We start from the raw sequence: 114293 nt of genomic DNA on the forward strand, positions 1-114293 counted from the left end.
CCGGACGTGGAGGTGCGGGCGATCGGCGACCTCGTCGAGGAGCGTGCACGCGCGCAGGCCGCGGCGTACGGGGTGCCGCGAGCCGGGGGCGTCGAGGTGGTGCTCGATGATCCCGACATCGACATCGTCGTGAACCTCACGATCCCCGCCGCGCACGTCGCCGTCTCGGAGGCGATCGTCGCCGCGGGGAAGCACGTGTGGACGGAGAAGCCGCTCGGCGTGGACCGCGAGGAGGCGCGAGGCCTGCTGGAGGCGGCCGCGGCGGCCGGACTCCGCGTCGGCGTCGCGCCGGACACCGTCCTCGGTCCCGGCGTGCAGACCGCGAAGCGTGCCATCGCCCGCGGCGACATCGGCCGCCCGCTGTTCGGCCAGACGACCTTCCAGTGGCAGGGGCCGGAGATCTTCCACCCGAACCCCGCGTTCCTCTACGCGAAGGGGGCGGGGCCGCTCCTCGACATGGGGCCGTACTACGTCTCGACCCTCGTGCACGTCTTCGGGCCGGTCGCCGCGGTCGCCGCCCTCGGGCTGCAGGGATCGCCGACCCGCCGGGTACAGGTCGGCGATCGCGCCGGGGAGGAGTTCCCGGTCGAGATCCCGTCCACGCTCAGCGTCCTGATGGACTTCGAGGGTGGCGGACAGGCGCAGAGCCTCTACAGCACGGACTCGCCGCTGGTGCGGCAGGGGATCGTGGAGATCACGGGGACCGAGGGCACCCTGGTCATCCCCGACCCGAACACGTTCGGCGGGCCGATCACGATCACCCGGCCGCTGTCCCGACACTTCGTGCCGCCGGAGCCGGTGGTGCAGGAGGTCATCGACGTCGTGCCGGAAGGCGTGCTCGCGGGGCGCGGGCTCGGGCTGCTCGACATGGCGCGCGCGATCGCCGAGGGCCGACCGCACGTCGCCACCGGCGAGTTCGGGTACCACGTGCTCGACACCCTGCTCTCGATCGAGGAGGCTGCGGCGCGGCGCACCTTCGTGGAGGTCGCGAGCACGCTGGATCAGGTGGGCGCGCTGCCCGCCGACTTCGATCCCTTCGCGGCGACGTAGCGGTCGACGTTCGCGGGGGAGAGCACCTCGCGGGCGACCATGATCGCCGCCCCCAGCACCGCCGCGCGGTCACCTGCCTGCGACTGCACGATCGCAAGGTGCTGGGTGGCGAGCGGGATCGAGCGGCGGTAGACGACCTCGCGGACCCCGGCGAGCAGATGCTCGCCGGCGCGGGCGATGCTGCCGCCGAGCACGATGATCGACGGGTTCAGCAGGTTCACGACCGTCGCGAGCACCTCGCCGACGTCGCGGCCGGCCTGACGGGTGGCCTCGATGGCTGCCGCATTGCCGGCGCGGACGAGGCCGACGACGTCGGAGGCAGTGTGCACGTCATGCCCCTCGGCGCGCAGCGCGACGGCGAGGGCCGACCCGCTCGCGAGGGCTTCGAGATCCCGTTCATCGCCCGGCTGCCGCGCCGAGCCCGCGCTCATCGGCACCTGGACGTGGCCCATGTCGCCCGCCGACCCCTGGGCACCGCGCTGGAGCTGCCCGCCGGCGATGATCCCTGCGCCGATGCCCGTCGACACCTTCACGAACACGAGGTCGTCCACCCGGGGCCAGCTCGTGGCCTGCTCGCCGAGGGCGAGGATGTTCACGTCGTTGTCGACGAGGACCGGCACGTCGAACGTGCGCTGCACGTAGCCCGGGACGTCGAACCGGTCCCAGCCCGGCATGATCGGCGGGTTCGTCGGGCGCCCCGTGGAGTGCTCGACGGGGCCGGGGACGCCGATGCCCACGCCCACGAGGGGGAGGCCGCCGGCGGTCGCCTCGAGCAGGGCGCTGCCCTCCGCGAGGATCGCGTCCAGCAGGGCCTCCGGCCCATCGCCGATGTCGATCGCGCGCGTGCGTGCGTCCAGAATCACGCCGGCGAGGTCGGCCACGGCGACGGTCGCGTGGGTGGCTCCGAGGTCGACGGCCAGGACGAGCCCGGCGCGCGGGTTGAACGCCACGCGGGCGGGAGGACGACCTCCGGTCGACACCGCTTCACCGGCGGGGCGCAGGAGGTCGGCGGCCAGCAGAGCATCGACCCGGGAGGCGACGGTGGAGCGGGCCAGTCCGGTGAGGGCGGCGAGCTCCGCCTTGGTGCGGGCGTGCCCGTCGCGGAGGATCTGGAAGATCTCGCCGGTCCCGGGGGAGGGCGTCGCAAGCGGTCTCAGCACGTCAACCATGGCGTCAGTAAAGCACAGCACTTCCTCCGCTCCGTGGTGCGACTTCGAATTCGTTACACACAACTTTTGACGAAGGACTAGCAAAAGTCCTCATCGCTGTGTCAGACTCACCGGCATGACAACGGATGTCACTGACACCGGTCTCGGGACGATCCGGACCGGGATCCTCGGCGGAGGCTTCATGGCCCGCGTGCACCGCACGGCCGCCCGAGACGCAGGCGGGGCACTGCGCGCCGTCGCCACCCGGTCCGCCCAAGGCGCCAGGGATGCCGCGCACCTGCTCGGCGCCGCCCGCGCCGAGCAGGACGCGGAGGCCCTGCTCGACGCCGACGACATCGACGTCGTCCACATCTGCACCCCCAACGCCACGCACGCCGACCTCGCCCTGCGCGCGCTGCGAGCGGGCAAGCACGTCGTGTGCGAGAAGCCGCTCGCCACGAGCGCCGCCGACGCCGCCACCCTCGCCGAGGTCGCCGCCGAGACCGGACTCGTCGCCGCCGTCCCCTTCGTGTACCGCTACCACCCCATGGTGCGCGAGGCCAGGGCGCGCATCGCCCGCGGGGAGGCCGGCGAGCTGCTCACGCTGGACTGCTCGTACCTGCAGGACTGGATGCTGCGGCCCACCGACGACGACTGGCGGGTGCGCTCCTCGTCCGGCGGCGCCTCCCGCGCCTTCGCCGACATCGGCTCGCATCTGTGCGACCTCCTCGAGTTCGTCACGGGCGATCGGATCCGGACCCTCAGCGCCCGCACCCGCCGGGTGTTCGCCGAGCGGGCGGGGCAAGCCGTCGACACGGAGGACATCGTCGCCGTGCTCGTCGAGACCTCGGCGGGGGCACTCGGCACGCTGCTCATCTCGCAGATGGCGGCGGGCCGCAAGAACGCCCTCACCCTGGAGCTGCACGGGACGCGGCAGAGTCTGCGGTTCGAGCAGGAACGGCCGGAGGAGCTTTGGGTCGGCATGCGGGAGGAGTCGCGGCTGCTGCTGCGCGACCCCGCCACGGCCGACCCGGAGTCCGCCCGGCTGCAGCGCGTCCCCGCCGGGCACGCCATGGGATACCAGGACGCCTTCAACGGCTTCGTCGCGGACGTCTATGCCGCGATCGCGGGCGACGTGCCCGACGGTCTGCCGACGTTCGCCGACGGCCACCGTGCGGCAGTGCTGACCGAGGCCGTGCTCGATTCCGCCGCCCACGAGGGCCGCTGGACGGAGGTGCCGGCATGACCGCGACGACGACGCAGCCGGTGCTGCAGGTGGCCGGGATCCGCAAGGCGTTCTTCGGCGTGGAGGTGCTGAAGGGCATCGACTTCGACGTGCGACCGGGGGAGGTGCACGGCCTCGTCGGCGAGAACGGTGCAGGCAAGTCCACGCTCATGAAGATCATCGCGGGCGTGCAGCCGGCCGACGAGGGGACGATCGCCTACCGCGGCGCGGAGGTGCGCCACGCGCACCCCCGGCAGGCGATGGACGCCGGCATCGTCACGGTGTTCCAGGAGTTCACCCTGCTCCCGGAGCGCACGGTCGCGCAGAACGTCTACCTCGGCCGGGAGCCACGGCGCGCGGGACTCATCGACGTGCGGGCGATGAACGAGCGCACCGCGGAGCTGCTCAGCGACCTCGGAGTCTCCTTCATCGACCCGCAGGCCCGGGTGGGCTCGCTGACGGTGGCCGAGCAGCAGATCGTCGAGATCGTGAAGGCGCTGTCGTTCGATGCGCAGGTGATCTCGATGGACGAACCGACCGCGGCGCTCAGCGACCGCGAGGTGGAGCTGCTGTACGCGATCATCCGCCGGCTCACCTCCCGTGGTGTCGCCGTCATCTACGTCTCCCACCGGTTGAAGGAGATCTTCGACCTCTGCGACAGGATCACGATCCTCAAGGACGGCGCCCTCGTCTCCACGGACGAGACCGCGGCCCTGACCACCGACGAGCTCGTGCGCCGGATGGTGGGCCGGTCGATCCAGTCCTACTTCCCCGACCCGGTCGCCGGCACCGCGGTCGGCGCGCCCCGGCTCGAACTGGACGGCTGCGGGAACGCCTATGTGGACTCGGTGTCGCTGACGCTCCGTGCCGGGGAGATCGTCGGGGTGGCCGGGCTCCAGGGCTCCGGACGCACGGAGCTCGTGGAGGGGGTGTTCGGCATCCAGGCCTTCACCCGCGGCGCCGTGCGGATCGACGGCGAGCCGGTGCGGATCACCGGGCCGCGTGCGGCCGTGCGCGCCGGACTCGCCCTGGTCTCGGAGGACCGCAAGGCCCAGGGGCTCGCGCTGGGGCAGTCGATCCTCGACAACGCCCTGCTCGTGGTGCGGAACGTGTTCGCCGGACGCACCGCGGCGTCGCGCCGGGAGGTGCCGGGAGTGCTCCGCACGCTGGAGGTGTCCTCGCGCGGTCTCGACCAGGAGGTGCGCTTCCTGTCCGGCGGCAACCAGCAGAAGGTGGTGCTGGCCAAGTGGCTGCTCACCCAGCCGCAGATCGTGCTCTTCGACGAGCCGACACGGGGCATCGACGTGGGGGCCAAGTACGCCGTCTACCAGCTCATGCGCGAGCTGGCGGCGCAGGGGAAGGCCGTGCTCATGGTCTCGAGCGAGCTGCCGGAGGTCATCGGCATGAGCGACCGCATCCTCGTCATGCACGACGGCGAGCTCGTCGCCGAGCTGCCGGCCGGTGCGGCCGAGCACGAGATCCTCGCGGCGGCCACCGGCGCCGACCGCGGTCCTTCGACGAACGGGGGCGCGCGATGAGCCGCCGCACCGGAGCCCGTCTCCGCATCGATTCGACCGTCATCGTGCTGGGCATCCTGCTGCTGGCCCTCGTCGTCGGCGCGATCCTCGTCGCCACGGTCGGTCGCAACTTCCTCAGCCCGGGGAACATCCGCGACATCCTGACCGGGATGAGCGTGCTCGGCCTCGTGGCCATCGGGCAGACGCTCGTGGTGCTCGGCGCCTCGCTCGACCTGTCGGTCACCTACGTCATCAGCCTGTCGAGCCTGCTCGCGGCGACGATGATGGCCGGGAACGCCGGCAACATCCCGCTCGCGGTGATCGTGACGCTCCTCGTGTGCGCGGGGATCGGGCTCGTGAACGGGCTCATCGTGACGGTGCTCAAGGTCAACGGCTTCATCGCGACGCTCGGCGTCGGGCTGATCCTCCAGGGCATCCTCAACACGAACTTCGAAGGCTCGGCGGGCGAGGTCCCGTGGGCGTTCCAGCTCATCGGCGCGACCGGCGTCGGACCGATCCCGGTGTCCACGCTCATCATGATCGCGCTCGCCGTGCTGGTCTGGGTGCTGCTGAACCGCACCCGCACCGGCGCCCATCTCTACGCCGTCGGCGGGGACCCCGAGATCGCGCGGCTCAGCGGCGTGCGCACCCGCCTGCCGCTGATCTGGGCGCACGTGCTGTGCTCCGTGTTCGCGGGGCTCGCCGGACTCCTGCTCGCCAGCCGTCTCGGCGTGGGCAGCCCGACGGTCGGTCAGCAGGGCGGCTACGCACTGCTCTCCATCGCCGCGGTCGTGCTGGGCGGCACGCTGCTCCTCGGCGGGCGCGGCTCGATCTGGGGCACCATCGGCGGCGTCGCCATCCTCGCCGTCGTCGACAACGTGATGAGCGTGCTGCAGGTGAACCCCTTCCTCAAGGATGTGGTGCGCGGCATCGTCATCGTCGCCGCCGTCGCCGTCTACAGTCGGCGGGCCGTCGTGCGCCGCCGGCCGCGCTTCGGGGCCGGCGGCACGCGCACCGGGGGAGACGACGCCGCGAAGGCGGCCGAAGGGGACATGGCGGTGGCGGCCGCCGAACTCGCCGATCCGACCATCGAGGTCGCGCCGTCGACAGCGCAGGGGATACCGCCTCCGTGCGGGAAGGAGGACGCTCATGAACGCGCTGCGCACGCTCGTCAGCCCCCGCGGGGCGGTCTTCCTGCTGCTCGTGATCCTGCTCGTCGCGGTCGCCGTGCTCAACCCGAGCTTCGCCGAGCCCGGCCAGTTCATGCGATACCTGCAGCGCGTCGCGCCCATCGCGATCGTCGCGATCGGGCAGTACTTCGTGATCATCGCCGGGGAGTTCGATCTCTCCCAGGGGTCGCTCATCACGGCGCAGGTCATCATCGCCGGCAACCTCGTCGGCCAGGACGACGCGCGCACCCTCCCGGTGCTGCTGCTCATGGTGGTGTTCGGTATCGTCGTCGGGCTCGTCAACGGCGTCCTCACGACGCTGCTCAAGGTGCCGTCGTTCATCGTGACGCTGGGCATGATGCTCGCCCTGCTCGGCGGCGTGATGTGGTGGACGGGCGGCGCGGCCACGGGCAACCCGGCCGACAGCTTCCGCGAGATCGGCCGCGGAGGGATCCGCGACCTCCCCGTGCTGGAGTTCCTGCCCTGGGCCGTGCTGCTGCTCGCCGCCTGGCTCGCCCTCGGCATCGTCATCACCAAGCGCCCGCTGGGCAAGACCCTCATCGCGATCGGCGACAACGCCCGCGCCGTGGACTACGCCGGTGCCCGCCGGGCCTGGGTCACCACCCGCGCGTTCGTGCTGTCCTCCCTCTCGGCCACCCTCTCCGCCGTCCTGCTGGTCGGGTACGCGGGAGTGCACCCGTCCGTCGGCCGGGGCTACGAGTTCACCGCGATCACCGCGGTGGTGCTCGGCGGCGTCGTGCTCGGCGGAGGTCGAGGCTGGATCGTCGGCGCCGTGGCCGGAGCGTTCGCGCTGGAGGCGCTGTTCCTGCTCCTGAACATCGCGGGCGTCCCCTCCACCCTCCGTGACGCCGTGCAGGGCGTCATCATCATCGCGGCCGTCGCCTATGCGGGTGTCGCCTTCCGAGCCCGCCGCCGGCGCGGTCCCCAGCCGACGGACGTCCATACCGCGGGGACCGAGAACGCCGAGAACCGCAGCACCGCATCAAGCCCTACAACCAGAGGAGATTAGCAATGCGACGATCGATGAAGATCGCCACCGCAGGGGTGGCCCTCTTCGGCCTCATCGCGCTCGCCGGGTGCACGACCGACCCGTCCGTGGCGCCGGCGGAGTCGGAGAACCCCGAGGAGTCGGCCGAGACCACCGAGTGGTTCGACCAGGAGCTCTTCGACAAGCAGGACGAGGAGCGCGGCGTCGACCCCCAGGGCCCCGCCGACCAGCCCTACCTGCAGCACATCAACGCCGAGATGGTCGACACGTCGGAGTTCGCCAGCACCGGCGCCAAGAAGGCCTGCTTCGCGAACGCCTCGATCTCGAACCCGTGGCGGCAGACGGGCTGGATCACGATGAACGAGCAGCTGAAGGTGCTGCAGGAGTCGGGCGCGATCAGCGAGATGGAGACCCGCGACGCGCAGGACTCCGACGACACCCAGATCGCCGACATCGACTACTTCATCTCCGAAGGCGAGTGCGACGTCTTCCTCATCTCCCCGAACAGCACGGCGGCGATGACCCCCGCGGTCGAGCGGGCGTGCGAGACGGGCAAGCCGGTGGTCGTGTTCGACCGCGGCGTGAACACCGACTGCCCTGTCACGTTCATCCACCCGATCGGCGGCTTCGCCTGGGGCATCGACACCGCGGAGTTCCTCATCGACAACCTCGAAGAGGGCGACAAGGTCGTGGCTCTCCGGATCCTCCCCGGTGTCGACGTGCTGGAGCACCGCTGGGCCGGAGCCGAGAAGCTGTTCGAGGAGGCCGGGATCGAGGCCGTGGACCACTTCACCGGAGCGGACCCCGCCGAGATCAAGAGCATCATCAGCGACGAGCTCGCCAAGGGCGACGTGCAGGGCATCTGGATGGACGCCGGTGACGGCGCCGTCGCCGCCATCGAGGCCTTCGAGGATGCCGGGGCCGACTACCCGGTGATGACCGGCGAGGACGAGATGAGCTTCCTGCGCAAGTGGAAGGACACGGGCCTCACCGGCCTCGCCCCGGTGTACTCGAACTTCCAGTGGCGCACCCCTCTGCTCGCGGCGCAGATGATCTTCGCGGGCGAAGAGGTGCCGAAGGAGTGGGTGCTCCCGCAGAAGCCGATCACCGAGGCCGAGCTGGACGACTACCTCACGGCGAACGACGGCATGCCCGACGGCCACTACGCCAAGTTCGGCGGAGAGGACCTTCCCGGCTACCCGACGGTCTGGCAGGAGCGCCAGATCCCGTGACCCCGTGTGCTCCCGCCCTTCCGCTCCGCCTGAGGCGAGTGGGAGGGTGGGAGCACCCGCACGATCAGAAGGACAACGATGCCCCGCACGATCGCCGTCAACACCTGGGTCTGGACGTCTCCGCTGACGGACGACACCCTGGAGCCGCTCGCCCGCACGGCCGCCCGGATGGGCTACGACGCCCTGGAGCTGCCGCTGGAGAGCTTCGGTGACTGGGACCCGCTCCGGGCCCGGGCCGTGCTGGACGGCCTCGGCATGGGCGCGGTCGTGGTCGGGGCGATGGGACCCGGGCGCTCGCTGCTCGCGCGCGCCGGAGACGTCGCCGCCACGCAGGACTACCTCCGCGCCTGCCTGGACGCCGCGGCCGTCCTCGGGGCCGCGGTCGTCGCCGGGCCGTTCTACGCCCCGACCGGCGTCACCTGGCGCATGGACGAGACGCAGCGGGCGGAGGTCGTCGGCGAGCTCAGGGACAACCTCGCCCCCCTCGCTCGCGAGGCCGCCGCGATCGGCGTGACGCTGGCCGTCGAGCCGCTCAACCGCTACGAGACCAGCGTGCTGAACACCGTGGCGCAGAGCCTCGATGCGCTGGCGCCGCTGCTCGGTGCCGGGGTGGGGCTGGCCCTCGACACTTACCACCTCAACATCGAGGAGAAGCGTCCCGCCGACGCGGTCCGGGCGGCGGGCGCCGCCATCGCGCACGTGCAGGTGTGCGGCAGCGACCGCGGTGCCGTGGGCGACGACCACACCGACTGGCCGGAGATGTTCCGCGCGCTCGACGACGCCGGCTACCGCGGCGTGCTGGGGCTGGAGAGCTTCACGGGCGAGAACGCGACGATCGCGGTCGCGGCCTCGGTGTGGCGACCGCTCGCGGCCAGCCAGGACGATCTCGCCGCCCGCAGCATCGCCCACCTGCGCGCCCTCGGCGCCTGAACCCCCGCGATACGAGCACCCGCGATACGAAGGAGTATCCATGAGCAGTCACCCGGTCACCCTGTTCACCGGCCAGTGGGCCGACCTGCCGTTCGAGGGGGTGGCCCGCCTCGCCGCGCAGTGGGGCTACGACGGGCTGGAGATCGCCGCGTCCGGCGACCACCTCGACCTCCGCCGGGCCGATGAGGACGATGCCTACGTCGCCTCCCGCCGCGAGATCCTCGACCGGCACGGACTGCGGGTGTTCGCGATCTCCAACCACCTCGCCGGGCAGGCGGTGTGCGACGACCCGATCGACTTCCGGCACCAGGGCATCCTGCGCCCGTACGTCTGGGGCGACGGCGCGGCCGAGGGTGTGCGGCAGCGGGCGGCGGAGGACATGACGCGTGCGGCCAGGGTGGCCAGGAAGCTCGGCGTCGACACCGTCGTCGGCTTCACCGGGTCGTCGATCTGGCCCTATGTCGCGATGTTCCCGCCGGTGCCGGAGACGGTGATCGCCCAGGGGTTCCAGGACTTCGTCGACCGATGGAATCCGATCCTCGACGTGTTCGACGGCGAGGGCGTGCGCTTCGCCCACGAGGTGCATCCCGGGGAGATCGCGTACGACTACTGGTCGAGCGTGCGCGCCCTCGACGCGATCGACCACCGCGACGCGTTCGGCTTCAACTGGGACCCCTCGCACATGATGTGGCAGAACATCGATCCCGTCGGCTTCATCGTCGACTTCGCCGACCGGATCTACCACGTCGACTGCAAGGACACCCGCCTGCGACCGAGGAACGGCCGTGCCGGGGTGCTCGGCTCGCATCTGCCGTGGGGCGACCCTCGGCGCGGCTGGGACTTCGTCTCCACCGGCCACGGCGACGTGCCCTGGGAGGACGCGTTCCGCGCGCTCGATGCGATCGGGTACGACGGCCCGATCTCGATCGAGTGGGAGGACGCCGGCATGGACCGCCTGCACGGCGCCCCCGAGGCGCTCGGTTTCGTGCGCTCCCTGCTGTGGCCGCAGCCCGCGGCCGCCTTCGACGCCGCGTTCCGCCACCAGTGACGGGACGGCAGGCGACCGGCCGTGCTCAGGGCTCCCGCAGGCGGACCAGGCGCTCGTGCCCGGTCTCCTCGAGCTCGGCGATGTCGTCGCGCGACTTGAGGAAGTCGGAGAAGGACCGGTAGCCGAGGGCCTTCTCGCTGAAGGACGGGTCCATGCGGCGCATGTGCGTCTTGACCGCGGAACTGTGCAACCACTCGTCGGCATCCGCCTTGTCGTGGCCGAGGCGCAGGGCGCGCTCCAGGAGCCGCGTGGCCTCGCCCTGGTCGTCGATCTTCTCCTCGACCTTGGGCTCCTCGGCAGTGGCCTTGGCCTTGGCCTTCGCCCGGGACTTCGACGCGGTCTTGGGCTTCGGGGTACCCGCGTCCGCGGCGGCCGGGGCGGACGGCTCCGCCGGGGCCTCGACCACCGGAGCGACCGCGGGCTGCGCCGCCTTCGCCGGACGCGCCACGCCCGGAAGCGAGTCGTACGACTCGAACTCGTCGCAGGCCGCGGCGAGCGACTTCGCCGTCGACCCGGCCACGCCCACCCCGATCACGTACCGGCCGAGGCGCTTGCAGCGCTGGGCGAGCGGCACGTAGTCGCTGTCGCCGGCCACGATGACCACATGGGTCAGGTCCGGAAGACGGAACATGTCCTCGACCGCATCGACCGCCAACCGGATGTCCGCGCCGTTCTTGGCGTACGCCGCGGCGGGGAAGAGCTGGACGAGATCCACCGCGCGCGCCACGAGCTGCGACCGGTACTCGGCGTTGACCGGCGACGACCAGTCCGCGTACGCCCTGGTCAGCACGAGGGTGCCGAAGGACGCCGCGTAGTCGATGATGGCGCCGACCTCGATCATCGCCCGGCTCAGCCGCTCGGCGACCTCGGGGTCGTTCGGGTGCTCCGTGATGCGCTGGCGGTCCTTGCCGTAGGAGTTCCGGCCGTGGACCCGGTCGTACCAGGAGATGACGATGTTGTCGAAGTCCAGGTACACCGCCACGCGGGCGTCGGTCGTCTCAGCCACGGTCGTCCTCCTCGCCGGGGTAGCGCACGCCGATCTGCGCGCGGATCTCGTCCAGGGCGCCCATGATGGCGACGCTCTCCGCGATGGGGAGGACGTCGCCCTCGAGGAGACCGTCGCGGACGAGGCGCTCGGCCGCGAACGCCTGGTACTGCATGCCGCGACCCTCGACGGACGAGACGTACTCCTCCTGCACCGTGCCGTCCGGCAGCACGAGACGGAACGAGGTAGGGGCGTACCAGACCCGGTCGATGTCGATGCGGGCTTCGGTGCCGACGATGCTCGCGGCGTTGGGGCCGGCGCCGCGCGAGGAGGAGAGCGTCGTGGAGATCGCCCCGCTCTCGTGGATCATGAGGGTGGCGACCTCGGAATCGGCTCCGGTCTCGACCAGACGCCCCACCGCGCGGACGGTGGTCGGTGCGCCGAGGACATCCCAGACGAAGGAGATCGGGTAGATCCCCAGGTCGAGCAGCGCCCCGCCGCCCAGTTCGAGGGCGTTGAGACGGTGGGCGGGGTCGGTGGGCAGCTGCTGCGTGTGGTCGGCGCTCACGGTGCGGATCTCACCCAGGGCGCCGTCGGCGAGGAGCTCGCGGATGCGGACCATGTGCGGCAGGTACCGGGTCCACATCGCCTCCATGACGAGCAGCCCGCGCTCGGCGGCGAGCCGCTGGAGGTCCGCGGCCTGGGCGTGGTCGAGCGTGAACGCCTTCTCGACGAGGACGTGCTTCCCGTGCTCCAGGGCGAGCCGGGCGTTCTCGTGGTGCATCGGGTGCGGGGTGGAGACGTAGATGATGTCGACGTCGGGATCGGAGACCAGCGCCTCGTATGACGGATGCGCGTGCGCGATGTCGAAGCGCGCCGCGAAGGCATCGGCCGACTCCTGCGAGCGTGAGCCCACGGCGACGAGGTCGAGGCCGGCCGTGCGCAGATCGGATGCGAAGGCGCCGGCGATGCCGCCGGTCGCGAGGATTCCCCAACGAAGTCCAGTCATCCTCTCAGCGTAGAGGGTGGCGCGTGTGACCGTCTGTGACATCCGGTGACCTCCGGCTTCCTCCCCGTGGCCGGCGTGGAGGCGGCGCTCCTACCGTGTCGGCATGACGGAACCCCTCGTGATCGGCGCCATGGTGCGCACCCTCGGCGCCTACCCCTCCGGCTGGCGGTATCCCGGAGCCCACCGCGACCCCGCGGAGGACGCGGACATCCTGCGCCGCATCGCGCGGGAGGGGGAGGACGCGGGTCTGGACTACCTCTTCTTCGGCGACTGGCTGGCGACCGGACCCGACCTGGAGTTCCGCGACCCCTACCTGCTCGCCCGCATCGACCCGCTGAGCGCGGTGCTGTTCCTCGCCGGGGTGACCTCGCGGATCGGTCTCATCGCGACGGTCAACACCACCTATGCCGATCCGTACGCCACGGCGCGGGCGCTGGCCTCCCTCGACGTCCTCACCCACGGCCGGGCGGGGATCAACCTCGTCACCGGCGCCGAGCCGCGTGCCGCGGGCAACCACGGCCGTGACGCCCACGCCGACACCGAGACCCGCTACGACCGGGCCGAGGAGTTCGTCGTCGCTCTGCGCCGGCTCTGGGACTCGTGGGACGAGGACGCCTGGATCGCGGACGCCGAGCGCGGCGTGCTCATCGACCCCGAGGGGCTGCGCGCGGCCGAGGTCACGGGCGCACATGTGCGGGTCGCCGGTCCGCTCAATGTCGCGCGTCCGCCGCAGGGGCGCATCCCGATCGTGCACGCGGGGACCTCGCCGCGGTCGCGGGCGCTCGCCGCGACCGCCGCCGATCTCGCGCTCATCGCCGCGCCCACACTCGCCGATGCCGTGACCACGCGGCGGCTGCTGAAGGACATCGCCGCGGACGCGGGGCGCCCGGCGGAGGAGCTGAAGGTCATCGCCCCGGTGCTGCCCGTCGTCGCGGACTCGGACGCCGGGGCGCACCGGATCGTCCGGCGGCTGCTGGAGCTCGTGCCGCTCGCTGAGGGGGTGCAGCCCGATCGCGTCGCGTTCCCGCCGAACCGCACGGTGGATTCCCTCGCCGACGCACTGGAGGTGGCCGCCGACGACCCGCTGCGTGCCGCCGCCTTCGACGCCCCGGTGACGGCCGCCGAGGCGCTCCGGCTGGGGGAGCGGGGTGCCGCGCTCGTCGAGCGACTCGCGCGGATCGCCGGACTCGCGGTCGGGGCGGAGGCGGCAGTGACCTGGCGGCATCTCGTCGCCGCGCACGCCGTCCCCGCGGCCTTCGTGGTCGGCGATGCCGGCACGATCGCCGACCACTTCGAGAGCTGGCGCGACGTGGGCGCCGCCGACGGCTTCAACGTCCTCTCGGCATTCCAACCCGCGCAGTTCGAGGCCTTCACCCGCCTCGCGGCCCCCGAGCTCCGCCGCCGTGGCCTGCTCCGCGCGGCGGAGGAGGCCGGCCAGGACGGCCGGCGGGAGACGCTGCGCGACCGCCTCCGTGTGACGTCGCGTGTCGGCGCGTGACCACGGGTGTCGTCTCGCGACACCCGGAGTCCGCCGCCTCGCCCCCGTGCCCTGCCGCTTCCTACCGTGAACACCACCTGCACCCCCTCCGCACCCGAGACCCTGTCTTCCGAATCCGAGGAGTCCCCCGCATGAACCGCCGCCTCATCCGCACCGCCGCCGTCGCGGTCCCGCTCGTCCTGGCCGGCAGCCTCGCCGCCTGCGCCACCTCGCCCGCCCCGGGGAACACTCCGGCCGACGCGGGGGACCCGGTCTCCGGCGGCACCCTGACCTACCTCGAGCACCAGGCCTACACGAACCTGTACCCGCCGCAGGCCGGCTTCTACCCGAACGGCGGCATCGTCAACAACATCGCCGCCCGGCTCACCTGGCAGAATCCGGAGACGCTCGAGATCGAGCCGTGGATCGCCGCGGAGTGGACCGTGAACGACGACGCCACGGAGTACACCTTCGACCTCAACCCGGACGTGACGTTCTCGGACGGCACGCCCGTGGACGCCGCCGCCGTCGCGAAGAACTTCGACACCTACGGCCTGGGGGACGCCGAACGCGGTCTCACCGTCTCCGAGGCCATCAACAACTACGCCGGCAGCGAGGTGGTGGACGAGGACACCGTGACGTTCCGCTTCAGCGCGCCGTCGCCCGGCTTCCTGCAGGCGACGTCGACCATCAACTCGGGGCTGCTGTCCCCGGAGACGCTGGACGGCACGATCGAGGATTTCGGCGCCGGCAACGCGGAGGAGATCATCGGCTCCGGTCCCTTCACCGTCACCGACGAGAAGCTCGGCACCGAGTACACCCTCACCACCCGCGACGACTACGACTGGGGCCCGGACAGCGCCGAGAACGACGGTCGTCCCTACCTCGACGCCGTGCACGTGCTGGTGACCCCCGAGGGCTCCGTCCGCATCGGGTCGCTGCTCGCGGGCCAAGCCGACTACGTCCGCTACGTCCAGGCGTTCGACGAGGACCGCGTGGAGGGGGCCGGCTTCACGCTGTACGCGCCGCAGACCCGCGGCGTGAACAACTCGATCGCCCTCCGCCCGGAGAACCCGCTGCTGTCCGACATCCGCGTGCGTCAGGCGATCATCGCCGCGGTCGACGCGCAGGAGGTCGTCGACACCCTGTTCACCGAGAACTACCCGGTGGCCACGTCGGTGCTGTCCTCCCAGGCGGCGGGATACAAGGACGAGTCCGCGCACTACGCCCACGACCCGGAGAAGGCGGAGGCGCTGCTCGACGAGGCGGGCTGGAAGCCCGGCGTCGACGGCATTCGCGAGAAGGACGGCGAGCGGTTGTCCATCACGGTCTACGAGGCCAAGCCGCAGCCGCTGTCGAAGCAGACCCTGGAGCTCGTGGCGCAGCAACTCGCGGCGGTCGGCGTCGAGCTCACCGTCAAGCCCGGCGACGCGGGCAGCTACGCGGAGGACACGCGTGATCCCCTGAAGACGGGGTTCTACCACTCGATGGTCGGCCGTGCGGATCTCGACGTGATCAAGAGCCAGTACTTCACGAAGAACCGCGACGTGCTGATCTCGCAGGATGCGACGCTCGACGAGCTGCTCCTCGCGGTCGCGTCCGAGCCGGATGCCCAGAAGCGGGTGGCCGCCTCCCAGGCCGTGCAGGACTACATCGCGGAGCAGGCGTACGTGATCCCGCTCTTCGAGGAGCCGCAGGTCTACGGCGCGGCGACGTACGTGCACGGCGTCGCGTTCGAGTCGGTCGGCCGCCCCACGTTCTCCGGCGTGTGGCTCGCGGAGCACTGAGGACCACGGTGACCCCATGACCTTCGTCCTCCGACGGGCCGGGCAGGCCGCGATCGTGCTGATCGCGGCCTTCACGGCCACGTTCTTCCTGCTGCAGCTGCTGCCGGGAGACGCCATCCTCATCAAGTTCTCCGACCCGAGCCTGGGGCTCTCGCCGGAGCAGCTCGACGACATCCGCGCGACCTACGGCGCCGACGTGCCGTGGGGGGAGCAGTATCTGCACGCGGGGCTCGGCTTCCTCGCCGGCGACTTCGGCTACTCGACCCAGTACGGCACCCCGGTCCGGACGATGCTCGCTGAAGCACTGCCCGCCACACTGCTGCTCGCGGCGCTCGGGCTCCTGGTCGCCGTCCTGCTCGCGGTGCTGATCGCGGTGCTCTCCTCGCTCGCGCCCTTCGCCTGGCTGCGGGACGGTCTGCGGCAGGTGCCGGGACTGTTCGTGGCGGTCCCTGTGTTCTGGCTCGGGATCCTGCTCATCCAGGTGTTCTCGTTCGGGCTCGGATGGGTGCCGATCGTGGGGGCCGATCCGATCAGCGGCCTGATCCTCCCCGTCCTCACGCTCGCCGTGCCGATCTCGGCGCCCCTCGCCCAGGTCCTGGTCCGATCCATCGACCGCGTGCAGGCGCAGCCGTTCGTGACCGTGGTGCGGGCGAAGGGCGCGCCGCCGGCGTGGGTGCTCACGCGGTCGGTCGCGCGCAACGCCGCCGTCCCGACCCTCACCATCGCGGGGGTGCTGTTCGGAGAGCTCGTCGGAGGAGCGGTGGTCACCGAGACCGTCTTCGGCCGCACCGGCATCGGACGCCTCACGGAGCAGGCCGTCGCGAACCAGGACATCCCGGTGCTGCAGGGAGTGGTGCTCCTGTCGGCCCTGGGGTTCGTGGTGATCAGCTTCGCCGTCGACCTCGCCACGCCCCTGATCGACCCGCGGCAGCGGCGGGCGGCCCGCGCCGCCCGGTCGCGCCCCGTCCGTCCCGCCGCCCAGGAGGTGCCCGCATGACCGCTCCCGTCATCGTCGAGACGTCGGTCGAGACGTCGGGTGCCCCGCCCGCGCCGTCCGCCCCGGCGCCCGTCTCCGCATCCCTTCCGCGACGGCGGTCGCGCGCCTGGGGGCTGTACCTCGCGTTCGCTGTCGTCGCCGTGGCGGTGCTGTGGGCGGTGATCCCGGGGGTCTTCGCGCCGGGCGATCCGCTGACCGGCGTGCCGGCCGACAAGCTCCTGCCGCCGAGCGCCGCGCACTGGTTCGGGACCGACGCCCTCGGCCGCGACCTCTTCGGCCGGGTCGTGCATGGCGCGGTTCACTCCCTGTCGGGCGCGCTCATCGCCGTGACGGTCGGCCTCGCGCTCGGCACGCTCCTCGGAGCCGTCGCCGGCGCGACCGGCGGTGTCGTGGACGACGTGCTGATGCGGATCGTCGACGTGCTGCTGGCGATCCCCGGGCTGCTGCTGTCGCTCTCCGTCATCATCCTGCTCGGCTTCGGAACGGTGAACGCGGCGATCGCCGTGGGACTCGGCAGCGTCGCCGCCTTCGCCCGGCTCATGCGCGCCGAGGTGGCGCGGGTGCGCCGCACCGAGTACGTCGAGGCGGCGTACGGCAGCGGCGGCACCTTCGTCGCCGTGCTCCGCCGGCATGTGCTCCCTAACGCCCTCACCCCGATCATCGCGCTCGCCGCGCTGCAGTTCGGCACGGCCATCCTCGCCATCTCCACCCTCGGCTTCCTCGGCTACGGCGCCCCGCCGCCCACCCCCGAGTGGGGCCTGCTGATCGCCGAGGGCCGCAACTACATCGCGACCGCCTGGTGGCTCACGGCGCTCCCCGGCCTCGTGGTGGTCGCCGTCGTGCTCAGCGCCAACCGCATCAGCCATCGGCTCGGAAGGAGCTCGCGATGACCGCGCCCCCGTCCTCAGCAACCCCCGTCCTCGCCGCGACGGACCTGCGGGTCTCGTACGCCGGCCGCGAGGTCGTGCACGGCCTCTCCTTCGCCATCGCCGAGGGGGAGACCCTCGCCCTCGTCGGCGAGTCGGGCTCCGGCAAGTCCACCACGGCGCACGCCCTCCTCGGCCTGCTGCCGGAGGGCGGACGGGTCGAGGGCGGGCGCGTCCGGCTCGGGGACCTCGACATCTCCGGATGGTCGGACCGGGCGTTCCGCGGCATCCGCGGCTCGGAGATCGGGCTGGTCCCGCAGGATCCGACGACCTCGCTCGACCCGGTGCGCCCCGTCGGCGTGCAGGTCGCCGAGGTGCTGCGTCTGCACGGGCATCGCGACCGTCGTTCCCGGAACGCCCGCGTGCTCGAGCTGCTCGACCGCGTCGGGCTGGACGACCCCGATCTGCGTGCTCGACAGTATCCGCACGAGCTCTCCGGCGGGATGCGGCAGCGGGTGCTCATCGCGGCCGCGATCGCCCTCCGCCCTCGGCTGCTCATCGCGGACGAGCCCACCAGCGCCCTCGACGCCACGGTGCAGCGCCGCGTACTTGACCTGCTGGACGAGCTGCAGCGCGAGGACGGCACGAGCATCCTGCTCGTGACGCACGACCTCGGCGTCGCCGCGGACCGGGCGGCGCGGATCGCGGTGCTGAAAGACGGCCGGATCGTGGAGCAGGGGCCGAGTGCGCAGGTGCTCGCGGAGCCGGAAGACCCGTACACGAGGCAGCTGCTCGCCGACGCGCCCGCCTTCACGACCGGCTTCCGGCGTCCGGATGCGCCGCCGTTCCTCCGGGACGCCGCGGCAGTGGCCGCCGAGAAGCCCTACGAGATCGTGGCTGCCGGCCTCGTGAAGGAGTTCCGGGTGGCGGGTCGTGAGCGCTTCCGCGCGGTCGACGACGTCTCCTTCCGGGTGCGCCGCGGCACGACCCATGCGCTGGTCGGCGAGTCCGGATCGGGCAAGTCCACGACCGCGCGACTGGTCACGCGCTTCCTCCGTCCGGACGCCGGGACCGTGGAGCTCGCGGGGGAGGACGCGACGGCCGTCGAGGGGGCGCGACTGCGTGCGCTGCGCCGACGGATCCAGCTCGTGTACCAGAACCCCTTCGCCTCCCTGGATCCACGGCAGCAGATCGCCGACATCGTGGCCGAGCCGCTGCACAACTTCCGCATCGGCGGCCGGTCCGAGCGTCGGGAACGTGCGGTCGCGCTGCTCGAGCGTGTGGCGCTGCCGGCGGATGCGGCCCGTCGCACGCCGAGCGAGCTCTCCGGCGGGCAGCGGCAGCGGGTCGCGATCGCTCGGGCGCTCGCCGTCGACCCGGAGATCCTCGTGCTCGACGAGGCGGTGTCGGCGCTCGATGTGACGGTGCAGGCGCGCATCCTCGAACTGCTCTCCGCGCTCCAGGCCGAGCTCGGACTCACCTACCTCTTCATCTCGCACGACCTCGCGGTGGTGCGTCGCATCAGCCACACCGTCTCCGTCATGCACCGCGGGCGCGTGGTGGAGGACGGACCGACCGAAGAGCTGTTCCACGACCCGCAGCACGAGAACACCCGGGAGCTGCTGGCCGCGGTTCCCGGTCGAACGGAGATCATCGCATGAGCGCCACCGCCCCTCGCCCCACCGTCGCGTTCTTCACCCGGCTCCTCGACGACGCATCCCCGGACGACCGCTACCGCCTCGCCCTGGCGCAGATCCAGCACGCCGAACGGCACGGCGTGGGGAGGGCGTGGGTGGCGCAGCACCACTTCCGGGCGGCGGAAGGCGGGCTGCCCTCGCCGCTCGTCTTCCTCGCGCACGCGGCGGCACGCACCTCGCGGATCCGCCTCGGCACCGGGATCATCACCCTTCCCCTCGAAGACCCGGTCCGCGTGGCCGAGGACGCGGTGGTGGCCGACCTGCTCGCGGACGGGCGGATCGACCTCGGGCTCGGCAGCGGCGGCACCCCGTCGTCCTTCACGCCCTTCGGGGAGGACGTGCGCGACAAGGGGCCCACCTACGACCGCAAGCTGGGCGTGCTGCTCGACGCTCTCCAGGGCCGCGACGTCGGTGCGGGGAACACGCTGTATCCGGACGCGGGGTCGCTGGCCTCGCGGATCTGGCAGGCGACGTTCTCGGCACCCGGCGGTCATCGAGCAGGCGTCCACGGTCATGGACTGCTGCTGTCCCGCACGCAGCCCCGCCCCGGCGACCGTCTGCACGCACCGCTGTCCGCCCTGCAGGACCCGATCATCGACGCGTACCTCGACGCGCTCCCCGCCGGCGCGGCCCCGCGGATCACCGCCTCCCGCACCGTGTTCGTGGCGGACGACCGCGCCGAGGCGCTCCGGTTCGCCGAGGTCGGTCTACGGCGGGCGGCCGAGGGCTTCCGGCGGCAGGGCCAGACGATCCCCGGCGACGGCATCGACGACCTCATCGCCGCTCTCGACACGCACCTCGGCACCCCCGAGGAGGTCGCCGCCTCGCTCGCCGCCGACACCACGCTGCACCGCGCGACCGAGGTGGCGTTCCAGGTGCACTCGGTCGACGCGCCGCACGCCCACGTCCTGCGCTCGATCGAGCTGTTCGCGACGGAGGTCGCCCCGGCCCTCGGCTACGCGCTCACGCCGCCGGATCCCGAGACCACCCACACGCCCGAGAACACCCCCACCGTGAAGGAGAACGCATGACCGCCGACATCGTCGACCAGCTGACGGGGGTGACGCGGGAGCTGGATGCGCTGCGTCGTCGCCGTCCCGTGACCAGGGAGCAGCTCCAGGCGAGCTTCGACGCGCTCTTCCACCCGGTATCCGCGGAGCATGTGTCTCTCGCAGAGCGCGCGCTCATCGCGGCGTTCGCGACCGCGCTCGCTGGTGCCGACGACCCCACGGCGGTGTTCTACGCCGGGCGGGCCCGCGAGATCGACCCGGAGCGCGCCGCGATCGTCGCCCGAGAGGCTGAGGCCGCCGCGACCACGGGACCGTTCGGCGCCTACACCGAACGCGGGCTGGAGGCGGAGAGCACCGACGGCACGCGCTACCTCCCGGACGAAGCGGCATCGGCGGCCTTGGGGGAACGTCTCGCGACCGCTCTTGCGCACACGCACCTGCTGGTGTTCCGTCCCCGCGAGGCATCCGGCGCCGACCTCGGCCGCCTGCACGACGCCGGCTGGTCGACGGACGGCATCGTGACGCTGTCGCAGCTCGTGTCCTTCCTCGCCTTCCAGCAGCGGGTCGTCACCGGCCTCCGCGTGCTTCAGGAGGCCGGACTCACCGCCGCCGACACAGCGACCGCTACCGCCACCGACACCGACACCGACACCGACACCGACGAGGAGGCCGCATGACCGCCGCCGACACCGTGCTCCGGCACGACGACGCCCCCTATCCGCACGCCTTCACCCGCGCCGAGGTCGGCTGGACGCCGCACCTCGCGCCCCTGGCGGAGGAGGATCTGACCCCGCGGCACCTCGACGGCCTCGTCGACGCCGCCCGGGCGAAGAACGAGTACTTCCGGCTGCTCGCCCGCGACCCCGAGGTGCTGCGCGCGCGCACCCTCGTCGACAAGGACGTCTTCTACAACGCCGCAGAGGGCCTCCCACGGGCGGAACGGGAGCTGGCGGCCACCGCCGCCTCGCGTCGCAACGGCTGCGTGTTCTGCGCCTCCGTGCACTCCCGGTTCGCGGCGCACCACAGCAAGCGGCCGGAGGACGTCGATGCGCTGCTCGCCGAGGGCGTGGACGCAGATCTGGGGGAGCGCTGGAACGCGATCATCGCCGCCGCGGTCGCGCTGACCGACACGCCTCGCGCGTTCGGTCCCGCGCACATCGCGCGCCTCCGTGCGGCCGGACTGGACGACCTCGAGATCGCGGACGTCGTGCACGGCGCGGCCTTCTTCAATTGGGCGAACCGGCTGATGCTCTCGCTCGGCCGCCCCGTCGCTCCATTCTGACCGACAGGGAGGTCGTCGCCGGATGCGCTACCGTCGCATCATGACAAGCCGTCTGCGGCGCCGAAGCCTCCCTGTCGTCGGCTTCGTCGCTGCGGCCGCCATGCTCGTCGGGTGCGCGCCGAGCATCGAGAACCTCGTGCGGGTGAGCCTCGCGGATTCCATCGAAGACGCGCAGGACAGTATGTGGGAGCACCGCGGCAAGATCGTCACGGACCCGGAAGCGACCATCGCCGAACTCTCCCTCGCCTCCGACCTCCGGGACGGAACCGACGAGCTCGACGGCAACCCCCTCAAGCTCCTCGACCTCGACAAGAGGGACGACAGCACCACCCTGACACTCCTCGCACTCGGTGGCGCGCAGACGGGCGGTGGCTGGTGGTACGAGCAGCGCCAGGGGGCGGTGTGCTTCACCCTGACCTTTCCGCGAGGCGAAGAGATCGTGGAGACAGGCCCCGCGGACTGCCCGGACATCCCGGAACTGGACGGCATCGAGGACGTCGTCCCGCTCGAAGAACTCGATGTCAGAATCACCGCCACCAAGGCCGACTACCCTGACTCGGTGTGCCAGTGCTACAGCGGCAGTGAGTGCGACTGCCCCGGAGGCTAGGCGATCGGGTCGGAGCCCGTCGTGGCCGCAACCCCGCTCCGGTGCCACCCTGATCTCTCAGGGGACGAGGATGATCTTCCCCGTGGCCCCGCCGGTCTCCATGAGTTCATGGGCCCGTGCCGCCTCGGCGAGGGGCAGCTCCGGTGCTCCGAGCAGAAGCACTACGATCCGAATGTGACGTCTCAGAACCAGCTCGACGCCGGGGTGCCTGGTTCACCACGCCAGGTGGCCGCGGCCGAGACCGAACGGCATTGGCTCCTGTTGGCGGCGCAAGTCTTCCTCACCGGCTTGACCACGTATGTCGCGATAGCGATCTGGTCGACCACCGCGGCCGGGTACACAGAGGGCTTGCAGATCGTCGGATTCGCGGTCCTCTCCACTCCGCTTACGATCCTGGCGTTCCTGATCGGGCTGCCTCTGCGTATCGTGCCGAGGGCACGTCGGTGGTGGGTTCGATACGCGGGGTGGTTGTTCGCCTTGTTCGGAATCGCTGCGGGCGGCATGCTTCTGTCCTACGTCGTCGGCGATGCAGGACCGGTTCGCTATGCCCAGAGTGGATGGCCTGTGAGTGACGGCTATGCACCGGACGCGCGACTCTTCGTGCCATCCCTTGCTGTGCTGGCGTTCGCGACCATGCATCTTCGCCTCCCACCGCGCCGGAAGCCGAAAGCCGCCTGACCGATCAGTGTCGCCTGGCCGCGGCAGAACCCGCCGAACGCCGCGTGCGGGGTGACGCCCGACGCTGTCAGGGTTGGGGTCAGGGGACGAGGATGATCTTCCCCGAGGCGGCGCCGGTCTCCATGAGTTCATGGGCCCGTGCCGCCTCGGCGAGGGGCAGCTCCGGCCCGAGCTCGATGGTGAACTCGCCCGCGGCCAGGAGGTCCACGGTCTTCTGCAGCGCCTCGGCGCGCCACTCCAGCTCCTGCGGCGTGAGCGGCTCGGGGGACCCGCCGGAGAACGCCCGGATGCCGAAGTCGGCGGCGTCGGGACCGCGGACGATGGTCGCGATGCGGTCGCGGTCCGCGACCAGGGCGAGGGAGGTCTCGATCGCCTCGTCGGTGCCCGCACAGTCCAGGACGACGGTCACGGGGGAGGGGGCCGCCGCGCGGACGCGGTCGAGCAGGCCGTCGCCGTAGGCCACGGGGATCGCGCCGAGCTCGCGGAGCTGGTCGTGCCGGGCGGGGCTCGCGGAGGCGATCACGGTCGCGCCCCAGGCGACCGCGAACTGCACGGCGGCCTGGCCGACCGCACCCGAGCCCGCGTGCACGAGGAGCACGTCGTCGGCCGTCACGGCGAGCGAGCGGAGGGACTGATAGGCGGTGCCGGCGGGGATGCCGATCGCCGCCCCCTCGGCCGCGGTGACGGCGTCCGGGAGCTTCACGAGCTTGTCGGCGTCGACCGCGAAGGCGGAGGCGTAGGTCCCGAGCGTGTCGCGGATCGCGACGCGGTCGCCGACCTCGAACCCGTCGACGCCCTCGCCCAGCACCTCGATGACTCCCGCGCCGTCGAACCCGACCGGACGCGGCTCGGTGATCGGCGCCGAGGGGCGCTTGCCGCCGCGGAGCTTGGCGTCGATGGGGTTAGCGCCGGCCGCCTCGATGCGCACCAGCGCTTCGCCGCGGACGGGCACGGGGTCAGGCACCTCCATGAGGTGGAGGACAGCGGGGGATCCGAACTCGGTGTAGACGATCGCGCGGGCCATGCCCTCAGGCTACCCGGCGGGGGTCACTTCCCCGCGAGCGCCTTGGTGATCCGCTGCGGCGACACCGGCTGCGCGGTGCCGAGACGCTGGGCGAAGACGCTGACCCGGTACTCCTCCAGCAGCCAGCGCACCTCGACGATCGCAGCGGGAGCGTCGGGCGCGAGGGGGATCGTGCCGCCGGCGTCCGCGAACAGCACCGCCATCCGCTCGAACTCCGTCATCCGTGCGCGGTCCTTGCCCGGCTCGTTCGCCAGGGTCTTCAACCGGTCGATCATGCCGTCGAGGTACCGGGGGAAGTGGGCGAGTCGGTCGACACCCGCGGCCGCGACGAAGCCGGGGTGCAGCAGTCCGGAGAGCTGGGTGCGGATGTCGTTCAGCGGGCCGAGCAGCGCCAGCGAGTTCTGGGACTTGATGCCGCGCTCCACCTCCCGCGCCTTCGTGAGGATGCGGGCGACGAGGGAGACGCAGGCGAAGAGCTCGTCGACGAGCACGGCGGACACGGCGTCGCGGACCCGGGCGAACTCGGCCTCGGTGCGCACGACGCCACGGTCCTGGCCGTCGGCGCCGGTCGACGCGTCGATCACGCGACGGGCGACGGCGGCTCGGCAGTCCTCGATGAGCGCGGCCGCCGACGGATAGGGCGAGGCTGCGAGGGCGAGCTTCTCCTGGCTGGTGAGGTGCTGCTGCACGTACGAGGACGGCGAGGGCACCGCGAGCAGGACGAGACGGAGCACGCCGTCGCGCGTGGCGGCGGCCGCGGCGTCCGGAGTCGCCTCGACCCGCACCGACACGCTCTTGCCGGCATCGACGATCGCCGGATACCCGCGGACGACGCCGCCCGCGACCTTGGTGTCGATGACCGCCGGGAGGTCGCCGAACGTCCACGCCGTCAGCCCGGTCTGCTCGACCGGAGCCGCGGCCACGCGCTCCGCCCCGCGCGGCCCCGGTGCCTCCGCACGCCCGGGGCGGGCGATGGAGCGGGCGACGCTGCTGCGCGCGCGGTCGGAGAGCTCGGCCTGCAGCGCCCGGAGATCACGCCCTGACCCGACCACCCGTCCCCGCTCGTCCACGGCGCGGAAGTTCATGCGCAGGTGCGCCGGCACCCGCTCGTCATCGAAGTCCGCGGCCGTCACCACCTGGTTCGCGAGCGGCTGCACGAGCCGCGCGAGCGCTTCCTTGAGGGTGCGCGGGGGGAGGCCGCCGTGCACCTCCGGACCCTCGTCGGCCAGCGCCGCCCCGAACTTCTCCGCCCAGTCGGCGGCGGGGACGACGTGGCGCCGGATGGCCTTGGGCAGCGCGCGCAGCAGTCCGGTGACGAGCTCGGCGCGGAGCCCCGGCACCTGCCAGTCGAAGCCGCGATCCTCGATCTGGGCGAGCAGCGGCAGCGGCAGCACGACGCTCACGCCGTCATCGGGGGCACCCGGCTCGAACCGGTACGCGAGGCCGAGCACCTGGTCGCCCTGCGTCCACCGGGTCGGGAACTCGCGCTGGTCGGCGCGGTCCTCGTCGTCGATGAGGTCGCTCTCGCGCATCACGAGCAGCTTCGGCGTCGTCGTCAGCGCCTCGCGCCACCACTTCTCGAACGACCGCACGTCGAACACCTCGGCGGGGATGCGCTCGTCGTAGAACCGGAAGACGGCCTCGTCGCCGGCCAGGATGTCGCGGCGCCGCTCACGCTCCTCGAGCTTCTCGAGGCGGCGCCGGAGCTCGGCGTTGCTGCGCCAGAACGCGCTGACCCGCTTGTCGATCCGGGACGGGTCCCACTCGCCCTCGACGAGAGCATGACGGACGAAGAGCTCGCGCGAGGCGGCCCGGTCGATGCGGGCGAACTGCACGCGCCGGCGCGGGATGATCTCGACCCCGAACAGCGTGACCTTCTCGAACGCCACCGCGGCTCCGGCGTCCTTGGACCAGTGCGGCTCGGTGACCTGACGCTTCGCGAGGTCGCCGGCGAGGGGCTCGGCCCAGGCGGGGTCGATGGCGGCGACGGTGCGGGCGAAGGTGCGGGAGGTCTCCACGATCTCGGCCGCCATGACCGCCCGGGGACTCTTCTTGCGCAGCCCCGACCCCGGGAAGATCGAGAACCGGATACCCCGCGCGCCCCGGTACTCGGTGATCCGGCGGCGGGCGTCCTTCGCGGGAGAGTGGGCCTTCCCCGCGGGGGCGGTGCGCTCGTCGAGGACGCCGATCTGCGACAGCAGGCCGGACAGCAGCGCGCGGTGGATGGCATCCGGATCGGCCGCGCCGCCCGGCTCCGCCCCGCGGTCCGGGCTCTTGACGAGCGTGCGCAGCTGCCGATGCACGTCGAACCACTCGCGGACCCGCACGTAGTTGAGGTGCTCGCTGCGGCACAGGCGCCGGAACGCGCTGGAGCCGAGCTCCCGCTGCTGTTCGCGCAGGTGGTTCCAGAGATTCAGGAGGGTGAGGAAGTCGCTCGTCGGGTCCACGAAGCGCGCGTGCAGCCGGTCGGCCTCCTCGCGCCGGTCCTCCGGTCGCTCCCGCACGTCCTGGATGGACAGCCCCGCGACGATCGCGAGCACGTCCCGCAGCACCGCCCCCTGGGTCCCTGAGCCTGTCGAAGGGCCTGACCCCCGCTGGGTCCCTGAGCTTGTCGAAGGGCCTGACCCCCGCTGGGTCCCTGAGCCCGTCGAAGGGCCCGCCTCGATGAGCATCCGCGCGAACCGGGGGTCCATCGGCATCCGGGCGATGTCCCGCCCGATGCGGGTGAGCCGGGGGCCGTCGTCCGGTCCCTGAGCCTGTCGAAGGGCGCCGAGCTCGGTGAGCAGGTCGAACGCCGCCTTCACGCCCCGGGAGTCGGGCGGGGTGAGGAAGGGGAACGCGGTGATGTCGCCGAAGCCGAGCGCGAGCATCTGCAGGATGACGGACGCGAGCGAGGTGCGCAGGATCTCGGGTTCGGTGAATTCGGGACGCCGCGCGTAGTCCTCCTCGGAGTACAGGCGGACGGCGATGCCGTCGCTCGTGCGGCCGGCGCGACCGGAGCGCTGGTTCGCCGAGGCCTGCGAGATGGCCTCGATGGGGAGCCGCTGCACCTTCGAGCGGTTGCTGTACCGGGAGATGCGGGCCGTCCCGGTGTCGATGACGTACTTGATGCCGGGCACCGTGAGGCTCGTCTCGGCCACGTTCGTCGCGAGCACCACGCGGCGACGGACGCCGGCCACGGTGCTGCGCTCGAACACCCGGTGCTGCTCCGCGGCGGAGAGCCGGCCGAACAGGGGGAGGACCTCGGTGGGAGAACGGTCCTTGGCGTAGGCGGCGCGCACCGCGTCAGCCGCGTCCCGGATCTCCGCTTCGCCCGGCAGGAACACGAGCACGTCGCCCGGGGCCTCCCGGTCGAGCTCGCGGAGCGCCGTGATGATCGCGCTCACCTCGTCCTCCGGCTCGCCGGCGGCGTCCTGCTCCGCGTCCTCGTCGACGAGCGGGCGATAGCGGATCTCGACGGGATAGGTGCGCCCCGACACCTCGATGACCGGAGCGGGGGTGCCGTCGGCCGCGGCGAAGTGCCGCGCGAAGCTCTCTGGATCGATCGTGGCGGAGGTGATGATCACCTTCAAGTCCGGGCGCTGCGGGAGGATGCGGGCGAGGTAGCCGAGCAGGAAGTCGACGTTGAGGGACCGCTCGTGGGCCTCGTCGATGATGATCGTGTCGTAGCGCGTCAGCAGGCGGTCGCGGTGGATCTCGTTGAGGAGGATCCCGTCGGTCATCAGGGCGATGCGCGTCTCGTCGGAGACCTTGTCGGTGAAGCGCACCTTGTAGCCGACGAGCGTGCCGAGCTCGACCCGCAGTTCCTCGGCCACGCGCTCCGCGATCGTGCGGGCGGCCAGCCGCCGGGGCTGGGTGTGGGCGATGCGCTCGCGGCCCAGTTCCAGCGCGATCTTCGGCAGCTGCGTGGTCTTCCCCGATCCGGTCGCACCGGCGACGATGACGACCTGGTGGTCCCGGATGGCGTCGGCGATCTCGTCCCTGGCGGCGCTGACGGGCAGCTCCGGGGGGTAGGAGATCACGGGGGAGGACATAGCCCTCCATCGTATGCCGGGATGCACACCGGAGCCGCCGCGATCGCCGCATACGATCATCGGGTGATGACTGCTCTGCGCCCCGTGCGCTGGTTCCGCGAGTTCGGTCGGCCGCCGCGCATCCTCGGCCTCGACGTCGCACGGGGTCTGGCGATCCTGGGAATGGCCGGCGCCCACGTCGGCATGACCGACGCTTTCGACTGGGGCGACCCCACCACGTGGACGGACCTCGTGCACGGTCGTTCCTCGATCCTCTTCGCGCTGCTCGCCGGCGTCTCCATCGCGCTCATGACGGGGCGCGACGTGCTGCCGGAGCGGGAGCGTCTCCCCGGCATCCGCCTGAATCTCGTCGGCCGCGGCGCCGTGATCTTCGTGATCGGCCTGGCCCTGGAGCTCCTCAACACCCCGATCGCCGTGATCCTGACGCTCTACGGGCTGCTCTACGTCGCGGTCATCCCCGTGCTGCGGTGGCGGCCCCGGCAGCTGCTCCTCGGCGCCGCCGTCCTCGCGCTCGCCGGTCCGGCGCTGCTCGCCCTGATCAGCGCGGTGGCGCTGCAGCCGTTCGGCGCGGGCATCGGGTTCGTGCTCTACGGCACCTATCCGATCACCGTGTGGCTGGCTCTCGTGCTGGGCGGTATGGCCCTGGGCCGGCTCCGCGTGCAGGAGGTGCGCACGGCCGTCGTCGCCCTCGTCGTCGGCGTGGTCCTCGCCGCGATCGGCTACGGCCTGGGCGCCCTCGGCGCGGGCGCGGGGCTGGGCGGGACGGAATCGATCGTCTCCTCGACGAGCGAGGACTCCGGCAGCGGGAGCCTGGACAGCCTTCCCAGCGAGAGCCTGGACAGTCTTCCCGCCGAGAGTCTGTCGTCGTTCATCCCGGACGACGTGATGCCGCCGTCCGGTTGGGAGAGCTACCCCGAGGCTCTCGCCGTGAGCGATCCGCTCGGTTCCGTGGTCCGCGCCGTCTTCGCCGTCGATCCGCACAGCGGCGGCACTGCGGAGATCCTGGGCTCCGGCGGGTTCGCCCTCGCGGTGATCGCGCTGTGCCTGCTCCTGAGCCGCCCGCTGCGCTGGCTGCTGCTGCCGCTCGGCGCTCTGGGGTCCATGCCGCTCACGGCATACAGCCTGCACGTCGTCTCCGTCGTCCTCGTCGCGGGCCCTGGCGGCTTCATCGCGGACAACTCGTTCTGGGGGCTCACAGCCGTGGCACTCCTGGTGGTGACGACGCTGTGGTCGATGTTCGTCGGCCGTGGTCCTCTGGAGCGCCTCGTCGGTAAGGGGGCCGCCGCGATGGCCGCGGTCCCTCGGCGCTGACGCTTTTCGTCATCCGCACGGGCACGCCTGTCATCACAGGTCCTAGGCTGGGGGGATGACCATTCCTGCACTCGAACTGAACGACGGCAACTCCATCCCCCAGCTGGGCTACGGCGTCTTCAAGGTGCCGCCGGCAGAGACCGAGAAGGCGGTGAGCGAGGCCCTCGAGATCGGGTACCGCCACATCGACACCGCCGCGATCTACGGCAACGAGGAGGGCGTGGGCGCCGCCATCGCGTCCTCCGGCATCCCGCGCGAGGAGCTCTTCGTCACCACGAAGCTGTGGAACGACCGTCATCACGACGACGAGCCCCGCGCCGCCATCGGCGAGAGCCTCGAGAAGCTCGGCCTGGAGCAGGTCGACCTGTACCTCGTGCACTGGCCAACTCCGGCGAAGGACGACTACGTCCACGCGTTCGCGAAGCTCATCGAACTGCGCGACGCGGGCCTGACCCGCAGCATCGGCGTCTCGAACTTCCTCGTCCCGCACCTGGAGCGCACGGTGAAGGAGACCGGCGTCGTCCCGGCCGTGAACCAGATCGAGCTGCACCCGGCGTACCAGCGCCGCGAGGAGGTCGCCTGGGCCGAGGCCAACGGCGTCCGCATCGAGGCGTGGGGTCCGCTCGGCCAGGGCAAGTACGACCTCTTCGGCACTCCGGCGGTCGCCGATGCGGCCGCCGCCCACGGCGTGACGCCCGCGCAGGCCGTCCTCCGCTGGCACCTGCAGAAGGGCATCATCGTGTTCCCGAAGTCGGTGCGCCCGGAGCGCCTGCGGGAGAACCTCGACGTGTTCGGCTTCGAGCTGACCGACGCCGAGATCGCCGCGATCGACGCCCTCGACCCGCTCGACGGCTCCGGCCGCGTCGGCTCGCACCCGGACGAGGTCAACTGATCCCGCCCTCATGCCGGCCGCGGGCTCGGCACTGACGCCGTCACCGAGCCCGCACTGACCGGAGCCCTGCTCCCGAGCCCGCGGCCGGCGGCTCGTCTCCGTTCCACATGACGCCCCGTGTCGCTTCGCGCGACACGGGGCGTCCGCGTGGGTACCGTCGAGCGCATGACAGCTCCGCTCCGCGTCGTCGCCGTCTCGGGCTCCCTGCACGAGCCGAGCAAGACCACCGCCCTCCTCCGAGCGATCACCGCCGCGGTCGCCGAGCGTGCCCCCGTCGAGGCGCAGCTGATCGAGCTCACGCAGATCGGGCCGTCGCTCGCGGGTGCTCTCACCCGTGACCAGCTCCCGCCGGAGGTGGAGGTGCACCTGCAGGCGATCGAGACCGCCGACCTCCTCATCGTGGGGAGCCCGGTGTACCGCGCGTCGTTCACCGGGCTGTTCAAGCACCTGTTCGACTTCGTGGACCAGTACGCGCTCGTCGGCACGCCGGTGCTCCTCGCCGCGACCGGCGGCGGCGAGCGGCACGCCCTCATGATCGAGCACCAGCTCCGGCCGCTCTTCGCCTTCTTCCAGGCGCTCACGCTGCCCCTCGGCGTCTACGCGAGCACCACGGACTTCGACGGCTACGAGGTGGCCACCGACGTGCTGCGCGCGCGCATCGCCTTGGCCGCCGAGCGAGCCCTCCCGCTCGTCGGCTACACCGCGACCCGCCCCGCGGAGCTGCTCGTCGGCTGACCCGGAGCTGCCGGTCCCCGCGAGCCGATCGACGGCCGACCCGCAGCCTGTCTCCCCGGCGTAGCGTGGGGACATGACGAACCGTCTCGCCGACACCCTCAGCCCGTACCTTCGGGCGCACGCCGACAACCCCGTCGACTGGTACCCGTGGGGGGAAGAGGCGTTCGCCGAGGCCCGCCGCCGAGACGTGCCGATGCTGATCTCGATCGGCTACTCCACCTGTCACTGGTGTCATGTGATGGCACGCGAGTCGTTCGCTGACCCCGAGACCGCCGCCCGCATCAACGAGGGATTCGTCGCGGTGAAGGTCGATCGCGAGGAGCATCCGCACGTCGACGGGGCCTACATGGCCGCCGCGTCCGCGTTCACGCAGAACCTCGGCTGGCCGCTCACGGTGTTCACCACCCCCGCCGGTCGCGCGTTCTACGCGGGGACGTACTGGCCGCCCGAGGCGCGACCGCCGATGCCGGCGTTCCGCGATGTGCTGGCCGCCGTGCGCGAGGCCTGGACGACGCGCCGCGCGCAGGCCGAGGAGTCCGCGGACGCGGTGACCGCAGCCCTCGCAGAGGCTGCGCAGGCCACGCCCTCGACCTTCCCGGACACCGCCGCGCTCGCCGAGGCCGCCCGCGGACTCGCCGCCAGGGAGGACAGCGAGTTCGGCGGCTTCGGCGGAGCTCCCAAGTTCCCGGTGGCCACGACCCTGCGGTTCCTGCAGCAGCCCCTCGTCCGCGAGGCCGCGCCGGAGGCCACGGCAGCAGCCGAGCGCGCGCTCACGGCGATGGCGGGCTCTGCTCTGCGGGATGCCGACGGCGGGTTCTTCCGCTATGCGACCCGGCGCGACTGGACGGTGCCGCACTACGAGCGCATGCTGACCGACAACGCCCAGCTTCTCGAGGTCGCGCTCGACACCGGCGACGAGGAGACCGCCCGCGGAATCGCCCGCTTCCTGCTCGGCACGCTGCGGCGGGAGGGCGGCGGTTTCGGCGCCGCTCAGGACTCCGAGTCGTGGATCGACGGGGCCCGCAGCGAGGGCGGCTACTACCTCCGCCCGGTCCCGGAGCGCGCCACGCTGGAGCCGCCGGCGGTGGACGACAAGGTCATCACGGGATGGAACGGCCTCGCGGTCGCGGCACTCGCCAGGGCGGGTGCGACGCTCGGCGAGGACGCGTGGGTCGCCGCCGCCGCGGACGCCGCCGACGCCGTGCTCCGCACCAATCGCGGTGCCGACGGCGCTCTCGTGCGGGCGTCCTTGGACGGCCGGGCCTCCGCCGCGGTGGCCACTGCGGCCGACCTCGCCCTCCTCGCCGACGGCCTGTTCGCCCTGGCGGCGGCGACCGGCGACGTCGCTCCCGCGGTCACGGGACGGGACCTCCTCGACGAGGTGCTGGACGGAGCCGGGGGAGACGACCCGCTGCTCCGCGCGCAGGGCATCGCCGCCTCGCCCGATCACACCGACGGAGACCTCCCCTCGGACACGGCGGCGGTCGCGCAGGCCGCGCTCACCGCCTGGCGGCTCGGAGCGGGCGACCGGTACCGCGCGGCGGCGGCCGAGCGGGTGGAGGCGCTCGCCTCCCGGGCGCTCGCCCAGCCCTTCGCGCACGGCAGCCTGCTCCGGGTCGCCGCCGGACTCGCCGCAGCCCCGCGGCAGCTCGTCGTGGTCACGGAGGACCCCGGGGGAGCGCTCGCCGCCGCGGCACGCGGAGCCGATGCCGATGTCATCGTCGTCGTCAGCCCGGCGCAGGCCGCGGCGTTCGCCACCGCGGGTTTCGAACTGTTCGACGGCAAGGAGGCGACAGCCGAGCGCGCCTACGACTGCCGCGCCTTCGTGTGCCGCCTGCCGGTGAGCGATCCGGCCGCGGTGTCGCACGCACGGTGAGCGCCCTTCCCCGGAGCAGGGGTGTGCAATCTGCCTAGCGTGCGGCACCCAGGTGGCGTTCGATTGCGCGCGATGCGCAGCTTCGAGTGCACGGTTTGCCCAGCGCCTGCCATCCGTTCTAGGGTGACGCGACCCCTCTCGGATCACAGCAAGGATGCTCTGACGATGACCCTCTCCGCCCGCGCCGGCCTCGACGCCGTGCCCGCCTACCGACAGGGGTGCTCCGCCCCGGCCGGTGCCTCCAAACTCTCCTCGAACGAGTCGCCGCACCCGCCGCTGCCCTCCGTCGTGCAGGCCGTGCAGGACCGGGTCGCCGGCATCCACCGCTACCCGGACATGAGCGCCTCCGCGGTCCGGGAGGCGCTCGCCGCCCGGTACGCCGTGGACCCGGCCCAGGTGACCGTCGGCGCCGGGTCGGTGGAGATCGCCGCCCAGCTCATCCACGCGGTCGCCGGCGAGGGCGACGAGGTCGTCTTCGCATGGCGGTCCTTCGAGGCGTACCCCTCGCTCGTCCGGATCGCGGGCGCCACGCCCGTCGCCGTGCCGCTGGACGCCGACCACGGACACGACCTCGACGCGATGCGCGCTGCGATCACCCCGCGCACGCGTCTCGTGTTCGTGTGCAACCCCAACAACCCGACCGGCACCGTCGTCGACGCCGAGGCGCTGGAGCGCTTCGTCGCCGCGGTGCCGCACGACGTCCTCGTCGTCATCGACGAGGCCTATGTGCACTTCGACCGCACGGACAGCCGCGGTGTCGGGATCGAGCTGTTCCGTCGGCACCCGCACGTCGCGGTGCTGCACACGTTCTCCAAGGCGTACGGCCTGGCCGGCCTCCGCATCGGCTACGCGATCGCCCCCACCGCGATCGCCGAGGCGCAGCGCAAGGTGGCCGTGCCGTTCGGGGTCACCGACCTCGCCCAGGCCGCGGCTCTCGCCTCCCTCGCTGCGGAGGACGAGCTCGGCGCCCGCATCGACGAGGTCGTGGCGCAGCGCGATCGGCTGCACACCGTGCTCACGGCGGCCGGCTGGCCCGCCGTCCGCTCGCAGGCCAACTTCGTCTGGGTTCCCGCGGGGGACCGCACCGCCGACCTCGACGCCCTCCTGCACGCAGGGGGTGTCGTCGCCCGGGCCTTCCCCGGCGAGGGCATCCGCATCTCATCCGGCTCCGCCGCTGACATCGACCGGGTCGAAGCCGCCCTCGCCGCCGCGACCTCCGACCACGATTCCGACCTGATGGAGGTGGGCGCATGACCACGGAGGTCCCCGTCACCACGACGACCACGAAGGGCCTGCACCCGGGCCTCACCCGCCGCCAGATCTCCATGATGGGGCTCGGCGGCGCGATCGGCGCGGGGCTGTTCGTCGGCTCAGGGCAGGCGATCAGCATCGCCGGACCCGCCGTGCTGATCTCCTACCTCGTCGCGGGCGGCATCGTCGTGCTCGTGATGGCGATGCTCGCCGAGATGGTCGCGGCCCGCCCGAGCTCCGGCGCCTTCAGCTCCTACGCCCAGAAGGCCATGGGGCGCAGCGCCGGAAGCGCGGTGGGCTGGCTGTACTGGATCCAGCTGGTCGTCGTGATCGCCGCCGAGGCGACCGGCGCGGCCGGGATCGTGGCGAACTGGGTGCCCGGGATCCCCGCGTGGGTCTGGGTGCTGGTCTTCGTCGTCGCCCTCACCGCGGTGAACCTCTTCGGCGTGCGCAACTACGGCCGTTTCGAGTTCTGGTTCGCGGCGATCAAGGTCGCCGCGATCATCGCCTTCCTCATCGTCGGCGTGTGCGCGATCGTCGGACTCATCCCCGGTGTGCCGGCGACGGGGATCTCGAACCTCGTGGACGAGGGCGGCTTCGCCCCGCACGGGATCACCGGCATCGCGGCGGCGCTCCTCATCGTCGTCTTCGCGTTCGGCGGCACCGAGGTCGTGGCGATCGCCGCAGCCGAGTCCGACGACCCCGCGCGGAACATCCGCCGGATCGTGCGCGAGGTGCTCGTGCGCATCCTCATCTTCTACGTCGGCTCGATCTTCGTCATCGTCGCGGTGCTCCCGTGGGACGACCCCGCCGTGCAGGCCGGTCCGTTCTCGGCCGTGCTGGACACCCTGAACATCCCGGGCGTCGGTCTCGTGATGGACCTCATCGTGGTGATCGCGCTGCTCTCGGCCATGAACGCCAACATCTACGGCGCCTCCCGGATGGCGTACTCGCTGGGGGAGCGGGGACTGGCGCCGCTGTCCGTCACCCGGACGAGCCTCAAGGGCGTCCCGTTCGTCGCGGTGCTCGCCTCGGTGGCCTTCGGGTTCGTCACCGTCGGACTGAACTGGGCGTTCCCGGACGTCGTGCTCCCGGCGCTGCTGAACGTCGTGGGGTCGACGCTGCTGGTGATCTGGACGGCGACGGCGATCTCGCAGATCGTGCTGCGACGTCGGGCCGACCGTGCCGGCGAGGCGATGCCCATGCGGCTCTGGGGCTTCCCCTGGGTGTCGTGGCTGTGCCTGGTGCTGCTGGCCGCCGTGATCGCGCTCGCGATGATCGACCCGGCCGCGCGCATCCAGCTGCTGCTCACCCTCGGGCTCACCGCGGTGCTGCTCGTCGTCGCCCGCCTGACGCGGGGCGTCTCCCGCCCCGGCATCGTCAGGGAGTGACGTGCGGATCGATCGCCTCGACGCCGCGCTGATCCGGCTGCTGACGGAGTCGCCGCAGCTGCCTCTCCTCGAGTGCGCGCGCCGGCTGGGCATCGCGCGAGGGACGGCCACCAGCCGTCTCGCGCGGCTGCACGAGGGCGGGGTGATCGAGGCGATCGTGCCGCGCATCGACCCCGCCGGCTTCGGCTATGGCGTCGTGGCGTTCTGCCTCGTCGAGATCGATCAGAAGGTCGGGCACGACGATGTGGCGACGGCCCTCGCGGACGCGGTGCCGGAGATCGTCGACATGCACACCGTGACCGGCGCGAGCGACATGCAGCTCCGGCTCGTCGCGCGCGACGCGACCCGGCTCCAGGAGGTGCTGGACCGGGTCGCCCTCGTGCCGGGCGTCGCGCGGACGGCGTCCTCGATCGCCATGCGCACACATCTCTCCGGTCGCGTGCTCCCGCTCGTGGAGCACGTGGCCGACGAGATCCCCTGACCGGGGTTCACGGCGCGGCGGGTCAGACCCAGCCGGGCAGCCAGTTGTGCAGGCGCCAGAAGTCGTACGGCACGCTCATCCCCGTCCACAGCGGCAGGAAGAACGCCGAGACGAGGACGACGACGCCGAGGAAGATCAGGACGGTCCGCTCTCCGGACTGGCGGCGCACGAGCGGATCCTCGCGGCGCCCCGCGATGATCCGCAGCGTGACGGTGAGCGCGAGCACGAGGAACGGCATCATGACGACCGTGTAGAACTGGAAGATCGTCCGCTCAGGGAACATCAGCCAGGGGAGGTAGGTGACGGCGAGCCCCACGAGCGGAAGACTCAGGGCCGGGCCGACCGGCTGTCGGGTGATCCAGCCGCGGATGAGGCGGTAGAGCAGGTACACGCCGGCCGCGACGCCGCCGTACCAGATGAGCGGGTTGGGGATCGCTGAGATCACGCCGATGCAGTGGTCGACGCCGCAGCCGGTGGGGTCGCTGTCCACCCACACCGCCGTCGGGCGGAGCAGGAAGGGCCACTCCCACGCCGGGCTCGCGTACGGGTGTCCTCGGGTGAGGCCCACGTGGAAGCCGAGCATCGCCTCGTGGTAGTTCCACAGCGCGACGAGCGGGTTCGGATCGCTGCCGCGGTCGTAGCCGTTCGCCGTCACCAGCCATCCGGTCCAGCTCGCGAGGTACACCGCGAGCGCGGGGGCGACGAGGAGCACGAACGACACCGGCCCCTGCCGGAAGACCGCGGATGCCGGCCATACGACGACCCCGCCGCGGCGCCGGGCGAGGGCATCGGTGATCACGACGTAGAGGCCGAAGCCCGCGAGCGCGTACAGTCCCGACCACTTCACCGCCGAGGCGGCGCCGAGCGCGAGACCCGCGGCGACGAACCACGGACGGCGCCACAGGATCGGTCCCCACAGCGGATCCTCGTCGTCCGGATCCCGACGTTCGAGCAGCGGGATCGTGTGCTGGCGGTCGATGAGCACGAACAGCACGCCCAGCAGCACGAAGAAGGTGAGGATGCCGTCGAGCAGCGCGATCCGGCTCATCACGATGCTGAGGCCGTCGATCGCGAGGAGCGTGCCGGCCACGGTCGCCGCCACGACCGAACCGGTCAGACGTCGGGCGATGAGGTAGACCAGCAGCACGGATGCTGCGCCGAGCACGGCGGTCGCGAGACGCCAGCCGGCGCTGTTGTCCGGTCCGCCGATGGCCATGCCCAGCGCGATCAGCCACTTCCCGAGCGGCGGGTGCACGATGAACGCACCCTTGTTCGTCAGGGGGAGCTCCTGCAGGGTGATGAACGCGTCGTTCGCGTTCTCTCCCCACACCCCCTCGTAGCCGAGGCTCCACAGCGACCAGGCGTCCTTGACGTAGTAGGTCTCGTCGAAGGCGAGCTGATGGGGATGGCCGACGTTCGCCAGGCGCAGCACCGCGGCGAGGGCGGTGATCAGCAGCGGGGCCAGCCAGCCCATCGCCCGGCCCCAGTCCGGGGCGTTCAGCACGCGGTCGCGGAGCCGCTCGTAGCGCGTGAGCCGCTCCTCGGGGGCGGGCAGCAGGGGCTCGGGCGCGGTCACCGGTCCAGCCTAGACACACTCCGCCCTGTGCTCCCGGTATGCCGGCACCGGTCCGTTCCGACGGCCCCGACTCAGACCCGCGCCTAAGCTGGGCGGGTGATCATCCTCGCCGCGACCCCGATCGGAAACCTGGGCGATGCGTCGCGGCGACTCGTGGAGGTGCTGGAGAACGCGGAGATCGTCGTCGCGGAGGACACCCGCACGACACAGCGACTCCTGCAGGCCCTGAAGATCGACAACCGGCCCCGGCTGATCGCGCTGCACGACCACAACGAGAAGCAGAAGGCCGCGGAGCTGGCCGCGCTCGCCGCGGAGACCGACCTCGTGGTGCTGAGCGACGCGGGGATGCCGACCGTGAGCGATCCGGGATACGGTCTCGTCGCCGAGGCCGTGGCGCAGGGGGTCACGGTGACCGCCATTCCCGGACCCAGCGCGGTGCTCATGGCCCTGGCGATCTCGGGGCTTCCCACGGACCGCTTCACCTTCGAGGGGTTCCTGCCGCGGAAGCCGGGGGAGCGCCGGGCGACCCTCTCCGCCCTCGCCGCCGAGCCCCGCACGATGGTGTTCTTCGAGTCGCCCTCGCGCCTCGCGACGACCCTGACCGACATGGGGGCCGCCTTCGGTGCAGACCGCCGGATCGCCGTGTGCCGGGAGCTGACGAAGCTGTACGAGGAGGTCCGTCGCGGCACCGCGTCCGAGCTCGCCGCCTGGGCCGCCGACGGCGTGAAGGGCGAGATCGTCGTGGTCGTCGAGGGTGCGCCGCGGCGGGAGGCCTCGCCGGAGGACGCCCTCGCCCAGGTGCAGGCCCTGGTCGCGGACGGCACCCGGTTGAAGGACGCGGCCTCCGAGGTCGCGGCCCTGACGGGCCTGTCCTCCCGAGACCTGTATCAGGCGGCCCTCGCGGCGCGGTCACGGTGACTCCGGTCGCAGATTCGCACCCCGGTCGCAGGGATTCCGGGGAGGCGTGCGACGCGGGTCCGGATCTGCGACTTCCCGCGGGACAGGAGTCGGTCGCGCGAGCCTACGACGAGAGGGCCGCGGAGTACCTCGAGGTCGCGGGGGACCTGGGGCTGATGGATCCGCGCGACCGCGAGCTCATCCGCCGCTGGCGCGATGAGACTCCGGGGATGCTGCTCGACGCGGGATGCGGTCCCGGTCACTGGACGGCCTTTCTCCACGGGGATGACGGCGCAGAGTTCGAAACCGGGCGCGACGTCGAGGGGATCGACCTCTCCACGGCCTTCATCCACGGGGCGAGGGTTCGGTATCCGCACCTCACGTTCCATCACGGGTCGTTCCGGACGCTGCCGCAGGCATCGGGCACGGTCGGCGGCATCCTCGCGTGGTACTCGGTGATCCACACGCCTCCGGCCGAGCTCACGGAGGTGTTCGCCGAGTTCGCTCGGGTTCTCGCCCCCGGCGGGAGCCTGCTCCTCGGATACTTCGTCGGCGAACCCCGGGCGGCCTTCGCTCATGCGGTCGCACCCGCGTTCTTCTGGACCGCCGAGGCCCTGTCCCCGCTGCTCGCCGCGGCCGGCCTCGAGCTGCAGTGGTCCGAGGCCCGCGAGCGAGAGCCCGGCGAGATCAGCTCCCGCCCCCACGGAGCCCTCCGCGCCCGCCGCGCGTGATCCTGCACCGTCCAGGAACCCCGTCGCAGATCTGCACCGTGTCGCAGGTTCTGGCACCATCCGTGCGACACCGACGCGAATCTGCGCCCGCGCGCGGGAGGGGACGGGGGCACCGGGGGAGACTGTCCTACGCTGACAGAACCAGAACCGGAACCGGAACCGGAACCGGAACCGGAACCGGAACCGGAACCGGAACCGGAACCGGAACCAGAACCGCGGGGGAGAGGAGCACGCGTGAGCAAGGCCGCGACGGTGTACGACGTCGCTGAGCGCGCCGGAGTGTCGATCGCGACCGTCTCGCGTGTGCTGCGCTCGCCGGATGCCGTCCGTCCGGTGACCCGAGAGCGGGTGCTCGACGCGGTCGCCGCGCTGGGCTACGTCCCCAGCGGCAGTGCGCGGGGTCTGGCCGAGCGTCGGACGGGGGTGCTGGGGCTGTACTTCCCCCAGTTCGACGCCGCCGAGGACGCCCCGCCGCTCGACGTGCTGTCCGCCGCTGCTCGCCCGCCGTTCACGGTCGTGTCGGACGAAGCCGACGCGCCGCACTCCTCGATGCTGTTCCTCGACGAGGTCCTGCGGGGGGCCGAGCTGGAGGCGTGGAAGCAGGGGTTCGTGCTCATGGTGGGCGTCGGACGTGACGACCCCGACCGCTCGACCGTCCGCGACATGGCCGGCCGGGTGGACGGACTCATGGTGCTCGCCCGCAGCGTGCCGGACGAGGTGCTGGCGCGGCTGGGGCGGCGTATCCCGGTGGTCGTGCTGTCCGGGCCGCCGCGGGGCGATGCCTACGACCATGTCACGGTGAGCAACGCCGAGGCGATGGGGGAGCTGACCCGCCATGTGCTGTCGCAGGTCGGGGAGGGGGAGATCGCGTTCCTCGCCGGGCCGGCCGACTCGCCGGACGCGGAGCAACGGTGGGAGGGCGTGTCGACCGCGCTCGCCGCAGCGGGGCGTGATCCGGCAGCGGTGTGCGTGCTGCGGGGCGACTTCACACGGGCCTCCGGGCGCCGGGCCGGGCAGGAGCTCACGCGCGACGGCGTGCCCGCCGCGCTCATCGCCGCCAACGACCAGATGGCCCTCGGGGCGATGGACGTGTTCCGTGCTGCGGGCGTGCAGGTGCCGGACGACGTGCTCGTGACGGGGTTCGACGGCATCGAGGCGGCGACCCTGGTGTCGCCGCCGCTGACCACGATCCGGCAGCCGATGATCGAGCTCGGACGCGCGGCCGTGCAGGTGCTCGCGCGACGGCTGGAGCAGCCGGACGCCCCGCCGCTCACCACGCGTCTGCCCCTCCAGATCCTCCTCCGCGAGAGCTCCACGCGCCCGGCCTGAGTCGCCGCGACCGCGCCGCACCGGCGGACCCCCTGGCTCATCATGGGGTTGCCGATTCAAAATGTATGCGCTTACAATCTGGTGTACGGCTTCGGCCGGCAGGACTCCCCACCCCCCGGGGCGCCCTTCATGACAGAGACGACATGAGGTCATCCAGTGGCAGAGACGCACACCTTCCGACGCTGGCGCCGCGCCGCCGTCGTGGGGCTCGCGGCCGCAGCGGTCGCGCTCAGCGGCTGCAGCATCCAGATCAGCTCGCAGCCCGACCCGTCGATCGGCGACGACACGATGCTCATCAACGCCGACAAGGGAAACCCGTTCTTCACGCAGAACTTCAACCCCTACCTCACCAACACCAGGACCGCCTCGCGGTGGATCTACGAGCCGCTCATCCTGGTGAACCCGCTCGACGGCGAACTCACCCCGTGGCTCGCGTCCGAGTGGACCCAGCCCGACGCCCGCACGATCGTGATGACGATCCGCGACGGCGTCGAGTGGAGCGACGGCGAGGCGCTCACCCCGGAGGACGTGGCGTTCACGTTCCAGCTCATCAAGGACGAGCCCTCGCTCGACATCAAGGGCGCGTGGCAGCACATCGACCGCATCGAGATCGACGGCGACGACATCGTGTTCCACCTGCAGAGCGACGACGCGCCCTCGCTCTCGATCCTCGGGCAGACCATGATCGTCCCCGAGCACCTGTGGGCGGATGTGAAGGACCCGGCCACCTGGCGCAACGAGGAGCCGGTCGGGACCGGGCCGTTCGTGCTCGGCAACTACAACGACCAGCAGTACTCGATGGACCGCAACCCGGACTACTGGCAGGCGGACAGGATCGAGATCGAGCACATCATCCTGCCGGCCACGAACACGCAGCTCGACACCGTGACCCGCGGCTACGACTGGGCCTACTCGTTCATCTCCGACGTCGAGGGCACCTGGGGAGCGGCGAGTCCCGACAACACCTGGTGGTTCCCGCCGGGCGGCGTCATCTCGCTCGTGCCGAACCTCGAGGTCGCGCCCTTCGACGACGTGAACGTCCGCCGCGGCATCGCGCTCGCGCTCGACCGGGAGGAGATCGCGGAGACCGCCTCCGAGGGGTACATGCAGCCCGCAGGGCAGACCGGGCTCATCCTGCCCAACCAGGAGCAGTACCTCGACCCGGAGATCCCCGATCAGGGCATGCTCGCGCAGGACCGCGACGCCGCGCTCGCGGCGTTCGCCGAGTCCGGGTACACCCTGCAGGGCGACCAGCTCGTCGGCCCGGACGGCGAGCAGCTCGCGTTCTCGTTGACCACCGCCAACGGTTTCTCCGACTGGACGCGCGCCGCTCAGACCGTGCAGCGGCAGCTGGCAGACATCGGCGTCAAGGTGTCGCTCAAGCTCCCGCAGCCCGCGGGCTACCAGAGCGCGATCGGCACCGGCGACTTCGAGATGGCGATCGGCGGCATGGGCAACGGCGACGTGTACCAGGCCTACAACAGCCTGCTCTCCAGCGACTTCTACGTGCCGACCGGCGAGGTGACTACCAACAACTTCGAGCGCTACCGCTCGCCGGAGGCCGACGCCCTCCTGGAGGAGTTCCGCGCGACGATCGATCCCGACCGCCAGACCGAGATCGTGCATGAGCTGCAGAGCATCGTGTACGAGGAGGTCCCCGTGATCGGCATGTACTACGGCGGGATCTGGGGCCTGTTCAACGACGCGAAGTTCACCGGCTGGCCCTCCGCGGAAGATCCGTACATGATCCCGCAGAACTATGACTCGGCGCCCCTGGGGATCTTCACCCACCTGAAGCGCACGGACGGGGGAGACCAGTGAAGTACGTCCTCCAGAAGATCGGCCTGTTCGTGCTCACCCTGTGGGCCGCGATCACCCTGAACTTCTTCCTGCCCCGCCTGATGCCCGGCTCTCCCGCCGACGCCGCGATCGCGAAGCTCTCCCAGAACGGTCCGGTCTCCGACGCCACGCGCGCCGCGATCGAGGCCCAGCTCGGGGTGCCGACCGGTTCGATGTGGGACCAGTACGTGGCCTACCTCGGCCAGGTCGTCCGGCTCGACTTCGGCGTCTCGTACACGTTCTACCCGCAGACCGTGTCGAGCATGGTCTCCACCGCGCTGCCCTACACGCTCGGCCTCGTCGGCATCGTCACGATCCTCGCGTTCGTGATCGGCACGCTGATCGGCGTGATGGCCGCCTGGCGGCGCGGAACGTGGCTGGACTCGCTGCCGACGCTGACCGGGTCGTTCCTCAGCACGTTCCCGTACTTCTGGACGGCGCTGCTGCTGCTGTTCTTCCTCGGCTACGTGCTGCATTGGTTCCCGACCACCGGCGCCTACTCGGCGACGACCACCCCGGGGTTCACCTGGGACTTCATCGTCGACCTCGTCCGGCACGCGTTCCTGCCCGCGCTGACGATCCTGCTCACCTCCCTCGGCGGCTGGATCATCGGCATGCGCAACGCGATGATCAACACGCTCGGCGAGGATTACATCACCTTCGGCGAGGCGAACGGCCTCCGCGGTCGCACCATCGCCCTCCGCTACGCGGCCCGCAACGCGATCCTGCCGAACCTCACCGGCTTCGGGCTCACGCTCGGCGGCGTGGTGGGCGGCTCGATCCTCGTCGAGCAGGTGTTCGGATACCCGGGCATCGGCTACCTGCTGTTCAACGCCGTGATCGGGCAGGACTACCCGCTCATGCAGGCGCTCTTCCTGATGATCACCGTGAGCGTGCTCATCGCCAACTTCCTCGTGGACATCCTCTACGGGGTTCTCGACCCGAGGACTCGACGATGACGACCCCGAACCCCACCCCCAGCACCGTGACCGTCAAGGTCCCGACCGACCGCATCGCGGCGCCCAGCCCCTGGCGCGCCTTCGGCCGCATGGTCGGCACCCTGTGGTCCAACGGCAAGGCCCGCATCGGCCTCTGCCTCCTCGCGTTCTTCGTGCTCGTCGCCGTGTTCGCCCCGCTCCTGGCCCCCTTCGGGCCGAAGGAGAACGGCTTCCCGCGGAACGCCGACGCCTCGTGGGAGCACTGGCTCGGCACGACCGCCGCAGGGGAGGACGTGCTCAGCCAGCTCATCTACGGAGCGCAGGTCAGCCTCCTCGTGGGCTTCGCGGCGGGGCTCCTCTCCACGATCGTGGCCGTGCTCATCGGACTGAGCTGGGGCTACATGCGCGGCTTCGCGGGCGAGGTCGTCGGGTTCATCGTGAACCTCTTCCTCGTGATCCCCGGCCTTCCGCTGATGATCGTGATCGCCGCCTACCTGCAGAACGGCGGCATCCTCATGATCATCGCCGTGATCGTCGTGACCGGATGGGCGTGGGGTGCGCGCGTGCTGCGCAGCCAGACCCAGACCCTCCGCGGCAACGACTTCGTCACCTCGGCGCAGTTCTCCGGCGACAGCAGGGCTCGCATCGTCTTCCGGGAGATCCTGCCGAACATGACCTCGATCATCGCCGGGACGCTCTTCGGGGCGGCGACGGCGGCGATCCTCGCCGAGGCGGGGCTGGAGTTCCTCGGGCTGGGCGACTCCAGCATCGTCAGCTGGGGCACGATGCTCTACTGGGCGCAGAACTCCAACTCCCTGCTCACCGGCCAGTGGCTGCTGCTGTTCGCGCCCGGTCTGTGCATCGCGCTGCTCGCCCTCAGCCTCACACTCATCAACTTCGGCGTGGACGGCATCTCCAATCCGCGCCTCCGCGAAGGGAAGGGCCGATGAGCGCCATGGAGCACGACGACATCCTCCTCGACGTCCAGTCGCTGTCCGTGGAGTACGCCTCCCCGGGGCAGGTGCCGGTGCCGGCCGTGCACGACGTGTCGTTCGCGCTCCGGCGCGGCGAGTTCGTCGGGCTCGTCGGCGAGTCCGGGTCGGGCAAGTCCACGCTCGGCTTCGCGCTCACGCGGCTGCAGAAGCCGCCGGCGCGCATCAGCGGCGGACGCATCCTCTTCGACGGCCGCGACATCCGCGAGCTCGACGCCGAGGAGCTGCGGCGTCAGCGGCAGGGCGGTTTCGCGATGGTGCTGCAGTCTGGCATGAACGCCCTCAACCCCGTCCGCTCGGTCGGCAACCACTTCCGCGACATCTTCGCCGCGCACGGCCATGTGCCCGCGGAGCAGCGCGAGGCCAGGGCGCGGGAGCTGGTCGGCAAGGTGGGGCTGAAGCCGGAGGTGCTCGACCGGTACCCGGGGGAGCTCTCCGGCGGCATGCGGCAGCGCGCCTCGATCGCCCTCGCCCTCTCGCTCGAACCCCAGCTGATGGTGTTCGACGAGCCCACCACGGCGCTCGACGTGCTCGTCCAGCACGCGGTCATGGACACGATCCGGGAGCTGCAGCGGTCCGAGCGGTTCACGGCGATCCTCATCAGCCATGACCTCGGCATCGTCCTCGAGGCGACCGACCGGGTGATGGTCATGCACGAGGGCCGCATCGTGGAGGATGCCTCCAGCCAGGACATCCTGCACCGTCCGCAGGACGAGTACACCCGGATGCTGCTGAGCCACTACGCCGACCCGCGCGCCGAGAAGATCGAGATCCCCGGGTTCGTCGATCTCGGCACCCGTCGCCGGGAGGGGCGCAGCCGCACGGACGTCACCGAGACGTTGCCGACGGTGTCGCCGCGGGACGCCCGCCGCGCCGACGCTGCGATCGTGGTGGAGGGCGTCTCCAAGCGCTATCCGGCTCCGCGACGCGGACAGGATCCCGTCGTCGCGGTCGACGACGTGTCGTTCCGGCTGGAACCGGGGGAGGCTCTCGCTCTCGTGGGCGCGTCGGGTTCGGGCAAGTCGACGATCGCGAAGATGCTCACCGGGGTCGAGAAGCCGACCTCGGGCAGCATCCGGTTCGGCGATACCGACGTCGCGTCCTTGAAGCGTCGGGGCCTCCGCGACCTCCGCAAGGACGTGCAGATGGTGTTCCAGGATCCGTATGCGGCCCTGAACCCGCTGCACACCGTCGAGTACGCGCTGACCCGTCCGGTCGTGAACTACACGAGGCTGCGCGGGGCGGAGGCCAGGGCCCGTGTGCTCGAACTGCTGGAGACGGTGGGTCTGACGCCCGTCGAGCAGTTCGCCGCCAAGCTGCCGCACCAGCTCTCCGGCGGGCAGCGGCAGCGCGTCGTGATCGCCAGGGCGCTCGCGAGCGACCCGCAGGTGCTGATCGCGGACGAGCCGGTGTCGATGCTCGACGTGTCGCTCCGCGCCGGCGTGCTCGCGCTGCTGGAGGACCTCCGCGAACGGTGGGGCATCAGCATGCTCTACATCACGCACGATCTGCTGAGCGCGCGTCTGGTCACCGAGAACATCCTCGTGCTCAACAGCGGCCGCGTCGTCGAGCGGGGCGAGACCTCCCAGGTGCTGCAGCATCCGGAGGACCCGTACACGGTCGAACTGCTCGACGCCGTGCCGAACCCCGCCCGCGCCCGCTGACGCGCGCCGAACGACTGCAAGAAAGAGAGAGGAGCGCATCCGTGCTCGCATTCCCCGACGGCTTCCTCTGGGGCGCCGCAACGGCCGCCCACCAGGTGGAGGGCAACAACACCACGAGCAACTGGTGGGCGATGGAACACGCGCCGGACTCGACCATGGTCGAGCCCTCCGGTGACGCCGCCGACCACTTCCACCGGTATCCGGAGGACATGCGGCTGCTCGCCGAGGCGGGGCTGAACTCCTATCGCTTCTCGGTCGAGTGGGCGCGGATCGAGCCGGAGCGCGGGTTCGTCTCCCGGGCGATGCTCGACCACTACCGCCGCATGATCGACACCGCGCGGGAGAACGGTCTGGACCCGACGGTCACCCTCATGCACTTCACGGTGCCGCAGTGGTTTCAGAAGGACGGCTTCTGGCGTGCGGACGACGCGGTGGACCTGTTCTCCCGCTACGTCGAGACGGTGCTGCCGATCCTCGACGGGGTGCGCTACGTGTGCACGATCAACGAACCGAACATCGCGGCGATGCTCGCCGGGGGAGAGGACGCGGCGAACCTCGTCGCCTACGGCCTCCCGAACCCCGACCTCGGCGTCGCGGACACCCTGCTGACGGCCCACCGGCGCGCGTCCGAGATCCTGCACACGGTGCCCGGGGTGCAGGCGGGGTGGACGATCGCCACCCAGGCGTTCCACTCCACAGGCGAGCCCGGCGCGGACGAGATGCTCGCGACGTACGGCGACCCGCGTGACCACTGGTACCTGGAGCAGTCCGCCGGCGACGACTTCGTGGGCGTGCAGGCCTACACGCGCACGTTCATCGGTCCGGAGGGTCCGCTGCCGGTGTCGCCGGATGTGGAGACGACACTCACGGGCTGGGAGTTCTTCCCCGAGGCCCTCGAGCTGGGCGTGCGCAGCGCGTGGGAGCGCAGCGGCGGCGTGCCCGTGCTCGTCACGGAGAACGGCATCGCCACGGCCGACGACACCCGGCGCATCGCCTACACGCAGGGGGCGCTGGAGGGGCTGCACCGCGCCATCAGCGACGGCATCGAGGTCCGCGCCTACCAGCACTGGAGCGCGCTGGACAACTACGAATGGGCGAGCGGATTCCGGCCGACGTTCGGTCTCATCGGCTTCGACCACGAGACCTTCGAGCGGTTCCCGAAGCCCTCGCTGGCCTGGCTCGGCGAGGTCGCCCGCCGCAATGGGCTCTGACGAGCCGCACGGCGTAACCACGGGCATGGGGGCACCTAGAATTGTCCCCATGCCCGCTGGCGACTCCTTCTACATCACCACGCCCATCTACTACCCCTCCGATGTGCCGCACATCGGCCACGGGTACACGACGGTGGCCGTCGACACCCTCGCGCGGTGGCACCGTCAGGCGGGGGACGACACATGGATGCTCACGGGCACGGACGAGCACGGTCAGAAGATGCTGCGGGCCGCGGCGGCGAACGGCGTCACCCCGCAGGAATGGGTCGACAAGCTCGTCAGCGAGAGCTGGTTCCCGCTGCTGAAGACCCTCGACGTCGCGAACGACGACTTCATCCGCACCACTCAGGAGCGGCATGAGGCGAACGTGCAGACGTTCTTCCAGCGCCTGTACGACCGCGGGTACATCTACGCGGGAGAGTACGAGGCGCTCTACTGTGTGGGCTGCGAGGAGTTCAAGCCGGAATCGGAGATCGTCGACGGCACGGGTCCGTTCGAGGGGCTGAAGGTCTGCGCGATCCACTCGAAGCCGCTCGAGCTGCTGCAGGAGAAGAACTACTTCTTCAAGCTCAGCGAGTTCCAGGACCGCCTGCTCGAGCTCTACAAGACCGAGCCCGACTTCGTGCGGCCCGACTCGGCGCGCAACGAGGTCGTCTCGTTCGTGAGCCAGGGCCTCAAGGACCTCTCGATCTCCCGCTCGACCTTCGACTGGGGCATCCCGCTGCCGTGGGACGAGTCGCACGTCATCTACGTGTGGGTCGACGCGCTGCTCAACTACGCCACGGCCGTCGGCTACGGCTCCGACGAGGAGACCTTCGAGCGCCGCTGGCCCGCCTACCACGTGGTCGGCAAGGACATCCTGCGCTTCCACGCCGTGATCTGGCCCGCGCTGCTGATGGCGGCGGGGCTCGACGTCCCGAAGGGCGTGTTCGCGCACGGCTGGCTGCTCGTGGGCGGCGAGAAGATGTCGAAGTCGAAGCTCACGGGTATCGCGCCGACCGAGATCACCGACGTCTTCGGCTCCGACGCGTACCGCTTCTACTTCCTGTCCGCGATCGCGTTCGGTCAGGACGGCTCCTTCTCCTGGGAGGACCTCTCCGCCCGGTACCAGGCCGAGCTCGCGAACGGCTTCGGCAACCTCGCCTCGCGCACGACCGCGATGATCGAGAAGTACTTCGAGGGCATCGTGCCGCCGGCGGCCGAGTACACCGAGGCGGACCTCGCGATCCAGAAGATCGTGGCGGACGCCGCGACGAAGGCGGACGCCGCGATCGGCCAGTTCCGCATCGACGAGGCCATCTCCGCGATCTGGACCATCGTCGACGCGCTCAACGGGTACATCACGGAGAACGAGCCGTGGGCCCTCGCCCGCGACGAGGACCAGCGCGAGCGTCTGGGCACCGTGCTCTACACGTGCGCCGAGGGGCTGCGCGCTCTCGCCGTGCTGCTGTCGCCGGTGATGCCGCAGTCCACCGAGAAGCTGTGGATCGCCCTCGGCGCCGCGGAGACCCTCGGCCGCCTGCAGGACCAGCCGATCCGCGAGGCGGGAGCCTGGGGCGCGCTGAAGCCGGGCACGAGCGTCAATGGCCTCGCGCCGCTGTTCCCGCGCGTGGAGTCCACGGCCTGACATCCGGGCAGGACACCATGGCGGAGACCTACGTGCGCGAGCGCTCGGGCGACGGGCGCAAGGATCGGACCTATCCGGCGGCCCCGGAACCCCTCGCCGTGCCCGTCTACGACAACCACGCGCACCTCGAGATCGCCGATGGCCCTTCGACAGGCTCAGGGACCCAGGGGCTTTCCCTCAAAGCCCAGCTCGACCGGGCGGAGGCGGTCGGCGTCATCGGGGTCGTGCAGGCGTCCGGAGACATCGAGTCGTCCCGCTGGGCGGTCGAGGCCGCCGCGTCCGATCCGCGGGTCCTCGCCGCGGTCGCCATCCACCCGAACGACGCCCCGACGTACGCGGAGGACGGCCGTCTCGACGAGGCGCTCGCCGTGATCGACGAGCTCGCCGCGCATCCGCGCACGCGCGCGATCGGCGAGACCGGGCTCGACTTCTTCCGCACCGAGCCGGAGCGCCGCGCTCCGCAGTTCGCCTCCTTCGAGGCGCACATCGCGCTCGCGAAGAAGCACGGCATCGCGATGCAGATCCACGACCGGGATGCGCACGAGGCCGTGCTCGAGACGCTGACGCGGGTCGGCGCTCCCGAGCGCACCGTGTTCCACTGCTTCTCGGGGGACGAGGCGATGGCGCGGGTCTGCGCCGATGCCGGGTACTACCTCTCGTTCGCCGGGAACGTGACGTTCAAGAACGCGCAGAACCTGCGGGACGCCCTCAAGGTCACGCCGCTCGACCGCCTCCTCGTCGAGACGGACGCCCCGTTCCTCACGCCGGTCCCGCTGCGGGGCCGCCCGAACGCGCCGTACCTCGTGCCGCTCACGGTGCGATTCCTGGCCGCGGAGCTCGGCCTGGACGTGGACGATCTCTCCGCGCAGCTCGCCGAGAACACCCTCCGGGTCTACGGCTCGTTCGCCGACTGACCCTCCGGCTCGACGTCGTCCGGCCCCGTCTCGGCGACGGGCTTCGCACTGACGATGTGCGAGATGGGCTTCCACACCAGCACCAGGGTGATCGCCGCCCCGCCGAACGCGAACCACCACGGTGCCGTCAGGCCCCAGGTCTGCGCGATGACGCCGCCGAGGGCCTGGCCGACGATCATGCCGCCGAAGACGCCGACCATGTTGACCGAGGCGACGCGCCCCTGCAGGGACGCGGGGACGAGCCGCTGCCGGACGGTCGTGGAGATCGTGCCCCACACGAAGGCGTACGCGCCGAAGAAGAACATGATGACGAGGGCGACCGTGCCCGTGGTGGTCAGCGCGAAGGCGAGGTGCATGAGCACTTCGAGCGAGAGCACGATGCGCATCAGAGTCGCGAAGGACACGTGCCGCTCCAGCCAGCCGAAGCTCAGCGTCGCGACGATGCCGCCCGCCGCGGACGCTGTGGTGAGGGCGCCGTAGCCCACGGGCCCCATCTGCAGGTGCTCGGTGGCGTAGAGCACGAGCACGCCCCACGGTGCGGCCCAGGTCACGTTGAAGACGAGGATGATGAGCACGAGCATCCGCACCGGCGGGTTGCGCCACAGCCAGCGCAGCCCCTCCGCGATGTCGGTGTGCACCGGCGGGTGGGTCTCGGTCTCCCGCGGTGGGACGGGCGTGCGCGCCATGCGGGAGATCAGGACGATCGCGAGCGTCACGCACAGCACCTCGACGAGGAATGGCCACGCGCTCCCGGCGGCGAACAGGAACGCGCCCAGCGGCGGTCCGGCGAACTGGTTGGCGACGAGGTAGCCGGCCTGCAGGCGGGCGTTCCCGATGCCGAGGTCGGCCGGCTTCACGAGCATCGGCAGCAGCGTGCTCCCCGCGGTGTCGACGAAGACCTCCGCGGTGCCGTAGAGGAAGGCGACCGCCAGGACGATCCCGATGTTCGCGGTTCCCGTCACGAGGAACACGCAGAGCGCCGCGAGCACGACGGCGCGCACGGCGTTGGCGGTCATCACCAGGCGCCGCCGATCGAAGCGGTCGGCGATGGCCCCCGCGTGCAGGCCGAAGAGCAGCCACGGCAGGAACTGCAGGATGGCGCCGGAGGCCACGAGGATCGGCGACGACGTCATCGACGCGATGAGCAGGGGAGCGGCGGCCAGCGCCACGCCGTCTCCGATGTTGCTCGTCCACGACGACGCGAGCAGCCAGCGGAAGTCCCTGCCCAGGCGCCGCGGAGCGATCAGTTCACCGAGGGAGGGCACCTCCGAAGGATAGCGATGATCACGGACACTGCCCAGGATCCGGGCACGGCTCGTCATCCGGGAGAATGGATCCATGACCGTCACGTTGCTCGGGGCCACCGAGATCCGCCGTCTGGCCGCCGAGCTCGATGTCACCCCCACCAAGAAGCTCGGGCAGAACTTCGTCGTCGACGCGAACACCGTCCGCAAGATCGTCCAGGCCGCCCGCGTGCAGCCGGGGGAGCGGGTGGTGGAGGTCGGACCGGGACTCGGGTCCCTGACCCTCGCGATCCTCGAGGCGGGGGCCGCGGTCACCGCCGTGGAGATCGACCACCGCCTGGCCGCCCGCCTGCCGCAGACCGCGGCCGAGCACGGCGTGCCGGAGGGGATGCTGACGGTGGTCGACGCGGACGCGCTCCGCGTCACGGAGTTGCCGGGCGAGCCGACCGTCCTCGTCGCGAACCTGCCGTACAACGTGTCGGTGCCCGTCCTGCTGCACTTCCTGGAGACCTTCCCGTACCTGCAGCGGGGCGTCGTGATGGTGCAGGCCGAGGTGGCCGAGCGCCTGGCCGCGAAGCCCGGATCGAAGATCTACGGCTCGCCGAGCGTCAAGGCCGCCTGGTACGGCGAGTGGAAGCTCACCGGGAACGTCTCCCGGCAGGTCTTCTGGCCGGTGCCGAACGTGGACAGCCTCCTCGTCGGCTTCGACCGCTCCGAGGGGGAGCGCGGACCGGTGGAGGAGCGCCGACGCACCTTCGCGATCGTCGATGCGGCCTTCAACCAGCGCCGCAAGATGCTGCGGCAGGCCCTCTCCGGGGTCTTCGGCAGCTCCGCCGCGGCGATCGAGGTGCTGACCGCCGCCGGCGTCGCCCCGACGGCCCGCGGGGAGGACCTCACGGTCGACGACTACCAGCGGATCGCCCAGCACGCAACGGCGATCGAGGGTTCCGGCGTCAGCGGCTAATCTGGCACGGTGACCGACTCCCCCCGCTTCCGCCCCGATGTCCCCGAGCTGCACCGTCCGTACGCCGCCGACGAGGGCCGCTACGGACGGTTCGCCTACCGTCAGGTCGGCTCCTCCGGCCTGTACCTCCCCCCGATCTCGCTCGGGCTCTGGTGGAACTTCGGCGACAACATCCCGCTCGACAACCAGCGGGCGCTCCTGCGCCACGCGTTCGACAACGGGATCACGCACTTCGACCTGGCGAACAACTACGGCCCGCCGTACGGCTCCGCCGAGAAGAACTTCGGTCGCATCTTCGCGGAGGACCTGCGTCCGTACCGCGACGAGCTGATCATCTCGTCGAAGGCCGGCTGGGACATGTGGCCCGGCCCGTACGGCGACTACGCGAGCCGGAAGTACATCCTCGCGAGCGCGGAGCAGTCCCTCACGCGCATGGGGCTGGACTACGTCGACATCTTCTACTCGCACCGCGTCGACCCGGTCACCCCGATCGCCGAGACGGTCGGCGCTCTCGACACCCTGGTCCGCCAGGGCAAGGCGCTGTACGTCGGCATCTCCTCCTACAGCGCCGAGCGCACGGCCGAGGCCGTCGCGGTGGCGAAGGAGCTGGGCACGCCGCTCGTCATCCACCAGCCCGCGTACTCGATCCTCAACCGCTGGATCGAGGACGGCCTCACGCAGACCCTCGAGGAGTCGGGCCTCGGCGCCATCGCCTTCACCCCGCTCGCCCAGGGGCTGCTCACCGACAAGTACCTCGGTGACGGCACCGCCGAGCGCGCGCAGCAGCGCGGTTCGCTGCCGAAGGGCAAACTGACCGATGACGCCGTCCAGACGCTCCGCGCGCTGAACGAGGTCGCCCAGGGCCGGGGACAGTCGCTCGCACAGCTCGCCCTGCAGTGGACGCTGCGCACCCCGGTCGTCGCCTCGGCTCTCATCGGAGCGTCCCGCACGGAGCAGCTCGACGAGAACCTCGCGGCTCTGGACGGCCCCGCCTTTACCGACGAGGAGCTCCGCCGCATCGACGAGCTCGCCGGCGCCATCGACGTCAACCTGTGGGCGACCTCGTCGGACCTGTGATCCGCTCATGAGCCTCGCCGCGTCCTCCCGGTCCGTGCACGTGCGCGCGCCGGGGAAGATCAACGTCTACCTCGGGGTCGGCGGACGCCATGACGACGGCTTTCACGCCCTCGCAACGGTCTTCCAGGCGGTGTCGCTCTACGAGGACGTGATCGCCAGGGAGGCCGACGACTTCTCCCTCACGGTGTCAGGCGTGGAGGACGACGGCTCGGTTCCGCTCGACGACCGGAACCTCGCGATGCGCGCGGCCAAGCTGCTGGCCATGGCGACCGATCATCCGGGCGGGGTGGCGCTGCGGATCCGCAAGAGCGTCCCCGTCGCGGGCGGCATGGGCGGCGGTTCCGCGGACGCGGCAGCCGCGCTGGTCGCGTGCGATGCCCTCTGGGGCACGGGACTCTCGGCTGCACGGCTGCACGATCTGGCCGCGCGGCTCGGCGCCGACGTGCCGTTCGCGCTGCACGGCGGCACCGCCGTCGGCACCGGCCGCGGCGATCAGCTGAATCCGGCCCTCGCCCGCGGCCGCTTCGATTGGCTGCTGGTGACCAGCGACGAGGGACTGTCCACCCCCGCCGTGTACACCCGGCTCGATGAGCTGCGCGAGGAGGAGGGCGCGCTCGCCGACGATCCGCCGCTCTCGCTCGACGTGCCGATCCCGGTGCTGCAGGCGCTGCGGACCGGAGATGCCTGGCAGCTCGCGGACGCGCTCCACAATGACCTCCAGGCGGCCGCCCTGGACCTGCGACCGGATCTGGCCCAGACCATCGAACGCGGGGTCGCGGCCGGTGCGCTGCACGGCCTCGTCTCGGGATCAGGGCCGACCGTGGCGCTGCTCTGCGCGGATCCCGAGTCCGCGCAGGCGGTGCAGACGGCTCTCCGCGAAGGCGGCCTCGATCCACTGCACGTGCACGGCGCCGTCCCCGGAGCCCGCATCATCGGTTGAGCCCGCGCGCGTTCACGCGCGGGTCCCGTCCTGCGCGCGGCCCCGCTCACTCCGCCTGCAGGAGTGCACTCACGCGATACGGGATGACCTCACGGAGGAACAGGCTCGTCGACGTGCGCAGGATGCCGGGGCACAGGCGCACGACTTCGGCCACGCGGTAGAGGTCGTCGGGGCTGGTCGCGACGACGCGCAGGAGCAGGTCGGTGTCCCCGGCGGGGGCGAAGCACTCCAGCACCTCGGGGATGCGGCTGAGCGCCTCGATGGCGGCGGTGATCTGATGCTGGTCCAACTCCACGAGGATCGATGCCGCCACGCCGCGGCCGAGTGCCGCGGGGATGACACGGGCGCTGTGCGGGCGCAGTCGGCCGCTCGACTCCAGACGTTCGAGGCGCGCATGCACGGTCCCGCGGGCAAGACCCAGGTCCTGAGCGATGAGGGCGACCGGACGTCGCGGGTCGGTGTCGAGCACGGCGAGGATACGGCGATCGGTCGCGTCGAGCAGAGTGGCCATATCGTTCACCGTCATCGTCCCCACCCGTGGTGGATTGGTCAGATCGATCAACCAGGATTCCGGCTCTGGTCTGATCGATCGTCGTCTGTTCAACTGATTGTCACATACGCAGGGTGTCGGTCACGAGCGGACGCCTGCGGCGTTCCCCATCGGTCACGAGTCGTCGGGAGGGACGAACAGCGGCGGAGCCACGAGCTCCCCGGCCGCCCGCCCTGGTCCGTGCCGGGGCGGGCGGAGAGGCCCCGCCGTCGGGCTCAGGACTCCGGGGCGAGCAGGCGCAGCTGCACCATCGCCGAGAAACGCGCGTCCGGGTCGGACAGATCGATCCCGCCGATCTCCGCGAGCCGGCGCAGCCGATAGCGGAACGTGTTCGGATGCGTGTAGACGCGGGCTGAGGCCACGGCGACGTCGCCGAAGGCGTCGAGCCAGGCCCGCAGGGTCTCGACCAGGTGCGTCCCTCGTTCGCGGTCCTGCGCGAGCAGCTTCGCGACCGGACCGGTGGGCTGGTCACCGCGCGCGCGGACGAGGTCGCCGAGCTCGACGAGGAGGGCCTCCATCTGCACGGCCGTGAACAGGGCCACCGGCTCCGCAGAGGAGGCGTGCCGCCCCACCCGCAGCGCCCGGTCGGCGTTGGCCCGGGAGGCGGGGATCCCGGAGGCGTCGGGGGCCACGGTCCCCACGCCGATGCGGATGTCCTCGGCGGCGCCGAGGCGGCCGAGGAAGTCGGTGGCCACGCGGGCGGCTCTGGCGTCCGCATCGCCCGCGCCCTCCGCGGTCCCCGTCTCCGGCCGCAGGGCGACGACCGCGTACACGACATCGCCGATGAGCGCCACGGCGGAGCGGAGGTACACGGCGCCGAGATGCACGGCGAACGCGTCGGCGACCCGGTGGCGCTCGGCGATGCGGCGGGCTCCGGCGGACGGATCGTCGTCCGGCTGCTCGACCGCGGACAACGCGAGCACGACGCAGCGGTGGTCGTCGAGTCGCAGCCGCGACACGGCGTCGGCCGCCCCGGGGCCGCCCTCCAGGATCGTGGCGAGGAGGTCGGCACGCAGCCGCCGCTCGACGTCGGCGCCCGCCCGGAGCCGCAGCATGTGCAAGGCGACGAGGCCGGCGGAGTCCTTCAGCGCGCGAACGCGGTCGGGCGCCAGAGGCTCCTGCGCCGCCGCCCAGATGGAGCCGAGGATCTCGTCACCGGCGCGGACGGCCAGCGCGACCCGCGGGTAGGACGGGAGCCCCTCGGTGTTGTGGACGGGCCCGACGTGGATGGGATCCTCGCTGCGGTACAGCGCCTGGAAGACGCCCCGCTCCTCGAGCTGGCGGGCGAAGCGCTCGGGGACCTGACGCCCGAGGACCGTCTCGATCCGGGCCGGGTCCGCTTCGTCCTGTCGCCCCGAGAACGCGACGACGCGAGAGCTCCGGTCCTCGATCGTGACGGGGGCGTTGAGCAGCGTCGCGATGGCGTTGGCGAGAGCGAACAGATCGCCGGACGGCATGCCGCCGAGCGTCGTGGCCGCCTGGTCGCCGACATCCCCTTCCGCGATGAGCGACCTCAGCATCGCGGCGAGCTGCGCCCATGAAGCGCCGCGGGTGAGGGCGAGCACGGGGACGCCGGTCGCGGTCGCGGCTTCGCGGAGCACGGGCTCGGTCCGGACCGGGGCGCGGAGGACGAGGGCGGCCGCCCCCTGCTGCCCCAGCGTGCCCAGCAGCGTCGTCACCTCCTCGGGCTCGCTGAGGCCGACCCCGAGCACGAGGGCTCCGCGCAGCGGCATCGCGTCGTCGAGGACGTCGTGGATGACGACGGTCTCGATCACGACGTCGTCGTCGACGGCACCGCCGACGACCTCGAGCAGGGTGGTGCCGAGGTCTTCGATCACGCGGCCGAGGCTGGCGCGCGGACGTGTCGTCACGGACATGAGCACGAGGCCCAGGCTAGGGGCCGGGCAACGGCCTCGGATCTGTGGGGCACGACGAAAGAGTAGCGATTCTTCGTCGCCCCGAACAGACCCGGGGGCGTCGCCTCGTCCGCTAGAACGTGATCCACTCCGTGCGTACGGTGACGTCATCGAGGGCGTCCTGGTGCGGGTTCACGCCGATCCCGGGCCCCGTGGGCACCGTGAGCGTGCCGTCCTCGACGACGAACGGGTCGGTGATGTCGCGAGAGTAGTAGCGGCCGGAGCCCGACGTGTCCCCGGGGAGGGTGAAGCCCGGCAGCGCCGCGAGGGCCACGTTCGCCGCTCGTCCGATGCCCGTCTCGAGCATGCCGCCGCACCACACCGGGATGTCGTTGGCCGCGCAGACGTCATGGATGCGGCGGGCCTCCAGGTAGCCCCCGACCCGTCCCGGCTTGATGTTGACGATCGAGCAGGCTCCGAGCGCGATGGCGTCGGCCGCGGCCCGCGCGGACACGATGGACTCGTCGAGACAGATCGGCGTGGTCATGCTCTTCGCCAGCTGGGCGTGGCCGAGCAGGTCCTCCTCGTCCAGGGGCTGTTCGATGAGGAGCAGGTCGAAGGGGTCGAGCCGCGCGAGATGGCGGGCGTCGCCGCGGTGGTACGCGGTGTTCGCGTCGACCTGCAGCAGCACGTCGTCGCCGAAGCGCTCGCGTACCGCACGCACGGGCTCGATGTCCCAGCCCGGTTCGATCTTCAGCTTGATGCGCACGTACCCCTCGTCGAGGTACCCGGCGACCGCGTCGAGCAGTTCCGGGATCGAGTCCATGATGCCGACCGAGACCCCGCAGTCGACACGGTCGCGGACGGCGCCGAGCTCGCGCGACAACGGCACTCCCGTCGCGCGCAGCTCGGCATCGAGCACGGCCAGCTCCACCGCGGCCTTCGACATGCGGTGGCCCTTGAACGGTGCGAGTGCCGGGGCGACGCCGGCCGCATCGAGGTCGCGCACTCCGGCCAGGGCGGGGAGGAGGAAGCGGGTGATGACGTCGACGCTCGCCTCGACGTACTCCGAGGAGTAGAGCGGGTCGTTCATCGCCACGCCCTCGCCCCAGCCCTCCGCCTCGTCGGACACGGCGCGCACGAGCAGCGCCTCCCGCACGGTCTGGACGCCGAACGACGTGCGGAACGGCGACACCAGCGGCATCTCGATCACGCGCAGCTCGAATCCGGTGAGCTTCATCCCTGTTCTCCTCTGTCGATGGTGTAGGCCCCCGATCGGTCGAACGAGAGCACGCGTCCCCGGGCGTCGAGCAGATCGCCGAGCGCGGCACGCAGGGCGAGCCGCCACCGCGTCGCACGATCAGGGTCACGGAGCCGGAGCGCCTCGATGTCGCGGGGGAGGGCGACGCGGACCAGACGGGCGTCGGTGGGGGTGAGCAGCGGGGCGAGGTCGTCGCCGACGGACAGCAGCGGCACCGCGTCCGCCGCAGACGGATCCGGCGCCCCGGGGGCACCCCCGGCCGCGGCCACCACCCGCGGATCGTGCAGGTACCAGGTGACGAGCATGCGATCCGTGTCGTCCGCACCGTTGAGCGCGTCCGCCATGTGCCCGTAGAAGTTGCGATGGTACGAGGTGGGCTCGGCCGCGAGCTTCACGAGGTTGAAGTGCGCGTTGCGGCTGATGAGAGGGTCGAAAGTCCAGGAGATCTCCTCGAGCCCCTCGGACAGCGCCCAGGCGCGCTGGTGCACCTTGAGCGCGAAACCCACGCTGCGTCCCCGCATCCGTCCGGACACCCCGGCGATGTGGCTGTGCAGGGCGCGCCGACCGGGCGAGGCGAAGAACCCGAAGCAGGCGCCGACGAGTTCGTGCCCGTCGAACGCGCCGCCGACGTAGCTTCCGGCCTTCGACAGCGCGCGCAGCGTCTCGACGTTGACGGGGGAGGCTTCGCCCTGCTTCGTCCAGATGCTCTGGAAGAGCTCAGAGACGCGGGTGAAGTCCTCGACGTCGTCGAGGAGCCGGATCGAGACTCCCGCCGCGCTCGCGGCGGCAGAGGCACTCGCGGCGGCAGCGGCGATCGCGCCCGTGCCGGTGTCGGTCTCCGCCATGGTCATCGCCCTTCCCCCGGTGTCGACGCCTCGGACCGCTGCTCCTGCAGCAGCCGTTCCAGGAGCAGGAGCCGCTCCGGGATCAGCGCGACGATCACGTGCTCGTCGTCGGCGTGCGCCCCGCCGCCCACGGCGCCGAGCCCGTCGAGCGTCGGGACGCCGATGCCGGCGGTGAAGTTGCCGTCCGAGGCTCCGCCGACCGCCACACCGTCGAACGGCGTCAGCCCGGCGCTCGCCGCGATGGCGGATGCGCGCGCGAACAGCTCGGCGGAGAGCGCCGCCTCCAGCGGCGGGCGGTTCGGGCCGCCCTCGATCCGCACGGTCGCGCCGGCCAGCCGCGGCGTCAGCGCACGCAGCGCGGCGTCCACGCGCTCCTGCTCGGCGACGGTCCAGGCGCGGACGTCCACCGCGAACTCCGCCGTGGCGGGCACGGTGTTCGTCGTGGTCCCCGCTGCCAACAGCGTCGGCGTCACGCTCGTGCCCCGCGCGGGGTCACCGAGCGCTGCGGCCGCGAGGAGCAGATGCGCCGCCGCGATCCCGGCGTTGACGCCGCGTTCCGGCTCCAGCCCCGCATGCGCCGCTCGTCCCGTGACGTGCACCCGGTACAGGGAGACGCCCTTGCGCGCGGTCTTCAGATGGCCGCCCTCCGCGGCGGCCTCCAGCACGAAGGCCGCGCGGCATCCGCGCGCCTCGTCCTCGATGAGCTGCCGGGAACTCGGCGATCCGAGCTCTTCGTCGCCCGTGAGCAGGATGGTCACCCCGGAGCGGTCGTCCAGCGCCGCCACCGCGTGCAGCGCCATCACGACGCCGGTCTTCATGTCGAAGCACCCCGGTCCGCGCAGCACGCCGTCGGCGATCCCGGACGGCAACCGATCGCGGGAGCCGAGCGGCCAGACCGTGTCGTGGTGTCCGAGCACCAGGACCGCGGCCGGTCCCCGGCCGAAGCGCCACCGCAGGTGCGTGCGCCCGTCGATCACGATCCGCTCGGGTGCGGCCCCCAGGAGCCGTTCGCCGAGCGCGGCCACGACGTCGGCGCTCCGGGCCACCGCGGCGCGGTCGTCCGACGGCGACTCGCATGCGAGCAGGGTGTCGATGTCGGCCAGGACCACCGCGAGGTCGGCGGCCGCCTGCACCGGCATCACGAGACCTTCGGTGCGGCACGGACGCCGTGGTGCAGGTACTGTTCGCCGGTGGGCAGCGAGTAGAAGACGACGGGATGCCACGCCTGCTCGCCCTCCGCGCGCATCACGAACTCGTTCCGGCGCACGGGCACGAGGGCGTGCTCCTCCACCGGATCGGGCAGCAGCGCGGCCAGCGGGCCGTTCAGCGTGGTGCGCATGCGCAGCCCCTCCTCGTCGCGGAAGATCTCGGTGCGGACGCCGGAGCGGTCGTAGACGCCCTCGAAGGCGGAGAAGTCGTCGACGTACGGTTCCGCGGGCGGGGTGAGACCGGTGGGCAGGTGGAGGTCGGCGAGCTCGGCGAAGATCTCGTCGAAGATCTCGTCGTACAGGTCGCGGGTGTTGCCGCCGTTGGTCAGCAGCGTGACCGCGATCTGCTCGTCCAGGAGGATCCGCAGGAACGACGACTGCCCGATGGTGTTGCCGTCGTGGCCGATGAGCTTGCGCCCGTCCCAGTCGAAGAGGATCCAGCCGAGGCCCCAGCTGTCGCCGAGGGAGTAGGGGTCGGGGACATCGACCTCGTGCTGCTGCATCCGGCGCACGCTCTCCTCGGACAGCACCCGCGTGCCGTCGGCGGCGAGACCGTTCTCCAGGTGCATGCGGGCGAAGGCGAGCACGTCGGCGGTGGTGGAGTTGATCAACCCGGCCGGACCCATCGACCGCGGCAGCATCCACGCCGGAGCGAGCACGGGGCCGTCGTCGCCGATCTCGGTGTGCCCGGTGGCGGTGCGGAACATGACCGCCTCCTCCGGCAGCGTGCAGGAGTGGGTGAGGCCGAGGGGCTCGTAGAGCAGGTCGCGCATGGCCTGGTCCCACGTCGTGCCGGTGATCTTCTCGATCACGCGTCCGGCGAGGACGAAGCCCGCGTTGCAGTACGACATCGTGGCGCCGAGGGGGTGGTTCTGCGCGACGCCGTCCAGATGCGCGACGTACTTCTCCAGGGTGTCGTCGCCGCGGCCGGTGTCGGTGAACACGTCGCCGTCGATGCCGCTGGTGTGGCTGAGAAGGTGCCGCATGGTGACCGTCCGGGTGACCTCCGGGTCGGAGGAGGCGAATTCCGGCACGTACTCCACGACCGGGGTGTCGAGATCGAGTCGGCCCTCGTCGACGAGCCGCATCAGGGCGGACGCCGTCCACACCTTCCCCATCGAGCCGATCTGGAAGAGCGAGTCGTCGGTGGTCTCGATGCCCGTGCGCACGTTCAGGATGCCGTGGTGGGCGTAGACGGGCTCCTCGCCCAGCCGGAGGATGCCGAGGGTGGCGCCGGGGACCTTGTGCGCGGCGGCCAGCGTGCTCAGCCGCTGCTGCCAGTGCCGGGCGTCAAGCCGCGGACGGATGGGCTTCCCCGCCGCAGGGGCGTACTGCTCGACCCAGTCGACGACCCGCTGCGAGTAGTCGGCCCGATGGGAGGGCGGCCCGGACAGGAGGAACAGGTGGGATCCCCCGGGGTACAGCACCAGCCGCGTCGGGACGCCGCGTTCGCGGAGCGCCGTGAACCACTGCTCGGCCTGACCCACAGGGCAGCGGTCGTCGGCGGCACCCTGCAGGATCAGCGTGGGTGTCTGCACCCGGTCCACGTGGGTGTAGGGCGACTGCGCGGCGATCTTCTCGCGGTCGCGCCAGGGCAGGCCGCCGTTCTCCTTGGCGGAGAGATGGTGTCCGAAGTCCGACGTGCCGCCCATCGACAGCAGATCGGTGACGACGCCGCCGGCGACGGCCGCCGCGAAGCGGTCGTCGCGCGAGGTGAGGAAGCAGGTCATGAACCCGCCGTAGCTGTAGCCGGTCACGGCAAGGCGCGCCGGGTCGGCCAGGCCTTCCGCGACGAGCTGGTCGATCGGCTCCAGGAAGTCCTTCGCGTCTTCGACGCCCCAGCCGCCGGAGACCGCCGAGAAGAACGCGTCGCCGTAACCGTCGCTGCCGCGGGGATTGATCGTGAGGATCGCCCAGCCGCGCTGCGCGAGGATCTGATGGTACGGGTGGATGAGGTCGGCGGCCCCGTTCCAGGCGTTGTGCGGGCCGCCGTGGACGTCGAGGAGCAGCGGCAGCGGACCCTCGGTCGCAGGGTCGCGGCGCAGCCAGCCGGTGACCACGGTACCGTCCGAGATCGTGAACCGGCGCTCCTCCGCCGGAAGGAGGTCGAGGTCGGGGACGCCGTACTCCGCGCGCACGGTGGTCGTGCCGTCGGAGAGGTCGAGCAGGGCGACGTCGCCGAAGGAGTCGGGGGTGGCGAGCACCACCGCCGCCGCCGTGCCGGCGACGGACAGCCCGGAGACGTTCGCGGTCCCGGCGAGCAGCGGCTCCGGCTCTCCGCCCTCGGGGGAGACGGCGTACACGTGCGAGGAGCCGTTGTCGCGGAGGCAGAAGACGAGGCGCCCATCCGCCGCGAACTGCGGCATGCCCCCGGGGTAGCCGGGGCCGCCGGGCATGACGTTGCGGTCCGCCGACGCGGTGAGGTTCCGCGGCGCACCGTCGCCGTCCGCAGGGAAGAGCAGGAGGTCGGCGTTGCCGATCTCGGTGTCCAGCCGGCCCGCCGCGACCACGTGTCGTCCGTCGGGCGTCCAGCCGACCGCGGTGGCCTGCACGCCGGCGGCGCTGATGCGCACGGGGGCCCGGTTCGGATCGGTGGCGGACGTGACGAAGACCGGGATGCGCATCGTGAGGTCGGCGTCCTCCTCGTCCGCAGTCGAGAAGGCGAGGAGCGTGCCGTCCGGCGACCAGAAGGGGTCGGAGGCGTGCGAGCGGCCCCGGGTGACGACCCTGACGGCGCCCGATTCGACGTCGACGACGTGGAGCTGCTGCACGAGCGTCCCCAGCACGCCGGCCCCGTCGGCCTTGTAGCCGAGCCGGTCGGTCGCGGAGGGGGCGGAGCGGCGGGCGAGCAGGGCGTCGCGGTCGTCGCCGGGCAGCGCTGCGGTGTCGACGGGGGCGGTGAAGGCGACGCGGGTGCCGTCAGGACTCCATGTCGGGGCTCCGGCACCCAGCGGCAGGGTCGTGAGGGCCCGGGCCTCGCCGCCCGCGGCGGGCAGGAGCCAGACCTGCGCCGGGCCGTCCTCGGCGCGGAGGAAGGCGAGCTGCGTGCCGTCCGGGCTCCAGACCGGGGTCGAATCGGCCGTGCCGCGGGTGAGCGGGACCGGGGTGCCACCGGTGGCGGCGACCTGCCAGAGCGCGCGGGTCTCGCGGTCGGCCTCGCGGTCGATGCCGCGCAGCGCATACACGATGCGGCTGGCGTCGGGGGAGAGCGCCGGCTGCTCCGGGGTGGGGAGGGCCAGCAGGTCGTCGACGGTGACGCGGGTCATGAGGACTCCAATCCGATGGTCAGTTCAGCGTGTCGGCTGCGGTCGCCGGCGGTGTTGTGGCGGTGACCGAAAGCAGGACCGCGCTTTGGGGCGGCGGCACAGATCCGGCGAAATGGCAGGCGGCTCCGACCGGTCCGGTGGGGCGCATCGGCTCGGAGAGCACGCAGATCTGCCGGTCGGGCCGGGCGACGGGACCGATGGGGCACCGCGGGTGGAAGCGGCAGCCGGAGGGCGGCGCGTGCGGGTCGGCGGGTTCCACGGCGACCGGGGCGACCGGGTCGACCGCCAGCAGGTCGCCGTGGCGGGTGGGTGCCGCCTGCAGGAGCTCCCGCGTGTAGGGATGCTGCGGATCTGCGAGCACCCGCGCGGTGGGGCCGACCTCGACGATCCGCCCGAGGTACATGACCGCGATGTGGTCGCTGAGGTAGCGGACGACGGAGAGGTTGTGCGAGATGAAGAGCATCGTCAGATCGAGTTCGGCCCGCAGCTCCCGGACGAGGTTGAGCACGGAGCCCTGCACGGAGACGTCGAGAGCCGAGGTGATCTCGTCGGCGATGACGACCTCGGGGCGGGCCGCCAGAGCCCTGGCGAGCGCGATCCGCTGCCGCTGCCCGCCGGAGAGGGCGGCGGGGAGGGCCTCGGCCCGGTCGGCGTCGAGGCTCACGAGGTCGAGCAGGCGGGCGACCTCGGCGCGGCGGGCTCGGCCCCCGCGCAGGTCGCGGGGGAGCGCTTCGGCGATCGACTCGCCGATGGTCATCCGCGGGTCGAGCGAGGAGAACGGGTCCTGGAACACCATCTGGATGGGGCGACGGCGACGGAAGGAGCGCACGTCCGCGCCGTCGAGCGTGATGGCGCCCTCGCTGATCGGGGCGAGGCCGATGGCGGCGCGCGCGAGGGTCGACTTGCCCGAGCCCGATTCGCCGACCAGGCCCACGACGGAACCGGAGGGCACGGTCAGCGTCGCATCGTCCACGGCCGTCAGCCCGGACCGGTGCGATCCGTACCGCACGCTCACGTGCTCGAAGCGCAGTGCGCTCATCGGACGGCCTCCTCTTCACGGACCGGCGCGGGCGTCGCCGTCACGGGGTGCCAGCAGGCCACGCGGCGCCCGGCGTCGTCGGCGACGAGCGCTGGGTCCTTCTCGCGGCAGACGGCGGTCGCGAGCGGGCAGCGGTCGGCGTAGGCGCAGCCGACGGGGAAGGCGCCCGGCGCCGGTGGGCGTCCGGGGATCGTCCGCAGCGGCAGGGACCGGTCGGTGTCGAGCTCGGGGACGACCTCCAGCAGCGCACGCGTGTACGGGTGCCGTGCGGCGCTGTGCAGGTCGGCGGCGGGGAGGTCCTCCACGATGCGGCCGGCATACATCACGAGCACGCGGTCGCAGGTCTGGGAGACGACGGCGATGTCGTGGCTGATGAGGAGGATGGCCGCGTCGGTGTCCCGGCGCACGCGGTCGAGCAGCTGCAGCACCTGCCGCTGCACGGTGACGTCGAGGGCTGTCGTCGGCTCGTCGGCGATGATGAGCTTGGGGTGGTTCATCAGCCCCATCGCGATCATGGCGCGCTGCCGCATCCCGCCGGAGAACTCATGCGGGTACTGGTGGGCGCGGCGGGCCGCAGCAGGCACCCGTACGGACTGCAGGCGCTCGACCGCGCGCTCCCTGGCGGCCCGGCGGGTGATGTCCTGGTGCTCGGACGCGGCTTCGGCGAGCTGCGCGCCGATCCGGCGGGTCGGGTTGAACGACGTCATCGGATCCTGGAACACCATCGCCAGCGAGGTCCCCAGCAACGGTCGCAGCGCCCGTTCCGACGTGGTGAGCACCGGGACGCCGCAGAAGTCGAGGCGGGCGGCGGACACGTGTCCCGGCTGTTCGATGAGCCGAGCCGCAGCGAGCGCCGTGAGGCTCTTCCCCGAGCCGGACTCTCCGACCACGCCGATCGCCTCACCCCGGCCGACGGTGAAGGACACCCCGCGGACGGGCGTGACCCAGCCGGCAGGCGTGGGGAAGGAGACGCGCAGGTCGTCGACGAGGAGCACCACGTCGTCGCCGTCGACCTGCGCGGGCACGGTGCCGGCGTCGCCCGGGGCGGGCTGCGCGACGGCGGGAAGCCGGTGGCGGCGGCGTCCGGAGCGTCCGCCCAGCGCCGCGGCGGCGGTCTCGCCCAGGAGATTGAAGGCGAGTCCGGCGATGATCACGGCCACGGCGGGACCGAGCGCCGCCGCGGGGTTGAGGTAGATGCGGTTCAGGCCCTCGCCGAGCAGGCGGCCCCAGTCGTACTCCGGTACCTGCACGCCGAGCCCAAGGAAGGACAGACCGGCGAACGCGAGCAGCGCGGACCCCGCGGCCACGGTCGCATTGACGATGAGCGGTTCGCCGATGTTCGGCAGGATGTGCCGGAACAGGATGCGGAATCGGGAGACGCCGGCGACCTGGGCCGCCGCGATGAAGTCACGTCCGGCGATCGCCGCGGACAGGGTCTGGGTCAGACGCGCGAACTGCGGTGCCATGGCCAGTCCGATCGCGAGCACGGATCCGGTGGTGCCGACGCCGAAGATCACGGCGAAGAAGAGCGCGAGCAGGAGCCCGGGGAAGGCGACGGCGATGTTCACGAAACCGGCGATCGGGCGTCCGGCCCACCGCGGGAGGACCGAGGGGGCCATGCCGAGCAGCGATCCCGCGATCACGCCGATGAGGACGGCGATGACGGCGAGGACCACGGAGAGGCGGGTGGCCACCAGCACCCGCGCCAGCACGTCGCGACCGAGAGTGTCGGTGCCCAGCAGATGGGCGGCGCTGGGGCCCTGGGTGACGGCGGTCGGGTCGACCTGCTCGGCCTGCGGGCCCCAGATGACGGGCCCGAGGATCGCGGTGAGCGCGACGAGGACCATGAGGACGAGCGCGGTGGCCCCGAGCGGGGACCGGACGATCGCCGACCAGGCGTTGCGGGTGGGCGCCATCATGCCTCCCTGATGGTGGAGCGCGGATCGAGGAGGGCGAGGACCACGTCGATGACGAGGTTCACCAGGAGCACGCCGATGCCGTAGACGAGCACGATCCCCTGCACGACCGAGTAGTCCTTGGTGAGGATGGACTGCACGATCATGGTGCCGAGCCCCGGCCAGGCGAAGACGTTCTCCACGAGGACGGTGCCGGCGACCATGCCCGTCAGCAGCAGGCCGGTGAGGGTGAGGGTGGCGGTCATGGCGTTGGGGACCGCGTGCCGGGAGTAGATGCGGCGCGGGGCGAGCCGCTTGGCGCGGGCGGTGCGGATGAAGTCCTGCCCGAGCACCGAGAGCACCTCGACCCGGATGATGCGGGAGAACACGGCGATCGGCCCGATCGCGAGGGCCAGCACCGGGAGCACGAGGGCGAACGGTGCGGTGTTGCCGGCGACCGGGAACCACCCGAGGGAGACGGCGAAGACGTAGACGAGGCCGACCGCGAGCAGGAACTCGGGGATCGCGGCGAGGATCACCGTGACCGTGGCGAAACCCAGCTCCAGGCCACGGCGCCGGCCGCCGCGGGTGGCCACGGCCATCGTGACCCCGAGCGGCACCGAGATCAGCAGCACCAGGACCACCGCGAGGAGCGCGAGCTGGAGCGTGGCGGGGAGCCGGGTCGCGATGAGCTCGGAGACCGGCTGGCTCGTGATCATCGAGGTGCCCATATCGCCCGTGAACAGTCCGCCGATGTAACGGACGTACTGCACGAGCAGCGGCTGGTCGAGACCGAGGGCCGCCCGGCGGGACTCGACGAGCTCGGCCGGGGCGTTCATCCCTAACGCCGCCCGCACCGGGTCGCCGGGGACGAGATGGATCATCAGGAAGGCCGCCGTGACCAGCACCCACACCGCGAGGACGAACTGCCCTCCGCGCCGGACCAGGAAGGACACCCACGGGTTGTCCGACCGGGCGGATCTGATCAGGATCGCCTGCGTGGCGGTGGTGCTGGCCATCGGCTGCCTCCGTTACTCGAACATCCGGATCGACGTCGGGTCGATGCCGTCGCCCTCGGTGAACTCCGCCTTGTGGGCGAAGGTCGAGCGCAGGATGTTCGCATAGGGCACCACGCTGGTCGTCTCGAAGAGGGCGACCTCGGCCGCGCTCCAGTCGTCGCACCCGTCGGTGCCGGCCTTCTCCGACGCGGCGGTGACCGCGGCGGTGTAGTCGGGGTTGTCGATGCCGGCGAAGTTCGTGCCGTTCGGCGGGGTGGGCCCGGAGTAGAACGGCACGAGCATGCTCGGCAGGGACACCGTCAGCGGGGCGGCGGAGATGTCCCAGTCGCCCGTCGAGAACAGCACCTCGCTCAGCGTGGGCGAGTCGACCGCGGTGACGGAGATGTCGACTCCGAGGTCCTTCCAGGCGGACTGGGCGAGCTCCGCCGCCGCGTTGCCGGCGTCGCCCAACTGCGCGGAGTAGATCATCTTCAGCGTGAGCGGCTCACCGTCCTTGGCGCGGACGCCATCGGAGCCGGCGGTCCACCCTGCCTCGTCCAGAGCCGCGGCCGCGGCGTCGACGTCCGTCTCCGGCAGGTGCCCGGAGACGGTGTCGGCGCGGCACGGGTTGGGCGAGACCGTGACGAGCCCGGTCGGCACGGTGGCCTTGCCGCTGCCGATGACCTGCCGCAGCTGCTCCAGATCGACGGCCTGCATGAGCGCCTCGCGGACGGCCGGGTCGGCGGTCGGTCGGCCGTCGGCCTGGTTGAACGTGAAGGAGCCGCCGGGCGTCTGGACATCGGTGTGGAAGAGTCCGGCCTCCTCCATGCGCGTGCTGTCCGGGCCGATCACCAGGGCCGCGTTGACCTCTCCGGAGAGGAGGAGGTTGGCGGCGGTCGTCTCGTTCGGGATCACCCGGAAGACCACGGTGTCCGGCAGGCCCTTCTGCTCCGGATCCCAGTCTCCGGGGCCCCAGGTGAAGTCGTCGCGACGCGTGAGCGTGTACTGGCTGTTGGGGACGATCTCCGTCATCGTGAACATGCCGGTCGCGCCTTCGCCCTTGGCCAGCGCATCCGGGTCGTCGATCACGGTGCCGCACACGATCGAGATGCTGCCCACGTTCTCCAGAAGGAACGAGTCGGGGCGGCCGCTGGTGACGGTGACCGTGCCGGCGGCGTCGTCTCCGACGGCCGAGGTGCCGGGCTGCACCTGGAGGCCGATGAGGGGAGAGCCGTTCGCGGGGTCGCCGATGTGGGTGATGTTCGCGGCCACGTCGGTCGCGGTGAGCGGCGTGCCGTCCTCGCAGGTGACGCCGTCGCGCAGGGTGAAGGTCGCCGTGGTGGTGTCGGACTCCCAGTCCTCGGCGAGACCCGACACGATGCTGCCGTCCTCGAGGACCTCCACGAGACGGGCGTAAAGGAAGCGGTCGACGGAGCGGGCGACGGACATCACGGTCACGAACGGATCCAGGCTTCCGGGATCGGTCGAGATCACCGAGGTGAACGTCTTGCCGTCGGCGAGGACGCCCTCCCCGGCGTCGCCGCCGGGAGCGGCGCCGCCGGCGCACGATGTCAGGGCGAGCGCCGTGGCGCCGAGCAGGGCGAGCAGCGGGGTACGGGAACGCATCAGGAGCCTCCAGCGGTGTTCGGGCGGTGCGGGTCGGGTCGTGCGGATCGGTGGTGCGAGGGGGTGGTGCGGTTCAGGAGTCGTGGCTCCGGCTCGGTGTCGCCGCGCGCAGGTGCTCGACGGCGGCGTACGCGGCGGCGCCGATGGACGCGTCGACGCGCGGCTGCCGGTCGGCGAGCGAGGCCGCGCGGGTGAAGACGGCGACGGCGTACTGCCGACCGTCCGGGTAGGTCACCACCCCGGCCTCGTTGCGCCAGGTGGGCAGCGTCCCCGTCTTCGCTGCGATCTGCACGCCGGAGGGGAAGGCGGACGAGAGTCGGTGCGGCCAGATCTGTCTGGCCATGATGTCGCGCGCCTGCCGGCAGGCCGCCGCGGGGGCGGCGCGGTCGCTCCACAGGGAGTCGAGCAGCATCGTGACCTCGCGGGGGGTCGAGCGCGTGGTCCGCTGCGGATCGAGCGCGTCGAGGGCGAGCACCTGGTCCGCCGACGCACCGCTCAGCAGAGCGTCCAGGTCGCTGTCCGGGGTGCCGCCGAGACCGGAGACGACGGAGGCGAACAGGTCCTCGCAGCAGCCGATGAGGTGCGTGCGGTGCAGGCCGAGATCGGTGATCACCCTGTCCACAGCCGCGGCGCCGAGGCGGTGGTAGAGGACGTCGGTGGCGGCGTTGTCGCTCATCGACATCATGTTCAGAGCGAGGTCGCGCCAGCTCACCTCGGTGTCGTCGGCGAATCCGGCCGTGCCGACACCGCCGATGCGGTAGCGGGCCGTGACGGTGGTGCGCTCCCGCCCGTCGAGCTCGCCCGCCTCGACCGCACGGACGAACGCCGTCAGCACGAGGATCTTGAACACCGATGCGAGCACGACCGGCTCGTCGGCGCCGATCGCGACCTCCGGTCCGCCGTCGACGCCGATCTCCCGCGCGTGCAGGAAGCCGACGGCGCCGGCATCGGCGAAGATCTCCGAGATGCCGGGAGCTGTCGTCGCCGCGGTCGTCATGCGTCCACCCGGCGGTCGGCCCGGCCCGTGTGCAGGTACAGTGCGCGACCCGTGCCGTCGTCGCCCACGAAGGCGTGCGGCATGCGGATGCCGTTCTGCGCCTCGCGGGGGAGGAGGGTGTCACCCGCCCAGCCGACGAGCTCCACCGGTTCGGGGGCCGGACCCAGCTCCGCGAAGATGCCCTTCATGGTGCGCTCGAGCCACACGCGACCGTCGTCGTCGACGCGTACGGTCGAGTCGGACACCGAGGACGAATAGGTCCCGAGGATCCGGTCGAGGTCGACCTCCACGGGGGAGTGCGGGAGGGAGGGCAGCGCCGGCATGCGCACGCCGGCGAGGGCGGCGAGGACCCGCGAGGTGATCGCGTGGTAGACGTCGACGGCGTGTCCGCCGTTGGTGAGCACGGCGACGGCGACACCCGCGCCCGGCACCATGCGGAGGAATGCGTTCTGGCCGATCGTGCCGCCGTCGTGGCCGATGACGGGCCCGCCTTCCCAGTCGAAGAGCTCCCAGCCGAGGCCCCAGGCGTCGCCCATTAGCCCGAGGTCCGGCAGCTCGACCTGACGTTCCTGCATGGCCTGCACGCTCACCGTCGAGAGCACACGGGTGCCGTCCGCGGCGACGCCGCCGTCCAGATGCATCCGGGCGTACGTCACGAGGTCGCGCGCCGTCATCGCGAGCATCGATCCGGCAGGGGCGTTGGAGCGCACGAGGCTCCACACGGGTGCCGGGACCGGTTCGTCGCCGTCCTCGGACGGGAGATGACCGAGTGCGGCGCGGAACATGATCGCCTCCGCCGCGGAGGTGGCGAGATGGGTGAGCCCGAGCGGTGTCGCCAGATGCGTGCGCAACGCCTGGTCGAAGGACGTCCCGCGCAGCACCTCGACGATCCGGCCGAGCACCACGAAGGCGGCGTTGTTGTACGAGAAGCGCTCGCCGGGTGCGAACAGCTGCGGGGCATCCGTGATCGTGGCGAGGTACTTCTCCACGGCGTCGTCGCCCACCCCGGTGTCGTTGAACAGGTCGCCCTCGAATCCGCTCACGTGGCTGAGGAGCTGGCGCGGGGTGATGGCGCTCGCCGCCGCCTCGTCGGCGATCGCGAACGCCGGGACGACGTCGCGCACCGGCGCATCGAGGTCCAGCAGACCCTCGTCGACGAGCTGCATGATGAGCGTCGCCGTCCAGGTCTTGGTGATGGACCCGATCTGGAAGACCGAGTCCTCGTCGGCTTCGACTCCGGTGTTGCGGTTCAGGATGCCGGCGGCGGCGGTGACGACCTCGCCGTCGGACAGGACCGCGACGGATGCCGCGGGGACGTGCGCGTCGGCGAGCAGCGCGGGCAGGTTCTCCCGCACCCAGCTGCCGATTTCGTTCAGTTCGGACACGTGCGCTCCTCTTCGTCGAGTCGGCCGTCGCCACGGAGGGGGGACGGCGATGCGCCGAGACTATTGGCGGGTTCCGGTTCGTCGTTGGTGCCCGGCGACGAGATGTGCGCCGCCCTTGGTGCCGCCGGACGAAGAGCTCAGCGCTCGAGGCGTCAGGCGTCGCCGCGCACGGCACGTCCCGGCAGGGCATCGGGCACGATGTCGCCGTCCCGCACCACCGCCGTGCCGTGCACGAGCAGGTGCCGGACGCCCCGGGATGGGCGGGTCGGGTCGGCGTAGCTGGCGCGATCGGTCACGGCGTCCGGGTCGAGGATCACCAGGTCGGCGTCGGCGCCCACGCCCAGGTGGCCCTTCCGTCGCATCCCGGAGGCGACCTCGTCCAGCACGCGGGCGGGGAGGGTGGAGCAGCGGCGGAAGGCCTCCAGCCAGCTCCACTCCCCGCTTTCCCGCACCATCAGGCGCAGCGACTTGAGGAACGTGCCGGCGGTGCGCGGATGCGTGTGCCCACCGGGCGGGAGTGGCCAGTCCCGCTGCTCGTACACGGAGGAGCCGTCGGGCTGCGTCCACGACACCGGCATGGCGTCGCTCGCGACGATCGCGTCCGGGTAGGCCAGCGCGCGGTGGAGGTGGGCGCGGTCGAAGGGGTCGGCCTCGTCGAGGAAGGTGACGATGCAGGTGGCGCCGGGATCGGAGGCGCGGAGCTCGCGCAGCCGGGTCTCGTCGGCGATCCGCTCGCCCGTCTCCACGAGGAGGAGCGACTGCGGCGTGATGCCGAGGCCGGGGAGCTTCTCCGGCGCGAGGAAGAAAGCCCCGATGGCTGTGCTCCCCGCGCCGTACGGATAGGCCTCGACGGTCACCCGGGAGCCGGCGGCCCGACTGCGGTCGAGGAGCGCGAGCACCCGGTCGACGTGGCGGAGCGAGGTGCTGTTCACGTGGCAGTGGTGCATGGCGGCGCCGGTCTCGGCCGCAGCCCGGACGAGTTCCTCCGACCCGTCGATCGGGGTCCGCGGATCGGCCTCGATCAGTTCGCGGACGTGGGTGAAGGTCGGGGCGTGTGCGGCGGCGGCGATCCGGGCGAGGGCCAGGTACTCGTCCGGGTCGGATCGCGGGGCGTAGCCCATCAGCACGCCGATGCCGAGAGCTCCGGCGGACAGCTCGTCCTCCAGGAGGCGCAGCCAGCGGCGACGCTCGACGGGGGAGGAGGACCGCTGCCACTCGCTGAGGCCGAGTAGGTCCATCGACGCGGTGAAGTCGGCGACGGGCACGCGGCCGAGGTGAGCGAGGGCGCGGGCCTGCGCCCAGGAGGCGGAGAACCCGTAGTTCAGGGGGCGTCCGTCCGCGGCGGCGCGCGCGAAGGCCTCCGCGATCGGCATGAGCCCGGCCTCGAGGTCGAGTGCGGTGGTCACGCCGTCCATCGCCTGGAGCCGCTGACCGGCGATCGAGTGCACGTGGCTGTGCAGGTCGACGAAGCCGGGACCGACGATCGCCCCGTCCGCCTCGATCACGTCGGCGCCGACGGGCGCGGCGAGATCCCGCCCGATGGCCCGCACCCGCCCGTCGGCGATCAGCAGGTCGGCGGTCCGGTCCGTCTCGGTCATCGGGTCGATCACGCGCCCGCCGCGTACCAGGGTGTCCACCCCGCCACCCTCGCACCCTCCGCGCGGCGCGTCCCGTGCCGTCGGACGAAACCAGGGCGTGCTTCCGGTGCGCTCCCACGAACTCCGGTGCCCCGTCGAGGTGCACGGGGCATCGTCGGCAGACATAATGAAGTAGTCATGTGACCGTGCACACGCGAGGAGGCTGGATGTCCACCTCCTCCGAGCGTGCCCGCATGCCCAGCATCCGCGACGTCGCCCGCCTCGCCGGCGTCTCCCACCAGACGGTGTCCCGGGTGCTCAACGATCACCCCAGCATCCGCCCGGAGACCAAGGCGAAGGTCCTCGACGCGATCGCCGTCCTCGACTACCGCCCCAACCTCGCCGCCCGCGCGCTCGTGACGAGCAAGTCGAACATGCTCGGCATCCTCTCCGCGACGATCGGCGAGTTCGGACCGACGTCGTCCATCGCCGGCATCGAAGACGCGGCGCGGGAGGAGGGGTACTCCGTCTCCACGCTCAATCTCCCCGCGACCACGCCGGAGGCGATCGGCAACGCCGTGCGCCAGCTCGAGCGCGAGCAGGTCGACGGCATCGTGGTGCTCGCGCCGCAGGTGCGCGTCTTCCATGTCCTGCGCGGCATGAACGTCACGATGCCGTTCGTGACCCTGCAGACGGCCTCGGGATCGGACGGCGTGAGCCTCTCGGCTGACCAGGTGGCGGGGGCGAAGGCGGCCACGGAGCACCTGATCGCTCTGGGCCACAGCGACATCCTCCATCTCGCCGGCCCGCAGGACTGGATCGAGGCCGAGTCCCGGATGCGCGGGTACCTCGATGCGCTCCGCGACGCCGACCTTTCCACGTTCCCACCGATCCGCGGCGACTGGACGGCCGACTTCGGCTACTTCGCCGGCAAGGAACTCTCGCTGCGGCGCGACTTCACGGCGGTGTTCGCGGCGAACGACCTCATGGCGATCGGGCTGCTCCACGGCTTCCGCGACGCCGGGCTGCGCGTGCCGCACGACGTGAGCGTGATCGGCTTCGACGACATCCCGGTCGCGGCGCACGTGGCGCCGACGCTCAGCACGGTGCATCAGGACTTCCCCGAGCTCGGCCGACGCGCCGTGCGCATCCTCCTCGCCGAGATCCGCGGTGAGAAGCCCCCCGCGTTCGGCCCTCTGCAGACCCTTCTGCGGGCGCGCGAATCCGCTGCATCACGGTAGCGACACGAAAACACGCCGCGGACTTGACACCGCTCCCGCGGAAGACGACGATATACCGATGTGAACGGTCACATCGAAGGTGACCGCACGTCGCGAGGAAGATCCGTGAGCACCACAGCAACGTTGCCGACCGTGTCAGGTCCGATCCTGGAGATGCGCCGCATCACCAAGGAGTTCCCGGGAGTCAAAGCGCTCGCCGACGTCTCGATCACCGTCCGCGCCGGTGAGATCCATGCGATCTGCGGCGAGAACGGCGCCGGGAAGTCGACGCTGATGAAGGTCCTCTCGGGGGTATATCCCTACGGGACCTACGACGGCGAGATCCTCCTGTACGGCCAGGAGCAGCGCTTCAAGGACATCGCTGCCAGCGAGCAGGCCGGCATCGTCATCATCCACCAGGAGCTCGCGCTCATCCCGGAGCTCTCGGTCACCGAGAACATCTTCCTCGGCAACGAGATCCGCCGCTTCGGGCGCATCGACTGGCAGGCGCAGAAGGAGCGCACGATCGAGCTCCTCGCCCGCGTGGGGCTGGATGAGGACCCTGACGTCCCGGTCAAGACGCTCGGCGTCGGCAAGCAGCAGCTCATCGAGATCGCCAAGGCGCTCAACAAGGACGTCAAGCTGCTCATCCTCGACGAGCCGACCGCGGCGCTCAACGAGAACGACTCGCAGCACCTCCTCGACCTGATCCTCGGGCTCAAGGCCAAGGGCATCGCGTCGATCATGATCAGTCACAAGCTCAACGAGATCGAGCAGATCGCCGACGAGATCACGATCATCCGCGACGGCCGTACGGTCGAGACGCTCGACATCTCCCGCGGCGAGATCAACGAGGACCGCATCATCCGCGGCATGGTCGGCCGATCGCTGGAGAGTCGCTACCCGGACCGCACGCCGGAGATCGGCGAGGTGTTCTTCGAGGTCAAGGACTGGTGGGTCCAGCATCCGACCGTGCCGGAGCGCATGGTCGTGAAGGGGTCGAGCATCAACGTTCGTCGTGGCGAGGTCGTCGGCATCGCCGGGCTCATGGGGGCCGGCCGCACCGAGCTGGCGATGAGCATCTTCGGCCGCTCCTACGGCACGTTCCTCTCCGGCACGATCGTGAAGGACGGACAGGAGATCGAGCTCCCCGACGTCGCCGCCGCCATCAAGCACGGGCTCGCCTACGTGAGCGAGGACCGCAAGGTGCTGGGCCTCAACCTCCTCGACACCATCAAGCGGTCCATCGTCGCGGCGAAGCTCTCCAAGATCGCGCACCACGGCGTCGTCGACTCCCGCGAGGAGTTCTCGGTGGCGGAGCGGTACCGCAAGGCGCTGCGCATCAAGACCCCGTCGGTGGAGGAGGGCGTCGGCAAGCTGTCCGGCGGCAACCAGCAGAAGGTCGTCCTGGCGAAGTGGATGTTCACCGACCCCGACCTGCTGATCCTCGACGAGCCCACCCGCGGCATCGACGTCGGCGCCAAGTACGAGATCTACGCGATCATCAACGAGCTCGCCGCGCAGGGCAAGGGCGTGATCGTCATCTCCAGCGAGCTGCCCGAGCTGCTCGGCATCTCCGACCGCATCTACACCGTGTTCGAAGGCCGGGTCACCGACTGCATCCCGGCCGACCAGGCGACCCCCGAAGACCTCATGCGCAGCATGACCTCCGCGACCCAGAAAGCAACCGCATGACCACCGACTCGACCACCGCGAAGCGCGGCTTCCACTTCAAGGACATCACGAAGATGTTCGGGGGAGGGCAGTCGACCCTCCGTCAGTTCGGCATCCTCGGCAGCCTCGTCGTCATCCTCGTCGTCTTCCAGGTGCTGACGTGGATCTTCAAGGGCACCGGACTGACGCTGTCCTCCGGGAACCTCATCAACGTCGTCAACCAGTACTCGTACATCCTGATCCTGGCGATCGGCATGGTGATGGTCATCATCATGGGACACATCGACCTCTCGGTCGGATCGGTCGCCGCGTTCACGGGCATCGTCGTGGCGAAGGCCATGCAGGACTGGAACCTCCCCTGGCCGCTGGGCATCCTCCTCGGTCTCGGTGTCGGCGTGCTCGTCGGCGCCTGGCAGGGATTCTGGGTCGCCTACGTCGGGGTGCCGGCGTTCATCGTGACGCTGGCCGGCATGCTGTTCTTCCGCGGTGCGAATCAGGCGGTGGGTGACTCTCAGTCCGTGCCCGTGCCAGAGGGCTTCAAGATCATCGGTGCCGGCTACCTGCCGGAGATCGCCCTGCCCCTGCCGTTCAACATCCCGACCATGCTGCTGGCGCTCGCCGGTGTCGCATGGATCGTGTTCTGGGAGATCCGCACCCGGCGCATCCAGCGCAAGATGGGCTCCGACATGGCGCCCATCTGGGTGAGCGTGACGAAGGTCGTCCTCATCTCGGCCGTCATCCTCATCGCCGGCTGGCTGTTCGCCACGGGGCGCGAGGGCACGAGCTTCCCGATCTCGGGCGTCATCCTCCTCGCCCTCGTCATCCTCTACTCGTTCATCACGAACAACACCGTTTTCGGCCGCCACATCTACGCGGTCGGCGGCAACCGCCAGGCCGCGCGCCTCTCGGGCGTGAAGGACCGTTGGGTGGACTTCTTCGTGATGATGAACATGTCGGTCCTGGCCTCGCTCGCCGGCATGATCTACGTCGCGAGGGCGACCGCCTCGGGCCCGCAGGACGGCAACGGGTGGGAGCTCGACGCGATCGCCTCCGTCTTCATCGGCGGCGCGGCCGTCTCCGGCGGCATCGGCACGGTGATCGGGTCGATCATCGGTGGTCTGGTGATGGCGTTCCTGAACAACGGCCTCGCGCTGCTCGGCGCCGGTGCTGACGTGGTCTCGATGATCAAGGGCCTCGTGCTGCTGTTCGCCGTCGGCGTCGACGTGTGGAACAAGCAGCAGGGTCGTCCGTCGATCACCGGCTTCCTCACGCGCCGTCTCGGCCGCAAGCAGGACCCGGCCACCGACACGTTCGATCCCACGAAGACCAACTACCCCACCAGTCAGAAGTACGAAGCCCCCGCCGTCGAGGAGACGCGCGGATAGTAAGGGCCACGTCGCGCAACGCAGCCGCGGCGGGACCTGCACACACCAGAGAAAGAGATCACATGAAGAAGATCCTTCTGTCGGCGACAGCGCTTGTCGTCGCGGGCGCATTCGCCCTCACCGGCTGCTCCTCGGAGCGCGGCGGTGGGGACTCGGGTTCGGGGTCGGGCGAGAAGACCGCCTCGGGCTTCGACGCCGGCTCCACGATCGGTGTCGCTCTGCCCGACAAGACCTCGGAGAACTGGGTCCTGGCCGGTCAGCTGTTCACCGACGGCCTGGAGAAGGCCGGTTTCAAGGCGGACGTGCAGTACGCGCCCGCCAGCAACACGGTCGCCGAGCAGCAGAACCAGATCCAGGCGATGGTCACCGGTGGCGCCAAGGTCATCATCATCGGTGCCAAGGACGGCAAGCAGCTCACCACGCAGGTGGAGGCCGCCCGCGACGCGGGTGTCGCGGTCATCGCCTACGACCGTCTCATCGAGAACACCGACGCCGTGGACTACTACGTCGCCTTCGACAACTTCGAGGTCGGCAAGCTCCAGGGCCAGGCGCTGCTCGACGGCCTCGCCGAGCGCGCGGGTCACGAGGCGCCGTACAACATCGAGCTGTTCTCGGGCTCGCCGGACGACGCCAACTCGGCGGTGTTCTTCAACGGGGCGATGGAGGTGCTGCAGCCGAAGATCGACGACGGCACGCTGAACGTCGTCTCCGGGCAGACCGAGATCTCCCAGACGGCGACCGAGGGCTGGAAGCCGGAGAACGCGCAGCGTCGCATGGACTCGATCCTCACGTCGAGCTACGGCTCGGAGACGCTCGACGGCGTCCTGTCCCCGAACGACACCCTCGCCCGCGCCATCATCACCTCGGCGCAGCAGGCCGGCAAGCCCGTCCCGGTGGTCACCGGTCAGGACTCCGAGGTCGAGTCGGTGAAGTCGATCATGGAGGGCGTGCAGTACTCCACGATCAACAAGGACACCACGCTGCTCGTGGAGCAGGCCATCAAGATGGTCGGTCAGCTCCAGAAGGGCGACGAGGTCGACGTCAACGACACCGACCAGTACGACAACGGCAAGAAGGTCGTCCCGGCCTACCTGCTCCCGCCGGTCATCGTGACCAAGGAGAACGCGGCCGAGGCGTACGCCAACGTTCCGAGCCTCCTCGAGATCGTGAAGTCGTACGAGTAAGCAGAAGCGATACCGTCCTCGTTCCCCGCGAACGTCGGACACGACGAGCCGTCCGGACCTTCGGGTCCGGGCGGCTCGTCGCCGTTGTCAGGGCTCAGCCTCGTGGCGTCAGCTGCCGGAGTGCCTTCTTCGCGTGATCAGGGCAAGAAGGAGGGCACAGGTCGACAGGGTCACGGCGACCGCGACGGGGGAGAGCGGACCGGCTCCGCTGGCGAGCGTCCAGCCGCCCCAGGCCGGACCGATCACGGCACCGAGGTTCAGGGCGGCGGTCGCGTAGGATCCTCCCATCGTCGGGGCGGCGGAGGCGGCGTACAGGACGCGGGTGATCAAGGTGCTTCCCACGCCGAACGAGGCCATGCCCTGCACGAAGACGAGAACCAGCAGCGCGACCGACTGATCCGCGACCGCCGCCAGGACGATCCAGCCGCCCAGGAGCAGCGGTCCACCGACGGCGAGCAACGCGCCCGAGTGCCGATCAGCGTATCGACCGGCGATCGTCACGCCGAGGAACGAGCCGAGACCGAACAAGACGAGCGCGACGGAGACCACAGCGTCGGGCAGACCGGCGATCTCGGTGACGATCGGCGCCAGGAACGTGAAGACCGCGAAGGTCCCCGCGTTCACCAGCGCCGCCAGGATCATCGCGAGGGCGAGCGGCGGTGTCAGCAGGAGGGCGATTTCCGCGCGCAGGGACGGTGCCTTCCTGGCGGGCTGCGCCGGGGCCGGGGCTGCTCCGGATGTCGACCGAGGCTGCCCATGCGTCGCGCCCCGGATCGTCGTCGGCACTCCACGGAGGATCCCGAGGAGCGCGGGGAGACAGAGCAGCGCGACGGCGGCGAAGGTGGCCCGCCAGCTCAATGCGCTGCCGAGCACCGCCCCCGCAGGGACGCCGACGATGGTGGCGATGGTCGTCCCCGAGAGCACAACCGCGAGGGCGCGTCCCGTGCGTTCGCGGGGGACGAGGAGAGTCACCGTACGCAGCGCGACGGCGAGGAACCCCGCGTTCGCGAGGGCGCTGAGCACGCGCATGACGAGGAGGAGCTCGAAGACAGACGTCACCGCGCCGACGACATGGCACGCGGCGAAGAGCGCCAGGCAGACGATGAGCGTGCGACGCGGCGGCCACTCGCGCGCGAACGCGGCCATGGCGGGCGCGCCCACGACCATGCCGACGGCGAAGGCCGAGGTGAGGAGACCGGCCGTGCCGACCGGGACGTGGAGGTCGTCCGCGATCGCTGGGAGGAGTCCAGCGAGCATGAACTCCGAGGTGCCCATGACGAAGACCGCCAGGGCGAGGGCATAGAGGGGGAAAGGCATCGAGTGCTCCGAGGTGAGAGGGAAGAGGAGGGCTTCTCGTCACCACGGTCAGCGCCCGGGTCACCGGCGCGCGCCCGCCGACAGGGCGGACGAAGGGATCAGCGGTTCACGGGGCTGACGGTGTGACCGGCAGCCCCCGACCTGTCTGATTCGGGGCTCGACATGCCTTCCACCCTACGGCTGATCGGCGTGCCTGCGTGATCGGTGTGCAGACGCGATCGGTGTGCCTGCGTGATCAGCCGGCGGTGGTCCTGGCGTCGGGCGAAGACCACGGGGGATCCTCGGCGAAGGTCACGGTGTGCGGAGGCGGCGGTCGGTCGATGTAGCTCCGGCCGGTGGGGCTCGTCCACTCCAGAACGCCGCCCGGCCCCTGCTCGACGTGCCACGGAGAGTGGTGTTTGAGCATGTGATGTCGTCGACAGAAGGTCGCGAGGTTGTCGTGCACGGTCTCTCCGCCGAGCGCCGCATCGTGATTGTGATCGAGGTCGCACTTCCGGGGCGCGAGGCCGCAGCCGGGGAAGCGGCAGCGTTGATCGCGGGCCCGCAGGTGCCGGCGGAGGTCTTCGCTCGGGCGATACCGGTCGACGGCCAGCAGCGCCCCGCTGAACGGGTGGGTGAGCACCCGGTCCCATCCGCTCGCTGCGCCGGCCAGTCGGCGGGCCGTGGCCGGATCGATCGGGATCACCCCGTCGAGCTCGGCGGCGAGGATCGGAGTGCCGCCCGTGGCCCCTTCCTGCTCGCCGTGCATCAGGGTCAGCACCGGCACGGTGACCTCGACGCGCGCTCGAAGTTCCGAGAGCAGTCCTTCTTCCGAGTCATGTCCCGCCGGAGCGCCCGTCAGGACGAGGTCGGCGAGCAGGTCCGCGCGCAGCTGATCCACGGTCCTGTCGTCGGGGATGCTCTCCTCCGCCTCCCGACGGTGTGCTCGCGCGTTCTCCTCCCGCACGGCATGCGCCATCTGGGAGAGCCGGTCGAACATGCCGTGCACGAGGGCCGCAGGGCCGCGCGCACCGAGTTCGGCCATGCCATCCTCGAGGTCGGTCACCCACACGCGGCGCAGCTCCCTGGCGTCGCGGTGTCGCTCGACGAGCGTCCGCTCCTGGAACCGGTCGGCCAGTCGGCGCACGAGCCGGCGTATCCGGTTCGGAGACTCCGCAGCGGCCACCTCGACCGCCTCCGTCGCGAAACGCGAGCGGTCGTCCGGGTCATCGAGATGAGCGCCCGCCTCCACGATCAGCCGCGCGTGCGCGGCGCTGATCCGTCCGGCGCCTTGGGCCTCCCAGACGGTGGGGAACCGCTCGACCAGCCAGGACGCCTCGGACATCCGCCGTTCGATCGTGCGGTCGCTGACGCGCTGTGCGGCCCCGATCTCCGCGGCGACCGTGCGGATCGCCATGTCGCCGCCGTCCGGATGACGCGCCTGCCGAGCGATGTCGACCGCAAGCCGCCCCGCCATCGCCAGGAGACCATCCCGCGCGGCCTGCATGCTGCTCAGCGTCTTCTCGGCCGCTTCCAGCCCCTCCACCAGATCGGCGAGCATCGCCATCTGGGAGTCGGTCGCGTCGAGCAGTGCGGGCATGACGTCAGTCCATCACCGACCACTGACATTCGAACGAAGGTTCGAAGGAATCTGGCCGAAAGTCGTATCACGAAAGGATAACGACCGTGGTTGACTGGCTCCGTGCTCCTGAACGTCATCGAAGCCGGGGAGGGCGACCGCGTCGCCGTGCTGCTGCACGGCATGATGGGGTCCGCCGAGAGCTGGCACCGCGTGGTCCCGCTGCTCGTGGAACGCGGCTTCCGCGTGCTGGCGCTCGATCTGCCCGGCCACGGCCTCTCGCCGCGTGACCCGGAGCTCACGATCGAGTCGGCGGCCGATGCCGTCGTCGAGACTCTGGCGCAGGTCGCGGCCGGCTGCGATGCCGAGGGCACCCCGGGGGGCCGCGCCTGCTCCACCCTCGCCGTCGCCGTGGGGCACTCCTTCGGAGCCACGGTGCTCGCCGCCGCCGCGCCCCGCCTCGACCCGGGCCTCGCGGTCTACGTCGACGCGCCGCTCGCCCTGCAGGGCGGCCAGGATCGTGCCGTGCTCGTGTCGCAGTACGAGCATGACCGCCGCGAGCGGATGTCGCCCGCCGACCTCCGCCGCCTCCGTCCCTTCTACTCCGTCGACGACGCCACGGTCGAGGCGCGGGCGGCCGAGCGGTTCGACCCGCCGACGGCGGCCTCCGTCTCCTGCGGGGAGGACGGCCATTGGACCGCCGCCCCCGGCTCCATCGTCGTGCGTGCGGAACCCAGCGCCTGGGTGACCGATGAGGACGCGCGACGGTTCGAGCACGGCGGGGTGACGGTGCGCAGCATCCCCGGCGCCGCCCACACCGTCTGGTACAGCCACTTCGAGGTCTTCACCGCCGCGCTGCCGGAGCTCTTCGCCCCCTCGCTCGTCTGACCGGGCGACCGCCCGACGCGGCGCGACTACCCTGGAGAGGACATGGCACATCTTCTCGGGGCCGAAGCCCTGCACCTCGAATACCCGACCCGCGTCGTCTTCGACGCCGTGACCCTCGGCATCGAGGAGGGCGACCGCATCGGCATCGTCGGCCGCAACGGCGACGGCAAGTCCAGCCTTCTCGCCATGCTCGCCGGCCGGAAGGAACCGGACTCCGGGCGCGTGACCGTGCGCGGCGGCACCCGCATCGGCGTCCTCGACCAGGCCGACACGCTCCCCGACGACATCACGATCGCCGCCGCCGTGGTCGGCGACATGGCCGAGCACGAATGGGCCGGAGACGCCCGCGTCCGCGATGTGATCGAGGGGCTGCTGACGGATCTGCCGTGGGACGCGCAGATCGGCTCCCTCTCCGGCGGGCAGCGCCGCCGTGTGTCCCTCGCGAAACTGCTCACGGGCGACTGGGACGTCATCGCGCTCGATGAGCCGACGAACCACCTCGACGTCGAGGCGATCACGTGGCTCGCCGGGCACCTCAAGAAGCGCTGGCCCGCGAACGCCGGAGCCCTCCTCGTCGTGACCCACGACCGGTGGTTCCTCGACGAGATCTGCACCGAGACGTGGGAGGTGCACGACCGCATCGTCGAGCCCTTCGAGGGCGGCTACGCGGCCTACATCCTGCAGCGGGTCGAGCGCGACCGCATGGCGGCGGCGACAGAGGCGAAGCGGCAGAACCTCGCCCGCAAGGAGCTCGCCTGGCTGCGCCGCGGTGCCCCGGCCCGCACCAGCAAGCCGAAGTTCCGCATCGACGCCGCCAACGAGCTCATCGCCGACGTGCCCGAGATCCGCGACAAGGTCTCGCTGCAGTCGCTCGCCGTCTCGCGGCTGGGCAAGGACGTCGTCGACCTGCTCGATGTGGGGGTGACGTACCCTTCGACAAGCTCAGGGACCCAGGGAGGCTCAGGGACCCAGGGAGGCTCAGGGACCCAGGGAGGCTCAGGGACCCAGGGAGGCTCAGGGACCCAGGCGGGCTCAGGGACCCAGGCGGGCTCAGGGACCGGCGGGAAGACCGTGCTGAAGGACGTGGAGTGGCGGATCGCCCCGGGCGAGCGCACGGGCATCCTCGGTGTGAACGGTGCCGGGAAATCCACCCTCCTCGGGCTCATCTCCGGCACGGTCGAGCCCACCGAGGGGCGGATCAAGCGCGGGAAGACCGTGCAGGTCCGTACGCTCACGCAGCGCCTCGACGAACTCCTGCCGCACTGGAACGACCCCGTGCGCGTGGTCATCTCGGGTCTGCGCACCTCGTACACGCTCGGCGCCGGGTCGAAGGCGCAGGACCTCACGCCCGGACAGCTCCTGGAGCGACTCGGGTTCTCCTCCGCCCAGCTCTCGACGCCGGTGAAGGACCTCTCGGGCGGACAGCAGCGTCGGTTGCAGCTGCTGCTCGTGCTGCTCGACCAGCCGAACGTACTCATCCTCGACGAGCCCACGAACGACATGGACACCGACATGCTCGCCGCCATCGAGGACCTCCTCGACTCCTGGTCGGGCACGCTCCTCGTCGTCAGCCACGACCGGTACTTCCTGGAGCGAGTGACGGATCAGCAGTACGCGATCCTCCCGGGGCCGGACGGCGCGGGGCGCCTGCGGCATCTCCCGGGCGGCGTCGACGAGTACCTGCGCCTGCGGCAGCGCGTCGAGAGCGCCCCGGCGACCTCGGCGGCGGCGTCGGCCCCCGCAGCGAGCGGTCTCGACGGCGCTGCTCTCCGGGCGGCGCAGAAGGAAGCCGCCGCCCTGGAGCGCCGCATCCAGAAGCTCACGCAGCAGGTCGACACGGCCAAGCACGCCCTCGCCGACCACGACCAGTCCGACTACGAGGGCCTCGGCGAGCGGATGAAGGCGATCTCGGCGCAGGAGGCCGAGATCGAGGAGCTGGAGCTGCGCTGGTTCGAACTCACGGAGCAGATCGGCTGACGGAGGAATATCCTTCTCCCACGACTGTTGGGAGTAGCGATGGAAGGCCTCGAAGTAACCGTCCTGCTCGGACTCACGATCCTCGTCGGAACCCTGATCGCCCCGCGCGTGCGTCTCGCGCTGCCCCTCGTCCTCGTCATCCTCGGTCTGGCGCTGGGATTCATCCCGCCGCTGCGCGAGGTGCAGCTTCCGCCGGAGACCGTGCTGCTGCTGTTCCTGCCGGTGATGCTGTTCTGGGAGAGCCTGACCACGTCGCTGCGGTCGATCCGCCGCGACTTCCGCTACATCGTGCCGATGAGCACCCTTCTCGTCGTCGCCTCCGCGTTCGCGGTGGCCGGCATCGGCGTGCTGTTCGGCATGCCCTGGGAGATCGCGCTCATCCTGGGTGCTGCGGTCGCACCGCCCGATGCCACGGCCGTCGCGGCCCTCGGTCGGCTGCTGCCGCGTCGGATGTTCATGAAGCTCAAGGCCGAGAGCCTGACCAACGACGGCACCGCGCTCGTGCTCTACGCCATCGCCGTGTCCCTCGCGCTGGGCGGCCAGGTCACGCCGCTCTCGGTCACCTGGGACGTTCTGGTGTCGTACGTGGGCGGGATCGCCGCGGGGATCGTGGTCGCGGCCCTGGCCACGCTGCTGCTGCGCCGCATCTCCTCCACCATCGTCATCAACGTCACGCTGCTGCTCGTGCCGTTCTCCGCGTTCCTCATCGCCGAGCTCGTCCACGCGTCGGGCGTGCTCGCCGTGGTCGTCGCCGGACTCATCGTCGCCTGGGTGTCGCCGCGCGTGACGACCGCGGCTTCGCGACGGCAGGCCGACGCCGCCTGGCCGTTCGGCGTCTTCCTCCTCAACGGGGCGCTGTTCGTCCTCATCGGCCTCGAGGTGCAGTTCGTCGCGCACGAGATCTCCGCCGCCGCCATCGGCCGCCTGGTGCTCGTGACGCTCGCCGTGTGGGCGACGCTCTTCGCCGTCCGGTACGTGTTCCAGCTCCTCAACGTGCTGTTCCAGCGTCGCCCGGCCGAACGCCCGCCGCGCGGAGCCCGCTCCCGCGCCCGACTCGTGTCCACGGTCGCCGGCATGCGCGGAGCGGTGTCGCTGGCGATCGCACTGTCGGTGCCGACCGGCGTCTCCGAGGGGAGCGTCGTGGGCGGCCGTGACGAGATCGTCTTCGTCACCGCCGGGGTGATCCTGCTCAGCCTCCTCGTGCAGGCGCCTCTCCTCCCCGCGCTCGTGCGCTGGGCGCGATTCCCGGTCGACCATGCCGAGGACGAGGAGTACGAGCTCGCCGAGCGCGCGATCTCCGGAGCGGCCCTGGCCGCGCTCGACGACCTCGCCGCGGAGCACGGCATCGGCCAGGAGGTGCGCGACCGGGTACGTGCCGAGGGGTACCAGGCGCTGGAGTTCGCGAACGCCCGGACGCTCGCGCGGGAGCAGGCGCTCATCGACGCCGAGGCCGACGCGCTGGACGAGATGCTCGGCGAGCCCGATCCCTACGGCACCGGGGGAGAGGCGCGCAGCCGCGAGGACGAGGACGCGGGTGACGTCGCGGTGTCGGCAGGGACCGCCCCCGACCCCGAGGCGACGGACGGCACGACGCTGCAGATGATCGCGACCTCCGCCGACGTCGACCTCGCCCAGCGCTCGCCGCTCGTGCGGCACGAGGAGCACACCCGGCTCAAGCTCGCGCTGCTCGACCGCAAGCGCGAGGTCCTGCTCGGACTCCGCGGCGCCGGCACCGTGGACGACATGGTGGTCCGCCGGATCTCCGCCCGTCTCGACCTGGAGCAGGTGCGTCTGCAGGGCATCGAAGAGCTCGACTGACCCGCCTCGCACGCGGCTATGCGGTTTCGTCGTTCCCGTCCCGATCAGACAGGACTTGCGAAGCGGGACCGGGCGCACGCTTGCGCCCGGTCCCGCTCCGGTAGCAACGGCTACACGCCTGAAAGATCCACCCAGTGCGTCAGCTTCAACCATGCGCTCCCGGTTCCCGAGAGCTTGAACTTCACCTCGGCGAGCACCCGGGGAGAGGTGAGCGAGTTCTGCGGCGGCTTGGTCTGGAAGCCCCACCCCGTGTTGTAACTGTAGGTATTCGTCGTGGGGGCCTTCTTGATGATGGACGGTGAGCCTCCGCCGCTGTAAATCTCTACCTTTCGACCCTGGAGGGCGAACCCGGGATCTGGCGTCCATCGACCGGTGACCTTCTCTGTCCGGATCTGATCGCCTTTGCTGTTCAGGCTGTAGGTAATCGTGATGGACGACTTGACCGATCCGTTGTCGTGGTTGCCGCCCACCGAGGAGCGTGGAGCCACGACACCGGGGATTACGGGCGCGCTCGGGACGGGAGGAGAAGGAACTCGCGTCTCTATGGTGGCGGTAGTGCTGCCCTCCTCAACCGGTATCTGCTCTGTCTGCTGGTAGACGATCTCTCCAGTTCGTACGTCTGACACGACGATCGTGGATGACGCATACGAAGGCTTCTCTTCGGTAGCCGCATACGCGGCTGACGTGAGGGAGAGGGAAAGTGCCGCGGCTGCGGCGACCGCGAGTCCGGCCTTCTGATGTCTGTTCATGATTTCTCCGGTCGTTGCTGTGGCGCCAGACGGCGCCTTCGCTCGGATGAGCGCGTCGAGCCCAGCACGTGCACCGAATTCTGGCGAAGACTGTTTCCTTGTCTTACGCGATCCGGTGCCGTGGGGAATGCGCCACCGCGGGCTCCACGTACCCCAGCAACCGAGGGTGCCACGCGGCTATGACGCCGTGTGACATCCCGATTCCGCGACAACGCGGCCTCCTGCCTAACGTTGTCGAGTCCCGCCAGGAAGGAACCCCTCATCATGTCCCGCCGCACCACCTCCGCCCTCGCCGCGCTCGCCGCGGTCCCGCTGTTCGTCGCCCTTGCCGGGTGCGCCACCTCGTCCGACGCGGGGTCCGGCGACGGCGGTTCCGAGAACGAGACCGTCAAGATCGGCGTGGTCGGCGAGAGCGACCCGCAGTGGCCCGCTTTCGTGGATGCGGCGGCTGACGCCGGCATCACGGTCGAACTCGTCGACTTCGGCTCGTACGAGCTGCCCAACCCGGCGCTGAGCGAGGGGGAGATCGACCTCAATCAGTTCCAGCACGTCGTGTACCTGGCGCAGTACAACGAGGCCTCGGGGGATGACCTCGCGGCGATCGGTTCGACGCAGATCTACCCGCTCGGTCTCTACTCGACGAAGTACGACTCGGTGAAGGACATTCCTGAGGGGGAGACCGTCGCGGTTCCCGACGACGCCTCCAACCAGGCCCGCGCGCTTCTCGTGCTTCAGGCCGCTGGCCTCGTCGAGCTTAAGGACGGCGGCACGGCTTTCTCTGATCTCGCAGATGTGGACGAGAGCAAGTCGTCGGTCAAGGTCACCGCGCTGGAGGCTGCTCTCACCCCGGAGGCTCTGCCCGACGTGGCTGCGGCCGTCATCAACAACGACTTCGTCGAGGATGCGGGCCTCTCGTTCGACGATGCGCTCTTCACCGACGACCCCGAGGACCCGAGCGCGCTCCAGTATGTGAACATCTTCGCGTCTCGCGCCGAGGACGTCGACAATGAGACGTACCTCAAGCTCGTCGAGATCTTCCAGACCGACGAAGCTGTGCAGGAGGGGCTGGCGAAGTCGTCCGGAGGAACCGGTGTCACTCTGCAGACGCCGGCAGATGAGCTGGCCTCGCTGCTGAAGGACGTCCAGAAGGACGTCGCTGCGAACGGTTGATCAGGTTCACCTGAGAGAATCGGGCGACGCGGACGCGTCGCCCGATTCGTCGTCTTCAGGCCGACCCCGCCCTTTCCTCCCTCAAGACCGGAGAACCTATGCCGATCGTCTCCCTCGAGCACGTGTCGAAGAGCTACCCCTCGCCGTCCGCATCCGGCACGCAGATCACCGCCGTCGACGATGTGTCTCTGCAGATCGAGCAGGGAGATGTCTTCGGAATCATCGGCTATTCGGGTGCGGGGAAGTCCACCCTGGTGCGGCTCATCAACGCGTTGGAGCCGGCCTCCGCGGGCCGCATCACCGTCGACGAGGTCGAGATCACCGCACTCAGCGAACGTGAGCTCCGGCGCGTGCGAAGCGGAATCGGGATGATCTTCCAGCAGTTCAACCTCTTCTCATCGAAGAGCGTGCGGGCCAACATCGCGTATCCGCTGAAGCTCGCGGGATGGTCGAAGGCCGACATCGACGCGCGCGTGACCGAGATGCTGTCTTTCGTGGGGCTGAGCGACAAGGCACGCTCGTACCCCGAGCACCTGTCGGGAGGGCAGAAGCAGCGCGTCGGGATCGCGCGGGCGCTCGCGACCAGGCCGGCGATCCTCCTCGCCGACGAAGCGACCAGTGCGCTGGACCCGGAGACGACACATGAGGTCCTCTCCCTGCTCAAGCGCGTCAATGAGGAGCAGGGCGTCACGATCGTCGTCATCACCCACGAGATGGACGTCATCCAGACGCTCGCGACCAGGGTCGCCGTCATGGACCGCGGGCGAGTGATCGAGCAGGGAGACGTGTTCGAGGTCTTCTCCAACCCGCAGCATGCCGCGTCGCAGCGATTCGTCGGTACGGTCGTCAAGGGCGTTCCCTCCCCGTCCGAACGCGCCGTCCTGCGTGAACGGCACCAGGGACGACTCGTAACGTTCTCCTTCCGTGACGGTGGTCCGTCCCAGGCGCAGGTTTTCCTTGAGCTGGCGGAGGCCGGGCTGGAGTTCGAGCTTGTCTTCGGAGGTATCAACGACATCCGCGGTAGGGCCTTCGGCCACTTGACTCTCGCGATCCGCGGGGACGACGCTCGCATCGACGCGACGCTTGCACGGATCTCGGAGCGCATCGAAGTGACGGACATCGACCGCGAGGAGGTGCGCTGATGGATCGTCTGATCGAGTTGGGTCCTGAGTTCTGGACGGCTGCCGTCGAGACGCTTTACATGGTGTCGCTGACGCTGGTGCTGGGCGGTCTGTTGGGAGGCCTGATCGGAGTGGGGCTGTACCTGACACGGCCGGGCGGCATGCTGCAGAACAGAGCGATCTCCGCCGTGCTGAACCTCTTCATCAACTTCTTCCGCCCGATCCCCTTCGTGATCCTCATCACGGTCCTGATCCCGTTCTCCCGATTCATCGTGGGCAGCGGCATCGGCACGAACGCTGCCATCGTCGCCCTGGTGGTGGCGTCGATGTTCGCCATCGGCCGGATCGTCGAGCAGCATCTGGTCGGTGTCTCGCCGGGAGTCATCGAAGCCGCGCGCGCGATGGGAGCCGGACCGTGGCGAACCCTCCTCACGGTGGTGATCCCCGAGGCGCTTGGGCCGCTAATCCTGGGATACACATTCGTGATCGTGGCGCTTATCGATATGACGGCGATGGCGGGTTACATCGGCGCAGGCGGGCTGGGAAACTTTGCGTTGACGTACGGCCGACGCCAGTTCGAGCCTGTCGTGATGTGGGCGGCTGTGCTCCTCATCGTCGTGTTCGTGCACGTGGCTCAGACGCTCGGCACCCGGCTCGCGCGGAAGGTCATGCGCCGCTGAGGCCGATCAGCGTGCCGGGGCCTCCTGCAGGCTCCGGCGCGTGGTGAACGTGCGCTCCTGCCCGCTCAGCGGATCGGTGAACCGGAGCTCGCGTGCGAGGAGCTGGAGCGGGCGGGTGAAGTCGTCCGGACGCTCCGGCTGCAGCACGGGGTAGAAGCCGTCGTGGAGGATGCCGAGGCCGAGCGCGGCGAGGTGCACGCGGAGCTGGTGCATCTTCCCGCTGTGCGGACGGAGAAGCGTGTGCACGACGCGGTCGTCGGTGGCGATGACCTCGATGAGCGTCTCGGAGTTCGGCTCGCCGTCCTCATCCACCTGCACGCACACCTGACCGCGGAGCTTCTCGATGCGGTTGCGGTAGACGAGCGGGAATCGCGACGGATCCCAGTCCGCCGGGCGCGCGGAGACGGCCTCGTAGACCTTCTCCACGCGGCGGTCCTCGAAGAGCAGTTGGTAGGCGCCGCGGGTTGCAGGGCGGGCGGAGAACATCAGCAGCCCCGCCGTGGCCCGGTCGAGGCGGTGGATGGGCGTGAGATCCGGGTTGCCGAGACGGTTGCGCAGCCGGACGAGGGCGGAGTTCTGCAGGTACTTGCCGCCCGGCGTGGTGGGGAGGAAGTGCGGCTTGTCCACCACCACCAGGTGCTCGTCCTGGTGCAGGATCTCCTCGGCGAACGGGATCTCCTTCTCGGTCGGAGGCTCCCGGTAGTACCAGACGAACTCCTCGGCGCCGAGAGGCGTGTCCCGGGAGAGCGGCCGGCCGTCGCGCGCGACGATCTCCCCGCGGTCGAAGCGCACGAGCAGCCGCTCCGGATCCAGGTGGAAGAACCGCTCGACCATGTAGGCGGCGACGGTGGGCCATGCACCCGTCATCGGCACGTGCAGCCGGGTCGCGCCGACCCCGTCGCGCACGGGAAGCGGGGAGGGCATGCCCATGTCTCGGCCTTCGGAGCAGGGGTCGCGGGGCCGCGACCGGGTGCTTCCAGCCTAGGCGACCGGCCGGGCAGAGTCCGTGGGCCGCGGCCGCCACTCATCCCGCCTCGGTTGCACGATCCCGTTGCGCCTGCACGACCGTTCCGGGGTTTTCGTCCCACGTCCGGACCTCGGTCGTGCATCCGGAGTGGCGGGGACCCGACCGGAGACAGGGTCGCTGTCCGCCTCGGTTGCACGATCCGGTCGCGCCTGCACGACCGTTCCGGGGTTTTCGTCCCACGATCGGACCCTGGTCGTGCATCCGGAGCGAGGGGACCGGAGACGGAGCCCCGGAACCGGTCGGGGTGTCAGCGGGTTTCGGTGGACAGCCAGTCGTCGAAGGTCGTCGGCGCCGTCCGCGCGTCGTCGCCGGGAAGCAGCACCTCACCCGCGAACTCGACGCCGAGCGCGGCACCCTTCCACGCGGCGCGCAGCGGAAGCTCACGCCCCCACGCGGCGAGGGTGCGGCGCGCCATGTCGACGGCGTCCTCCGTGCGGGGTCCGGCGATGTCGAACGAGCCGCCGAGCCCCGGCGACTCCGCTGCGTCGACGAGGGCGACGGCCACGTCTGCGGGCGCGATGGGCTGCAGCAGCAGAGGGGGCACGATGCCTTCGCCGTCCTCGATGCTCCACTCGGCGATCATCGCGGGGAAGTCGTGGAACTGCGTCGCCCGCACGATGGTGAACGGCACGGCGCCGCGCGTGACCTCACGCTCCTGGGCGCGCTTACCGGCATAGTGCGGATTGCCGCGCACGCGATCGAGCGCCGCGATCGAGAGGGCCACGTGGTGGCCGACCCCCGCCTCGCCCTCGGCGGTGAGCAGCGTGCGGCTGAGCGTGGTGAACACCCGCTCGGCCTCGGCGACGTCGGATACCGGGGGATTCGTCGCATCGACGACCGCATCCACCCCGCGCAGCAGGGCGGGGAGGCCTTCGCCCGTGGTCAGATCGACGCCCTCGCTGCGGCTGAGCGACAGCGGATCGTGCCCCCGACGCCGAGCCTCTTCGACGACCAGTCGCCCGATCCGCCCCGTTCCCCCTGCGACCGTGATGCGCATGCCCACTCCTTCAATCATGGATATTGTGTGTCCACAATAGGGCGGCCCGGATACGATGGGCAAGTGAAACTTCCCGAGACCTCCGAGTGGGTGCTGCACACCGTCGCGGTGATCGCTCAGCTCCCCGCGGGGTCGACGGTGTCCGGAGCGCAGCTCGCCGAGCATTTCGGGGTGCCGGGGCCGTATCTGTCGAAGCAGCTCGCCAAGCTCGTCCGCGCCGGAATCCTCACAGGCAGCACGGGACCCCGCGGTGGTTTCCGTCTGGCCAGGGAGCCCGAGAGCATCAGCATCCTCGATCTCGTCTCCGCGGTGGACGGCGCCGCCGACCCCTACATCTGCCGCGAACTCCGTCAGCAGGGGAGGGGCGCCGCCCGCCCGGAGGACTGCACCGCGCCGTGCGGACTCGCCGTCGTGATGCGCCGCGCCCACGACGCCTGGCGGGCTTCGCTGAAGGCAGTGTCGATCGCCGAGGTCGTCGCCACGCTCCCGGACACCGTCCCGGCCAAGAACCGGCGCCTCCTCCTCGGTCCCTGACCTACCCGTTCGCACGATCCGTGCCGGGTCGTGTCCTGCGACGTCTGCACGATCCGGGTCCGGATGCACGACCCGTGTCGGATCGGTCCTGCGACGTCTGCACGACCCGGGTCCGGATGCACGACCAGGTGACCACTTCTCCCGGGCAGCCGTGCACGGATCGTGCAGGCGGAACAGACCGGACGGAACGGATGGAACAGGCCGAACCGAACCACTCCAGGATCGGGTCAGGTGTCGAAGCTGAGGCTCAGTTTCCGCAGCAGGGCGGCCAGCCGGTCACGGTCGGCGCGGGAGAGGGCGCGCAGGAGGTCGGCCTCGGCGTCCACGAGCCGGGTGATCGCGGCGTCCACGCGGACCCGGCCGTCGTCAGTCAGGGTCACGAGCACGCTGCGGCCATCCGCCGGGTCGGCCTCCCGGCGCACGAAGCGGCGGCCGACGAGGCGGTCGATGCGGTTGGTCATGGTTCCGCTCGACACGAGGGTCTGTTGCAGGAGCTGCTTGGGCGAGAGCTGGAACGGGGAACCCGCCCGGCGCAGCGCCGACAGCACATCCCACTCCCACGGCTCCAGGTCGCTCCGACGGAACACCTCGCGGCGTGCACGGTCGAGGTGCCGCGAGAGGCGATCCATGCGGGACAGCACCTCGAGCGGGGAGAAGTCGAGGTCGGGGCGCTGCGTGTTCCACGCACCGACGATCCGATCGACCTCATCCGCCTCGCTCATCCGTTCATTATCGCGTGCGGCGGAGTCGTGGCTGCGGAGGGCGCGGGGAGCAGCATCGTGAGGAACGCGCTGTGCGGGTCGGGCAGGTACGAGCCGAACGGCGCGCCCTCCCGAAACCCGGCGGCGGTGTACATGGCCAGGGCGGGAGCGAAGAAGGGGTCCTTGCCGGTCTCCAGCGAGAGGCGACCGATGCCTCGCGCGGCCGCGTCGTCGAGGAGGTGGCCGAGCATCGTGCGCCCGAACCCGCGCCCGCGGAACGCCGGGTCGGTGCGCATCGACTTCAGCTCCTCGTGTCCGTCGGCCACCACGGCCAGCGCACCGGTCGCGGCGATCCGTCCGTCGACGATCCCCGTGAAAAACCGGACGCGAGGAGTGAGGAGCCGGTCGAGCGGAAGCGCATGCTGGCTCTCCGGCGGAGCGGTGCCCTCCATCTCCGCATGGTGAGCGGCGATGAAGGCCGCGATCTCGGGGGTGGCGACGGTGACGCGCTCGATCACGATGGTCATCGCCCCAGCATCGCAGAGCGGTGTTTCGGGCGGATGACGGGCCGGTGCGACGCGGGTCGCACACACAGGAACGGACACCGGGACGTGGCAGACTTATCGGGCGGTGCCCCGGGGGTGCCGCGGTCCGCCGTGGTGTAATGGCAGCACGACAGCCTTTGGAGCTGTGAGGTCTAGGTTCGAGTCCTGGCGGCGGAGCATGACTGAGAACAACCTCGCCGTCGTCGTCCTCGCCGCAGGCCAAGGCACGCGCATGAAGTCGCGCCTGCCGAAGGTGCTGCACCGGATCGGCGGGCGTCCGCTCGTCGGACACGTGCTGACGACCGCGACCCGCCTGCACCCGGCGCACATCGAGGTGGTCGTACGGCACGAGCGTGATCAGGTCGTGTCCGCGCTGCATGACGACTATCCGGAGGCGATCTTCGTCGATCAGGACGAGGTTCCCGGCACGGGGCGCGCGGTCCAGGTGGCGGTGGATGCCCTTCCCGCCGATTTCGACGGCGACGTCCTCGTCCTGTCCGGCGACTGCCCGCTGGCAGATGCGGACACGCTGTCCGCCTTCCTCGCCGAGCACCGCGCCTCCGGAGCGCCGGCGACCCTCATGACCGCCCTCGTCGATGACCCCACCGGCTACGGGCGGGTCATCCGCGACGCGGACGGCGGCGTCGACCGCATCGTCGAGCAGAAGGACGCGACGGAGGAGGAGGCCGCCGTCAGCGAGATCAACGCCGGCATGTACGTCTTCCGTGCCGCCACGCTGCGCAGCTACCTGCCCCGGCTCGGTGTCGACAACGCGCAGGGCGAGATGTACCTCACGGATGTGCCCGGCCTCGTGCGCCGGGACGGCGACCGGGTCGCCGCCTCGATCGTCTCGGACGTCGAGGTCACGTTCGGGGTCAACGACCGCGCCCAGCTCGCCGAGGTCGGTCGGCGCCTGAACGCCCGCATCGTGCGCCGCTGGCAGCTCGAGGGCGTCACGATCGTCGACCCGGCCACGACCTGGATCGACGACGACGCCACGCTCGCCCCGGACGTCACCGTGCTCCCGAACACGCAGATCCTGCGCGCGACGACGATCGCCGCGGGAGCGACGATCGGCCCGGACACCACGCTCGTCGACTGCGAGGTGGGGGAGGACGCGGTCGTCCGCCGCACCGACGCGACCCTGGCCGTGATCGGTGCCGAGGCGACCGTCGGCCCGTTCTCGTACCTCCGCGCCGGTACCGTGCTCGGCCCGAAGGGCAAGATCGGCGCCTACGTCGAGACGAAGAACGCCGAGATCGGCGAGGGCAGCAAGGTCCCGCACCTGTCGTACGTCGGTGATGCGACCATCGGCCGCGGGGTGAACCTCGGGGCGAGCACCATCACCGCCAACTACGACGACGTCAACAAGCACCGCACGGAGATCGGCGACGAGGTGCACACGGGCTCGCACACGGTGCTGGTCGCGCCCGTTAGGCTTGGTCCTGGTGCGAAGACCGGCGCCGGCGCCGTCGTCCGCAAGGACGTCCCGGCCGGTGCTCTGGCCATGAGCGTGGCCCCCCAGCGCAACATCGAGGGGTGGGTCGAGAAGAACAGAGCAGGGACGGGCGCGGCGGATGCCGCGGCCCGGGAGAATTCGGCGGAATAGGCGGAGCATGGCCCGGAAGAAGAAGACGGTCGACCTGGATCGCGACAACGGCGTGGCCCCCGGCCTCGTCGCCAAGACGAAGAAGCGTCTGGTCATCGCGGGTGGTCGATCGCATCCCGAGCTGACCGCGGCCGTCGCCGCCTCGCTCGGCACCGAGATCGCTCCGGTCGAGCACCGCACCTTCGCCTCCGGCGAGATCTACGCCCGCTTCGAGGTCTCGATCCGCGGCTGCGACCTCTTCCTCGTGCAGACGTTCGGCGAGCCGGTCAACGAGTGGCTCATGGAGACGCTCATCATGATCGACGCCGCCAAGCGCGCCTCGGCCAAGCGGATCACCGTCGTCGCCCCCTACTATCCGTATTCGCGTCAGGACAAGAAGGGCCGCGGCCGCGAGCCCATCAGCGCCCGCCTCGTCGCCGATCTGCTCAAGACGGCCGGCGCCGACCGCGTCATGAGCGTCGACCTGCACGCCGCCCAGATCCAGGGCTTCTTCGACGGCCCCGTCGACCACCTCTTCGCCAAGCCGGTGCTCCTCGACCACTTCGAGCGCACACTCACCCCGGAGGACCGCGAGATCCTCACGGTGGTGTCCCCGGACATGGGACGCGTCCGCGTGGCCGACACCTGGTCGGACAGCCTCGGGGCGCCGCTCGCGATCATCCACAAGCGCCGCGACCCCAAGGTCGCCAACCAGGTCTCGGTGCACGAGATCGTCGGCACCGTCGAGGGGCGCACCTGCCTCCTCGTCGACGACATGATCGACACCGGCGGCACGATCGTCAAGGCGGCGCAGGCGCTCAAGGCGAACGGCGCGCACCGCGTGATCGTCGCCGCGACCCACGCGATCTTCAGCGACCCGGCGTCCGAGCGGCTGCAGGACGCGGCCATCGACGAGGTCGTCGTCACGGACACCATCCCGCTCTCGGCATCGCGCCGCTGGGAGACGCTGACCGTGCTGCCGATCGCGCCGCTGCTGGCCCGCGCGATCCACGAGGTCTTCGAGGACGGCTCCGTCACGAGCATGTTCGGCGGGGACGCGTAACGCATCGGGACGGCACAGCCCGTGCATAGCCGGGCTGCTTACGGTCGAGTCATCGACGGAAGAGTCGACCGACGCCGACCACGGAGGACCCCATGATCCGCACGACCGTTCCCACCTCTGTCCGCACCGGCACTGCCCTCCTCGGGGTCGCAGGGCTGTTCGTCCTCGCCGGATGCTCGTCGACCGGCGACGCCGCAGACACCTCGAACGGCGCCGACGAGACCTCCGGGTCGAGCTCGTCCTCGTCGTCCGGCGGCGACGCCTCCGGCACCTACACCGACGGCACGTACACCGCCGACGGCTCGTACCAGACCCCGGAGACGGTGGAGGAGATCACCGTCACGCTCACCCTCGCCGACGGCGTCGTGACGGAGGTCGAGGTGACCGGCGACCCGAAGGCTCCGGAGACCGAGCGGTACCAGGGCGAGTTCATCGACGGGATCGCCGACGAGGTCGTGGGGAAGCCGATCGACGAGCTGAACGTCAGCCGGGTCGCTGGATCCTCGCTCACGAGCGGCGGCTTCAACGACGCCGTGGCCTCCATCAAGGAGCAGGCCGCCGCCTAGGCGCGAGGCGTCCTCATGGGGGAGTGGCGATTCGAGGCGATCGGCACCGGGTGGGAGATCGAGACCGGCGCCCCGCTCACGGATGACGTCCGCGCGGCCGTGACAGTGGAGATCGAGCGGTTCGATCGCGCCTGGTCCCGGTTCCGCGACGACTCCGATGTGGCCCGGCTCGGACGGTCGGGCGGCTCGCTGTCCTCGCCGGACGCGGGGCCGATGCTCGACGCCTATCGCGATCTCGACGCCGCCACGGCCGGTGCCGTGAACCCCCTGGTCGCCGACAGCCTGGAGGCCCTGGGCTATGACGCCGCGTATTCGCTGCGGGCCGGGGAGCCCCGCCCCGCTCCTACGTCCTGGACATCCCTGCTGACCTGGTCGGCGGACACGGTCGAGGCGCACGATCCCGCCCTCCTCGACGTGGGCGCCCTCGGCAAGGGACGTCTCGTCGACCGCGTGATGGCGGTGCTGGCCGACATCCCCGGTGATGTTGTCGTGGATGCCGGTGGGGACATCCGCGTGCGGGGTGCCGGCGCGCGCATCGCGCTCGAGCACCCGTTCGATGCGCGGAAGGCGATCGGCGTCGTCGAGGTCGCTGACGGAGCGTTGTGCGCATCGGCCGCCAACCGAAGGGCCTGGGGCGAGGGCCTCCACCACGTGCTCGATGCGCGGACAGGACAGCCCGTCCGCACCTGGGCGGCGACGTGGGCACTGGCCCCGGAGGCGATGAGGGCAGATGCCGTGGCCACCGCGCTGTTCTTTGACGGCGGCCCGGAGCTGGCCACCCGCTGGGGCGTCGAATGGGTGCGCATGACCACCGACGGCCGTGTGCAGCGCTCGCCGGGCTGCCAGGCCGAGCTCTTCACCGCAGCTCGTGCGCGAGCCGCCGGAACCGGAGGAGACAGGACACCATGACCACCGCTTTCGCCGCCGCCCGCCAGCGCGTCCTCGCCGTGCTCGGCTCACTGTCGATGTATCGCCTCGTGCTGTTCGCGCTGACGGCACTCGCGCTCATCGCCCTCGTGCTCTCCCTGCTCGGGGTGATCGTCTCTCCGACCCCGGTCGAGCTGCTGGCCTCCTTCGCGGTGCTGGCGGTGGCGATCTCCGCCGTGGACGCGGTCGCCCAGCGCCTGCTTCGCCTTCCGTGGCGCGTCGAGTCGTCCCTCGTCACCGCCCTCATCCTCCTGTTCGTGCTGCGTCCTGGCATCGAGCCGTCGGCCCTGCTCGGCCTCGCGATCGCCGGCGCGGTGGCGAGCGCGTCCAAGTACCTCATCGCCTGGCGGGGACGACACATCTTCAATCCGGCCGGGTTCGGCGCCGCGGTGGTGTCGATCCTCGGAGCGTTCGGCGCGTTCAGCTGGCTCGGCACCTCGTCGTCGTGGTGGGTCGGCACACCGGTTCTCGTGATCCCTGTCGTCCTCCTCGGGCTGGCCGTGCTGTGGCGCACGGAGAAGGTCGGCGTCGTCCTCCTGTTCCTCGTCGTCGCCGTGGCCACCTCGATCGTGCGGCAGGCGGTGCAGGCCGGGCAGTTCGACGTCTCCTTCGATCTCACGACGGCACTGTCGTTCGCGGTGCTCCAGTCGCCGTTCCTCTTCCTCGGAGCGTTCATGCTGTCGGAGCCGTTGACGCTGCCGCCGCGGCGTCGTCAGCAGCTCGTCGTCGCCGTCGTGGTCGGGCTCCTCGCGGGGTGGCCGATCTCGGTGGCGGGCCTCTTCACGCTCGGGCAGGAGCGTGCCCTGCTCATCGGCAACCTCGTGGCCTTCGCGTTCGCGCTCCGGGGGTCCGTGCGCCTCGTCCTCGAGCGCCGCGCCCTTGTGACGCCCACCGCCCAGGAGCTCACGTTCCGGGCGAAGGGCCGCGTGCGGTTCCTCCCCGGGCAGTATCTCGAGCTCGATGTCCCGCATCGGCGCCCTGACGCGCGGGGGACGCGCCGCGAGTTCAGCATCGTGTCCGCCCCCGCTGACCTCCCGACCCTCCGCATCGCGTACAAGAACGGCGACCAGCAGCACCCGTCGAGCTACAAGCGCGCTCTCGCGGCGGCCGCGCCCGGCGCGACCTTCGCGGTGACGGGCACCTGGGGCGATTTCATCCTGCCGCGTGGCGAGCAACCGGTACTCATGGTGGCGGCCGGCATCGGTGTGACACCGTTCGTCTCGCAGCTTCGGCAGCTCCAGGCGACGGGGCAGCGGCGTGACATCGTTCTCGTCTATGTGGCGTCCTCGGCGGAGGAGCTCGCCTTCCGGGACGAGCTGGCCGCGACGGGTGTGCGCACGGTCGTGTTCACCCGCGACGAGCCGGCCGACCTTCCTCCGCACTGGACGTGGGGGCAGGGGGCGCGCCTGGACGCGGAGACCCTGGAGAGCGCGGTGGACGACCTCTCGGCGCGGCACGCGTTCATCTCCGGCCCGCCGCGACTCATCGCCGACCTCGCGCCGGCGCTGCAGAAGGCCCGTTCCCTCACCACGGACGCCTTCGCCGGCTACTGACCCGGATCGTCTTCCCTTCCCTTTTGCCGGGGATTTGCGACGCCTGCACGACCCCGCGACACCCGCACGACGGAATCCCCGGTCTCGTCGTGCATCCCGCCCCGGATCGTGCAGGCGGCCCGGCCACGACAGAACCGGGATGGACGGATCGGTCGTGCGGACGGGACAGGGTCGTGCGGGTGAGCACGGGCTCGGCTCGACCTCGGACACCGGCCGGGGGGCACCCGCAGGACCTGGCCACGGGTGCACGACGGGATGGACGGATCGGTCGTGCGGACGGGGTCGGGTCGTGCAGGTGGGCGCGACAGAAGTCGGAACCCCCGGGTCAGTCGGGCGGGGTCTCGCCGGGGGGAGTCATCGGGATACGGACCGTGAAGGTCGTGTCGCCGGGCTGGCTGTCGACCGAGATGCGGCCGTGATGACCCTCCACGATGGCCTTCACGATCGCGAGACCGAGTCCGGTGCCGCCGGTCTGCCGGGCGCGGGAGCTGTCCCCGCGGGCGAACCGGGCGAAGAGCTCGTCGCGGAGGGCGGGATCGATCCCCGGGCCGTCGTCGTGCACGCGCAGCACGGCCTCGTCGCCCTCCCGAGCCACGCTCAACGTCACCGTGGTCCCCGCGGGGGTGTGCGTCCGGGCGTTGGCGAGCAGGTTCGCGACGACCTGATGCAGGCGCCCTGCATCACCGACGACGGTCACCGGCTCGTCCGGCACCTCGATGTTCCAGTGATGGTCGGCCGCCGTCGGCCGCGCATCCGAGAAGCCTTCGAGGGCGAGCTGGGCGAGGTCGACCGTGCCGTACACGAGCTCACGGCCCTCGTCGAGGCGGGCGAGGAGCAGGAGGTCCTCCACGAGTCGCGTCATCCGCAGCGACTGCGCCTGGATGCGCTCCAAGGAGGAGGTCGTGCCCTCGATGACCGCGTCTTCCTTCGTCGCCTCTGGCGCCTGACGCAGTGCCCGCAGCGAGAGCTCCGAGTAGCCGCGGATCGAGGCCAGAGGCGTACGCAGCTCATGGCTCGCGTCGGCGACGAACCGGCGCATCTGCTCCTCGTTCTTCTGTCGCGCCGAGAGGGACGTGTCCACGTGGTCGAGCAGCTTGTTGAGCGCGGCGCCGACGAGCCCGGTCTCCGTCCGCGGATCGGCCTCGCTCGCCGGCACGCGCTCGGTGATGCTGACCTCGCCACGGTCGAGCTGCTGATTGGCGACCCTCGTCGCGGTCGCCGCGACCGCGCGCAGCGGCCGCAGCCCCACGCGGATCGTGACCGCCGTGGTGAGGGCGAGGAGGATCAGGCCGCCCGCCGTGGCGAGCAGGATCACGGTGAGGAGCTGCGTGAGCTGATTCTGGACATCGTCGCGGGGGAGGCCCGTGACGACGACGACGCCGTTGCTCGCGGTGGTCGCGACGACCCGATACGAGCCGAGGCCGTCGAAGGAGACCGTGGCAGGGGTGCCGAGCGCGACCGTGCCGTAGAGCTGCTGCAGCTGATCGGGGGTGAGCGGCTGCGGCGCGCTGTTCAGCGCCCCGCGGCTGTCCTCGAAGGCGACGCCGCTCGGTCCCGCGATGGGGCTGCCGAGCGACAGCAGCAGCCCGGGCATGGGGTCCAGGCGATACAGGATGTTGTCGACAGTGGCCTCGGACGGCGCGATCCCCTCCACGATCCGATCCCTGATCGTCGCGGCGTAGCTCTTCACCTTGTTGTCGAGCTGGTCCTCCAGCGTGCTGCCGAGGGTGGCGCTGGTGATGACGGCGACGATGACGAGGATCAGCGACACGAACCCGATCACCGCGGTCATCAGCCGCGTCTGCAGGCTCATGGGCCGTCGCGCCACCGTCGCTCCGCTCACTGCGGGGCCTTGATCATGTAGCCGACGCCGCGCACGGTGTGCAGGAGGGGCGTGCGGCCGGCGTCGATCTTCTTCCGGAGGTAGGAGATGTAGAGCTCCACGACCGAGGACTTGCCGCCGAAGTCGTAGCTCCAGACGCGGTCCAGGATCTGCGCCTTGGACAGCACCCGGCGCTCGTTGCGCATGAGGTACCGCAGCAGCTCGAACTCGGTCGCGGTCAGCTCGATCTCCACGCCGTCCCGGACGACCTCGTGGCTGTCCTCGTTGAGCGTGAGATCGGCGACCCGGAGGATCGACTGCCCGTCGTCGGCGCTGGCGTGTCCGGTGCGCCGGATGATCGCGCGGAGCCGGGCGATTACCTCCTCCAGGCTGAACGGCTTGGTCACATAGTCGTCGCCCCCGGCGGTGAGCCCGGCGACGCGGTCGCCCACGGCGTCCTTCGCCGTCAGGAAGAGGACGGGGACGAGGTTGCCCGCTTCGCGGAGCCGCTTGAGCACGGCCATCCCGTCGAGGTCGGGCATCATGATGTCGAGCACGAGGGCGTCCGGCTCGAACTCCTTCGCGACCTGGAGCGCCTCGAGGCCGGAGGACGCGGTGCGCACCTCCCAGCCCTCCATGCGCAGGGCCATGGCGAGCAGATCGGTGAGCATCTGCTCGTCGTCCACGGCGAGGATGCGCAGAGGGGAGCCGTCGGGGCGGCGCAGTTCGGGCAGGTCGCTGGTCATGCCTCTATTCTGCGGAACTTCCTATGTGGTTTCTATGGAACGGGCTATGGGTTCTCTGGGAGATGTCCGCCTCATAGAACCCTCATCATCCGTCCCTCGGATCCGCATAACGGTCGTCCCTAGCGTCGGTTCCGCGCCGCGATCGTCGCGGCGGGAGGAGAGACATGTACGGACGATATCTGCGGCGCGAACTCGCGGGCCGCAAGAAGCAGACGGCGATCGTGGCCATCGGGCTCGCGATCGCGATCGGACTGGTGATCGTGGTGAACGCCCTGACGACCGGTGTGCGCGACGCCCAGACCCAGTCGCTGGCAGCCGTCTACGGAGTGGGGACGGATCTCACCGTCACCGGCGCCGCCGCGGAACCGGGCGACGGGACGGGACCGCGGTTCGAGTTCGACGAGGACGCGGGGGAGAGCGACGGCGAGACCACGACCCTGGAGCAGTCGACCCTGCGCACGGACTTCGGCCGGACGACGCTCGATGCCGCGGTGCTGGACACGGTGGCCGGTACCGACGGCGTCGCCGCCGCGACCGGTGCGCTGAGCCTGACGAACTCGACCTTCTCCGGTGAGCTGCCGAGCGGCGGCTTCGGCGGGCAGGACGGCGCTGAGGGCGGCGAGGCGCCCATGGAGGGCCAGGCGCCTCCGCAGGGTGGCGGCGGTGGCGGGGGCGGTGCGTTCGGCATCGACTCGTTCACCGTCCTCGGCATCGACCCGTCCGCGACGGAGGTCGGCCCGCTGGCCTCCGCCGAGATCGGCGAGGGGCGTGGGCTGGACGCCGACGACAGCGGAGCGCTCGTCGCTCTGGTGGACAGCACGTACGCCGCGAGCGAGGACATCGCCGTCGGCGACACCCTGGACATCGCGGGCTCCGACGTCGAGGTCGTCGGCCTCCTCACCTCGGCGTCGGATGCCGCAGACACCGCGGCGGACGTCTACCTCCCGCTCGACACCGCGCAGGAGCTGGCCGGCGTGGAGGACGTGATCTCCACGGTGTACGTGCAGGCGGATTCGGCGGCGTCCCTCGACGAGGTGCAGACGGCCCTGGCGGAGGAGCTTCCCGACGCCACCGTCTCCTCGCAGTCCGAGCTCGCTGCGACCGTGTCCGGCTCGCTCTCGAACGCGACGGCGCTCGTCACGAATCTCGGCACCTGGCTGTCGATCATCGCCCTCGCCGTCGCCGTGCTGCTCTCGGTGCTCCTCACCCTCTCCGGCGTCGGCCGTCGCACCCGCGAGTTCGGCACCCTGAAGGCGATGGGGTGGTCGAACGGCCGCGTCGTGCGTCAGGTCGCCGGGGAGTCGATGGTGCAGGGACTCCTCGGAGGAGCGGCAGGTCTCGTGCTCGGCCTCGCCGGGATCCTGATCATCACCGTCGCGCAGCCGACCGTAGCCGCCGGCTCCGCGGCCGTCGGCGGAGGCCCGGAGGGAGGAGGCGGCTTCGGTGGCCCCGGCGGCATGGCCCCGAGCGTGGAGACCGCCACCGACATCGTGCTGCAGGCACCGCTGACCCCCTGGGTGCTCGTCGCCGCGGTGGGCCTCGCGGTGCTGGGCGGGCTCGTCGCCGGCGCCTTCGGAGGCTGGCGGGCGGCGCGACTGAGCCCGGCAGAGGCCCTGCGGTCCGTCGCATGAGCGGCGTCGCGAACCACACAGGAGAGAAGGAGACCGAGATGACCACGATGACGGATTCCGAGGCCCGCGTTCCGGCCTCGTCGGCGGCGACCCCGCTGTACCGGGCGACGGGTGTCACGCGCACCTATACGCGGCGGGGACGGACGGTGACCGCGCTCACCGGCGTCGACCTGGAGATCATGCCCGGCGCCTTCGTCACGATCCAGGGGCCGACCGGAGGAGGCAAGTCGACGCTGCTGCAGCTGCTGGGGGCGCTCGACACCCCGACTGCTGGGACGTTGCAGCTGGACGGCCGTGAACTGTCGTCGGCGTCGCCGTCGGAGCTGGGACGGATCCGCGCGCAGGAGATCGGATTCGTCTTCCAGGGGTTCAACCTGATCCCGACGCTGACGGCGGTGGAGAACGTCGACATGGCCCTGGAGCCGCTCGGCATCGACCGGGCGGAACGACGCACGCGGGTCGCCGCCGCTCTCGCCCACGTCGGCCTGGCGGACCGCGGAGACCATCGTCCCGCAGAGTTGTCCGGCGGGCAGCAGCAGCGTGTCGCGATCGCGCGGGCGATCGTCAAACGCCCCCGAGTGCTGCTCGCGGACGAGCCGACGGGCAACCTCGACGAGAGCATGCGCGACGAGATCCTCGACCTCCTCGAACGGCTGTGCGCGGAGGGCATCACCATGGTCGTGGTCACGCACGACTCCGCGGTGGCGCGGCGGGCGACGAAACGGCTGCGTCTGACGCAGGGGACGGTGAGGGACATCACCCGGTAGTCGGCGGCGCGGGGGAGGGGCGGACGGCGAGCCGCCCCTCTTCCGCGATGTCCGACCCCGGGTCTACCGTGTGCTCATGGTCGACCACGTCGAATCCGCACAGCCCACCGTCCACCGTCCCTCCACCGTCTCCGAGGTTGCCGCGCTCGTCCGCGCCGCCGCGCAGGAGGCGGTCCCCCTGACCGTCGTCTCCGGCGGCCACGGGCCCTGGTCCCACGCCCCCGCTCCCGGTCTGCGCCTCGAACTCGGGGCGCTCTCCTCGATCGAGGTCGACGGCACCGCCGTGCGCATCGGCGGCGGTGCCGTGTGGGGCGACGTCGCGAAGACTCTCGCCGGCCACGGCCTCGCCCTGAGCTCCGGCGACACGGCCAGCGTCGGCGTCGGCGGTCTCACCCTCGGCGGCGGCATCGGCTGGATGGTGCGCGCCTGGGGTCTCGCCGTCGATCAGCTCGTCGGCGCCCAGGTCGTCACCGCGAGCGGAGACGTGGTGGAGGTCTCGGCCACGCAGCATCCCGACCTGTTCTGGGCGCTGCGCGGCGGTGGCGGCAACTTCGGCATCGTCACCCGTTTCGACTTCGAAGCGCATCGCCTGCCGGGGATCGCGCTGGCCGAGTCCGTCGTCGAGGGCGACGCGACGGCCGTGCTCCGGGCCGCGCGCGAACTCCTCCGCGACGCCCCGCGCGAGCTGACCGTCACGTACATGGACGTGCCGCCCATGGACCCGAGCGCTCCGGCCGGTGCCCGGCTGACCGCCGTGTGGGCCGGGCCCGACCCGGAGGCGCTGCGCGTGGAGCTCGCGCCGATCACCGCCCTCGACGGTGTCACGACGGAGATCACCGAACCCGCCTATCGGGAGATCCTGATGGAGATGCCGCAGCCCGAGGGCGGCGAGGCTCCCGCCCCTCGGGTTCCTCGGCGGGAACGGTCTCGTCGCCGACCTCGACGACGAGACGATCGATCGGCTGGTGGCCTATCGGCGGGAGTACCCCGCCTCGGTCGTCTTCCTCCGGTCCCTCGGCGGGGCGTTCGGCGACGTTCCGCAGGAGGAGACGGCCTTCCCGGCGCGCACCGCGACCTGGTTCGTCATGGCCGGCGCCTTCGATGTCCCGGGGATGCTCGACGAGGAGGGGCGGGCGAAGGCCGCCGCCGACGCGCAGCGGATCGTCGGGGGCCGCCTCGCCGAGTACAGCAACTTCGTCGACCGGGAGCGACCGGACGCGGTGTCCGGGATGTACGACGGCGACGGCTACGCGCGTCTGCGGGCGGTGAAGGCGCAGTGGGACCCGCAGAACCTGTTCCGCCGCAACCACAACATCCTCGTGTGACGCACGAAGGGCCGAGCACCGTACGGTGCCCGGCCCTTCGCAGACCCGAGGTCAGTGCGTGTCTTCGGCCTCGATCTCGGAGCGGTCGCCCGACCACAGCGTGTGGAAGGTGCCCTCCTTGTCGATGCGCTTGTAGGTGTGCGCGCCGAAGAAGTCGCGCTGGCCCTGCACGAGAGCAGCCGGGAGGCGGTCGGCGCGGATGCCGTCGTAGTACGACAGCGACGACGAGAACGCCGGAGCCGGGATGCCGGACTGCGCCGCCGTGACCACCACACGACGCCATGCCGCCTGGCCGCGGGTGAGCGCCTCGGCGAAGTACGGAGCCGTCATCAGCACGGGCAGGTCGGGGGTCTCCGCGTAGGCGTCGGCGATCCGGTTCAGGAACTGCGCACGGATGATGCAGCCGCCGCGCCAGATCTTCGAGATCGCACCGAGGTCGATGTTCCAGCCGTACTCGGCGGCGCCGGCACGGATCTCGTCGAAGCCCTGCGAGTAGGCGACGATCTTGGAGGCGTAGAGCGCCAGGCGGACGTCCTCGACGAAAGCGTCGACCTCATCGGCCGGGACCGTGAACTCCTCGTCCGGACCGGGAAGCGCCGCGGCGACCGCGCGCTGCTCGGGGTGCGAGGAGAGCGAGCGGGCGAACGTCGCCTCGGCGATGCCCGAGACCGGGACGCCGAGCGAGAGTGCGGTCTGCACCGTCCAGGCGCCGGTGCCCTTCGCGCCGGCCTGGTCCAGGATGACGTCGACCAGCGGCTTACCGGTCGCCGCGTCGACCTGGCGCAGCACCTCGGCCGTGATCTCGATGAGGTACGACTCCAGCTCTCCGCGGTTCCACTCGGCGAAGATCTCGGCGATCTCTGCGGGGGTCTTGCCGGTGCCGCGACGGATGAGGTCGTAGGCCTCGGCGATGAGCTGCATGTCCGCGTACTCGATGCCGTTGTGCACCATCTTGACGAAGTGGCCGGCGCCGTCGTGGCCGACGTGCGTCACGCAGGGCTCGCCCTCGGCGACTGCGGCGATGGACTTCAGGATCGGCCCGAGCGTGATCCAGGACTCGTCCGAGCCGCCCGGCATGATCGAGGGGCCGGTGAGGGCGCCCTCCTCGCCGCCGGAGATACCCGCGCCGACGAAGTTGATGCCGGTCTCGCGGACCGCCTTCTCGCGGCGGATGGTGTCGGGGAAGTAGGCGTTGCCGCCGTCGACGATGATGTCGCCCGGCTCGAAGACCTCCACGAGGGAGTCGATCACGGCGTCGGTCGGCGCTCCGGCCTTGACCATGATGATCGCGGTGCGCGGCTTCTGCAGCGAGTCGGCGAACTCCTGGTACGTCTTCGCGGGGATGAAGCCCGCCTCGGGATGCTCGTCGAGGAGGGTCTGGGTCTTCTCGTAGCTGCGGTTGAAGATCGCCACGGTGTTGCCCTCGCGGCTCGCGAGGTTGCGGGCGAGGTTCGACCCCATGACGGCGAGTCCGACGACTCCGATGTTCGCTGATGCTTCGGGCACGGAAGGCTCCTCGATCGTGAAGAAGGGTTGTCTTCAGCGTATCGCTGTGCGCCGGATGGAGGCGCACCCGATGACGCATCACCGTCATCGTCCGCGACGTCGGGCGGTCCGGAGGCTCCGGACCTCTACGCTGAAGGGAGCACAGGAGCTGGAGGGAGTCGGTCGTGACGGAGTCCGAGAAGAAGGTCCGCGCCGTCGTCGCGGTGCCGTTGACGGAGGAGCTGTGCGGGCTCATCGAGGAGCTCGAGCCGCGGCTCGAGGTCATCCAGGATGCATCGCTCGTGCCTCCCATGCGCGGTCCGGCCGACTGGTCGGGCGACCCCGACTTCACCCGCACGCCGGAGCAGCAGCGCGCGTTCGAGGCCCTCGTCGACTCCGCTGACGTGCTCTTCGGCATCCCCGACGTCGACCCCGACGCACTTGCTCGGACGGTCTCTGCGAACCCGCGGCTGCGGTGGGTCATGACCACGGCGGCGGGCGGCGGCAGCACGGTCAAGGCCGCGGAACTCGACCGCGCCGACCTCGACCGCATCGTCTTCACCACCAGCGCCGGCGTCCACGGCGGCACGCTCGCCGAGTTCGCCCTCTTCGCGGTGCTCGCCGGGGCGAAGGACCTTCCGCGCCTGCGGATCGATCAGGATCAGCGCATCTGGCCCGAGCGGTGGGAGATGCGCCAGGTCGACGAGATGACCGTGCTCGTGGTGGGACTCGGCGGCATCGGCGCGGAGTGCGCCCGCCGTTTCCACGCTCTCGGCGCTCGGGTGTGGGGGACCACTCGCTCCGGTCGTCCGGTCGAGGGCGTCGATCGCCTCATCGCGCTGGACGACCTCGTGGACGCGGTGGGGGAGGTCGACGCTATCGTCGTCACGCTTCCGGGCACGGAGCAGACCAGACATCTCATCGGCGAGGAGGTTCTGCGGGCAGTGAAGCCCGGGGTCATCCTCACCAACGTCGGGCGCGGGAGCGTGGTCGATGAGACGGCGCTGCTCTCCGCCCTCGACGACGGCCGCGTCGGCTTCGCCGGGCTGGATGTCTTCGAGCAGGAGCCGCTGCCCGCCGAGTCCCCGCTGTGGGCGCACCCGCGCGTGCTCGTCAGCCCGCACACCGCGGCGCTCAGCTCGAAGGAGGAGGAGCGCATCGCGCGGCGGTTCGCCGAGAACGCCACCCGCCTGCTCGACGGTCGGGAGCTGCGCGCAGTGGTCGACACGGTCGAGTTCTACTGAATCGGGATGCAGCAGGCATGAGCGTGCGCATCGTCGTGATGGGGCCGAGCGGATCCGGGAAATCGACGGTCGGTGCGGCGCTGGCGGAGAGCCTCGAGGCGCGCTTCATGGACGGTGACGATCTGCATCCGCTGACCAACGTCGAGAAGATGGCAGCGGGGATCGCCCTCGATGACGAGGACCGGATGCCCTGGCTGCGGGTGGTCGGACGGACGCTCGCCGCCGAGACGCACATCGTCGTCGCCTGTTCCGCGCTGCGGCGGCGCTACCGGGATGCCATCAGGGCGGAGGCGCCGGACGCCTTCTTCGTCGAGCTCGGCGTGGCACGGGAGACGCTCGCCCGGCGACTGGGTGGACGGCCCGACCACTTCATGCCGGCCTCGCTGCTCGATTCCCAGCTCGACGCGTGGGAACCGCTGACGGGTGACGAGCCCGGCGTCCGGGTCGATGCCGCGCTCCCGCTGGTGCAGGAGGTGGCGGCGATCCGGAAGGCGCTCGCCGCGGAGACGGGAACGCCGGGGGAGCCTCAGTCCTTGCGGTAGCCCGAGCGGCCGAGCGAGAAGAGAGCCGCACCCGTGGCGACGGCCGCGCACACCGACATGGCGCCGATCAGCCAGAGGAGGACGTGGGAGAGGAAGGCGCCGTCGAGCATGGGGGTACTCCGAATTTCTGCAGTGGGGACCGGTGTCCTCAGCCTATCGGGTCATCCGGTACCATGGAGGCGTACCTCGGCGAGGGACGCTTCTGCGCGTGCGCGGGCGTCCGTGATCGACGCGGCGAAGCAAGCCCGGTGGCTTTCCTCACGCGTCCGCGTTCGAGTCCACAATTCCAAGACCACCGCGCGGCGCCTTCGCTGCGTGCCCCGAAGGAGAACCTCATGTCTGAAGACACCACGGTCCACGCCGAGCTGCGCAGCAGCTTCGGCAAGGGCTTCGCCCGTCGTCTGCGCGCCGCCGGCAAGATCCCCGCGGTCATCTACGGCCACGGCACCGAGCCCGTGCACGTCGCGCTGCCCGGCCACCAGGTCTCCCTGATCATCCGTCGCGCCAACGCGCTGCTCGACCTCGACATCGAGGGCACCTCGCAGCTCGCGCTCGTCAAGGACGTGCAGAAGGACCCGGTGCACCAGATCATCGAGCACATCGACCTCCTGGTCGTGAAGAAGGGCGAGAAGGTCGCCATCGACGTCCCCGTCGTCGTCACCGGTGAGTCGGCCCCCGGCACCATCGTCAACCTCGATGCCACGACCATCCAGGTCGAGGCGGAGGCCACCCACATCCCCGAGAACATCGAGGTCTCGGTCGAGGGTCTCGAGGAGGGCGCGCACATCACCGCCGCCGACGTCACCCTCCCGAAGGGCTCGACGCTCCTCACCGACGCCGAGGTCCTCGTGGTCGCGATCTCCGTCCCGGCCGCTCCGGTCGAGGACGAGGAGACCGAGGGCGAGTCCGCCGAGGGTGCCGCCGAGGCGTCCGAGGAGGCCGCCGCGGAGTGATCTCCGCCTGCTTCATCACGGAGGGGACGCGATCGGATCGCGTCCCCTCCGTCGTATCCTGACCGGGGTGACGGCTCCGGCGAGAGAGGACGAGGAATGGCAGCCACCTGGCTCGTGGTCGGTCTCGGCAATCCGGGACCCCGCTATGAGGCGACCCGCCACAACATCGGCCAGATGGTCGTCGATGAGCTCGCGGCCCGCCGCGGAGAGAGCTTCCGGGAGCACAAGGGGGGCGCGCGCGTCGTCGAGACCTGGCTCCGGCCCGGTGCCGACAAGCTCGTGCTCGCCAAGCCGAACACGTTCATGAACGTCTCGGGAACCCCTGTCGCAGCGCTCGCCCGGTTCTACTCCGTCCCTCTCGACCACGTGGTCGTCGTGCACGACGAGCTCGACATCCCGTTCGACACGGTCAAGCTCAAGACCGGAGGAGGGCACGGCGGGCACAACGGCGTGCGTGACATCGCGCGGGCCCTCACGAGCCCGGACTTCCCGCGGGTGCGGGTCGGCATCGGCCGACCGGCGGGGCGCCAGGATCCTGCCGACTGGGTGCTCTCCCCGTTCGGCAAGGACGAGCGTGCGAACCTTCCCCTGCTCGTGGGTGACGCCGCGGACGCCGTCGAGCTCCTCGTCGGGGAAGGCCTGCTCGCCGCGCAGCAGAAGCATCACGCACCGCGCTGACCGGCGCCCCGCGGGGTCAGGTGGTGAAGGTGGCGTATCCCGCGGCGCCGCCGACGGCGAAGGCCGTGAACACGGCGACGAAGAAGATGACTGCGCCGAGGACGGCGACGATCAGCGCGGCGATGCCCGCTCCACGTCCCTGCTTTCGGCGGATCGCGATGATGCCGAGCACGATCGCGGCGATGCCGAACACCGTGCCGGCCCAGAACGACAGCTCCGTCCACAGCACCTGATCACGCGCGGGGGACAGGAACCCGAGATCTCCCGAGGAGCCGCTGATGCCCTGCGGGATGCGGCGGCCCACCTCGAACGCGCTGACGCCGCCGATGATCGGCATGACGACGGCCGCGAGGATCGAGAGGCCGAGGGCGAGCAGGCCGAGGAACCCCGAGGGCTTCGGCGCGGCGTCGGGCGCCGTGTACGTGCCGGACGGTGCCGCATAGCCGCCCACGGGCACCTGATACGCCCCCGGAGGCGCAGCCGGGGGTGCCGGCTGGCCGTATCCGCCGGTCGGCGGGTAGGGTGCCGGAGCCCTCGGCGGTACGGACGCGTACGCGGGCGGCGGGATCGCACCGGAGACCGAGTCCTGCGGGACCGAGGCCGTCGGAGGGGCGGGCGGAACGGCGCCGGACGGAGGGGGCAGCTGCGGATCGGTCACGATGTCATCCTAGGGTGGCGCGCGGCTCAGACCCGGCGCAGCAGTCCGACGCGGTCGTACACGTCGGACAGCGTCCGATCGGCGACGGCATCGGCGCGGGCGGCGTTCTCGGCGAGGATCCGGTCGAGCTCGGCCGGATCGTCGAGGAGTTCGAGCGCACGGTCGCGCACCGGAGCGAACTCCTCCACGACGACCTCGGCGAGGCCCTTCTTGAAGTCGCCGTACCCGCGACCCGCGTACTCGTCCTCGATCGCGGGGATCTGGCGTCCGCTCAGCGCGGCGTAGATGGTCAGGAGGTTCGAGACGCCCGGCTTGGCCTCGCGATCGAACCGCACGGTGCCCTCGTTGTCGGTCACCGCGCGCATGATCTTCTTCGCCGACTTCGCCGGGTCGTCCAGCATCCACAGCACGCCGGCATCGCTCTCGGCCGACTTCGACATCTTGGCCGTCGGATTCTGCAGGTCGTAGATGCGCGCCGTCTCCTTCTGGATGACCGGGACCGGCACCGTGAAGGTCTCGCCGAACCGCGAGTTGAAGCGCTCCGCGAGGTCGCGGGTGAGCTCGACGTGCTGCTTCTGGTCGTCGCCGACCGGCACGACGTCCGTCTGGTAGAGCAGGATGTCGGCGGCCATGAGCACCGGGTAGGTGAAGAGGCCGACGCTGGTCGCATCGGCGCCGTAGCGGGCCGACTTGTCCTTGAACTGGGTCATCCGTCCGGCCTCACCGAAGCCGGTGATCGTGCTGAGGATCCAGGCGAGCTCGGCGTGCGCACGCACGTGCGACTGCACGTACAGCGTCGACTGCGAGGGCTCGATGCCCGCCGCGATGTACTGCGCGGCGGTACGGCGGGTCTTCTCGCGGAGCTCGGCCGGGTTCTGGGCGACCGTGAGGGCGTGCAGGTCGACGACGGAGAAGAACGCGTCGTACGAGGTCTGGAGCTCCCGCCACTGCAGGAGTGCGCCGATGTAGTTGCCGATCTGGAGGGAGTCGGCGGAGGGCTGCATTCCGGAGTAGAGACGAGGCTTGTTCACCCGTCAATCCTATGCGTCCGCGCGGCGGACCCCTGCGCCCGCCGATCCCTTACGCTGACGTCATGACGAGCGGTGCGCCTCCGACGCGGGGACAGGTGTTCCTCGACGCGTTGGGCGCGGACGCCGAGCGTCTGCACCCGGAGATCCTCGCGCAGTATCGCGCTCCCGTCGCGGCGGGGCACGCGGAGGGGGTGTTCGCCGTCGCGGGGAGCCGCTTCGGTCGCGCAGCCGGTCTCGTGCGTCCGATCGTCGGGCCGGGTCTTCTGGTGCCGACATCGGGACGAGATGTCCCGTTCGTGCTCCGCACGGCCTCGGGGCGCACAGAGACCGGCCGCGCGACGCTCGACTCCATCCGCGAGTTCCGTTTCCCCGGACGGACCGCGCGGATCGTCGACCGGCTCACGGTGAGCGTGCGGCCGGGACTGGTCCGGAATCTCCTCGGTGCCCGAGGCCGCGTGGAGCTCATCGAGGAGTGCAGTGTGACGGCGGAGGGCTTCCTGCGGATGCGCACCATCCGAGTCGCGCTGCGGCTGTGCGGTCGGCGGTTCGCGCTGCCCGGTCCGCTCGGCGTGCGCGTGGACCTGATCGACGGCTGGGACGCGGAGCACCGCCGGCGCACGATCGATATGCGTGCCGTGAACCCGCTGCTCGGCACCGTCCTGGAGTACCGCGGATGGTATCGGGAGTCGGAGCCGTCGCCCTCCGAGCAGCCCGACCCGGGTCAGTAGGTGTAGTCGACGACGACCGGCGCGTGGTCGCTCCAGCGCTGGTCGTACGCGGCCGCACGCGCCACGTGGTACGCCTGGACGCGCTCGGCGAGAGCGGGCGTGGCCAGGTGGTAGTCGATGCGCCATCCCGAGTCGTTGTCGAAGGCCTTCCCGCGCATGGACCACCACGTGTACGGCCCGTCCACCTCGCCGTGGAAGCGGCGGCCGACGTCCACCCAGCCCAGGCCGGTGCCGACCGAGCCGTCGACGCCGGTGACCGGGGTCCCGGCCTCACCGAGGAAGCGATCGAAGTAGGCGCGCTCACGCGGCAGGAAGCCGGCCTTGGTGCGGTTGCCGCGCCAGTTCTTGATGTCGAGCTCGCGGTGCCCCACGTTGAGGTCGCCGGTGACGAGGGCGAGGGCGCCGTCGGTGTTCAGGCTCGCGAGTCGCGCTTCGAACGCGTCGAGGAACTTCCACTTCTCATCCTGCTTCGGGGTGTCGGCCTCGCCGGAGTGCACGTAGGCGCTGACGACGGTGAGCGGACGGTCGCCGATCAGGAAGTCGGCCTCGATCCAGCGCCCCTTGGAGTCGAAGTCCTCCGGGCCGAAGTCCGCCCGGGAGGCGAGCGCGGGGAGGCGGCTGGCGATCGCGACGCCCGCTCGCCCCTTGGCCGTGGCCTCGTCGTGGACGAAGGTCCAGCCGGGGAGGGCGGCCTCGATGTGCTCGTCCTGCCCGCGCACCTCCTGAAGGGTGAGGATGTCGATGTCGGCGGCGTCCAGCCACGTGCTCATCCCGTTGCGGGCGGCCGCCCGGATCCCGTTGACATTGACCGAGGCGATACGCAGGTGAGGCATTCCTCCAGCCTAACGAGCACCGCCGACATCGCGGTTCTGACGGTGATCGAGCTCGGAGAGCAGGCGCTGCGCGAGAGGGGAGGTCGGGGGTGCGGGCGGGGGAGCAGAGGCCTCCAGTCGCGCGACCTCGTCCTCCGCCTCGCGGACGGCGTGCCCGGCCGCCCAGCTCCGATACCACGGGGCCTCGTCTTGCGCGGCTCGGGCGTCGCGCAATCGGATCCGTGCCGCCGCGAGCAGGGTGGCGTGCTCCGCCACCCGCCGCTCGGCCTCCGTCGGCAGCAGGAGCGGGAGGTCGCGGTCCTGGGCAGCGACGGCGATCCAGGAGGCGGCGACGAGCATGACCACCCCGTTCACCCGGAACCACAGCAGCAGCCCGACGAAGATCGCGAAGGTCGCCAGCAGGGGATTGGACGGCGTGTAGCTCAGGAGGAACCCGACCCCGAACTGCAGCACCGTCATGGCCGCGCCGCCGAGGAGGGCGCCCGGCCAGATGGTGCTCCAGTGCAGCGAGGTGCCGGTGAGGAAGCGCACCATCGCCGCCAGCGCCCCCGTCAGCAGGACGAACGACACGAGCACCGTGCCGATCCGGATGCCGAGGTTGAGGCCGTCCGATCCCGCGTCCCAGCCGAGGAGCGAGAGCACCCAGCTCAGCACGGCGGCGCTGGCCGAGCTGAGGGCGGAGCCGAGGATCAGCGAGACACCGAAGATGAGGGCGGCGAGGAGGTCGCGCGCTTTGAGGAGGAGGTAGCTGCGGCGGTCGGGCTCGAGGCCGAAGATGTCCCGCACGGCTCGCCGGGAGAAGGTCACCCAGCCGATCGCCGTCCAGATGACCGTGCCGAGCGCGATGAGGCCGGTGATTCCGAGGAACCCGGTGGTGTTCGACGCGATCTCCTGCACCTGTGCGGGCGTGAAGACGCCGCCCTCGTCGAGGATGAGGTTCGGGATGTAGTTGTTGATGATGTCGATGAGCCCGTTCACGGCCTCCTCGCTGCCGCCGAGCCAGAGCCCTGTGATGGCGAACGCGAGGTAGACCGCGGCGAAGATGGCGAACAGCGCCTGGTAGCTCACCCCGGCGGCGAGCAGGAAGCCGTTGTGTTGCAGGAAGTGACGCCACACCCGCACCGGGAAAAGACCGAGGGTCCGCCGCGTCAGCGCGGTCGCGCGCTCGACCGCGGCATCGAGGCGACCATCGGTCGCCGAACCGGGCTCGGACACGCCCCCACCCTACCCAAGACCGATCACGCCCTTCCGCGAGAACAGGCACAGACGCGAGAACAGGCGGCCCCGTCCGGGACCGCCTGTTCTCGCGTGAATGCCTGTGTCGGCGCGTCAGGGACGGCCGCGGAGGACCGCCTGCTTGACCTCGGCGATGGCCTTGGTGACCTCGATGCCGCGGGGGCACGCCTCGGAGCAGTTGAAGGTCGTGCGGCAGCGCCAGACGCCT

General features: G+C 71.0%; 98 protein-coding genes, 1 tRNA gene and 2 pseudogenes (2 of these 101 cut by a window edge). 64 read left to right on the forward strand and 37 right to left on the reverse strand.

The window, feature by feature from the left end:
- Positions 1-1050, forward strand: the 3' portion of a protein-coding gene (locus AB0310_RS15955) for a Gfo/Idh/MocA family protein (protein ID WP_187662027.1). The gene continues 87 nt to the left of window position 1, outside the view; only the last 1050 of its 1137 coding nucleotides appear in the window; its start codon lies off the left edge, out of view; its stop codon occupies positions 1048-1050.
- On the opposite strand, the gene AB0310_RS15960 is transcribed toward AB0310_RS15955, so the two are convergent.
- Positions 1002-2219 (reverse strand): ROK family transcriptional regulator, encoded by a 1218-nt coding sequence (locus tag AB0310_RS15960; RefSeq protein WP_366237610.1) that lies wholly within the window; start codon positions 2217-2219, stop codon positions 1002-1004. The two genes, AB0310_RS15955 and AB0310_RS15960, sit on opposite strands and share 49 nt — an antisense overlap.
- A gap of 115 nt (positions 2220-2334) precedes the next feature.
- Here AB0310_RS15960 and AB0310_RS15965 point away from each other — a divergent pair, with 115 nt between their 5' ends.
- From AB0310_RS15965 to AB0310_RS15995, 7 genes and pseudogenes are all read left to right on the forward strand, one after another.
- Positions 2335-3444, forward strand: coding sequence for a Gfo/Idh/MocA family protein (locus AB0310_RS15965; RefSeq protein WP_187662026.1), 1110 nt, complete (start codon positions 2335-2337; stop codon positions 3442-3444).
- Entirely contained in the window at positions 3441-4961 is a 1521-nt protein-coding gene (locus tag AB0310_RS15970; protein WP_366237611.1) for a sugar ABC transporter ATP-binding protein, read from the forward strand. Before AB0310_RS15965 ends, AB0310_RS15970 begins: the two co-directional genes overlap by 4 nt.
- Positions 4962-5110: 149 nt before the next feature.
- Positions 5111-5830: pseudogene (locus tag AB0310_RS15975) on the forward strand (ABC transporter permease); the annotation flags it as partial.
- A 259-nt stretch (positions 5831-6089) separates the two neighbouring features.
- The gene (locus AB0310_RS15980) at positions 6090-7139 is read left to right on the forward strand and encodes an ABC transporter permease (RefSeq protein ID WP_232089058.1); all 1050 of its coding nucleotides are present in this window, start codon (positions 6090-6092) and stop codon (positions 7137-7139) included.
- 14 nt (positions 7140-7153) lie between these two features.
- Positions 7154-8350: a substrate-binding domain-containing protein gene (locus AB0310_RS15985; RefSeq protein WP_370428426.1), complete on the forward strand. Its 1197-nt coding sequence runs from the start codon at positions 7154-7156 to the stop codon at positions 8348-8350.
- Between the two features lie 78 nt (positions 8351-8428).
- The gene (locus tag AB0310_RS15990) at positions 8429-9280 is read left to right on the forward strand and encodes a sugar phosphate isomerase/epimerase family protein (RefSeq protein WP_366237612.1); all 852 of its coding nucleotides are present in this window, start codon (positions 8429-8431) and stop codon (positions 9278-9280) included.
- A gap of 40 nt (positions 9281-9320) precedes the next feature.
- On the forward strand, positions 9321-10328 hold the full coding sequence (locus AB0310_RS15995) for a sugar phosphate isomerase/epimerase family protein (RefSeq protein ID WP_366237613.1): 1008 nt from the start codon (positions 9321-9323) through the stop codon (positions 10326-10328).
- A 25-nt stretch (positions 10329-10353) separates the two neighbouring features.
- Here AB0310_RS15995 and AB0310_RS16000 read toward each other — a convergent pair whose 3' ends face one another.
- Positions 10354-11334, reverse strand: a complete 981-nt coding sequence (locus tag AB0310_RS16000) for an NYN domain-containing protein (protein WP_187662020.1) — start codon at positions 11332-11334, stop codon at positions 10354-10356.
- Complete coding sequence (locus AB0310_RS16005) at positions 11327-12322, reverse strand: Gfo/Idh/MocA family protein (RefSeq protein WP_366237614.1); 996 nt, start codon at positions 12320-12322, stop codon at positions 11327-11329. The genes AB0310_RS16000 and AB0310_RS16005 overlap by 8 nt, the downstream gene beginning before the upstream one ends.
- Positions 12323-12425: 103 nt before the next feature.
- On the opposite strand from AB0310_RS16005, the gene AB0310_RS16010 reads away from it, so the two are divergent.
- From AB0310_RS16010 to AB0310_RS16050, 9 genes are all read left to right on the forward strand, one after another.
- Positions 12426-13820: an NtaA/DmoA family FMN-dependent monooxygenase gene (locus AB0310_RS16010; protein WP_187662018.1), complete on the forward strand. Its 1395-nt coding sequence runs from the start codon at positions 12426-12428 to the stop codon at positions 13818-13820.
- 131 nt (positions 13821-13951) lie between these two features.
- Complete coding sequence (locus AB0310_RS16015; protein ID WP_366237615.1) at positions 13952-15586, forward strand: TIGR04028 family ABC transporter substrate-binding protein; 1635 nt, start codon at positions 13952-13954, stop codon at positions 15584-15586.
- 16 nt (positions 15587-15602) lie between these two features.
- Positions 15603-16583: an ABC transporter permease gene (locus AB0310_RS16020; protein ID WP_315637920.1), complete on the forward strand. Its 981-nt coding sequence runs from the start codon at positions 15603-15605 to the stop codon at positions 16581-16583.
- Positions 16580-17473 carry an ABC transporter permease gene (locus AB0310_RS16025; protein ID WP_366237616.1) on the forward strand — a complete coding sequence of 298 codons (894 nt, stop codon included), beginning with the start codon at positions 16580-16582 and terminating at the stop codon, positions 17471-17473. The genes AB0310_RS16020 and AB0310_RS16025 overlap by 4 nt, the downstream gene beginning before the upstream one ends.
- On the forward strand, positions 17470-19110 hold the full coding sequence (locus tag AB0310_RS16030) for a dipeptide ABC transporter ATP-binding protein (protein ID WP_366237617.1): 1641 nt from the start codon (positions 17470-17472) through the stop codon (positions 19108-19110). The genes AB0310_RS16025 and AB0310_RS16030 overlap by 4 nt, the downstream gene beginning before the upstream one ends.
- A complete protein-coding gene (locus tag AB0310_RS16035; RefSeq protein WP_366237618.1) occupies positions 19107-20177 on the forward strand; it encodes a putative FMN-dependent luciferase-like monooxygenase in 1071 nt (356 codons plus the stop codon). Before AB0310_RS16030 ends, AB0310_RS16035 begins: the two co-directional genes overlap by 4 nt.
- Entirely contained in the window at positions 20174-20833 is a 660-nt protein-coding gene (locus tag AB0310_RS16040; RefSeq protein WP_366237619.1) for a CMD domain protein, read from the forward strand. Before AB0310_RS16035 ends, AB0310_RS16040 begins: the two co-directional genes overlap by 4 nt.
- On the forward strand, positions 20830-21438 hold the full coding sequence (locus AB0310_RS16045) for an alkylhydroperoxidase domain protein (protein ID WP_366237620.1): 609 nt from the start codon (positions 20830-20832) through the stop codon (positions 21436-21438). The genes AB0310_RS16040 and AB0310_RS16045 overlap by 4 nt, the downstream gene beginning before the upstream one ends.
- 40 nt (positions 21439-21478) lie before the next feature.
- Positions 21479-22045, forward strand: coding sequence for a hypothetical protein (locus AB0310_RS16050; RefSeq protein WP_366237621.1), 567 nt, complete (start codon positions 21479-21481; stop codon positions 22043-22045).
- Positions 22046-22102: 57 nt separating this feature from the next.
- Here AB0310_RS16050 and AB0310_RS16055 read toward each other — a convergent pair whose 3' ends face one another.
- Positions 22103-22207 carry a zinc-binding dehydrogenase gene (locus AB0310_RS16055; RefSeq protein WP_366237622.1) on the reverse strand — a complete coding sequence of 35 codons (105 nt, stop codon included), beginning with the start codon at positions 22205-22207 and terminating at the stop codon, positions 22103-22105.
- A gap of 12 nt (positions 22208-22219) precedes the next feature.
- Here AB0310_RS16055 and AB0310_RS16060 point away from each other — a divergent pair, with 12 nt between their 5' ends.
- Positions 22220-22723, forward strand: a complete 504-nt coding sequence (locus tag AB0310_RS16060; RefSeq protein WP_280565732.1) for a hypothetical protein — start codon at positions 22220-22222, stop codon at positions 22721-22723.
- 79 nt (positions 22724-22802) lie between these two features.
- Here AB0310_RS16060 and AB0310_RS16065 read toward each other — a convergent pair whose 3' ends face one another.
- A complete protein-coding gene (locus AB0310_RS16065) occupies positions 22803-23747 on the reverse strand; it encodes a quinone oxidoreductase family protein (RefSeq protein ID WP_366237623.1) in 945 nt (314 codons plus the stop codon).
- Between the two features lie 23 nt (positions 23748-23770).
- Positions 23771-27781 carry an ATP-dependent RNA helicase HrpA gene (gene hrpA, locus AB0310_RS16070; RefSeq protein ID WP_366237624.1) on the reverse strand — a complete coding sequence of 1337 codons (4011 nt, stop codon included), beginning with the start codon at positions 27779-27781 and terminating at the stop codon, positions 23771-23773.
- 66 nt (positions 27782-27847) lie between these two features.
- Between hrpA and AB0310_RS16075 the strand changes: the two genes are divergently transcribed.
- The 7 genes from AB0310_RS16075 to AB0310_RS16105 all read left to right on the forward strand — a co-directional run bounded on the left by AB0310_RS16075 (position 27848) and on the right by AB0310_RS16105 (position 35718).
- Positions 27848-29092: a heparan-alpha-glucosaminide N-acetyltransferase domain-containing protein gene (locus AB0310_RS16075; RefSeq protein ID WP_366237625.1), complete on the forward strand. Its 1245-nt coding sequence runs from the start codon at positions 27848-27850 to the stop codon at positions 29090-29092.
- A gap of 55 nt (positions 29093-29147) precedes the next feature.
- On the forward strand, positions 29148-29984 hold the full coding sequence (locus AB0310_RS16080) for an aldo/keto reductase (RefSeq protein WP_259951484.1): 837 nt from the start codon (positions 29148-29150) through the stop codon (positions 29982-29984).
- Between the two features lie 165 nt (positions 29985-30149).
- On the forward strand, positions 30150-30719 hold the full coding sequence (gene msuE, locus AB0310_RS16085; RefSeq protein ID WP_187662006.1) for an FMN reductase: 570 nt from the start codon (positions 30150-30152) through the stop codon (positions 30717-30719).
- A 73-nt stretch (positions 30720-30792) separates the two neighbouring features.
- The gene (locus AB0310_RS16090) at positions 30793-32595 is read left to right on the forward strand and encodes a thioredoxin domain-containing protein (RefSeq protein WP_187662005.1); all 1803 of its coding nucleotides are present in this window, start codon (positions 30793-30795) and stop codon (positions 32593-32595) included.
- Between the two features lie 165 nt (positions 32596-32760).
- On the forward strand, positions 32761-33849 hold the full coding sequence (gene hisC / locus AB0310_RS16095; protein WP_366237626.1) for a histidinol-phosphate transaminase: 1089 nt from the start codon (positions 32761-32763) through the stop codon (positions 33847-33849).
- Entirely contained in the window at positions 33846-35237 is a 1392-nt protein-coding gene (locus tag AB0310_RS16100; protein ID WP_187662003.1) for an amino acid permease, read from the forward strand. Before hisC ends, AB0310_RS16100 begins: the two co-directional genes overlap by 4 nt.
- Before the next feature lies 1 nt (position 35238).
- Positions 35239-35718 carry an Lrp/AsnC family transcriptional regulator gene (locus AB0310_RS16105; RefSeq protein WP_144882465.1) on the forward strand — a complete coding sequence of 160 codons (480 nt, stop codon included), beginning with the start codon at positions 35239-35241 and terminating at the stop codon, positions 35716-35718.
- A gap of 22 nt (positions 35719-35740) precedes the next feature.
- Here the strand turns inward: AB0310_RS16105 and AB0310_RS16110 are convergent, their stop codons facing one another.
- Entirely contained in the window at positions 35741-37294 is a 1554-nt protein-coding gene (locus tag AB0310_RS16110) for a dolichyl-phosphate-mannose--protein mannosyltransferase (RefSeq protein ID WP_366237627.1), read from the reverse strand.
- Positions 37295-37390: 96 nt separating this feature from the next.
- Between AB0310_RS16110 and rsmI the strand changes: the two genes are divergently transcribed.
- From rsmI to AB0310_RS16160, 10 genes are all read left to right on the forward strand, one after another.
- Complete coding sequence (rsmI, locus tag AB0310_RS16115; protein WP_259951490.1) at positions 37391-38212, forward strand: 16S rRNA (cytidine(1402)-2'-O)-methyltransferase; 822 nt, start codon at positions 37391-37393, stop codon at positions 38210-38212.
- A 155-nt stretch (positions 38213-38367) separates the two neighbouring features.
- Positions 38368-38922, forward strand: a complete 555-nt coding sequence (locus AB0310_RS16120) for a class I SAM-dependent methyltransferase (RefSeq protein ID WP_280565613.1) — start codon at positions 38368-38370, stop codon at positions 38920-38922.
- A gap of 234 nt (positions 38923-39156) precedes the next feature.
- The gene (locus AB0310_RS16125; RefSeq protein ID WP_366237628.1) at positions 39157-40251 is read left to right on the forward strand and encodes a LacI family DNA-binding transcriptional regulator; all 1095 of its coding nucleotides are present in this window, start codon (positions 39157-39159) and stop codon (positions 40249-40251) included.
- Between the two features lie 156 nt (positions 40252-40407).
- Entirely contained in the window at positions 40408-42072 is a 1665-nt protein-coding gene (locus AB0310_RS16130) for an ABC transporter substrate-binding protein (protein WP_366237629.1), read from the forward strand.
- On the forward strand, positions 42069-43049 hold the full coding sequence (locus AB0310_RS16135) for an ABC transporter permease (RefSeq protein WP_187661998.1): 981 nt from the start codon (positions 42069-42071) through the stop codon (positions 43047-43049). The genes AB0310_RS16130 and AB0310_RS16135 overlap by 4 nt, the downstream gene beginning before the upstream one ends.
- Positions 43046-43978, forward strand: a complete 933-nt coding sequence (locus AB0310_RS16140) for an ABC transporter permease (protein WP_366237630.1) — start codon at positions 43046-43048, stop codon at positions 43976-43978. The genes AB0310_RS16135 and AB0310_RS16140 overlap by 4 nt, the downstream gene beginning before the upstream one ends.
- Positions 43979-43983: 5 nt before the next feature.
- Positions 43984-45684, forward strand: coding sequence for an ABC transporter ATP-binding protein (locus AB0310_RS16145; protein ID WP_522727346.1), 1701 nt, complete (start codon positions 43984-43986; stop codon positions 45682-45684).
- A gap of 41 nt (positions 45685-45725) precedes the next feature.
- Positions 45726-46895 carry a glycoside hydrolase family 1 protein gene (locus AB0310_RS16150; RefSeq protein ID WP_136051661.1) on the forward strand — a complete coding sequence of 390 codons (1170 nt, stop codon included), beginning with the start codon at positions 45726-45728 and terminating at the stop codon, positions 46893-46895.
- 49 nt (positions 46896-46944) lie between these two features.
- On the forward strand, positions 46945-48522 hold the full coding sequence (gene metG / locus AB0310_RS16155) for a methionine--tRNA ligase (protein ID WP_366237632.1): 1578 nt from the start codon (positions 46945-46947) through the stop codon (positions 48520-48522).
- Positions 48523-48539: 17 nt separating this feature from the next.
- Complete coding sequence (locus tag AB0310_RS16160) at positions 48540-49436, forward strand: TatD family hydrolase (protein WP_366237633.1); 897 nt, start codon at positions 48540-48542, stop codon at positions 49434-49436.
- On the opposite strand, the gene AB0310_RS16165 is transcribed toward AB0310_RS16160, so the two are convergent.
- Positions 49415-50701, reverse strand: a complete 1287-nt coding sequence (locus tag AB0310_RS16165) for an MFS transporter (protein ID WP_366237634.1) — start codon at positions 50699-50701, stop codon at positions 49415-49417. The two genes, AB0310_RS16160 and AB0310_RS16165, sit on opposite strands and share 22 nt — an antisense overlap.
- A 73-nt stretch (positions 50702-50774) precedes the next feature.
- Between AB0310_RS16165 and rsmA the strand changes: the two genes are divergently transcribed.
- The 3 genes from rsmA to AB0310_RS16180 are packed head-to-tail and all read left to right on the forward strand — an operon-like array spanning position 50775 to position 53661.
- The gene (rsmA, locus tag AB0310_RS16170; RefSeq protein WP_366237635.1) at positions 50775-51644 is read left to right on the forward strand and encodes a 16S rRNA (adenine(1518)-N(6)/adenine(1519)-N(6))-dimethyltransferase RsmA; all 870 of its coding nucleotides are present in this window, start codon (positions 50775-50777) and stop codon (positions 51642-51644) included.
- Between the two features lie 9 nt (positions 51645-51653).
- Positions 51654-52721: an L-glyceraldehyde 3-phosphate reductase gene (gene mgrA, locus AB0310_RS16175; protein WP_210678205.1), complete on the forward strand. Its 1068-nt coding sequence runs from the start codon at positions 51654-51656 to the stop codon at positions 52719-52721.
- A 7-nt stretch (positions 52722-52728) separates the two neighbouring features.
- Complete coding sequence (locus AB0310_RS16180; RefSeq protein WP_366237636.1) at positions 52729-53661, forward strand: 4-(cytidine 5'-diphospho)-2-C-methyl-D-erythritol kinase; 933 nt, start codon at positions 52729-52731, stop codon at positions 53659-53661.
- 46 nt (positions 53662-53707) lie between these two features.
- Here AB0310_RS16180 and AB0310_RS16185 read toward each other — a convergent pair whose 3' ends face one another.
- The 13 genes from AB0310_RS16185 to AB0310_RS16245 all read right to left on the reverse strand — a co-directional run bounded on the left by AB0310_RS16185 (position 53708) and on the right by AB0310_RS16245 (position 72224).
- Positions 53708-54187, reverse strand: coding sequence for an Lrp/AsnC family transcriptional regulator (locus AB0310_RS16185; RefSeq protein WP_366237637.1), 480 nt, complete (start codon positions 54185-54187; stop codon positions 53708-53710).
- A 239-nt stretch (positions 54188-54426) separates the two neighbouring features.
- The gene (locus AB0310_RS16190) at positions 54427-56088 is read right to left on the reverse strand and encodes a PucR family transcriptional regulator (protein ID WP_366237695.1); all 1662 of its coding nucleotides are present in this window, start codon (positions 56086-56088) and stop codon (positions 54427-54429) included.
- 112 nt (positions 56089-56200) lie between these two features.
- Positions 56201-57307 carry an o-succinylbenzoate synthase gene (gene menC / locus AB0310_RS16195; RefSeq protein ID WP_259951503.1) on the reverse strand — a complete coding sequence of 369 codons (1107 nt, stop codon included), beginning with the start codon at positions 57305-57307 and terminating at the stop codon, positions 56201-56203.
- Complete coding sequence (locus tag AB0310_RS16200) at positions 57304-58179, reverse strand: GNAT family N-acetyltransferase (protein ID WP_259951504.1); 876 nt, start codon at positions 58177-58179, stop codon at positions 57304-57306. The genes menC and AB0310_RS16200 overlap by 4 nt, the downstream gene beginning before the upstream one ends.
- Entirely contained in the window at positions 58176-59312 is a 1137-nt protein-coding gene (locus AB0310_RS16205) for a M20/M25/M40 family metallo-hydrolase (protein ID WP_366237638.1), read from the reverse strand. The genes AB0310_RS16200 and AB0310_RS16205 overlap by 4 nt, the downstream gene beginning before the upstream one ends.
- The gene (locus AB0310_RS16210) at positions 59312-62647 is read right to left on the reverse strand and encodes a serine hydrolase (protein ID WP_187661987.1); all 3336 of its coding nucleotides are present in this window, start codon (positions 62645-62647) and stop codon (positions 59312-59314) included. The genes AB0310_RS16205 and AB0310_RS16210 overlap by 1 nt, the downstream gene beginning before the upstream one ends.
- 19 nt (positions 62648-62666) lie before the next feature.
- Positions 62667-63686 (reverse strand): ABC transporter ATP-binding protein, encoded by a 1020-nt coding sequence (locus AB0310_RS16215; protein ID WP_187661986.1) that lies wholly within the window; start codon positions 63684-63686, stop codon positions 62667-62669.
- Positions 63683-65605 carry a dipeptide/oligopeptide/nickel ABC transporter permease/ATP-binding protein gene (locus AB0310_RS16220; protein ID WP_197971840.1) on the reverse strand — a complete coding sequence of 641 codons (1923 nt, stop codon included), beginning with the start codon at positions 65603-65605 and terminating at the stop codon, positions 63683-63685. The genes AB0310_RS16215 and AB0310_RS16220 overlap by 4 nt, the downstream gene beginning before the upstream one ends.
- Positions 65602-66600: an ABC transporter permease gene (locus AB0310_RS16225; protein ID WP_187661985.1), complete on the reverse strand. Its 999-nt coding sequence runs from the start codon at positions 66598-66600 to the stop codon at positions 65602-65604. The genes AB0310_RS16220 and AB0310_RS16225 overlap by 4 nt, the downstream gene beginning before the upstream one ends.
- A 12-nt stretch (positions 66601-66612) precedes the next feature.
- The gene (locus AB0310_RS16230; RefSeq protein ID WP_187661984.1) at positions 66613-68205 is read right to left on the reverse strand and encodes an ABC transporter substrate-binding protein; all 1593 of its coding nucleotides are present in this window, start codon (positions 68203-68205) and stop codon (positions 66613-66615) included.
- A gap of 73 nt (positions 68206-68278) precedes the next feature.
- Positions 68279-69202 carry a serine hydrolase gene (locus AB0310_RS16235; protein ID WP_187661983.1) on the reverse strand — a complete coding sequence of 308 codons (924 nt, stop codon included), beginning with the start codon at positions 69200-69202 and terminating at the stop codon, positions 68279-68281.
- Positions 69199-70587, reverse strand: a complete 1389-nt coding sequence (locus tag AB0310_RS16240; RefSeq protein ID WP_259951509.1) for a serine hydrolase domain-containing protein — start codon at positions 70585-70587, stop codon at positions 69199-69201. The genes AB0310_RS16235 and AB0310_RS16240 overlap by 4 nt, the downstream gene beginning before the upstream one ends.
- Positions 70588-70739: 152 nt before the next feature.
- A complete protein-coding gene (locus tag AB0310_RS16245; protein ID WP_187661981.1) occupies positions 70740-72224 on the reverse strand; it encodes an amidohydrolase family protein in 1485 nt (494 codons plus the stop codon).
- A 167-nt stretch (positions 72225-72391) separates the two neighbouring features.
- On the opposite strand from AB0310_RS16245, the gene AB0310_RS16250 reads away from it, so the two are divergent.
- From AB0310_RS16250 to AB0310_RS16265, 4 genes are all read left to right on the forward strand, one after another.
- Complete coding sequence (locus AB0310_RS16250; protein ID WP_187661980.1) at positions 72392-73405, forward strand: LacI family DNA-binding transcriptional regulator; 1014 nt, start codon at positions 72392-72394, stop codon at positions 73403-73405.
- A 132-nt stretch (positions 73406-73537) separates the two neighbouring features.
- Complete coding sequence (mmsA, locus tag AB0310_RS16255; protein ID WP_259951524.1) at positions 73538-75079, forward strand: multiple monosaccharide ABC transporter ATP-binding protein; 1542 nt, start codon at positions 73538-73540, stop codon at positions 75077-75079.
- Entirely contained in the window at positions 75076-76443 is a 1368-nt protein-coding gene (mmsB, locus tag AB0310_RS16260) for a multiple monosaccharide ABC transporter permease (RefSeq protein ID WP_187661979.1), read from the forward strand. Before mmsA ends, mmsB begins: the two co-directional genes overlap by 4 nt.
- 62 nt (positions 76444-76505) lie before the next feature.
- Entirely contained in the window at positions 76506-77627 is a 1122-nt protein-coding gene (locus AB0310_RS16265) for a substrate-binding domain-containing protein (RefSeq protein WP_366237639.1), read from the forward strand.
- Between the two features lie 108 nt (positions 77628-77735).
- Here AB0310_RS16265 and AB0310_RS16270 read toward each other — a convergent pair whose 3' ends face one another.
- A complete protein-coding gene (locus AB0310_RS16270) occupies positions 77736-78944 on the reverse strand; it encodes a Cmx/CmrA family chloramphenicol efflux MFS transporter (protein ID WP_366237640.1) in 1209 nt (402 codons plus the stop codon).
- A gap of 235 nt (positions 78945-79179) precedes the next feature.
- Positions 79180-80523, reverse strand: a complete 1344-nt coding sequence (locus AB0310_RS16275; RefSeq protein ID WP_366237641.1) for an HNH endonuclease signature motif containing protein — start codon at positions 80521-80523, stop codon at positions 79180-79182.
- A 102-nt stretch (positions 80524-80625) separates the two neighbouring features.
- Between AB0310_RS16275 and AB0310_RS16280 the strand changes: the two genes are divergently transcribed.
- From AB0310_RS16280 to AB0310_RS16290, 3 genes are read left to right on the forward strand one after another with little or no spacing between them, the layout of a single operon-like run.
- The gene (locus AB0310_RS16280; RefSeq protein ID WP_259963060.1) at positions 80626-81390 is read left to right on the forward strand and encodes an alpha/beta fold hydrolase; all 765 of its coding nucleotides are present in this window, start codon (positions 80626-80628) and stop codon (positions 81388-81390) included.
- A 42-nt stretch (positions 81391-81432) separates the two neighbouring features.
- Positions 81433-83367: an ABC-F family ATP-binding cassette domain-containing protein gene (locus tag AB0310_RS16285; RefSeq protein ID WP_366237642.1), complete on the forward strand. Its 1935-nt coding sequence runs from the start codon at positions 81433-81435 to the stop codon at positions 83365-83367.
- Between the two features lie 39 nt (positions 83368-83406).
- Complete coding sequence (locus tag AB0310_RS16290) at positions 83407-85185, forward strand: Na+/H+ antiporter (protein WP_268776814.1); 1779 nt, start codon at positions 83407-83409, stop codon at positions 85183-85185.
- A gap of 110 nt (positions 85186-85295) precedes the next feature.
- On the opposite strand, the gene AB0310_RS16295 is transcribed toward AB0310_RS16290, so the two are convergent.
- Positions 85296-85934 (reverse strand): hypothetical protein, encoded by a 639-nt coding sequence (locus AB0310_RS16295; protein ID WP_259951517.1) that lies wholly within the window; start codon positions 85932-85934, stop codon positions 85296-85298.
- 264 nt (positions 85935-86198) lie between these two features.
- On the opposite strand from AB0310_RS16295, the gene AB0310_RS16300 reads away from it, so the two are divergent.
- The 3 genes from AB0310_RS16300 (at position 86199) to AB0310_RS16310 (ending at position 88905) form a co-directional block, all read left to right on the forward strand.
- The gene (locus AB0310_RS16300; protein WP_187661971.1) at positions 86199-87104 is read left to right on the forward strand and encodes a MetQ/NlpA family ABC transporter substrate-binding protein; all 906 of its coding nucleotides are present in this window, start codon (positions 86199-86201) and stop codon (positions 87102-87104) included.
- 98 nt (positions 87105-87202) lie between these two features.
- On the forward strand, positions 87203-88246 hold the full coding sequence (locus AB0310_RS16305) for a methionine ABC transporter ATP-binding protein (protein ID WP_187661970.1): 1044 nt from the start codon (positions 87203-87205) through the stop codon (positions 88244-88246).
- A complete protein-coding gene (locus AB0310_RS16310; protein ID WP_187661969.1) occupies positions 88246-88905 on the forward strand; it encodes a methionine ABC transporter permease in 660 nt (219 codons plus the stop codon). The genes AB0310_RS16305 and AB0310_RS16310 overlap by 1 nt, the downstream gene beginning before the upstream one ends.
- A 6-nt stretch (positions 88906-88911) precedes the next feature.
- Here the strand turns inward: AB0310_RS16310 and AB0310_RS16315 are convergent, their stop codons facing one another.
- On the reverse strand, positions 88912-89835 hold the full coding sequence (locus AB0310_RS16315; protein ID WP_366237643.1) for a pseudouridine synthase: 924 nt from the start codon (positions 89833-89835) through the stop codon (positions 88912-88914).
- A gap of 344 nt (positions 89836-90179) precedes the next feature.
- Positions 90180-90929, reverse strand: coding sequence for an SDR family oxidoreductase (locus AB0310_RS16320; RefSeq protein WP_366237644.1), 750 nt, complete (start codon positions 90927-90929; stop codon positions 90180-90182).
- A gap of 63 nt (positions 90930-90992) precedes the next feature.
- On the opposite strand from AB0310_RS16320, the gene AB0310_RS16325 reads away from it, so the two are divergent.
- Complete coding sequence (locus tag AB0310_RS16325; RefSeq protein WP_187661966.1) at positions 90993-91463, forward strand: RrF2 family transcriptional regulator; 471 nt, start codon at positions 90993-90995, stop codon at positions 91461-91463.
- 227 nt (positions 91464-91690) lie between these two features.
- Here AB0310_RS16325 and AB0310_RS16330 read toward each other — a convergent pair whose 3' ends face one another.
- Positions 91691-92185, reverse strand: a complete 495-nt coding sequence (locus tag AB0310_RS16330; protein ID WP_025105633.1) for a MarR family winged helix-turn-helix transcriptional regulator — start codon at positions 92183-92185, stop codon at positions 91691-91693.
- On the reverse strand, positions 92182-92691 hold the full coding sequence (locus AB0310_RS16335; RefSeq protein WP_187661965.1) for a GNAT family N-acetyltransferase: 510 nt from the start codon (positions 92689-92691) through the stop codon (positions 92182-92184). Before AB0310_RS16335 ends, AB0310_RS16330 begins: the two co-directional genes overlap by 4 nt.
- Positions 92692-92814: 123 nt before the next feature.
- Between AB0310_RS16335 and AB0310_RS16340 the strand changes: the two genes are divergently transcribed.
- The 6 genes from AB0310_RS16340 to AB0310_RS16365 all read left to right on the forward strand — a co-directional run bounded on the left by AB0310_RS16340 (position 92815) and on the right by AB0310_RS16365 (position 98406).
- A tRNA-Gln gene (locus AB0310_RS16340) sits at positions 92815-92886 on the forward strand.
- 1 nt (position 92887) lies between these two features.
- Entirely contained in the window at positions 92888-94318 is a 1431-nt protein-coding gene (gene glmU, locus AB0310_RS16345; protein ID WP_315637954.1) for a bifunctional UDP-N-acetylglucosamine diphosphorylase/glucosamine-1-phosphate N-acetyltransferase GlmU, read from the forward strand.
- Between the two features lie 7 nt (positions 94319-94325).
- A complete protein-coding gene (locus AB0310_RS16350) occupies positions 94326-95360 on the forward strand; it encodes a ribose-phosphate diphosphokinase (RefSeq protein WP_366237645.1) in 1035 nt (344 codons plus the stop codon).
- Between the two features lie 92 nt (positions 95361-95452).
- Positions 95453-95926, forward strand: a complete 474-nt coding sequence (locus AB0310_RS16355; protein ID WP_366237646.1) for an FMN-binding protein — start codon at positions 95453-95455, stop codon at positions 95924-95926.
- Positions 95927-95941: 15 nt separating this feature from the next.
- A complete protein-coding gene (locus tag AB0310_RS16360) occupies positions 95942-96835 on the forward strand; it encodes an FAD:protein FMN transferase (protein WP_366237647.1) in 894 nt (297 codons plus the stop codon).
- Positions 96832-98406, forward strand: coding sequence for a flavodoxin reductase (locus tag AB0310_RS16365; RefSeq protein WP_366237648.1), 1575 nt, complete (start codon positions 96832-96834; stop codon positions 98404-98406). The genes AB0310_RS16360 and AB0310_RS16365 overlap by 4 nt, the downstream gene beginning before the upstream one ends.
- Positions 98407-98731: 325 nt before the next feature.
- Here AB0310_RS16365 and AB0310_RS16370 read toward each other — a convergent pair whose 3' ends face one another.
- Together AB0310_RS16370 and AB0310_RS16375 are read right to left on the reverse strand one after the other, a co-directional pair.
- The gene (locus AB0310_RS16370) at positions 98732-100219 is read right to left on the reverse strand and encodes a sensor histidine kinase (protein ID WP_366237649.1); all 1488 of its coding nucleotides are present in this window, start codon (positions 100217-100219) and stop codon (positions 98732-98734) included.
- Between the two features lie 26 nt (positions 100220-100245).
- A complete protein-coding gene (locus AB0310_RS16375) occupies positions 100246-100974 on the reverse strand; it encodes a response regulator transcription factor (RefSeq protein WP_136051691.1) in 729 nt (242 codons plus the stop codon).
- 164 nt (positions 100975-101138) lie between these two features.
- Between AB0310_RS16375 and AB0310_RS16380 the strand changes: the two genes are divergently transcribed.
- The 4 genes and pseudogenes from AB0310_RS16380 (at position 101139) to AB0310_RS16395 (ending at position 104697) form a co-directional block, all read left to right on the forward strand.
- Positions 101139-102605, forward strand: a complete 1467-nt coding sequence (locus AB0310_RS16380; RefSeq protein ID WP_259954598.1) for an ABC transporter permease — start codon at positions 101139-101141, stop codon at positions 102603-102605.
- A 47-nt stretch (positions 102606-102652) separates the two neighbouring features.
- The gene (locus AB0310_RS16385) at positions 102653-103372 is read left to right on the forward strand and encodes an ABC transporter ATP-binding protein (protein ID WP_396654779.1); all 720 of its coding nucleotides are present in this window, start codon (positions 102653-102655) and stop codon (positions 103370-103372) included.
- Between the two features lie 76 nt (positions 103373-103448).
- Positions 103449-103811, forward strand: a pseudogene (locus tag AB0310_RS16390) (FAD-binding protein); the annotation flags it as partial.
- 526 nt (positions 103812-104337) lie between these two features.
- The gene (locus tag AB0310_RS16395) at positions 104338-104697 is read left to right on the forward strand and encodes a BBE domain-containing protein (protein WP_366237650.1); all 360 of its coding nucleotides are present in this window, start codon (positions 104338-104340) and stop codon (positions 104695-104697) included.
- A gap of 51 nt (positions 104698-104748) precedes the next feature.
- Here the strand turns inward: AB0310_RS16395 and gnd are convergent, their stop codons facing one another.
- Positions 104749-106203, reverse strand: coding sequence for an NADP-dependent phosphogluconate dehydrogenase (gene gnd, locus AB0310_RS16400; protein WP_187661956.1), 1455 nt, complete (start codon positions 106201-106203; stop codon positions 104749-104751).
- A gap of 164 nt (positions 106204-106367) precedes the next feature.
- Between gnd and AB0310_RS16405 the strand changes: the two genes are divergently transcribed.
- Positions 106368-107426 carry a D-2-hydroxyacid dehydrogenase gene (locus AB0310_RS16405; protein WP_187661955.1) on the forward strand — a complete coding sequence of 353 codons (1059 nt, stop codon included), beginning with the start codon at positions 106368-106370 and terminating at the stop codon, positions 107424-107426.
- A gap of 17 nt (positions 107427-107443) precedes the next feature.
- Positions 107444-107968, forward strand: coding sequence for a gluconokinase (locus AB0310_RS16410; protein WP_187661954.1), 525 nt, complete (start codon positions 107444-107446; stop codon positions 107966-107968).
- Here AB0310_RS16410 and AB0310_RS16415 read toward each other — a convergent pair.
- On the reverse strand, positions 107953-108078 hold the full coding sequence (locus AB0310_RS16415) for a hypothetical protein (RefSeq protein ID WP_259954603.1): 126 nt from the start codon (positions 108076-108078) through the stop codon (positions 107953-107955). The genes AB0310_RS16410 and AB0310_RS16415 overlap by 16 nt on opposite strands.
- Positions 108079-108303: 225 nt before the next feature.
- Between AB0310_RS16415 and AB0310_RS16420 the strand changes: the two genes are divergently transcribed.
- Positions 108304-108921 carry a 50S ribosomal protein L25/general stress protein Ctc gene (locus AB0310_RS16420; RefSeq protein WP_187661953.1) on the forward strand — a complete coding sequence of 206 codons (618 nt, stop codon included), beginning with the start codon at positions 108304-108306 and terminating at the stop codon, positions 108919-108921.
- 96 nt (positions 108922-109017) lie between these two features.
- Positions 109018-109599, forward strand: coding sequence for an aminoacyl-tRNA hydrolase (gene pth, locus AB0310_RS16425; protein ID WP_187661952.1), 582 nt, complete (start codon positions 109018-109020; stop codon positions 109597-109599).
- A gap of 16 nt (positions 109600-109615) precedes the next feature.
- On the opposite strand, the gene AB0310_RS16430 is transcribed toward pth, so the two are convergent.
- The gene (locus AB0310_RS16430; RefSeq protein ID WP_268776826.1) at positions 109616-110257 is read right to left on the reverse strand and encodes a hypothetical protein; all 642 of its coding nucleotides are present in this window, start codon (positions 110255-110257) and stop codon (positions 109616-109618) included.
- A 26-nt stretch (positions 110258-110283) separates the two neighbouring features.
- Complete coding sequence (gene trpS / locus AB0310_RS16435) at positions 110284-111288, reverse strand: tryptophan--tRNA ligase (RefSeq protein WP_259954607.1); 1005 nt, start codon at positions 111286-111288, stop codon at positions 110284-110286.
- Positions 111289-111350: 62 nt separating this feature from the next.
- Here trpS and AB0310_RS16440 point away from each other — a divergent pair, with 62 nt between their 5' ends.
- Positions 111351-112016: a DUF4166 domain-containing protein gene (locus tag AB0310_RS16440; RefSeq protein ID WP_259954608.1), complete on the forward strand. Its 666-nt coding sequence runs from the start codon at positions 111351-111353 to the stop codon at positions 112014-112016.
- On the opposite strand, the gene AB0310_RS16445 is transcribed toward AB0310_RS16440, so the two are convergent.
- From AB0310_RS16445 to AB0310_RS16455, 3 genes are all read right to left on the reverse strand, one after another.
- Positions 112010-112849: an exodeoxyribonuclease III gene (locus AB0310_RS16445; RefSeq protein ID WP_259954609.1), complete on the reverse strand. Its 840-nt coding sequence runs from the start codon at positions 112847-112849 to the stop codon at positions 112010-112012. The genes AB0310_RS16440 and AB0310_RS16445 overlap by 7 nt on opposite strands.
- Positions 112850-112858: 9 nt before the next feature.
- Positions 112859-114064 (reverse strand): YhjD/YihY/BrkB family envelope integrity protein, encoded by a 1206-nt coding sequence (locus AB0310_RS16450; protein ID WP_259954610.1) that lies wholly within the window; start codon positions 114062-114064, stop codon positions 112859-112861.
- Between the two features lie 114 nt (positions 114065-114178).
- Positions 114179-114293: the 3' portion of a succinate dehydrogenase iron-sulfur subunit gene (locus tag AB0310_RS16455; RefSeq protein WP_187661947.1), read on the reverse strand. The gene runs 653 nt beyond the window's last position; the window shows 115 of its 768 coding nt (coding positions 654-768); the start codon falls outside the window, past its right edge — the gene reads right to left on this strand; the stop codon is at positions 114179-114181.

It is taken from the genome of Microbacterium meiriae (assembly GCF_040702565.1).
In the GTDB taxonomy this organism is placed as follows: domain Bacteria; phylum Actinomycetota; class Actinomycetes; order Actinomycetales; family Microbacteriaceae; genus Microbacterium; species Microbacterium meiriae.

What these genes read in the sequence shown, in the direction of transcription:
- AB0310_RS15960 (WP_366237610.1), bottom strand. Translation starts at nt 2,219, where the DNA reads ATGGTTGACGTGCTGAGACCGCTTGCGACGCCCTCCCCCGGGACCGGC.
- AB0310_RS15965 (WP_187662026.1), top strand. Translation starts at nt 2,335, where the DNA reads ATGACAACGGATGTCACTGACACCGGTCTCGGGACGATCCGGACCGGG.
- AB0310_RS15970 (WP_366237611.1), top strand. Translation starts at nt 3,441, where the DNA reads ATGACCGCGACGACGACGCAGCCGGTGCTGCAGGTGGCCGGGATCCGC.
- AB0310_RS15980 (WP_232089058.1), top strand. Translation starts at nt 6,090, where the DNA reads ATGAACGCGCTGCGCACGCTCGTCAGCCCCCGCGGGGCGGTCTTCCTG.
- AB0310_RS15985 (WP_370428426.1), top strand. Translation starts at nt 7,154, where the DNA reads ATGAAGATCGCCACCGCAGGGGTGGCCCTCTTCGGCCTCATCGCGCTC.
- AB0310_RS15990 (WP_366237612.1), top strand. Translation starts at nt 8,429, where the DNA reads ATGCCCCGCACGATCGCCGTCAACACCTGGGTCTGGACGTCTCCGCTG.
- AB0310_RS15995 (WP_366237613.1), top strand. Translation starts at nt 9,321, where the DNA reads ATGAGCAGTCACCCGGTCACCCTGTTCACCGGCCAGTGGGCCGACCTG.
- AB0310_RS16005 (WP_366237614.1), bottom strand. Translation starts at nt 12,322, where the DNA reads ATGACTGGACTTCGTTGGGGAATCCTCGCGACCGGCGGCATCGCCGGC.
- AB0310_RS16010 (WP_187662018.1), top strand. Translation starts at nt 12,426, where the DNA reads ATGACGGAACCCCTCGTGATCGGCGCCATGGTGCGCACCCTCGGCGCC.
- AB0310_RS16015 (WP_366237615.1), top strand. Translation starts at nt 13,952, where the DNA reads ATGAACCGCCGCCTCATCCGCACCGCCGCCGTCGCGGTCCCGCTCGTC.
- AB0310_RS16020 (WP_315637920.1), top strand. Translation starts at nt 15,603, where the DNA reads ATGACCTTCGTCCTCCGACGGGCCGGGCAGGCCGCGATCGTGCTGATC.
- AB0310_RS16025 (WP_366237616.1), top strand. Translation starts at nt 16,580, where the DNA reads ATGACCGCTCCCGTCATCGTCGAGACGTCGGTCGAGACGTCGGGTGCC.
- AB0310_RS16030 (WP_366237617.1), top strand. Translation starts at nt 17,470, where the DNA reads ATGACCGCGCCCCCGTCCTCAGCAACCCCCGTCCTCGCCGCGACGGAC.
- AB0310_RS16035 (WP_366237618.1), top strand. Translation starts at nt 19,107, where the DNA reads ATGAGCGCCACCGCCCCTCGCCCCACCGTCGCGTTCTTCACCCGGCTC.
- AB0310_RS16040 (WP_366237619.1), top strand. Translation starts at nt 20,174, where the DNA reads ATGACCGCCGACATCGTCGACCAGCTGACGGGGGTGACGCGGGAGCTG.
- AB0310_RS16045 (WP_366237620.1), top strand. Translation starts at nt 20,830, where the DNA reads ATGACCGCCGCCGACACCGTGCTCCGGCACGACGACGCCCCCTATCCG.
- AB0310_RS16050 (WP_366237621.1), top strand. Translation starts at nt 21,479, where the DNA reads ATGACAAGCCGTCTGCGGCGCCGAAGCCTCCCTGTCGTCGGCTTCGTC.
- AB0310_RS16065 (WP_366237623.1), bottom strand. Translation starts at nt 23,747, where the DNA reads ATGGCCCGCGCGATCGTCTACACCGAGTTCGGATCCCCCGCTGTCCTC.
- hrpA (WP_366237624.1), bottom strand. Translation starts at nt 27,781, where the DNA reads ATGTCCTCCCCCGTGATCTCCTACCCCCCGGAGCTGCCCGTCAGCGCC.
- AB0310_RS16075 (WP_366237625.1), top strand. Translation starts at nt 27,848, where the DNA reads ATGACTGCTCTGCGCCCCGTGCGCTGGTTCCGCGAGTTCGGTCGGCCG.
- AB0310_RS16080 (WP_259951484.1), top strand. Translation starts at nt 29,148, where the DNA reads ATGACCATTCCTGCACTCGAACTGAACGACGGCAACTCCATCCCCCAG.
- msuE (WP_187662006.1), top strand. Translation starts at nt 30,150, where the DNA reads ATGACAGCTCCGCTCCGCGTCGTCGCCGTCTCGGGCTCCCTGCACGAG.
- AB0310_RS16090 (WP_187662005.1), top strand. Translation starts at nt 30,793, where the DNA reads ATGACGAACCGTCTCGCCGACACCCTCAGCCCGTACCTTCGGGCGCAC.
- hisC (WP_366237626.1), top strand. Translation starts at nt 32,761, where the DNA reads ATGACCCTCTCCGCCCGCGCCGGCCTCGACGCCGTGCCCGCCTACCGA.
- AB0310_RS16100 (WP_187662003.1), top strand. Translation starts at nt 33,846, where the DNA reads ATGACCACGGAGGTCCCCGTCACCACGACGACCACGAAGGGCCTGCAC.
- AB0310_RS16120 (WP_280565613.1), top strand. Translation starts at nt 38,368, where the DNA reads ATGGATCCGCGCGACCGCGAGCTCATCCGCCGCTGGCGCGATGAGACT.
- AB0310_RS16140 (WP_366237630.1), top strand. Translation starts at nt 43,046, where the DNA reads ATGACGACCCCGAACCCCACCCCCAGCACCGTGACCGTCAAGGTCCCG.
- AB0310_RS16145 (WP_522727346.1), top strand. Translation starts at nt 43,984, where the DNA reads ATGGAGCACGACGACATCCTCCTCGACGTCCAGTCGCTGTCCGTGGAG.
- metG (WP_366237632.1), top strand. Translation starts at nt 46,945, where the DNA reads ATGCCCGCTGGCGACTCCTTCTACATCACCACGCCCATCTACTACCCC.
- AB0310_RS16160 (WP_366237633.1), top strand. Translation starts at nt 48,540, where the DNA reads ATGGCGGAGACCTACGTGCGCGAGCGCTCGGGCGACGGGCGCAAGGAT.
- rsmA (WP_366237635.1), top strand. Translation starts at nt 50,775, where the DNA reads ATGACCGTCACGTTGCTCGGGGCCACCGAGATCCGCCGTCTGGCCGCC.
- AB0310_RS16180 (WP_366237636.1), top strand. Translation starts at nt 52,729, where the DNA reads ATGAGCCTCGCCGCGTCCTCCCGGTCCGTGCACGTGCGCGCGCCGGGG.
- AB0310_RS16185 (WP_366237637.1), bottom strand. Translation starts at nt 54,187, where the DNA reads ATGACGGTGAACGATATGGCCACTCTGCTCGACGCGACCGATCGCCGT.
- AB0310_RS16190 (WP_366237695.1), bottom strand. Translation starts at nt 56,088, where the DNA reads ATGTCCGTGACGACACGTCCGCGCGCCAGCCTCGGCCGCGTGATCGAA.
- menC (WP_259951503.1), bottom strand. Translation starts at nt 57,307, where the DNA reads ATGAAGCTCACCGGATTCGAGCTGCGCGTGATCGAGATGCCGCTGGTG.
- AB0310_RS16200 (WP_259951504.1), bottom strand. Translation starts at nt 58,179, where the DNA reads ATGACCATGGCGGAGACCGACACCGGCACGGGCGCGATCGCCGCTGCC.
- AB0310_RS16205 (WP_366237638.1), bottom strand. Translation starts at nt 59,312, where the DNA reads ATGCCGGTGCAGGCGGCCGCCGACCTCGCGGTGGTCCTGGCCGACATC.
- AB0310_RS16210 (WP_187661987.1), bottom strand. Translation starts at nt 62,647, where the DNA reads ATGACCCGCGTCACCGTCGACGACCTGCTGGCCCTCCCCACCCCGGAG.
- AB0310_RS16215 (WP_187661986.1), bottom strand. Translation starts at nt 63,686, where the DNA reads ATGAGCGCACTGCGCTTCGAGCACGTGAGCGTGCGGTACGGATCGCAC.
- AB0310_RS16220 (WP_197971840.1), bottom strand. Translation starts at nt 65,605, where the DNA reads ATGATGGCGCCCACCCGCAACGCCTGGTCGGCGATCGTCCGGTCCCCG.
- AB0310_RS16225 (WP_187661985.1), bottom strand. Translation starts at nt 66,600, where the DNA reads ATGGCCAGCACCACCGCCACGCAGGCGATCCTGATCAGATCCGCCCGG.
- AB0310_RS16230 (WP_187661984.1), bottom strand. Translation starts at nt 68,205, where the DNA reads ATGCGTTCCCGTACCCCGCTGCTCGCCCTGCTCGGCGCCACGGCGCTC.
- AB0310_RS16235 (WP_187661983.1), bottom strand. Translation starts at nt 69,202, where the DNA reads ATGACGACCGCGGCGACGACAGCTCCCGGCATCTCGGAGATCTTCGCC.
- AB0310_RS16250 (WP_187661980.1), top strand. Translation starts at nt 72,392, where the DNA reads ATGTCCACCTCCTCCGAGCGTGCCCGCATGCCCAGCATCCGCGACGTC.
- mmsB (WP_187661979.1), top strand. Translation starts at nt 75,076, where the DNA reads ATGACCACCGACTCGACCACCGCGAAGCGCGGCTTCCACTTCAAGGAC.
- AB0310_RS16265 (WP_366237639.1), top strand. Translation starts at nt 76,506, where the DNA reads ATGAAGAAGATCCTTCTGTCGGCGACAGCGCTTGTCGTCGCGGGCGCA.
- AB0310_RS16270 (WP_366237640.1), bottom strand. Translation starts at nt 78,944, where the DNA reads ATGCCTTTCCCCCTCTATGCCCTCGCCCTGGCGGTCTTCGTCATGGGC.
- AB0310_RS16275 (WP_366237641.1), bottom strand. Translation starts at nt 80,523, where the DNA reads ATGCCCGCACTGCTCGACGCGACCGACTCCCAGATGGCGATGCTCGCC.
- AB0310_RS16285 (WP_366237642.1), top strand. Translation starts at nt 81,433, where the DNA reads ATGGCACATCTTCTCGGGGCCGAAGCCCTGCACCTCGAATACCCGACC.
- AB0310_RS16290 (WP_268776814.1), top strand. Translation starts at nt 83,407, where the DNA reads ATGGAAGGCCTCGAAGTAACCGTCCTGCTCGGACTCACGATCCTCGTC.
- AB0310_RS16295 (WP_259951517.1), bottom strand. Translation starts at nt 85,934, where the DNA reads ATGAACAGACATCAGAAGGCCGGACTCGCGGTCGCCGCAGCCGCGGCA.
- AB0310_RS16300 (WP_187661971.1), top strand. Translation starts at nt 86,199, where the DNA reads ATGTCCCGCCGCACCACCTCCGCCCTCGCCGCGCTCGCCGCGGTCCCG.
- AB0310_RS16305 (WP_187661970.1), top strand. Translation starts at nt 87,203, where the DNA reads ATGCCGATCGTCTCCCTCGAGCACGTGTCGAAGAGCTACCCCTCGCCG.
- AB0310_RS16310 (WP_187661969.1), top strand. Translation starts at nt 88,246, where the DNA reads ATGGATCGTCTGATCGAGTTGGGTCCTGAGTTCTGGACGGCTGCCGTC.
- AB0310_RS16315 (WP_366237643.1), bottom strand. Translation starts at nt 89,835, where the DNA reads ATGGGCATGCCCTCCCCGCTTCCCGTGCGCGACGGGGTCGGCGCGACC.
- AB0310_RS16320 (WP_366237644.1), bottom strand. Translation starts at nt 90,929, where the DNA reads ATGCGCATCACGGTCGCAGGGGGAACGGGGCGGATCGGGCGACTGGTC.
- AB0310_RS16330 (WP_025105633.1), bottom strand. Translation starts at nt 92,185, where the DNA reads ATGAGCGAGGCGGATGAGGTCGATCGGATCGTCGGTGCGTGGAACACG.
- AB0310_RS16335 (WP_187661965.1), bottom strand. Translation starts at nt 92,691, where the DNA reads ATGACCATCGTGATCGAGCGCGTCACCGTCGCCACCCCCGAGATCGCG.
- glmU (WP_315637954.1), top strand. Translation starts at nt 92,888, where the DNA reads ATGACTGAGAACAACCTCGCCGTCGTCGTCCTCGCCGCAGGCCAAGGC.
- AB0310_RS16350 (WP_366237645.1), top strand. Translation starts at nt 94,326, where the DNA reads ATGGCCCGGAAGAAGAAGACGGTCGACCTGGATCGCGACAACGGCGTG.
- AB0310_RS16355 (WP_366237646.1), top strand. Translation starts at nt 95,453, where the DNA reads ATGATCCGCACGACCGTTCCCACCTCTGTCCGCACCGGCACTGCCCTC.
- AB0310_RS16360 (WP_366237647.1), top strand. Translation starts at nt 95,942, where the DNA reads ATGGGGGAGTGGCGATTCGAGGCGATCGGCACCGGGTGGGAGATCGAG.
- AB0310_RS16365 (WP_366237648.1), top strand. Translation starts at nt 96,832, where the DNA reads ATGACCACCGCTTTCGCCGCCGCCCGCCAGCGCGTCCTCGCCGTGCTC.
- AB0310_RS16370 (WP_366237649.1), bottom strand. Translation starts at nt 100,219, where the DNA reads ATGAGCCTGCAGACGCGGCTGATGACCGCGGTGATCGGGTTCGTGTCG.
- AB0310_RS16375 (WP_136051691.1), bottom strand. Translation starts at nt 100,974, where the DNA reads ATGACCAGCGACCTGCCCGAACTGCGCCGCCCCGACGGCTCCCCTCTG.
- AB0310_RS16380 (WP_259954598.1), top strand. Translation starts at nt 101,139, where the DNA reads ATGTACGGACGATATCTGCGGCGCGAACTCGCGGGCCGCAAGAAGCAG.
- AB0310_RS16385 (WP_396654779.1), top strand. Translation starts at nt 102,653, where the DNA reads ATGACGGATTCCGAGGCCCGCGTTCCGGCCTCGTCGGCGGCGACCCCG.
- AB0310_RS16410 (WP_187661954.1), top strand. Translation starts at nt 107,444, where the DNA reads ATGAGCGTGCGCATCGTCGTGATGGGGCCGAGCGGATCCGGGAAATCG.
- AB0310_RS16415 (WP_259954603.1), bottom strand. Translation starts at nt 108,078, where the DNA reads ATGCTCGACGGCGCCTTCCTCTCCCACGTCCTCCTCTGGCTGATCGGC.
- AB0310_RS16420 (WP_187661953.1), top strand. Translation starts at nt 108,304, where the DNA reads ATGTCTGAAGACACCACGGTCCACGCCGAGCTGCGCAGCAGCTTCGGC.
- pth (WP_187661952.1), top strand. Translation starts at nt 109,018, where the DNA reads ATGGCAGCCACCTGGCTCGTGGTCGGTCTCGGCAATCCGGGACCCCGC.
- AB0310_RS16440 (WP_259954608.1), top strand. Translation starts at nt 111,351, where the DNA reads ATGACGAGCGGTGCGCCTCCGACGCGGGGACAGGTGTTCCTCGACGCG.
- AB0310_RS16445 (WP_259954609.1), bottom strand. Translation starts at nt 112,849, where the DNA reads ATGCCTCACCTGCGTATCGCCTCGGTCAATGTCAACGGGATCCGGGCG.